Origin of the sequence: Tabrizicola sp. (assembly GCF_041913445.1) — a bacterium.
Classification (GTDB): Bacteria; Pseudomonadota; Alphaproteobacteria; order Rhodobacterales; family Rhodobacteraceae; genus Tabrizicola.
Genome location: NZ_JAYSFG010000001.1, coordinates 53,872 through 163,935, shown reverse-complemented (window position 1 = coordinate 163,935; position 110,064 = coordinate 53,872). Strand labels below are relative to the sequence as shown.

109 protein-coding genes and 3 tRNA genes (2 of these 112 cut by a window edge) are annotated in these 110,064 nt (G+C 66.9%); 66 read left to right on the top strand and 46 right to left on the bottom strand.

The features are described 5' to 3' along the window. The 6 genes from ACE3Q6_RS00845 to ACE3Q6_RS00820 all read left to right on the top strand — a co-directional run. A protein-coding gene (locus ACE3Q6_RS00845; RefSeq protein WP_374426691.1) for a glycogen/starch/alpha-glucan phosphorylase crosses the window boundary here: on the top strand, positions 1-847 show its 3' end. The gene continues 1,547 nt to the left of window position 1, outside the view; only the last 847 of its 2,394 coding nucleotides appear in the window; its start codon lies beyond the left edge, outside the window; its stop codon occupies positions 845-847. 21 nt (positions 848-868) lie between these two features. After that, entirely contained in the window at positions 869-3,040 is a 2,172-nt protein-coding gene (gene glgB / locus ACE3Q6_RS00840; protein WP_374426688.1) for a 1,4-alpha-glucan branching protein GlgB, read from the top strand. Positions 3,041-3,078: 38 nt separating this feature from the next. Further along, positions 3,079-4,350, top strand: coding sequence for a glucose-1-phosphate adenylyltransferase (glgC, locus tag ACE3Q6_RS00835; RefSeq protein ID WP_374426685.1), 1,272 nt, complete (start codon positions 3,079-3,081; stop codon positions 4,348-4,350). Between the two features lie 64 nt (positions 4,351-4,414). Next, positions 4,415-5,839 (top strand): glycogen synthase GlgA, encoded by a 1,425-nt coding sequence (gene glgA, locus ACE3Q6_RS00830; protein ID WP_374426682.1) that lies wholly within the window; start codon positions 4,415-4,417, stop codon positions 5,837-5,839. Next, a complete protein-coding gene (glgX, locus tag ACE3Q6_RS00825; RefSeq protein ID WP_374426679.1) occupies positions 5,836-7,962 on the top strand; it encodes a glycogen debranching protein GlgX in 2,127 nt (708 codons plus the stop codon). Before glgA ends, glgX begins: the two co-directional genes overlap by 4 nt. Then, the gene (locus ACE3Q6_RS00820) at positions 7,959-9,590 is read left to right on the top strand and encodes an alpha-D-glucose phosphate-specific phosphoglucomutase (RefSeq protein WP_374426676.1); all 1,632 of its coding nucleotides are present in this window, start codon (positions 7,959-7,961) and stop codon (positions 9,588-9,590) included. Before glgX ends, ACE3Q6_RS00820 begins: the two co-directional genes overlap by 4 nt. 76 nt (positions 9,591-9,666) lie before the next feature. Here the strand turns inward: ACE3Q6_RS00820 and ACE3Q6_RS00815 are convergent, their stop codons facing one another. Genes ACE3Q6_RS00815 through ACE3Q6_RS00805 form a run of 3 tightly spaced genes read right to left on the bottom strand, consistent with a single transcriptional unit; the run spans position 9,667 to position 11,863 of the window. Next, entirely contained in the window at positions 9,667-10,467 is an 801-nt protein-coding gene (locus ACE3Q6_RS00815; protein WP_374426673.1) for a metallophosphoesterase, read from the bottom strand. Next, positions 10,464-11,378 (bottom strand): diacylglycerol kinase family protein, encoded by a 915-nt coding sequence (locus tag ACE3Q6_RS00810; protein WP_374426670.1) that lies wholly within the window; start codon positions 11,376-11,378, stop codon positions 10,464-10,466. The genes ACE3Q6_RS00815 and ACE3Q6_RS00810 overlap by 4 nt, the downstream gene beginning before the upstream one ends. Before the next feature lie 23 nt (positions 11,379-11,401). Next, positions 11,402-11,863: a transglycosylase SLT domain-containing protein gene (locus ACE3Q6_RS00805; RefSeq protein ID WP_374426667.1), complete on the bottom strand. Its 462-nt coding sequence runs from the start codon at positions 11,861-11,863 to the stop codon at positions 11,402-11,404. Positions 11,864-12,153: 290 nt separating this feature from the next. On the opposite strand from ACE3Q6_RS00805, the gene ACE3Q6_RS00800 reads away from it, so the two are divergent. The 5 genes from ACE3Q6_RS00800 (at position 12,154) to pgi (ending at position 17,373) form a co-directional block, all read left to right on the top strand. After that, positions 12,154-12,738: an HNH endonuclease gene (locus tag ACE3Q6_RS00800; RefSeq protein ID WP_374426664.1), complete on the top strand. Its 585-nt coding sequence runs from the start codon at positions 12,154-12,156 to the stop codon at positions 12,736-12,738. 111 nt (positions 12,739-12,849) lie between these two features. Further along, entirely contained in the window at positions 12,850-13,545 is a 696-nt protein-coding gene (locus tag ACE3Q6_RS00795) for an MgtC/SapB family protein (RefSeq protein WP_374426661.1), read from the top strand. Between the two features lie 105 nt (positions 13,546-13,650). Beyond that, positions 13,651-15,105: a glucose-6-phosphate dehydrogenase gene (zwf, locus tag ACE3Q6_RS00790; protein WP_374426658.1), complete on the top strand. Its 1,455-nt coding sequence runs from the start codon at positions 13,651-13,653 to the stop codon at positions 15,103-15,105. Further along, positions 15,102-15,773: a 6-phosphogluconolactonase gene (gene pgl, locus ACE3Q6_RS00785; protein ID WP_374426656.1), complete on the top strand. Its 672-nt coding sequence runs from the start codon at positions 15,102-15,104 to the stop codon at positions 15,771-15,773. The genes zwf and pgl overlap by 4 nt, the downstream gene beginning before the upstream one ends. A gap of 1 nt (position 15,774) precedes the next feature. Then, the gene (pgi, locus tag ACE3Q6_RS00780; protein WP_374426653.1) at positions 15,775-17,373 is read left to right on the top strand and encodes a glucose-6-phosphate isomerase; all 1,599 of its coding nucleotides are present in this window, start codon (positions 15,775-15,777) and stop codon (positions 17,371-17,373) included. 76 nt (positions 17,374-17,449) lie between these two features. Here pgi and ACE3Q6_RS00775 read toward each other — a convergent pair whose 3' ends face one another. The 5 genes from ACE3Q6_RS00775 to ACE3Q6_RS00755 all read right to left on the bottom strand — a co-directional run bounded on the left by ACE3Q6_RS00775 (position 17,450) and on the right by ACE3Q6_RS00755 (position 19,438). Then, positions 17,450-17,803 (bottom strand): RidA family protein, encoded by a 354-nt coding sequence (locus tag ACE3Q6_RS00775; RefSeq protein WP_374426650.1) that lies wholly within the window; start codon positions 17,801-17,803, stop codon positions 17,450-17,452. Between the two features lie 58 nt (positions 17,804-17,861). Beyond that, a complete protein-coding gene (locus tag ACE3Q6_RS00770) occupies positions 17,862-18,170 on the bottom strand; it encodes a hypothetical protein (protein WP_374426647.1) in 309 nt (102 codons plus the stop codon). Positions 18,171-18,242: 72 nt separating this feature from the next. Next, positions 18,243-18,316, bottom strand: a tRNA-Gly gene (locus ACE3Q6_RS00765). A 110-nt stretch (positions 18,317-18,426) separates the two neighbouring features. Further along, positions 18,427-18,501: transfer RNA gene (locus tag ACE3Q6_RS00760), tRNA-Asn, on the bottom strand. Between the two features lie 70 nt (positions 18,502-18,571). After that, entirely contained in the window at positions 18,572-19,438 is an 867-nt protein-coding gene (locus ACE3Q6_RS00755) for an MBL fold metallo-hydrolase (protein WP_374426644.1), read from the bottom strand. 47 nt (positions 19,439-19,485) lie between these two features. Between ACE3Q6_RS00755 and ACE3Q6_RS00750 the strand changes: the two genes are divergently transcribed. Further along, positions 19,486-20,793 carry an ATP-binding protein gene (locus ACE3Q6_RS00750; RefSeq protein ID WP_374426641.1) on the top strand — a complete coding sequence of 436 codons (1,308 nt, stop codon included), beginning with the start codon at positions 19,486-19,488 and terminating at the stop codon, positions 20,791-20,793. Between the two features lies 1 nt (position 20,794). Here ACE3Q6_RS00750 and ACE3Q6_RS00745 read toward each other — a convergent pair whose 3' ends face one another. Further along, positions 20,795-21,283, bottom strand: a complete 489-nt coding sequence (locus ACE3Q6_RS00745) for a CAP domain-containing protein (RefSeq protein WP_374426638.1) — start codon at positions 21,281-21,283, stop codon at positions 20,795-20,797. Between the two features lie 211 nt (positions 21,284-21,494). Here ACE3Q6_RS00745 and ACE3Q6_RS00740 point away from each other — a divergent pair, with 211 nt between their 5' ends. Continuing rightward, entirely contained in the window at positions 21,495-22,103 is a 609-nt protein-coding gene (locus ACE3Q6_RS00740; protein WP_374426635.1) for a CDP-alcohol phosphatidyltransferase family protein, read from the top strand. A gap of 4 nt (positions 22,104-22,107) precedes the next feature. On the opposite strand, the gene ACE3Q6_RS00735 is transcribed toward ACE3Q6_RS00740, so the two are convergent. Next, on the bottom strand, positions 22,108-23,274 hold the full coding sequence (locus ACE3Q6_RS00735; RefSeq protein WP_374426633.1) for an FAD-binding domain-containing protein: 1,167 nt from the start codon (positions 23,272-23,274) through the stop codon (positions 22,108-22,110). A 155-nt stretch (positions 23,275-23,429) separates the two neighbouring features. On the opposite strand from ACE3Q6_RS00735, the gene ACE3Q6_RS00730 reads away from it, so the two are divergent. The 5 genes from ACE3Q6_RS00730 (at position 23,430) to ACE3Q6_RS00710 (ending at position 26,857) form a co-directional block, all read left to right on the top strand. Beyond that, a complete protein-coding gene (locus tag ACE3Q6_RS00730) occupies positions 23,430-24,062 on the top strand; it encodes an ATP-dependent Clp protease proteolytic subunit (protein WP_374426630.1) in 633 nt (210 codons plus the stop codon). Between the two features lie 119 nt (positions 24,063-24,181). After that, positions 24,182-25,444 carry an ATP-dependent Clp protease ATP-binding subunit ClpX gene (gene clpX / locus ACE3Q6_RS00725; RefSeq protein ID WP_374426627.1) on the top strand — a complete coding sequence of 421 codons (1,263 nt, stop codon included), beginning with the start codon at positions 24,182-24,184 and terminating at the stop codon, positions 25,442-25,444. A gap of 146 nt (positions 25,445-25,590) precedes the next feature. Beyond that, on the top strand, positions 25,591-25,965 hold the full coding sequence (locus ACE3Q6_RS00720; RefSeq protein ID WP_374426624.1) for an NADH:ubiquinone oxidoreductase subunit NDUFA12: 375 nt from the start codon (positions 25,591-25,593) through the stop codon (positions 25,963-25,965). Continuing rightward, on the top strand, positions 25,965-26,441 hold the full coding sequence (gene mlaD, locus ACE3Q6_RS00715) for an outer membrane lipid asymmetry maintenance protein MlaD (RefSeq protein WP_374426622.1): 477 nt from the start codon (positions 25,965-25,967) through the stop codon (positions 26,439-26,441). Before ACE3Q6_RS00720 ends, mlaD begins: the two co-directional genes overlap by 1 nt. After that, positions 26,438-26,857 (top strand): DUF2155 domain-containing protein, encoded by a 420-nt coding sequence (locus ACE3Q6_RS00710; protein WP_374426619.1) that lies wholly within the window; start codon positions 26,438-26,440, stop codon positions 26,855-26,857. Before mlaD ends, ACE3Q6_RS00710 begins: the two co-directional genes overlap by 4 nt. Here ACE3Q6_RS00710 and aat read toward each other — a convergent pair. The 3 genes from aat to accB form a co-directional block, all read right to left on the bottom strand. Beyond that, positions 26,779-27,402 carry a leucyl/phenylalanyl-tRNA--protein transferase gene (gene aat, locus ACE3Q6_RS00705; protein ID WP_374427606.1) on the bottom strand — a complete coding sequence of 208 codons (624 nt, stop codon included), beginning with the start codon at positions 27,400-27,402 and terminating at the stop codon, positions 26,779-26,781. The two genes, ACE3Q6_RS00710 and aat, sit on opposite strands and share 79 nt — an antisense overlap. 139 nt (positions 27,403-27,541) lie before the next feature. Continuing rightward, positions 27,542-28,888 (bottom strand): acetyl-CoA carboxylase biotin carboxylase subunit, encoded by a 1,347-nt coding sequence (accC, locus tag ACE3Q6_RS00700; protein ID WP_374426617.1) that lies wholly within the window; start codon positions 28,886-28,888, stop codon positions 27,542-27,544. Between the two features lie 11 nt (positions 28,889-28,899). Beyond that, complete coding sequence (gene accB / locus ACE3Q6_RS00695; RefSeq protein WP_374426614.1) at positions 28,900-29,406, bottom strand: acetyl-CoA carboxylase biotin carboxyl carrier protein; 507 nt, start codon at positions 29,404-29,406, stop codon at positions 28,900-28,902. Between the two features lie 251 nt (positions 29,407-29,657). Here accB and ACE3Q6_RS00690 point away from each other — a divergent pair, with 251 nt between their 5' ends. The 4 genes from ACE3Q6_RS00690 (at position 29,658) to ACE3Q6_RS00675 (ending at position 33,517) form a co-directional block, all read left to right on the top strand. After that, a complete protein-coding gene (locus tag ACE3Q6_RS00690) occupies positions 29,658-30,977 on the top strand; it encodes an NAD(P)-dependent oxidoreductase (protein WP_374426611.1) in 1,320 nt (439 codons plus the stop codon). 66 nt (positions 30,978-31,043) lie between these two features. Continuing rightward, positions 31,044-31,574 carry a DedA family protein gene (locus ACE3Q6_RS00685; protein WP_374426609.1) on the top strand — a complete coding sequence of 177 codons (531 nt, stop codon included), beginning with the start codon at positions 31,044-31,046 and terminating at the stop codon, positions 31,572-31,574. A gap of 69 nt (positions 31,575-31,643) precedes the next feature. Beyond that, a complete protein-coding gene (gene preA / locus ACE3Q6_RS00680; protein ID WP_374426607.1) occupies positions 31,644-32,942 on the top strand; it encodes an NAD-dependent dihydropyrimidine dehydrogenase subunit PreA in 1,299 nt (432 codons plus the stop codon). Further along, positions 32,939-33,517 carry a uridine kinase gene (locus ACE3Q6_RS00675; protein ID WP_374426604.1) on the top strand — a complete coding sequence of 193 codons (579 nt, stop codon included), beginning with the start codon at positions 32,939-32,941 and terminating at the stop codon, positions 33,515-33,517. Before preA ends, ACE3Q6_RS00675 begins: the two co-directional genes overlap by 4 nt. Here ACE3Q6_RS00675 and ACE3Q6_RS00670 read toward each other — a convergent pair. The 4 genes from ACE3Q6_RS00670 to ACE3Q6_RS00655 form a co-directional block, all read right to left on the bottom strand. Beyond that, on the bottom strand, positions 33,514-33,813 hold the full coding sequence (locus ACE3Q6_RS00670; protein WP_374426601.1) for a hypothetical protein: 300 nt from the start codon (positions 33,811-33,813) through the stop codon (positions 33,514-33,516). The genes ACE3Q6_RS00675 and ACE3Q6_RS00670 overlap by 4 nt on opposite strands. Before the next feature lie 169 nt (positions 33,814-33,982). Next, positions 33,983-34,597: a TetR family transcriptional regulator C-terminal domain-containing protein gene (locus ACE3Q6_RS00665; protein WP_374426598.1), complete on the bottom strand. Its 615-nt coding sequence runs from the start codon at positions 34,595-34,597 to the stop codon at positions 33,983-33,985. Positions 34,598-34,924: 327 nt separating this feature from the next. Next, positions 34,925-35,377, bottom strand: a complete 453-nt coding sequence (locus tag ACE3Q6_RS00660; RefSeq protein ID WP_374426595.1) for a heme-degrading domain-containing protein — start codon at positions 35,375-35,377, stop codon at positions 34,925-34,927. 9 nt (positions 35,378-35,386) lie between these two features. Beyond that, positions 35,387-36,034: a TetR/AcrR family transcriptional regulator gene (locus tag ACE3Q6_RS00655; RefSeq protein WP_374426592.1), complete on the bottom strand. Its 648-nt coding sequence runs from the start codon at positions 36,032-36,034 to the stop codon at positions 35,387-35,389. Positions 36,035-36,157: 123 nt separating this feature from the next. Between ACE3Q6_RS00655 and ACE3Q6_RS00650 the strand changes: the two genes are divergently transcribed. From ACE3Q6_RS00650 to hydA, 3 genes are read left to right on the top strand one after another with little or no spacing between them, the layout of a single operon-like run. Beyond that, positions 36,158-37,408, top strand: a complete 1,251-nt coding sequence (locus tag ACE3Q6_RS00650) for a Zn-dependent hydrolase (RefSeq protein ID WP_374426589.1) — start codon at positions 36,158-36,160, stop codon at positions 37,406-37,408. Then, positions 37,405-37,614, top strand: coding sequence for a hypothetical protein (locus ACE3Q6_RS00645; RefSeq protein WP_374426586.1), 210 nt, complete (start codon positions 37,405-37,407; stop codon positions 37,612-37,614). Before ACE3Q6_RS00650 ends, ACE3Q6_RS00645 begins: the two co-directional genes overlap by 4 nt. Positions 37,615-37,623: 9 nt before the next feature. Next, a complete protein-coding gene (gene hydA, locus ACE3Q6_RS00640; RefSeq protein ID WP_374426583.1) occupies positions 37,624-39,075 on the top strand; it encodes a dihydropyrimidinase in 1,452 nt (483 codons plus the stop codon). Here the strand turns inward: hydA and ACE3Q6_RS00635 are convergent. Both ACE3Q6_RS00635 and ACE3Q6_RS00630 read right to left on the bottom strand, forming a co-directional pair. After that, on the bottom strand, positions 39,072-39,467 hold the full coding sequence (locus ACE3Q6_RS00635; protein ID WP_374426580.1) for a cupin domain-containing protein: 396 nt from the start codon (positions 39,465-39,467) through the stop codon (positions 39,072-39,074). The genes hydA and ACE3Q6_RS00635 overlap by 4 nt on opposite strands. A 39-nt stretch (positions 39,468-39,506) precedes the next feature. Continuing rightward, positions 39,507-39,647: a hypothetical protein gene (locus tag ACE3Q6_RS00630; protein WP_374426577.1), complete on the bottom strand. Its 141-nt coding sequence runs from the start codon at positions 39,645-39,647 to the stop codon at positions 39,507-39,509. A 134-nt stretch (positions 39,648-39,781) separates the two neighbouring features. On the opposite strand from ACE3Q6_RS00630, the gene ACE3Q6_RS00625 reads away from it, so the two are divergent. The 11 genes from ACE3Q6_RS00625 to ACE3Q6_RS00575 all read left to right on the top strand — a co-directional run bounded on the left by ACE3Q6_RS00625 (position 39,782) and on the right by ACE3Q6_RS00575 (position 50,203). Further along, the gene (locus ACE3Q6_RS00625; protein WP_374427603.1) at positions 39,782-40,570 is read left to right on the top strand and encodes an ABC transporter ATP-binding protein; all 789 of its coding nucleotides are present in this window, start codon (positions 39,782-39,784) and stop codon (positions 40,568-40,570) included. A 45-nt stretch (positions 40,571-40,615) separates the two neighbouring features. Further along, positions 40,616-40,951: a hypothetical protein gene (locus ACE3Q6_RS00620; RefSeq protein WP_374426574.1), complete on the top strand. Its 336-nt coding sequence runs from the start codon at positions 40,616-40,618 to the stop codon at positions 40,949-40,951. Continuing rightward, positions 40,948-41,814 (top strand): ABC transporter permease, encoded by an 867-nt coding sequence (locus tag ACE3Q6_RS00615; protein WP_374426572.1) that lies wholly within the window; start codon positions 40,948-40,950, stop codon positions 41,812-41,814. The genes ACE3Q6_RS00620 and ACE3Q6_RS00615 overlap by 4 nt, the downstream gene beginning before the upstream one ends. Further along, entirely contained in the window at positions 41,811-42,656 is an 846-nt protein-coding gene (locus ACE3Q6_RS00610) for an ABC transporter permease (protein ID WP_374426570.1), read from the top strand. Before ACE3Q6_RS00615 ends, ACE3Q6_RS00610 begins: the two co-directional genes overlap by 4 nt. A gap of 38 nt (positions 42,657-42,694) precedes the next feature. Beyond that, positions 42,695-43,678 carry an ABC transporter substrate-binding protein gene (locus ACE3Q6_RS00605; protein WP_374426567.1) on the top strand — a complete coding sequence of 328 codons (984 nt, stop codon included), beginning with the start codon at positions 42,695-42,697 and terminating at the stop codon, positions 43,676-43,678. A 164-nt stretch (positions 43,679-43,842) separates the two neighbouring features. Next, positions 43,843-44,394: an outer membrane protein gene (locus ACE3Q6_RS00600; protein ID WP_374426563.1), complete on the top strand. Its 552-nt coding sequence runs from the start codon at positions 43,843-43,845 to the stop codon at positions 44,392-44,394. 99 nt (positions 44,395-44,493) lie between these two features. Beyond that, positions 44,494-45,771, top strand: a complete 1,278-nt coding sequence (locus tag ACE3Q6_RS00595; RefSeq protein WP_374426560.1) for a helix-turn-helix domain-containing protein — start codon at positions 44,494-44,496, stop codon at positions 45,769-45,771. 103 nt (positions 45,772-45,874) lie between these two features. Beyond that, the gene (locus ACE3Q6_RS00590; protein ID WP_374426557.1) at positions 45,875-46,246 is read left to right on the top strand and encodes a response regulator transcription factor; all 372 of its coding nucleotides are present in this window, start codon (positions 45,875-45,877) and stop codon (positions 46,244-46,246) included. Beyond that, on the top strand, positions 46,243-46,503 hold the full coding sequence (locus tag ACE3Q6_RS00585; protein WP_374426554.1) for a hypothetical protein: 261 nt from the start codon (positions 46,243-46,245) through the stop codon (positions 46,501-46,503). The genes ACE3Q6_RS00590 and ACE3Q6_RS00585 overlap by 4 nt, the downstream gene beginning before the upstream one ends. A gap of 1 nt (position 46,504) precedes the next feature. Then, positions 46,505-49,192 (top strand): ATP-binding protein, encoded by a 2,688-nt coding sequence (locus ACE3Q6_RS00580; RefSeq protein WP_374426551.1) that lies wholly within the window; start codon positions 46,505-46,507, stop codon positions 49,190-49,192. Positions 49,193-49,255: 63 nt separating this feature from the next. After that, positions 49,256-50,203 (top strand): FliM/FliN family flagellar motor switch protein, encoded by a 948-nt coding sequence (locus ACE3Q6_RS00575; protein ID WP_374426549.1) that lies wholly within the window; start codon positions 49,256-49,258, stop codon positions 50,201-50,203. Between the two features lies 1 nt (position 50,204). Here ACE3Q6_RS00575 and ACE3Q6_RS00570 read toward each other — a convergent pair whose 3' ends face one another. Then, a complete protein-coding gene (locus ACE3Q6_RS00570) occupies positions 50,205-50,630 on the bottom strand; it encodes a TIGR01244 family sulfur transferase (RefSeq protein ID WP_374426546.1) in 426 nt (141 codons plus the stop codon). Between the two features lie 142 nt (positions 50,631-50,772). Between ACE3Q6_RS00570 and ACE3Q6_RS00565 the strand changes: the two genes are divergently transcribed. Together ACE3Q6_RS00565 and ACE3Q6_RS00560 are read left to right on the top strand one after the other, a co-directional pair. After that, positions 50,773-51,105 carry a TraR/DksA family transcriptional regulator gene (locus ACE3Q6_RS00565; RefSeq protein WP_374426544.1) on the top strand — a complete coding sequence of 111 codons (333 nt, stop codon included), beginning with the start codon at positions 50,773-50,775 and terminating at the stop codon, positions 51,103-51,105. Beyond that, positions 51,102-51,296: a hypothetical protein gene (locus ACE3Q6_RS00560; RefSeq protein ID WP_374426541.1), complete on the top strand. Its 195-nt coding sequence runs from the start codon at positions 51,102-51,104 to the stop codon at positions 51,294-51,296. Before ACE3Q6_RS00565 ends, ACE3Q6_RS00560 begins: the two co-directional genes overlap by 4 nt. Positions 51,297-51,311: 15 nt before the next feature. Here the strand turns inward: ACE3Q6_RS00560 and ACE3Q6_RS00555 are convergent, their stop codons facing one another. Further along, positions 51,312-51,527, bottom strand: coding sequence for a hypothetical protein (locus ACE3Q6_RS00555; protein ID WP_374426538.1), 216 nt, complete (start codon positions 51,525-51,527; stop codon positions 51,312-51,314). A gap of 142 nt (positions 51,528-51,669) precedes the next feature. Here ACE3Q6_RS00555 and ACE3Q6_RS00550 point away from each other — a divergent pair, with 142 nt between their 5' ends. Next, a complete protein-coding gene (locus ACE3Q6_RS00550) occupies positions 51,670-51,924 on the top strand; it encodes a DUF2312 domain-containing protein (protein WP_374426536.1) in 255 nt (84 codons plus the stop codon). On the opposite strand, the gene ACE3Q6_RS00545 is transcribed toward ACE3Q6_RS00550, so the two are convergent. Next, positions 51,925-52,797 carry a hypothetical protein gene (locus tag ACE3Q6_RS00545; protein ID WP_374426533.1) on the bottom strand — a complete coding sequence of 291 codons (873 nt, stop codon included), beginning with the start codon at positions 52,795-52,797 and terminating at the stop codon, positions 51,925-51,927. A 97-nt stretch (positions 52,798-52,894) separates the two neighbouring features. On the opposite strand from ACE3Q6_RS00545, the gene ACE3Q6_RS00540 reads away from it, so the two are divergent. From ACE3Q6_RS00540 to ACE3Q6_RS00530, 3 genes are all read left to right on the top strand, one after another. Next, on the top strand, positions 52,895-54,547 hold the full coding sequence (locus ACE3Q6_RS00540; protein WP_374426530.1) for an ABC transporter permease: 1,653 nt from the start codon (positions 52,895-52,897) through the stop codon (positions 54,545-54,547). Between the two features lie 42 nt (positions 54,548-54,589). Then, a tRNA-Thr gene (locus tag ACE3Q6_RS00535) sits at positions 54,590-54,665 on the top strand. 518 nt (positions 54,666-55,183) lie between these two features. Further along, a complete protein-coding gene (locus ACE3Q6_RS00530) occupies positions 55,184-55,750 on the top strand; it encodes a Hint domain-containing protein (protein WP_374426527.1) in 567 nt (188 codons plus the stop codon). A gap of 48 nt (positions 55,751-55,798) precedes the next feature. On the opposite strand, the gene ACE3Q6_RS00525 is transcribed toward ACE3Q6_RS00530, so the two are convergent. Continuing rightward, positions 55,799-56,137: a TfoX/Sxy family protein gene (locus tag ACE3Q6_RS00525; protein ID WP_374426524.1), complete on the bottom strand. Its 339-nt coding sequence runs from the start codon at positions 56,135-56,137 to the stop codon at positions 55,799-55,801. Between the two features lie 82 nt (positions 56,138-56,219). After that, entirely contained in the window at positions 56,220-56,351 is a 132-nt protein-coding gene (locus ACE3Q6_RS00520; protein ID WP_374426521.1) for a hypothetical protein, read from the bottom strand. A gap of 207 nt (positions 56,352-56,558) precedes the next feature. On the opposite strand from ACE3Q6_RS00520, the gene ACE3Q6_RS00515 reads away from it, so the two are divergent. The 6 genes from ACE3Q6_RS00515 to ACE3Q6_RS00490 all read left to right on the top strand — a co-directional run bounded on the left by ACE3Q6_RS00515 (position 56,559) and on the right by ACE3Q6_RS00490 (position 66,121). Beyond that, positions 56,559-57,725 carry a M20 aminoacylase family protein gene (locus ACE3Q6_RS00515; RefSeq protein WP_374426518.1) on the top strand — a complete coding sequence of 389 codons (1,167 nt, stop codon included), beginning with the start codon at positions 56,559-56,561 and terminating at the stop codon, positions 57,723-57,725. Further along, positions 57,722-58,081, top strand: a complete 360-nt coding sequence (locus ACE3Q6_RS00510; protein ID WP_374426516.1) for a DUF1304 domain-containing protein — start codon at positions 57,722-57,724, stop codon at positions 58,079-58,081. The genes ACE3Q6_RS00515 and ACE3Q6_RS00510 overlap by 4 nt, the downstream gene beginning before the upstream one ends. An 89-nt stretch (positions 58,082-58,170) precedes the next feature. Next, a complete protein-coding gene (locus ACE3Q6_RS00505; protein ID WP_374426513.1) occupies positions 58,171-59,838 on the top strand; it encodes a DUF1800 domain-containing protein in 1,668 nt (555 codons plus the stop codon). 8 nt (positions 59,839-59,846) lie between these two features. Next, on the top strand, positions 59,847-61,001 hold the full coding sequence (locus ACE3Q6_RS00500; protein WP_374426510.1) for a DUF1501 domain-containing protein: 1,155 nt from the start codon (positions 59,847-59,849) through the stop codon (positions 60,999-61,001). Between the two features lie 145 nt (positions 61,002-61,146). Beyond that, a complete protein-coding gene (locus ACE3Q6_RS00495; RefSeq protein WP_374426507.1) occupies positions 61,147-65,085 on the top strand; it encodes a PAS domain-containing protein in 3,939 nt (1,312 codons plus the stop codon). A gap of 157 nt (positions 65,086-65,242) precedes the next feature. Then, positions 65,243-66,121 carry a phosphotransferase gene (locus ACE3Q6_RS00490; protein WP_374426504.1) on the top strand — a complete coding sequence of 293 codons (879 nt, stop codon included), beginning with the start codon at positions 65,243-65,245 and terminating at the stop codon, positions 66,119-66,121. Here ACE3Q6_RS00490 and rsmA read toward each other — a convergent pair. The 6 genes from rsmA to lptF are packed head-to-tail and all read right to left on the bottom strand — an operon-like array spanning position 66,118 to position 73,564. Beyond that, the gene (gene rsmA, locus ACE3Q6_RS00485) at positions 66,118-66,954 is read right to left on the bottom strand and encodes a 16S rRNA (adenine(1518)-N(6)/adenine(1519)-N(6))-dimethyltransferase RsmA (protein ID WP_374426501.1); all 837 of its coding nucleotides are present in this window, start codon (positions 66,952-66,954) and stop codon (positions 66,118-66,120) included. The genes ACE3Q6_RS00490 and rsmA overlap by 4 nt on opposite strands. 51 nt (positions 66,955-67,005) lie before the next feature. Beyond that, positions 67,006-67,959: a 4-hydroxythreonine-4-phosphate dehydrogenase PdxA gene (gene pdxA, locus ACE3Q6_RS00480; protein WP_374426498.1), complete on the bottom strand. Its 954-nt coding sequence runs from the start codon at positions 67,957-67,959 to the stop codon at positions 67,006-67,008. Beyond that, positions 67,956-69,170 (bottom strand): peptidylprolyl isomerase, encoded by a 1,215-nt coding sequence (locus tag ACE3Q6_RS00475; RefSeq protein WP_374426495.1) that lies wholly within the window; start codon positions 69,168-69,170, stop codon positions 67,956-67,958. The genes pdxA and ACE3Q6_RS00475 overlap by 4 nt, the downstream gene beginning before the upstream one ends. 47 nt (positions 69,171-69,217) lie before the next feature. Further along, positions 69,218-71,356, bottom strand: a complete 2,139-nt coding sequence (locus ACE3Q6_RS00470; protein WP_374426492.1) for an LPS-assembly protein LptD — start codon at positions 71,354-71,356, stop codon at positions 69,218-69,220. 1 nt (position 71,357) lies between these two features. After that, positions 71,358-72,455 (bottom strand): LPS export ABC transporter permease LptG, encoded by a 1,098-nt coding sequence (lptG, locus tag ACE3Q6_RS00465; protein WP_374426489.1) that lies wholly within the window; start codon positions 72,453-72,455, stop codon positions 71,358-71,360. Next, positions 72,452-73,564, bottom strand: a complete 1,113-nt coding sequence (gene lptF, locus ACE3Q6_RS00460; RefSeq protein ID WP_374426485.1) for an LPS export ABC transporter permease LptF — start codon at positions 73,562-73,564, stop codon at positions 72,452-72,454. The genes lptG and lptF overlap by 4 nt, the downstream gene beginning before the upstream one ends. 151 nt (positions 73,565-73,715) lie before the next feature. Here lptF and ACE3Q6_RS00455 point away from each other — a divergent pair, with 151 nt between their 5' ends. Beyond that, the gene (locus ACE3Q6_RS00455) at positions 73,716-75,185 is read left to right on the top strand and encodes a leucyl aminopeptidase (RefSeq protein WP_374426482.1); all 1,470 of its coding nucleotides are present in this window, start codon (positions 73,716-73,718) and stop codon (positions 75,183-75,185) included. Positions 75,186-75,279: 94 nt separating this feature from the next. Further along, the gene (locus ACE3Q6_RS00450) at positions 75,280-75,747 is read left to right on the top strand and encodes a DNA polymerase III subunit chi (RefSeq protein ID WP_374426480.1); all 468 of its coding nucleotides are present in this window, start codon (positions 75,280-75,282) and stop codon (positions 75,745-75,747) included. An 87-nt stretch (positions 75,748-75,834) separates the two neighbouring features. Here the strand turns inward: ACE3Q6_RS00450 and ACE3Q6_RS00445 are convergent, their stop codons facing one another. The 3 genes from ACE3Q6_RS00445 to ACE3Q6_RS00435 form a co-directional block, all read right to left on the bottom strand. Next, a complete protein-coding gene (locus ACE3Q6_RS00445) occupies positions 75,835-76,410 on the bottom strand; it encodes a TIGR02281 family clan AA aspartic protease (RefSeq protein ID WP_374426477.1) in 576 nt (191 codons plus the stop codon). Between the two features lie 51 nt (positions 76,411-76,461). Next, positions 76,462-77,082: a MarC family protein gene (locus ACE3Q6_RS00440; RefSeq protein WP_374426474.1), complete on the bottom strand. Its 621-nt coding sequence runs from the start codon at positions 77,080-77,082 to the stop codon at positions 76,462-76,464. 65 nt (positions 77,083-77,147) lie between these two features. Continuing rightward, a complete protein-coding gene (locus ACE3Q6_RS00435; RefSeq protein WP_374426471.1) occupies positions 77,148-78,998 on the bottom strand; it encodes an ABC-F family ATP-binding cassette domain-containing protein in 1,851 nt (616 codons plus the stop codon). Positions 78,999-79,123: 125 nt separating this feature from the next. On the opposite strand from ACE3Q6_RS00435, the gene ndk reads away from it, so the two are divergent. The 4 genes from ndk (at position 79,124) to ACE3Q6_RS00415 (ending at position 82,029) form a co-directional block, all read left to right on the top strand. Continuing rightward, complete coding sequence (ndk, locus tag ACE3Q6_RS00430; RefSeq protein ID WP_374426469.1) at positions 79,124-79,546, top strand: nucleoside-diphosphate kinase; 423 nt, start codon at positions 79,124-79,126, stop codon at positions 79,544-79,546. A 175-nt stretch (positions 79,547-79,721) separates the two neighbouring features. After that, a complete protein-coding gene (rpe, locus tag ACE3Q6_RS00425) occupies positions 79,722-80,411 on the top strand; it encodes a ribulose-phosphate 3-epimerase (protein WP_374426466.1) in 690 nt (229 codons plus the stop codon). Next, positions 80,404-81,072 carry a phosphoglycolate phosphatase gene (gene gph / locus ACE3Q6_RS00420; RefSeq protein ID WP_374426463.1) on the top strand — a complete coding sequence of 223 codons (669 nt, stop codon included), beginning with the start codon at positions 80,404-80,406 and terminating at the stop codon, positions 81,070-81,072. Before rpe ends, gph begins: the two co-directional genes overlap by 8 nt. Before the next feature lie 174 nt (positions 81,073-81,246). Continuing rightward, entirely contained in the window at positions 81,247-82,029 is a 783-nt protein-coding gene (locus ACE3Q6_RS00415; RefSeq protein ID WP_374426460.1) for a helix-turn-helix transcriptional regulator, read from the top strand. 297 nt (positions 82,030-82,326) lie between these two features. Here ACE3Q6_RS00415 and tsf read toward each other — a convergent pair whose 3' ends face one another. From tsf to ACE3Q6_RS00400, 3 genes are all read right to left on the bottom strand, one after another. Continuing rightward, a complete protein-coding gene (gene tsf, locus ACE3Q6_RS00410; RefSeq protein WP_374426457.1) occupies positions 82,327-83,235 on the bottom strand; it encodes a translation elongation factor Ts in 909 nt (302 codons plus the stop codon). A 71-nt stretch (positions 83,236-83,306) separates the two neighbouring features. After that, positions 83,307-84,071, bottom strand: a complete 765-nt coding sequence (gene rpsB, locus ACE3Q6_RS00405) for a 30S ribosomal protein S2 (RefSeq protein WP_374426454.1) — start codon at positions 84,069-84,071, stop codon at positions 83,307-83,309. A gap of 300 nt (positions 84,072-84,371) precedes the next feature. Next, a complete protein-coding gene (locus tag ACE3Q6_RS00400) occupies positions 84,372-85,307 on the bottom strand; it encodes a homocysteine S-methyltransferase family protein (protein ID WP_374426451.1) in 936 nt (311 codons plus the stop codon). A gap of 179 nt (positions 85,308-85,486) precedes the next feature. Here ACE3Q6_RS00400 and ACE3Q6_RS00395 point away from each other — a divergent pair, with 179 nt between their 5' ends. The 5 genes from ACE3Q6_RS00395 (at position 85,487) to ACE3Q6_RS00375 (ending at position 89,285) form a co-directional block, all read left to right on the top strand. After that, positions 85,487-86,113: a TetR/AcrR family transcriptional regulator gene (locus ACE3Q6_RS00395; protein ID WP_374426448.1), complete on the top strand. Its 627-nt coding sequence runs from the start codon at positions 85,487-85,489 to the stop codon at positions 86,111-86,113. A gap of 41 nt (positions 86,114-86,154) precedes the next feature. After that, entirely contained in the window at positions 86,155-87,045 is an 891-nt protein-coding gene (locus tag ACE3Q6_RS00390) for a PfkB family carbohydrate kinase (RefSeq protein ID WP_374426445.1), read from the top strand. Further along, entirely contained in the window at positions 87,042-87,611 is a 570-nt protein-coding gene (locus tag ACE3Q6_RS00385) for a DUF1349 domain-containing protein (RefSeq protein ID WP_374426442.1), read from the top strand. The genes ACE3Q6_RS00390 and ACE3Q6_RS00385 overlap by 4 nt, the downstream gene beginning before the upstream one ends. Next, positions 87,604-88,521 carry a pseudouridine-5'-phosphate glycosidase gene (locus ACE3Q6_RS00380; RefSeq protein ID WP_374426439.1) on the top strand — a complete coding sequence of 306 codons (918 nt, stop codon included), beginning with the start codon at positions 87,604-87,606 and terminating at the stop codon, positions 88,519-88,521. Before ACE3Q6_RS00385 ends, ACE3Q6_RS00380 begins: the two co-directional genes overlap by 8 nt. Positions 88,522-88,601: 80 nt before the next feature. Then, positions 88,602-89,285 carry a DUF502 domain-containing protein gene (locus ACE3Q6_RS00375; RefSeq protein WP_374426437.1) on the top strand — a complete coding sequence of 228 codons (684 nt, stop codon included), beginning with the start codon at positions 88,602-88,604 and terminating at the stop codon, positions 89,283-89,285. On the opposite strand, the gene ACE3Q6_RS00370 is transcribed toward ACE3Q6_RS00375, so the two are convergent. Both ACE3Q6_RS00370 and ACE3Q6_RS00365 read right to left on the bottom strand, forming a co-directional pair. Next, complete coding sequence (locus ACE3Q6_RS00370; RefSeq protein WP_374426434.1) at positions 89,282-90,307, bottom strand: patatin-like phospholipase family protein; 1,026 nt, start codon at positions 90,305-90,307, stop codon at positions 89,282-89,284. The two genes, ACE3Q6_RS00375 and ACE3Q6_RS00370, sit on opposite strands and share 4 nt — an antisense overlap. Continuing rightward, on the bottom strand, positions 90,292-91,065 hold the full coding sequence (locus tag ACE3Q6_RS00365; protein WP_374426431.1) for a 3-hydroxybutyrate dehydrogenase: 774 nt from the start codon (positions 91,063-91,065) through the stop codon (positions 90,292-90,294). The genes ACE3Q6_RS00370 and ACE3Q6_RS00365 overlap by 16 nt, the downstream gene beginning before the upstream one ends. A 259-nt stretch (positions 91,066-91,324) precedes the next feature. Between ACE3Q6_RS00365 and ACE3Q6_RS00360 the strand changes: the two genes are divergently transcribed. Together ACE3Q6_RS00360 and ACE3Q6_RS00355 are read left to right on the top strand one after the other, a co-directional pair. Next, on the top strand, positions 91,325-93,145 hold the full coding sequence (locus ACE3Q6_RS00360; RefSeq protein ID WP_374426428.1) for an extracellular solute-binding protein: 1,821 nt from the start codon (positions 91,325-91,327) through the stop codon (positions 93,143-93,145). A gap of 14 nt (positions 93,146-93,159) precedes the next feature. After that, on the top strand, positions 93,160-93,273 hold the full coding sequence (locus ACE3Q6_RS00355; RefSeq protein WP_374426425.1) for an entericidin EcnA/B family protein: 114 nt from the start codon (positions 93,160-93,162) through the stop codon (positions 93,271-93,273). Positions 93,274-93,288: 15 nt separating this feature from the next. On the opposite strand, the gene ACE3Q6_RS00350 is transcribed toward ACE3Q6_RS00355, so the two are convergent. From ACE3Q6_RS00350 to ACE3Q6_RS00340, 3 genes are all read right to left on the bottom strand, one after another. Then, complete coding sequence (locus ACE3Q6_RS00350; protein WP_374426422.1) at positions 93,289-94,737, bottom strand: serine/threonine protein kinase; 1,449 nt, start codon at positions 94,735-94,737, stop codon at positions 93,289-93,291. Beyond that, positions 94,734-95,474, bottom strand: a complete 741-nt coding sequence (locus tag ACE3Q6_RS00345; protein ID WP_374426419.1) for a metallophosphoesterase — start codon at positions 95,472-95,474, stop codon at positions 94,734-94,736. The genes ACE3Q6_RS00350 and ACE3Q6_RS00345 overlap by 4 nt, the downstream gene beginning before the upstream one ends. 65 nt (positions 95,475-95,539) lie before the next feature. Then, the gene (locus ACE3Q6_RS00340; RefSeq protein WP_374426416.1) at positions 95,540-96,163 is read right to left on the bottom strand and encodes a helix-turn-helix domain-containing protein; all 624 of its coding nucleotides are present in this window, start codon (positions 96,161-96,163) and stop codon (positions 95,540-95,542) included. 64 nt (positions 96,164-96,227) lie between these two features. Here ACE3Q6_RS00340 and ACE3Q6_RS00335 point away from each other — a divergent pair, with 64 nt between their 5' ends. The 3 genes from ACE3Q6_RS00335 to ACE3Q6_RS00325 are packed head-to-tail and all read left to right on the top strand — an operon-like array spanning position 96,228 to position 99,570. Further along, positions 96,228-97,724 (top strand): class I adenylate-forming enzyme family protein, encoded by a 1,497-nt coding sequence (locus ACE3Q6_RS00335; protein ID WP_374426413.1) that lies wholly within the window; start codon positions 96,228-96,230, stop codon positions 97,722-97,724. Beyond that, entirely contained in the window at positions 97,721-98,368 is a 648-nt protein-coding gene (locus tag ACE3Q6_RS00330; protein WP_374426410.1) for a DsbA family oxidoreductase, read from the top strand. Before ACE3Q6_RS00335 ends, ACE3Q6_RS00330 begins: the two co-directional genes overlap by 4 nt. Positions 98,369-98,412: 44 nt before the next feature. After that, positions 98,413-99,570 (top strand): multidrug effflux MFS transporter, encoded by a 1,158-nt coding sequence (locus ACE3Q6_RS00325; RefSeq protein ID WP_374427595.1) that lies wholly within the window; start codon positions 98,413-98,415, stop codon positions 99,568-99,570. Here ACE3Q6_RS00325 and mfd read toward each other — a convergent pair. Continuing rightward, entirely contained in the window at positions 99,567-103,013 is a 3,447-nt protein-coding gene (mfd, locus tag ACE3Q6_RS00320) for a transcription-repair coupling factor (protein ID WP_374426406.1), read from the bottom strand. The two genes, ACE3Q6_RS00325 and mfd, sit on opposite strands and share 4 nt — an antisense overlap. Positions 103,014-103,032: 19 nt before the next feature. Beyond that, positions 103,033-103,557 (bottom strand): component of SufBCD complex, encoded by a 525-nt coding sequence (locus ACE3Q6_RS00315; RefSeq protein ID WP_374426403.1) that lies wholly within the window; start codon positions 103,555-103,557, stop codon positions 103,033-103,035. A 119-nt stretch (positions 103,558-103,676) separates the two neighbouring features. On the opposite strand from ACE3Q6_RS00315, the gene hemB reads away from it, so the two are divergent. Continuing rightward, positions 103,677-104,675: a porphobilinogen synthase gene (gene hemB / locus ACE3Q6_RS00310; RefSeq protein ID WP_374426400.1), complete on the top strand. Its 999-nt coding sequence runs from the start codon at positions 103,677-103,679 to the stop codon at positions 104,673-104,675. A gap of 95 nt (positions 104,676-104,770) precedes the next feature. On the opposite strand, the gene ACE3Q6_RS00305 is transcribed toward hemB, so the two are convergent. The 3 genes from ACE3Q6_RS00305 to guaB all read right to left on the bottom strand — a co-directional run bounded on the left by ACE3Q6_RS00305 (position 104,771) and on the right by guaB (position 109,561). After that, positions 104,771-106,699: an ATP-binding protein gene (locus ACE3Q6_RS00305; RefSeq protein ID WP_374427586.1), complete on the bottom strand. Its 1,929-nt coding sequence runs from the start codon at positions 106,697-106,699 to the stop codon at positions 104,771-104,773. Between the two features lie 235 nt (positions 106,700-106,934). Continuing rightward, entirely contained in the window at positions 106,935-108,080 is a 1,146-nt protein-coding gene (locus ACE3Q6_RS00300) for an RsmB/NOP family class I SAM-dependent RNA methyltransferase (RefSeq protein ID WP_374426397.1), read from the bottom strand. 32 nt (positions 108,081-108,112) lie between these two features. Beyond that, positions 108,113-109,561, bottom strand: a complete 1,449-nt coding sequence (guaB, locus tag ACE3Q6_RS00295) for an IMP dehydrogenase (protein ID WP_374426394.1) — start codon at positions 109,559-109,561, stop codon at positions 108,113-108,115. 145 nt (positions 109,562-109,706) lie between these two features. Here guaB and ACE3Q6_RS00290 point away from each other — a divergent pair, with 145 nt between their 5' ends. Then, positions 109,707-110,064, top strand: the 5' portion of a protein-coding gene (locus ACE3Q6_RS00290) for a type 1 glutamine amidotransferase (protein WP_374426391.1). The gene runs 341 nt beyond the window's last position; 358 of the gene's 699 nt are visible here — the first part of the coding sequence; its start codon is at positions 109,707-109,709; its stop codon lies off the right edge, out of view.

Genomic DNA, 110,064 nt, shown 5'->3' with positions numbered 1-110,064 from the left:
GCGCGAAATGGGGATCGCGGTGTCGCCCGACGCCCTGTTCGACGTGCAGATCAAGCGCATCCACGAATACAAGCGCCAGCTTCTGAACATCCTCGAAACCATCGCGCATTGGCATCGGGTGCGGTCGAACCCCAAGGCGGGCTGGGTTCCCCGGGTCAAGATCTTCGGTGGCAAGGCCGCACCGGGCTATGCGGTGGCGAAGGAAATCATCCGGCTTATCAACGACGTGGCGCAGGTTGTTAATGCAGACCCGGTGACGGGCGACCTGCTGAAGATCGTCTATCCGCCGAACTACAACGTCACGATGGCCGAGCGGGTGATCCCGGCCGCGGACCTGTCCGAACAGATCTCGACCGCCGGGAAAGAGGCGTCGGGGACGGGCAACATGAAGTTCATGATGAACGGCGCGCCGACCATCGGCACTTTGGACGGCGCGAACGTCGAAATCCTGCAGGAAGTGGGGGTGGAGAACTTCTTCCTGTTCGGCCTGACCGCCGAGGAAGTCGCCAAGCGCCGCGAGGACCCGGACCATGCCAAGAAGGCCATCGAGGCGAGCCAGCCCCTTATGGATGTGCTGCAGATGATCGCCGAGGGGCGGTTCTCTCCGGACGAGCCGGGGCGGTATCACGGCCTCGTCCACCGGGTCTGGCATCACGACTACTTCCTCGTCGCCGCCGACTTCGCCGCCTACCACGCGGCGCAGGGCGAGGTGGACAAGGCCTATCTCGATACGGACCGCTGGTGGAAGATGGCGGCGATGAACACGGCGCGGAGCGGGTTCTTCTCATCCGACCGGACGATCCGCAGCTACATGGAAGAGATCTGGCAGGCGACATCCGCGCTCTGACAGGCTTTCGGGAGGGGAAGCATGGCTGAGACGACACTCGACAGGGGCGCGGCCGAGGCGATTGCCGGGGGCTGGCACGGCGATCCGTTCGGCGTCCTGGGGCCGCACAAGTCGGGGAAGGGCTGGGAAATCCGGGCCTTCGTGCCGGGGGCGGACCGGCTGTGGGTGGTCTCGGGCAAGACCGAGCTCGAGGCGGTGCCTTATCCGGGCCTGCCTGGGCTGTTCACCTGCCCGATGGCGCGCAAGGCTCAGTATACGTTCCGTGCGGAAGGGCATGGAACGACTTGGGAATTCGAGGACCCGTATCGCTTCGGCCCGGTGCTGGGAGAGCTTGACGAATACCTTCTGGGCGAGGGCAGCCACCGCCGCCTCTGGCAGGCACTTGGCGCGCATGTGATGACGCATGAAGGCGTGGATGGCGTGCATTTCGCCGTCTGGGCGCCGAATGCGGAACGGGTCTCCGTCGTGGGAGACTTCAACGTCTGGGACGGGCGACGGAACCCGATGCGGAGACGGGGTGCGACGGGGGTGTGGGAGATCTTCATCCCCGGCCTGGGCGAGGGCACGACTTACAAATACGAGATCAAGGGGCCGGGCGGCGCGGTGATGCCGCTCAAGGCCGATCCGGTGGGCTTCGGCTCTGAACATCCGCCCGCAAATGCCTCGGTTGTCAGGACAATTCAGGGTGACTGGCATGACGGCGACTGGATGGAAGCTCGGGCCGCGAAGCACACCATCGACGCGCCGATCAGCGTGTATGAGGTGCATCTCGGGTCGTGGCGGCGGGCGCCGGGCGACCGAATGCTGAGCTATCTGGAGCTCGCGGAGCAGCTGGTCGACTATGCCGCCGACATGGGCTTCACCCATATCGAATGTCTGCCGGTAAGCGAGTTTCCCTTTGACGGCTCCTGGGGTTATCAGCCGGTGGGGATGTTCGCGCCGACGATCCGGCATGGCACGCCGTCGGAATTCCGCGCCTTCGTCGATGCCGCGCACCGCAAGGGACTGGGGGTGATCCTGGACTGGGTGCCGGGGCATTTCCCGACCGACGCGCATGGGTTGGGCCGGTTCGACGGCACGGCGCTGTACGAACACCAGGACCCGCGCGAGGGGTTCCACCAGGACTGGAACACGCTGATCTACAACTACGGCCGGGTCGAGGTGAAGAACTACCTCGTCAGTAACGCCTTGTATTGGCTGGAGGAATACCACGTCGACGGGCTGCGGGTCGATGCCGTGGCCTCGATGCTGTACCGTGACTACTCCCGCAAGCACGGCGAGTGGATCCCGAACAAGGATGGGGGCCGCGAGAATTATGAGGCGATCGACGTCCTGCGGTCGATGAACATCACGACCTATGGCGAAGTGCCGGGGATCCTGACGGTGGCCGAGGAATCGACGGCCTTCCCGGGCGTTAGCCGTCCCGCGAACTGGGGCGGCCTGGGCTTCGGGTTCAAGTGGAACATGGGGTGGATGAACGACACCCTGTCCTACATGCACAAGGACCCGATCTACCGGAAGTACCACCACGGGCAGATGACCTTCGGCCTCGTCTACGCCTGGTCAGAGAACTACATCCTGCCGATCAGCCACGACGAAGTGGTCCACGGCAAGGGCAGCATGCTGTCGAAGATGCCCGGCACCGCGTGGGAGAAATTCGCCAACCTGCGCGCCTATTACGGGTTCATGTGGGCGCATCCGGGGAAGAAACTGCTCTTCATGGGGCAGGAGTTCGCGCAGGGGGCGGAATGGAACCACAACCAGAGCCTCGACTGGCATCAGCTTGATATCCCTGAACATAAGGGGATGCAGCGCCTGGTCCGCGACCTGAACCGGGTCTACCGCGAGACTCGCGCGCTGCATGTGAACGACACGCGGCCCGAGGGCTTCGCCTGGATCGAGTCCAACGATGCCGAGGCGGGGGTCTTCGCCTGGGTCCGCAAGGGTAACGAGGGCGACAAGCAGGTGGTGGCGGTGGTGAACATGACTCCGCTGGAACGCCAGTATCGCCTCGGTCTGCCGGCGGCGGGCAAGTGGCATGAAATCCTGAACACCGACGCCGAGATCTATGGCGGGGGCAACCGTGGGAACCTGGGAGGGGTGACCACGGAAAAGACGCCTTGGCACGGCCAGCATCAATCGGCGCTTGTCACGCTGCCGCCGCTGTCGGCAATCTATCTGCAACAGGATTAGAAGTCGGCGGGAGAACCGCCTTGGGGGAGGGAAGTGCGATGAAACCAAGACCGAACCAGCGCCTGTCGAGCCAGGCTATGGCCTTTGTCCTGGCGGGCGGACGCGGCAGTCGGCTGAAGGAGCTGACCGACCGGCGAGCGAAACCGGCGGTCTACTTCGGGGGTAAGACCCGGATCATCGACTTCGCGCTGTCCAATGCGCTCAACTCCGGCATCCGGAAGATGGCGATTGCCACGCAGTACAAGGCGCACTCCCTCATCCGCCACGTCCAGCGCGGATGGGGCTTCTTCCGGGCGGAGCGGAACGAATACCTGGACATCCTGCCCGCCAGCCAGCGGATGGACGAGGTCAACTGGTACCGCGGCACGGCGGATGCCATCGCGCAGAACATCGACATCATCGACAGCTACGGTGTGAAATACGTGATCGTGCTGGCGGGCGACCACATCTACAAGATGGATTACGAGATCATGCTGCGCCAGCATGTCGAGCAGGCCGCCGACGTGACCATCGGTTGCCTGACCGTCCCGCGGATGGAGGCGACGGCCTTCGGCGTCATGCATGTCGACGAGACGCTGCGGATCACCGATTTCCTGGAAAAGCCGAAGGACCCGCCGGGCATCCCAGGTGATCCGGACCATGCTCTGGCCAGCATGGGGATCTATGTCTTCGACTGGGCCTTCCTGCGCGACCTGCTGATCCGCGACATGCAGGACGACAACTCGACCCATGACTTCGGTTTCGACCTGATCCCGCAGATCGTGAAGAACGGCAAGGCCGTGGCGCACAAGTTTGCCGACAGCTGCGTCATGAGCGGGCTTGAGACCGAGCCCTACTGGCGCGACGTGGGGACGATCGACGCCTTCTGGCAGGCGAACATCGACCTTACGGACTTCATCCCCAAGCTTGACATCTACGACAGCGCCTGGCCGATCTGGACCTATGCCGAGATCGTGCCGCCCGCCAAGTTCATCCATGACGAGGATGGGCGGCGCGGGTCGGCGGTCAGTTCGCTGGTCAGCGGGGACTGCATCGTCTCGGGTTCGTCGGTGTCGAACTCGCTGCTGTTTACCGGGGTCCGGACGCACAGTTTCTCCAGCCTGGAATATGTCGTGGCCCTGCCGCAGGTCTGCGTGGCGCGGAAGGCCCAGTTGAAGAACTGCGTGATCGACCGGGGGGTGGTGATTCCCGAGGGGCTGGTGGTCGGACAGGACCCGGAGGCCGATGCCAAGTGGTTCCGGCGGACCGACAACGGCATCGTGCTGATCACTCAGGACATGCTGGACGCCCGGGCCAAGGCGCTTGGCTGAGGGGCTGGACCTTGCCCGGAGGTCGCGTTACCCCCGGGCAGGAAGCGTTTGAAAGGCAAGGCGAATGGGCGGTCGGGTTCTGTCGGTGGCCTCGGAATGCGTCCCGCTGGTGAAGACCGGCGGGCTTGCGGACGTGGTGGGGGCGCTGCCCTCCGCGCTGAAGCCGACAGGCTGGGACATGCGGGTGCTTTTGCCCGCATACCGCGCCTTGCGTGCCCGGGCCGCCAACTGGCCGGTGGTCTGGGAGGAGCCGGACCTTTGGGGCGGGTCGGGCCGGGTGCTGGCGGGAGAAGAAGCGGGGGTGCCGCTGCTCCTCCTCGACGCGCCGCATCTTTATGACCGGGAGGGCGGGCCCTATTCCGGGCCGCAGGGCGAGCATCCCGACAACGCGATCCGGTTTGCGGCGCTCTCCTGGGTTGGATCCCGCATCGCGCGCGAGGGGCTGGAGGGGTGGAAGCCCGACGTGCTGCATGCCCATGACTGGCAGGCGGGGCTGGCGCCGGCCTATCTGGCCTATCATGGCAATGGCGGGTGCAAGTCGGTCATCACAATCCACAACATCGCTTTCCAGGGCTGGGCACCCGGCCACATGCTGGGCACGCTGCGCCTGCCGGGACATGCCTTCCACGCCGATGCGTTAGAGTATTACGGCGGAATCTCCAGCCTGAAGGCGGCACTGGTGACGGCGGACTGGATCACGACCGTCTCGCCCAGTTATGCGGCCGAGATCATGCGGGAAGAGTTCGGCATGGGCCTGCAGGGGGTCATTGCCAACCGGGCCCAGGTCGTGTCGGGCATCCTGAACGGGGTGGACACGGAAAGCTGGTCGCCCCAGGTCGAGGACCCTCCGTTCGGGCCCAAGGCTTTGGCGGGGAAGGCAGCCTGCCGCGCCAAGCTTTGCGAGGAGTTCGGGCTGGAGGTGCCGGGGCCTCTGGCGATCGTCGTCAGCCGTTTGACCGACCAGAAGGGGATCGACCTTCTGCCGCAGGTCGTCCCGGATTTCGTGGTGGGTGGCGGCGGGCTGATCGTGCTCGGCTCGGGCGAGCCGCACCTGGAAGGCGCCATGCGCGATCTTGCCGCCCGCTTCCCGGGGCGCGTCGCGGTGCAGATCGGCTATGACGAGAAGCTGAGCCATCGGCTCTTCGCCGGGGCGGATGCCGTTCTGGTCCCCAGCCGGTTCGAGCCCTGCGGACTGACCCAGATGTATGGGCTGCGCTATGGGACGCTTCCGGTGGTGTCGATGGTCGGCGGGCTGGCGGACACGGTGATCGGGGCCAATCCGGCGACGCTGGCGGCGGGGGCCGCGACGGGGGTCACCTTCCACCCGGTGGACGCGCTGGCCTTCGGGCGCGCGCTGGACCAGCTGCTGGAAATCCATCGCCAGCCGAAGCTTTGGGCCAAGCTCCGCGCGAACGCGATGGCGCATCCCGTCGGGTGGGAGACCTCGGCCGCCGCCTATGCGAGCCTCTACGAAAGGCTGGTCGCGTGACAGCGCAGGCCGTTTCGCTGCCCGCGCGGCTGCAGGGCCATGCGGTCGGACCGGGCCGCCCCTGGCCGATGGGCGCGTCGCTCACCGGCGACGGCGTGAACTTCGCCGTCTTCTCGGCCCATGCCGAGCGGATCGAGCTGTGCCTCTTCACCCCCGACGGCCGCAAGGAGATGTGCCGCCTGCCGATCATCGAACGCGATGGAGACATCTGGCACATCCATGTCGGCGGGCTGACGGTGGGCACCGTCTACGGCTTCCGCGCGCATGGCCCTTACGCGCCGGAACAGGGACACCGGTTCAACCCGAACAAGCTTTTGCTCGACCCCTATGCCCGCGCGCTGGAAGGGCGGCTCAAGTGGTCGGACGCGTTGATGGGTTACAAGATCGGCTCGCCGCGGGGGGACCTGAGTTTCGACACCCGCGACAGCGCCTTCGCAGTGCCGAAGGCGGTGGTCACCGACAGCTCGTTTACCTGGGGCAACGACCAGTCGCCCCGGACGCCGCGGATCGACAGCGTGATCTACGAGGCGCATGTCAAGTCGATGACCCAGCTGCATCCGGGGGTCGAGAAGGGCCTGCGGGGGACCTACCTCGGCCTCGCCTCGGATGCGGTGATCGACCACCTCTTGAAGCTGGGCGTCACGGCGATCGAGCTTCTGCCGGTGCAGGCCTATATCGATGACCGGTTCCTGGTCGCCAAGGGTCTGCGCAACCACTGGGGCTACAACACGCTGGCCTTCTTCGCCCCCGAACCTCGCTACATGAGCCAGGGCGCCCTGTGGGAGTTCCAGACCATGGTCCGCCGCTTCCACGCGGCCGGGCTCGAGGTGATCCTGGACGTGGTCTACAACCACACCGCCGAGGGCGACGAATGGGGTCCGACGTTGTCCTTCCGCGGACTGGACAACGCGAGCTACTACCGGCTGTCCGGGGGCGGGCGGACCTATGCCAATGACGCGGGCACCGGCAACACGCTGAACCTGACGCATCCGATGGTCTTGCGGATGGTCATGGACTCGCTTCGCTACTGGGTCGAGATGACCCATGTCGACGGCTTCCGCTTCGACCTGGCCACGGTCCTTGGACGCGAGATGCATGGCTTCGACCCGAACGGCGGCTTCTTCGATGCGATCCGGCAGGATCCGGTGCTGTCCCGCGTCAAGCTGATCGCCGAACCCTGGGACATCGGTCCCGGCGGCTATCAGCTGGGGTCCTATCCGCATCCGTTCCACGAATGGAACGACAAGTTCCGCGACGGGGTCCGGCGCTTCTGGAAGGGCGACGCGGGGATGACCCGCGACCTTGCCGCCCGCTTCCTCGGCAGTGCCGAACGCTTCGACCATTCAGGCCGCGCGGCAACCTCTTCCGTCAACTTCGTCACCAGCCATGACGGTTTCACGCTGGAAGACCTCGTCAGCTACACGATCAAACGCAACTTCGCCAATGGCGAGGACAACCGCGACGGCCACCATGAGAACCATTCGGACAATCTTGGGGTGGAAGGGCCGACGAAGGACCCCAAGGTGCTTTCCGCGCGGGCCTTGCGGAAGCGGAACCTCTTGGCCACGCTGATGCTGTCCCAAGGCGTGCCGATGCTCTTGGCGGGGGATGAGATCGGGCACTCCCAGGGCGGCAACAACAACGCCTATGCCCAGGACAACGAGACCTCCTGGATCGACTGGACCAAGGGCGATGCCGGGCTAATGCGCTTTGTGCAGCGGCTGGCGGCGCTGCGGCGCGATCTTCCCGTCCTGCGGCAGCGGCGATTCCTGCACGCCCGCAAGCGTCAGTCGGACGGTCTGCCGGACGTGATCTGGCGGCGCGCCGACGGGACGGTCCCGCAGTCCGAGGAATGGCACGACCCCGCCTTCCGCTGCCTTTGCGTGGAGCTGCGGATGCAGGCCGAAGGCGGCGATCCGAACCCCGAGGCGGTCTTCGTGGTTTTCAATACCGGAGCGGCGTCGGGCCTGCACCTGCCCGACACTGCGCCGGGGTGGGAGCTTCTGCTCGACACCACGCGGCCGGAACTGGTGCCCGATGGCAAGCCGTCGGACTTGACCCAGGCGCCTGCGCAATCCGTACTGCTGTTCCGGTCCCTGACCGGCAAGGGAGGAAGACCATGACCCAGATCACCACTGTCGCGACGCAACCCATCGCTGGGCAAAAGCCGGGGACCTCGGGCCTGCGCAAGAAGACCCCGGTCTTCATGGGGCGGCACTATCTGGAGAACTTCGTCCAGTCGATCTTCGACGTGGTGGGCGCGGCGGGGAAGACCTTTGTCCTGGGCGGCGACGGGCGATATTTCAACGACCGCGCGGCCCAGGTGATCCTGCGGATGGCGGCGGCCAATGGTGCGGCGCGGGTGATCGTGGGGCAGGGGGCGATCCTCAGCACTCCGGCGGCGAGCCATCTGATCCGTCTGAACAAGACCGACGGCGGGATCATCATGTCGGCGAGCCACAACCCCGGCGGGCCGGATGAGGACTTCGGCGTCAAGTTCAACATGCCGAACGGCGGGCCTGCTCCCGAAGGGGTCACCGAGGCCATGTACAAGCGGACCACGGAGATCACCGATTACAAGGTGCTGGAGGCGCAGGATGTGGACCTGGGGACCGTCGGGCGGCACCAGCTGGGCGCGATGGTGGTGGATGTGGTGGACCCGGTCAGCGACTACGCCGCGCTGATGGAGAGCCTCTTCGACTTCCCCGCGATCCGCGCGATGTTCGCGGGTGGGTTCCGGATGCGGATGGATTCCATGTGCGCCGTGACCGGTCCTTACGCGGTGGAAATCCTGGAAAACCGGCTCGGCGCGCCGAAGGGGACATGCGTCAACGCGACCCCGCTGCCGGATTTTGGCGGGATGCACCCCGACCCCAATCCGACCTGGGCCAAGGCGCTGATGGACGAGATGTTCTCGGATGCGGCCCCGGACTTCGGGGCGGCGAGCGACGGGGACGGGGACCGGAACATGGTCGTGGGGCGGGGGATCTACGTCTCGCCGTCGGACAGCCTCGCGGTGCTGGCGGCGAATGCGCATCTGGCGCCGGGCTATGCAAAGGGGTTGGCGGGTGTCGCTCGGTCGATGCCGACCTCGGCGGCGGCGGACCGGGTGGCCGATGCCCTGGGGATCGGGAAGTACGAGACGCCGACGGGATGGAAGTTCTTCGGGAACCTCCTCGATGCAGGAAAGGCCACGATCTGTGGGGAAGAGTCCTTCGGCACCGGGTCGGACCATGTGAGAGAGAAGGACGGGCTCTGGGCGATCCTGCTGTGGCTGAACATCCTGGCGGTGCGGAAGCAGTCGGTGGCGGAGATCCTGCGCGAGCACTGGGCAAAATACGGGCGGAACTACTACAGCCGCCACGACTTCGAGGCGATCGAGGTGGCGAAGGCCGACGCGATGTTCGCAGCCCTGCGCGGGTCGCTGGCAGGGCTGGTCGGGCGGCAGGTCGAAGGGATGACGGTCCGCGCGGCGGATGATTTCGCCTATACCGACCCGGTGGACGGCTCGGTCAGCCAGAAGCAGGGGGTGCGGGTCCTGTTCGAGGATGGCTCGCGCATCGTCTACCGGCTGTCGGGGACCGGGACGGAAGGGGCGACGCTGCGGGTCTACCTGGAACGCTACGCACCTGGGCCGGGTGGCCTGGACCTCGATGCGCAGGAGGCGCTGGCGGGGGTCATCCGGGCGGCGCACCAGATCGCGGGGATCGCCGGGTATACCGGGCGGACGGCGCCCGACGTGGTGACCTGAAAGAGCGCCGACAAACCGGCTGTCCACGCAGGACAGATTCCCGGTCCCTTGAAAAACAAGGGGTTATGCGTGGGCATTAGGGTGGGGTTAACCGTTTCCACGCTGCATCGGGGCGGGCGTAGCGGGCAATGGGGCCGGGGGCAAACCCCGCAGAACCCGGGGTCGAGAGCCAGCTTTCGACGGTCACTTCTCCGTGCCCCAGCGTGACCAGCGCCAGGTCGTTGGCGCTGGTCTTCCGACGGGTGGAAATCGCGGTGCCTACCTGCAGGAACAGGACCCCGGCAGCGGTTTCGGCGAAGCCGCCATGCGGCATGTGGGTATGGCCCGAAAGCACGACGTCGGCCCCTGCCGCAGCCAGAGCCACAAGGGCCGCAGCGGGGGCGGCCATGTCGGCGGGCGTGCCGTCAGCGGCGGGCACCGGTGCGTGGTGCATCACGGCGATGCGTATCGTCCCCGGCGGTGCTGCAGCAAAGGAATGCGCCAGGCGTTGCGCCGAAGCGGGGCGCAGGCGGCCCGCCTTCCAGACCAGCGGATCGGCGGTGTTCACCCCCTGCAGCACGGCCCCGGGGAGCGTCACTGTCGGCTCAAGCTCCGGCCCCATCGCGGCCCGGTAGCGGGCGAAGGGCGCGGCCAGCCGAAGCGCGAGGTTGTGTAGCGGCATGTCGTGGTTTCCCGGCACGCAGAGCACCGGGCCGGGCAACTGGCCAAGGAAGGCGCGCGCGGCGGCGAACTGGCTGGCCCGCGCCCGCTGCGTCAGGTCCCCCGAGACGACGGTCGCGTCGGGCCGGAGATCATGGGCCAGCGCCAGCACGGGCTCGACCAGGCGCGCATCGACCGCCCCGAAATGGATGTCTGACAGATGCAGGATCCGGGTCATGCCTTCCGCGCCGCCGGATTGTCGGGGGGCAGGATCACCTGCAGGTCATGCTCGGCGATCTCGATCCGGAGCGGCAGGCGCACCTTCAGCTTTTCGCCGTCCAGCGCCACCGAGATCCGCCGCCGACCCGGCACCGACACCCCGATCTCCCGCGGGGTCGAGACGATGACGTCGCGCCCGTGGTCCACCTTGCGCCGGATCAGCTTCCAGGCCAGCCGCAGGAAGCCGAGCCGGGTCTGCTGCGGGGCCAGGAACATGACGAACCGGTCGTCCGAGATTGCCCGCGCCCCCTCCAGCCCGAACTGGTCCAGCTGGTAGGCCGAGCGCGCGACGAACAGCATTGGCGTGCGGATGCGGTGCTGCGTCTCGTCCTGTTGCAGCACCATCCGGTACGGCCGCTGGAAACGCAGGATCGTCCGCAGCGAGGCGATATGGGCGAGGATCCGGTAACGCCCGTAGCGGGCATAGGTGGCCTCTCGTTCTTCCAGGATCGCGGGATAGAGCCCGATGGCCACGTTGTTCAGGAAGACCCGCCCGTTCAGGGTGCCCACAGCGATGTCATGCGGCGCGCCGGACAAGATCGCGCGGGCGGCGGCCTCGGGGTCCTCCGGCATTCCAAGGCCGCGGGCGAAGTAGTTGAAGGTGCCAAGCGCCAGGACCGCCAGCGCCACGTCGGTCCCGGCCAGCGCATGGGCGACGCCCGCCACGGTGCCGTCCCCGCCGGCGGCCACGACGATGCGGAAGCCGTCTTGGACGGCGCGCCTGGCCTCGTCCGCCGGATCGCCCGAGAAGGACCGCAGCTCGGCCCGGGGGCCGAAGACGGCCATCGCCCGGTCGACCGCACCAGGGTTGCGCCGCGCCGTGCCGGACCGCGGATTGGAGAGGACGCAGATGTCAGGTCGGTCTGGCATGGTCCCCTCCGGCTGGGAAGGACTTAGGTGCGCAGGCCGGTTTCTTCCAGAAGGCCCAGGCGCTTTGCCTCATAATAATAGCCGCGGGCGTACCAGCCGACGGCCGCGTCCTCGGAGCCGCCTGACACCATCCAGGCCCCGCGCAGGTACTTGCCGGCATACATCAGGTTGGTTTCCGCATCGAGCAGCCCCTCGGGCGGGCCCTGGTAGCCCATCGTCCGGGCCGTCTGCGGCAGGATCTGCATGAGGCCATAGTAGGGGCCGTTCCGCGCGCCCGGATTGTAGCCGCTTTCGCGCTGGATGACCCGGTGGAGAAGGCTTTCCGGGATGTCATGGATGTCGGCATATTTTGCGACGAGCGCCATCATCTCGGGGCTCGCGCCGGGTGCGATGGGCGCGCGGGTCACGCGTTCGGACTTGCGGCCGCAGGCGGCAAGGGCGGCGGCGCTGGCGCAAGCGAGAAGGCTGCGACGGGTCAGGGTCATGCATCGGCTCCGGTTTCGGACAACCGAGGGTTAGCGACGCGGGGCAGCGGACGCAACCCGGGGGGTGGGGGACTGGGCGGCAACCGGCGCGGCGGCGCACGAGCCGGGGAACTTCGCCCGTCATCGCCCGGTTACAGTGCAGGTGCGGAAGTCGCCCAAGGCCCGGGCGCGCGATCACGCGCTTGGGGGTTGCCAAGGCAGGAACGCCAGATATAGTTTTCGGCAACGGGGCGGGACTCCCCGCCCTGTGGCCGGATGGTCTACGGGCGAAGCGCGGAGTCTTTGACGGAATGGACGGCGATTTCAGAACCCAGTTCGTGCGCGATCCCGCGGCGCTGAAGCATTACCCTGCGCTGGTGCTGAACGCCGACTATCGCCCGCTGTCCTATTACCCGCTCAGTCTCTGGCCCTGGCAGGAGGCGATCAAGGCCGCTTTCCTGGACCGCGTGCAGATCGTCGCCGAATACGACGCCGTGGTCCACAGTCAGCGGCAAGAGTTCAGGATACCCAGCGTGGTCGTCCTGAAGGAATTCGTAAAACCCCAGAAGCGCGTGGCCTTCACGCGCTTCAATCTTTTTCTGCGGGACGAATTCTGCTGCCAGTACTGCGGCGCCAAGGGCGACTTGACCTTCGATCACGTCCTGCCCCGGTCGAAGGGCGGCATCACCAGCTGGGAGAACGTCGTCGCGGCCTGCAGTCCCTGCAACCTTCGCAAGGGATCGCGGACGCTGAAGCAGGCGGGGATGTATCTGAACCGGCTGCCCCGCGCGCCCTCGGCCGAGGAGATGCAGGCCCACGGCCGCCGCTTCCCGCCGAACCACCTGCACGAAAGCTGGATGGACTACCTCTACTGGGACGCCGAACTGGAGGCATGAGCCCGGCTGCAGGCTTGTGAAGGTCGGGATTGGCGACCGAAGCGCCGTGCGAAGTGCTTAACAAACCGGAACCGGAGTGCTCTCCTGCGCTTTTGGACGGGGAGGTGTGCGATGTTCACGGGACTGGAAGCCGCGGCGGTGAACCTGGGCGTCGCCCTTGGCTGCGGTGCGCTGATCGGGTCGGAGCGTCAGGTCCGGCAGCGGATGGCGGGCCTGCGGACCAATGCCCTGGTGGCGCTGGGGGCTGCAAGCTTCGTGATCTTCTCGGGGCTTTACCCCGACGAGGTCAGCCCCACGCGGGTCGCGGCGCAGATCGTGTCGGGGATCGGCTTCCTGGGGGCGGGGATCATCTTTCGCGACGGGTTCAACGTGCATGGGTTGAACACGGCGGCGACGCTGTGGTGCTCGGCCGGCGTCGGGATGATGGCGGGGCATGGCGCCTGGGAACACGCGCTTTTGTTGACCGCGATGGTGGTCTTCGTGAACCTGGGCCTGCGCCCGCTGGTCAAGCTTCTGAAGCGCTACACCCGAGCCGGTGTGCCGGTCTTGAAGGCCTACCGGGTGCAGGTCTCGGTCGACCCGGCGCAGGAGGCCGGCGTGCGCAGCCTGATGCTGCGGACCCTCTCGCTGGGCGGGCTGCACCTCTCGGAGATCGGCGTGGCGGCTGGAGAGGCCGGGCAGCTGGACCTGTCGGCGACGGTGACGGCCGAGACGGTGGGCGAAGTGGCGCTGGAACAGGCGGTGCAGCGGCTCGCGGCCGAACCCGGCCTGATGCGCGTGCGTTGGGAGGCGCTGGAGGACGGCTGATGTTCCCCCTGGGGTCCGGCAATGCTAGACAGGGGGCGATGCAGGCTGTAGAAGCCGCTCAATCGGTTGGCGTTAGCGCTAACATCGCCCTCGCAGGAGACGATCATGGTTTCGCGTGTCATTCCGGTCGATGTCTTCGATCTGGTGATCTTCGGAGGCACGGGCGACCTGGCGCGCCGCAAGATCCTGCCGGGGCTCTACCGGCGCTTCATGGCCGGGCAAATGGTGGCGGACAGCCGGATCATCGGGGCGGCGCGGGCCGATCTGACGGACGAAAGCTTCCGCGAGCAGGTGCGTGAGGCGCTTCTGGAATTCGTGCCGAAGGCCCGGCAGGACGCCGCCGCCATCGAAGGGTTCCTGGGACGGATCCACTATGTCTCGATCGATGCGACGGGGACGGGGGGCTGGGCGCAGCTGAAGGAGCTGATGCGCGACAATGTCGTGCGGGCCTTCTATTTCTCGGTCGCCCCAAGCCTTTTCGGTGACATTGCGCAAAGGCTGTCCGAGAACGGCATCGCCGACGCCTGGAGCCGGATCGTGGTGGAAAAGCCCTTCGGGCGGGACCTCGCGTCGGCGAAGGCCTTGAACGCGGTGCTGGCCAAGCATTTCAACGAGACGCAGATCTACCGGATCGACCATTACCTGGGGAAAGAGACGGTCCAGAACCTGATGGCGGTGCGCTTCGCCAACATCCTGTTCGAGCCGCTGTGGAAGGCCGAATACATCGACCACGTCCAGATCACCGTGGCCGAGACCGTGGGCGTCGATGGGCGCGGGGCCTATTACGACAAGTCGGGCGCGATGCGGGACATGGTGCAGAACCACCTGATGCAGCTTCTCTGCCTGATCGCAATGGAGCCGCCCTATCACTTCGACCCCGACGCGGTGCGGGACGAGAAGCTGAAGGTCATCCGCGCGCTGAAGCCCGTCCCGCATGAGGATATCGTGCGCGGGCAGTATGGGGCGGGCAAGGGCGAGAAGAGCTACGTCGTCCATTCCGAGAACCCCGCCTCGAAGACGGAAAGCTACATCGCGCTGAAGGTGCAGATTTCCAACTGGCGCTGGCAGGGCGTGCCCTTCTACCTGCGCACCGGCAAGCGACTGCGCGCGCGGGCGTCCGAGATCGCGATCACCTTCAAGCAGCCGCCCCACGCCATCTTCGACGACGCGACCGGCTGGCACGAGAACGTGCTGGTCATCCGGCTGCAGCCGAACGAGGGGATGAACCTGATGGTCATGATCAAGGAACCCGGCCCCGGCGGCATGCGCCTGATGCAGGTGCCGCTCGACATGTCCTTCGCCGATGCCCTGGGCGAAGTGGCGGAGGATGTGCCGGACGCCTATGAACGCCTGATCATGGACGTGATCCGTGGCAACCAGACGCTCTTCATGCGCGGGGACGAGGTCGAGGCCGCCTGGGCCTGGACCGACCCGATCATCCAGGGCTGGGAAGCGCGCGGCGACAAGCCCCAGACCTATGACCCCGGATCCTCGGGCCCCGAGGACGCGTTGATGCTGATGCACCGGGACGGCCGGCGCTGGCGGGAGATACGTGAATGAAGCTGGAGACCTACCCGGACCGCGAATTCCTGATGCTGGGCCTTGCGAATACCATCGCGGGGCAATTGGCGGATTTCCTGCGGCGGGAGGGGAAGGCTACCTTGTCGGTGCCGGGCGGAACGACTCCGGGTCCGATCTTCGACACGCTGTCGGGGGTGGACCTCGACTGGGCGAATGTAGCCGTGGTGCTGAACGACGAACGCTGGGTGCCCGAGACGTCCGAGCGGTCGAACACGCGGCTGGTCCGTGAGCGGCTGTTGCGCGGCCGGGCCGCACCCGCGCGTCTGGTGCCTTTGTATGCTCCGGCGGAGCAGCCGGAGGAGATGCTGGAGGCCTTGGCCGACGGGCTGAAGCCGCACCTGCCGATTTCCGTCCTGCTCCTGGGCATGGGCGCGGACATGCACACGGCAAGCCTTTTCCCGGGCGCCGACCGGCTGGAAGAGGGCCTGTCAGCCAATGCGCCGCTTCTGTTGCCGATGCGGGCCGAGGCGGCGGGCGAGCCGCGGATCACCCTGACCGCCCCCGTCCTGCGGGGCGCGTTCAACATCCACATCCTGATCACCGGGCAGGAAAAGCGCGAGGCCTTGGAGCGCGCGATGACCCTGACCCCTTCCGAGGCCCCCGTGCGGGCGGTTCTCGACAACGCAACCGTGCACTGGGCGGAATAAGATGGCGAAATGGGCAGACCTGCAGCGGCTTCACGATGTGAACAAGGGCCGCCATATCCTTGATCTGTTTGATGAAAGCCGGGCAGGGGAGTTCTCGGTCACAACTGACGGGATGCTGTTCGACTATTCCAAGACCAATATCGATGCCGCGACACGGCGCGCGCTGGTGACGGTGGCCGAGGCGTCGGGCGTGGCTGAAAAGCGCGCGGCGATGTTTGGCGGAGAGAAGATCAACGACACCGAGGGCCGGGCAGTCCTGCATGTGGCGCTGCGTGCGGGTGACGCCGACGTCATCAAGGTCGACGGCAAGGACGTGCTGCCCGAGGTGCGCCGCATCCGTGCGGCCTGTGCGGCGTTTGCGCGGGATGTGCGGTCCGGGGCGTTCAAGGGCCAGGGCGGCAAGATCACCGATGTGGTGAACATTGGGATTGGCGGCTCGGACCTTGGCCCGGCGATGGCCTATCTCGCGCTCGCGCCCTATGCAGATGGCCCGCGCTGCCACTTCGTGTCGAATGTCGACGGCGCGCATATCCACGACGTCCTGCAACACCTTGATCCGGCAACAACTTTGGTGATCGTGGCGTCGAAGACCTTCACCACCATCGAGACGATGACCAACGCCGACACGGCCAAGCGCTGGATGGGGGCGAAGGTGGCGAATCCCGCCGCGCAGTTCGCCGCCGTCAGCACGGCGGGTGACAAGACCGCGGCCTACGGCATTGATCCCGCGCGGGTTTTCGGGTTCGAGGACTGGGTCGGCGGGCGCTATTCGATGTGGGGGCCGATCGGCCTGTCGCTGATGATCGCCATCGGGCCGGAGGCGTTCGACCAGTTCCTCGCCGGTGGCCGGGCGATGGACCAGCATTTCCTGACGGCTCCATTCGCGGCGAACATGCCGGTGATGCTGGCCTTGGTCGGCATCTGGCACAACCAGCTGTGCGGACACGCGACCCGGGCGGTTCTGCCTTACGATCAACGGCTTGCGCGGCTTCCTGCCTATCTGCAGCAGCTGGAGATGGAATCCAATGGCAAGCGCGTCGCTATCGACGGATCGGACCTGAAGACCAACTCCGGCCCTGTCGTCTGGGGCGAGCCGGGGACCAACGGGCAGCATGCCTTCTACCAGCTGATCCATCAGGGGACGCGCGTCGTTCCTTGCGAATTCCTCGTGGCAAAGCGGGGTCATGAGCCGGACCTCGCGCATCAGCATCTGCTGCTGGTGTCGAACTGTCTGGCGCAGGCCGAGGCGCTGCTGCGGGGTCGCAGCCTGGACGAAGCGCGGGCGATCATGGCGAAGAAGGGCCTGACCGGGGCCGAGTTGGAACGCCAGGCGCGGCACCGGGTGTTCCCGGGGAACAGGCCCTCGACGGTGCTGGCCTATGACCAGCTGACGCCCTTCACGCTGGGCCAGATCATCGCTCTTTACGAGCATCGGGTGTTCGTGGAAGGCGTGATCCTGGGGATCAACTCCTACGACCAGTGGGGGGTGGAGCTGGGCAAGGAGCTGGCACTGGCGCTGCAGCCGGTGCTGGAGGGGAAGGCGGGGACCGCGGGCAAGGATGGGTCCACCGCGGCGCTGGTGGACTTCCTTCGGGCCTGAAACGCCCGATTTCTTTGAAGAAATCGGACCGGAGCCTTTGAAGGCTCCGATCCGGAAATTTCGAAATTTCCGGCGCTTACTTCAGCGCGACGGTGACGATGACCTCGACCTTGTAGTCGGGGGTCGCGAGCTTCGCCTCACCCGTGGCGCGGGCCGGGGTGTGGCCCTGCGGGACCCAGGTGTCCCAGACCGAGTTCATCTCGGCGAAAGTGGACATGTCGGCCAGCCAGATCTGCGCTGAAAGGATGCGGGTCTTGTCGGTGCCGGCCTTGGCGAGGATCGCGTCGATGGCGGCAAGGGCCTGGCGGGTCTGGTCGGCGACCGAGCCGCCGGGCTCGCCCAGCTGGCCTGCGACCCAGAGGATGCCGTTGTAGGCCACGGCCTCGGACATGCGGGGGCCGGTGCCGTAGCGGGTGATGTCGGTGTTCATGTGTGTCTCCCTGTTGGCGTCGGGCGGCTGGTTAGCCGGTTCCGGGGGCAAACGGAAGTCAGTTCACGCGACGGCAGTTGAACTGGTCGCCCGAGGCGCCCGATACCCAGGTCATCCCCGTCTCGGTCACGGCGGCCAAGGCGATGGAATAGCCATCGGCAAAGCGCAGGATGTAGTCGCGACCGTTCCGGGTGACGCTTTGCATCGGGAAGGTGTCCGACCCGTTGTTGTAGGTGGAATTGGTGAAGGTGAAGGTCTCGACGCCGCAATCCCAAGTGCCCACGAAGGCATAAGGCTCGATCGGGCCGCTGTCCTGCACGCAACCGGCAAGGGCGAGAAGGGGAAGGAGAAGAAGGCGAGGGGACATGGGAGGGCTCCGGTTGCGGTCTGCGCGAAAGGCTTAAGCGCCGGGAGGCCACTGTCAATCGCCGAGAAGGGATGGAGCGGGTGAAGGGAATCGAACCCTCGTCGTAAGCTTGGGAAGCTTCTGCTCTACCATTGAGCTACACCCGCATGGCTGTCGATTTAGCCATTCCCGCCGGTGAAGGCAAGCCGGTTGCGGGGGAAATCGGGGGCTGAGAAACACGAAGGGCCCGGTGATTTCTCACGGGCCCTCGTGGTGTTGGCTCCGGCGGTAGGGATCGAACCTACGACCAATTGATTAACAGTCAACTGCTCTACCGCTGAGCTACGCCGGAACACGGGCGGGTCTATAGCAAGGGCAGTAAAGGGCGGCAAGGGGCAAAAGGCGTGAAAGTGCGTCCGGTCCTACTTGCGCGTGAATTCGGCCGCGGGATGCAGGTCCGGATCGGCCGCGACCAGGTTTCTTGACGCCAGATCAATGAGATGCGCAAGGACGTTGCGCTCGGCCGCGGGCAAAAGATGGGGCGGGGTGTCGTGGTAGACGCGCCGGGTCAGCACCGGGATGGTTGCCGGAGCCGCTTCCAGCCCCTGAAGGATCTGCCTCTCGCGCTGGCGGCGGTGCGCGACCAGTTCGGCCAGGCGCGCAGCCGGGTCGGCGATGGCATCGCCATGGCCCGGCAGGAGCTGGCTCCAACTCTGGTTCGACAGGCGGTGAAGGGATGCCATGTAGTCCGACATGTCCCCATCGGGCGGCGAGACGATCGTGGTCGACCAGCCCATCACATGGTCGCCCGAAAAGAGGATGTCGCCAAGCGCAAGACACAGATGGCCGCCAAGATGGCCGGGTGTATGCAGCGCGGAAAGGCTGTAGTCCGGACCGTCGAGGCGCTCGGTATCCGCAAGCACGTGATCGGGGGCAAAGCCGTGGTCCAGCCCCTCGCCATGGGTGGAGAGGCTGGCTGCAAGGCGCGACATCAGCGCGCTGCGCCCCGCGGTCGCCGCGCCGAAGGCATGGACCGGCGCCCCCGTCGCGGCGGACAGCCGTTGAGCCAGCGCGGAATGGTCCAGGTGCGCATGGGTGACGATGATCCGGCCGATCCTCTGCCCCGGCGCGACCGCCTGCAGGATCGCCGCGAGGTGGCGGTCATCGTCCGGCCCGGGATCGATCACCGCCAGCTCGCTTCCGCCCACCAGCCAGGTGTTCGTCCCCTTGCCTGTCAGGGGCGAGGGGTTCGGCGCGAGAAGCTGGCGGATCGGGGGCAGACTGGTCATGGGCGGCGGGTTTCCAAAGAGATGCGGGGCGGATAGGCTGTCAGGCGATGTCGGTCTTTCAACGTCTCCTTCCCAGAGGTCTCTACGGCCGCGCGGCACTGATCCTGATCGTGCCGATCGTGGCGCTGCAGCTGTTGTTCTCGACCGAATTCATCCAGCGCTTCTATGAAGACGTGACCGGTCAGATGACGCAAGGTGTCGCGATCGATCTGGCCTTCCTTCTGGACCAGATCGAGTCCAGCCGTGATATCGCCGAGGCCAGGGCGCGGGTCGTGCCCCTGGCCGACGCGCTGGAGATCACTCTGACGGTTCCGGCCGGCCCCGACGCCCCCGTCGAGGACCGGCTTCCCATGATCGACCTCTCCGGAAGCACGATCATCTCCACCCTGCGTGAGCGTCTGCCCGGTCTGGTGGCCGTCGATCTGACCGGAGAGAATCGGCAGGTCGCGCTGCGCTTCGACACGCCGCTTGGACCTGTTGGTGCCGAGGTCAGCAGACGCAGGATGTCGGCGACCAATCCGCACCAGCTGATCGTCGTGATGGTCTTCGCGTCGGTCCTGCTTACGATCATCGCCTATGTCTTCCTGCGCCGGCAGCTTCGCCCCATCACCAAGCTCGCCCAGGCGGCCGAGGAATTCGGCAAGGGCCGGATGGTCGAGTATCGTCCCCGCGGGGCGCAGGAGGTGCGGGCCGCGGGGCGAGCCTTCCTGGACATGCGCAACCGGATCGAACGCCAGATCGAGCAGCGCACGCTCATGCTGTCCGGCGTCAGCCACGACTTGCGCACGCCGCTGACCCGCATGCGGCTGGCGCTGTCGCTGATGCCCGAGGATCCCGAGGTGGCGGCGCTGCAGGCCGATGTGGTGCAGATGGAGCGCATGGTGGACGAATTCCTGGCCTTCGTCCGCGGCGACGCGATGGAAGGGTCGCAAGCCACCGACGCCGTGGCGCTGGTCCGCGAGATTGCCGACAAGGCCGATGTGACGCTGGCGGGGATCGAAGGCACGCCGCAACAGGTCGAGATGCGACCCCAGGCCGTGGTCCGGGCGGTGGAGAACCTGGTCTCGAACGCGCAGCGCTATGGCAAGCGGGTCGAGCTGCGCCTGACCTTCCTGGAACGCAGCCTGCGCATTTCGGTCGAGGATGACGGTCCGGGCATTCCGGCGGACCGTCGGGACGAGGCGATGCGCCCCTTCACTCGGCTGGATGCCTCACGCGATCCGAACCGCCGGGCAGGTGTCGGTCTGGGGCTGTCGATCGCCTCGGATATCGCGATCAGTCACGGCGGCACGTTGCGGCTTTCGCAAAGCGCTGCCCTCGGCGGGTTGAAGGCGGAGCTGGTGATCGCGCGCTAGCCTATTTCGAGGCGCCGACCACGATGATCCAGTGCAGCTTGTTGTCCGGGGCCGGGCTGACGGCGATGCCGACGCCGACCTCGCGCGCCTTGCGCAGAAGGATGTTGTCCTTGTGCTTGGGCGAGTTCATCCACCATTCCACCGCCCGCGCGCCCGAGGCGAAGCCGCGGCCCGTGTTCTCGGCGGCGGTGCGGAAAGCGTATCCGGCCTTGCGCAGCCGCGTCTTCAGCGTGCCACCGTCCGAGGAGGTGTGGCTGATCGACTTGCGTTTGGCGTTATCGCAGGCATGGCCCTGCGCCGCCTTGTCGAGCTTTGCGGAAAGGACCAATGCGGGCAGGCCGCGTGCCTTGCGTTCGGCGTTCAGGTGGCTCAGCAACTCCTGCTGCATGGCGCTGGCGTTGCCGGGAACCGAACAGCCGGCCTGGGCGGCGGCGGAAAGGCAAAGGAATGCGGTTGCGGCAGCGGCCGCAAGGGTCAAGCACTTCGGCATTTCTGGTCCCCCGGTAGTGGCACCATTTCAGTTTCCGGATCAGTTGGGCCGGAATCAGGCAGAATGTGGCGTAAAGAGTGAAATATACGGGAATGGCCGCCCAAGAAACTCAACCTCTGGATGTGTGCGCGAAGTGTTGCCACCGGCCTGCGCAAACGTGACAACTGTTGCAGCGGGTTCGTGGCATGGTGCGCACGAAACGGGAGACGCCATGCTGGATGGAATGATCCGCGACGTGATCGACGCACCCTTGGACCGGGGCGGCCGCTGGCTGGCCGCGCGGGGGGCCTCGGCCGATGCGGTGACGCTGGTGGGCCTGGTCCTAGGCCTTGCAAGTGCCATGCTGGTGGCACTCGGTTACAGCGGCGCCCTCGTCGCGGCTCTGGTCCTTGCCAGCCGGCTGGCCGATGGGCTGGATGGGGCCGTGGCGCGCGCACGCGGCAAGTCGGATTTCGGCGGCTACCTCGACATCGTCTGCGATTTCACCTTTTACGGCGCGATCCCCCTGGCCTTCGTCCTGGCCGATCCGGCCAATAACGGGGCTGCGGGCGCCTTCCTGCTGGCCGCCTTCTATGTGAACGGGGCCACCTTCCTGGGTTACGCGATCCTGGCTGAAAAGCGCGGGATGGAGACGCGGTCGCGGGGCGAGAAGTCGCTTTACTTCACGGCGGGTCTGCTGGAGGGGACCGAAACGATCCTCTTCTTCCTGTTGATCGTCCTGGTGCCAGGCCTCTTCGTCCCGGCGGCCTGGATCTTCGGCGCCCTGTGCCTGGTCACCGCAAGCGCGCGCATGGCGCTGGCGGTGCGGACTTTCCGCTAGGCCCTCAGCCCATCACCGCCTCGCGGAAGCGGAAGAACCCATGCGTGGCGTGGGGCCAGGCGGTGCGATCGTGGTCGCGCAGGATTCGGGTGACCGAGATCCCGCGCGCCGTGGCCAGACGGGTCAACTCGGCCAAGGTCGTGGCGACGGGACCGACCGGGGCGTAGGGGGTGACGATCTGCAGAACCCCTTCGCGGTCGGCAAGGTCAAGCAGGCCGGTCAGCTCGCCACGGTCGAACCGGGGTGCCGTCGGCGCGCCGATCCGGCGCAAGGCGTCCCCGATCGCGTCGGCGGTGAACTGATGGACGGGCGCGGCAACGGCCAGGGGCGAGCGTCCGGCGACATCGGTCAGCACCGCCACGGCGCGCGGGGAGAGACCAACGTCCAGCAGGAATTCCGGGCTCAGGTCCTCTTCGGTGACGAGGAGAAGGCTTGCGGCGGTCGGGTCAAGCGCATCGCCCTGCGGGCTTGGGCGCGGGGCAGGGTGGGGCGGCATCGGCAGGGCCGGGGCCTCGGGCGCAAGCCCCTCGGGCCGGAAGCGGCCGCGGGTGTTCGTCGCGATGTTCTCGGCCGTGGCGAGATAGGTCTTGCCGGCCGTGTGCAGCCCCGCCACCCAGCGCCAGGACAGGGTGTTGGAGGCAGGGTCGCCGTCGATCAGGTGGCGCAGGAAGAAATCCGCCCCCAGTTCCCACGGCAGCCGCAGGGTGAAGATCCAGATCGAGGCGAACCACATCCGGGCGTGGTTGTGCAGATAGCCCGTCGCCACCAGTTCCCGCGCCCAATGGTCGAAACCGTCGATCCCCGTCTCGCCCAGCATCGCCGCCTCGGCCCGGGCGGCAAGGCCCGGCTCGACCGCCAGCCGGTTCAGCGCGCCCTGCAGGCCCTGCCGGTAGGCCGCCCAGATCCCCGGCCGCAACTCCAGCCAGCCCTTCCAGTAGGTCCGCCACCAGACCTCGGCCAGGAATTTCTCGGCCCCGCGCGGATGGGCGCGCAGCACCGCGTCGATGACTTCCGCCTCGGTCAGCAGCCGGTGCCGCAGCCAGGGCGACAGGGCCGAGACATGGGGATGCCCGTCAAGATCGAGGTTGCGGAAGGCCGCATAGTCGCGGCTCGCGCGGGGAAGGAAATCGGTCAGCCGGTCAAGTCCGGCGGCTTTGGTCGGCGTGAACATGGCCGGGGTGTAGCCCGCGGATCCCCGCCTTCAAGGGTGCAACACCCCACAGTCAAATCGCAGGGGGGTGCCCTTGCAGCCCCCGTGTCACCCCACTAAGACTCTGGCAATACATTCGACGATAATCCTCGAACGACTGAAAGAGGCAGGCACCGATGCGCGATCCCGTTGACCACTACATGAACACGCTCGTCCCCATGGTCGTCGAACAGACGAGCCGCGGCGAACGCGCCTACGACATCTTCAGCCGCATGCTGAAGGAACGGATCATCTTCCTGGGCGGCCCGGTGCATGACGGCATGTCCAGCCTGATCTGCGCCCAGCTTCTGTTCCTTGAATCGGAAAACCCGACCAAGGAAATCAGCATGTACATCAACAGCCCCGGCGGGGTCGTGACCTCGGGCCTGTCGATCTACGACACCATGCAGTACATCCGGCCGAAGATCTCCACGCTGGTGATCGGGCAGGCGGCCTCGATGGGCTCGCTTCTCCTGACCGCGGGCGAAAAGGGGATGCGCTTCTCGCTGCCGAACAGCCGCGTCATGGTCCACCAGCCCTCGGGCGGCTATCAGGGCCAGGCGACGGACATCATGATCCACGCGCGGGAGACGGAAAAGCTGAAGCGGCGGCTGAACGAGATCTACGTCAAGCACACCGGCAACGACTACGACACGGTGGAAGCGGCGCTTGAGCGGGACAACTTCATGTCGGCCGAGGATGCGAAGGCCTGGGGCCTGATCGACCAGATCCTGGAAAGCCGCGGAAAGGCCGACGATACGTCGAAGTGACGCCCCAATCCCGCCGGATGGTCTGGCGGGATTTTCGCATTGTGGTGCCTTGGGGGTTGGCCTAAACTTCCACCAAGGCACCGGCCCCTTCACCGGTGGCAAGCTTCAGAGGACTGCGGATGGCAACGAACACCGGCGGCGACAGCAAGAACACTCTCTACTGCTCGTTCTGCGGCAAGAGCCAGCATGAGGTGCGCAAGCTGATCGCGGGCCCCACGGTCTTCATCTGCGACGAATGCGTCGAGCTTTGCATGGACATCATCCGCGAGGAGACGAAGACCACGGGTCTGAAATCCTCGGACGGCGTGCCGACCCCGCGCGAAATCTGCAAGGTCCTGGACGACTACGTGATCGGCCAGATCCACGCCAAGCGCGTGCTCTCGGTCGCGGTGCACAACCACTACAAGCGACTGAACCATTCCTCGAAGAACGACATCGAGCTGTCGAAGTCGAACATCCTCTTGATCGGACCCACCGGCTGCGGCAAGACGCTGCTTGCCCAGACGCTGGCCCGCATCCTGGACGTGCCGTTCACGATGGCCGACGCCACCACGCTGACCGAAGCGGGCTACGTGGGCGAGGATGTGGAAAACATCATCCTGAAGCTTCTGCAGGCGTCGGAATACAACGTCGAACGCGCGCAGCGCGGGATCGTCTATATCGACGAGGTCGACAAGATCACGCGGAAGTCCGACAACCCCTCGATCACCCGCGACGTGAGCGGGGAGGGCGTGCAGCAGGCGCTTCTGAAGATCATGGAAGGCACCGTCGCCTCGGTCCCCCCGCAGGGTGGCCGCAAGCATCCGCAGCAGGAATTCCTGCAGGTGGACACGACGAACATCCTTTTCATTTGCGGCGGCGCCTTTGCGGGTCTGGAAAAGATCATCGCGCAGCGCAACAAGGGTTCGGGCATCGGCTTCGGGGCCGAGGTCAAGGGTCCGGACGAGCGCACCGTGGGCGACCTCTTCAAGGAGCTGGAACCTGAGGATCTGCTCAAGTTCGGCCTGATCCCGGAATTCGTCGGCCGCCTGCCCGTGATCGCCACGCTGACCGATCTGGATGAGGCCGCTTTGGTCACCATCCTGACCGAGCCGAAGAACGCGCTGGTGAAGCAGTACCAGCGCCTTTTCGAGATCGAGGGCGTGAAGCTGACCTTCACCTCCGACGCGCTGATCGCCATCGCCAAACGTGCCATCAAGCGCAAGACCGGCGCCCGCGGCCTGCGCTCGATCATGGAGGACATCCTCCTCGACACCATGTTCGAACTTCCGGGCATGGACGGGGTCGAGGAAGTGGTCGTCAAGGACGAGGCGGTGAATTCGGGCGCGAAGCCGATGCTCGTCTATACCGAGACGAAGAAGAAGGAACCGGCGAAGGCCTGACGCGGCCGACATCGCGCGAAGGGCGGGCTTCGGGCCCGCCTTTTTTCTTGGGCGGTTCGGCACTGGATCGCCACTGTCCAGCGGCTCGCCCCTAGACCTTCTCCCGGCTTTCCGCCATATGAGGGGAAACGAACCGGAGGCCGCCCATGTACTTCCTCAAGCGCCTGCTGACCTGGTGGAACAGCCAGACCATCGGCACCCAGCTGTTCACCGCCCGGAAGGGTGTGAAGGTCGGTGAGGATGACGCGGGCAACATCTTCTACCAGACCGCCGACGGTAAGCGGCGCTGGGTGATCTACAACGGCGACATGGAAGCCTCGCGCGTGTCGCCCGACTGGCACGGCTGGCTGCACTACACCTGGGACGAGCCGCCGACCAAGGCTCCGCTGAAGAAGAAGGCCTGGGAAAAGCCGCACCAGGAGAACCTGACCGGGACCGAGGCCGCCTATGCGCCCCCGGGCTCGATCCGCCGCGTGGAACCCGTCGCCCGCCGCGACTACGAGGCCTGGCAGCCCGAGTGATGGCTTACGAACGCGCCGAAATCCTTGCCGGGGCCGCCGTCCTGGCCGTGGCCGCGGGCTTCGCGCTTTACGCGGTGCGCGGCTCGGGCGTGGTGAGCGAGCCGTCAAGCTATCCCCTGACCGCGAGCTTCCGCTCGGTCGAGGGTGTGAGCGTCGGCACCGACGTGCGCCTGGCCGGCGTCAAGGTCGGCACCGTCACCAGCCTCTCCCTGAACCCCGAGACCTTCTTCGCCGATGCCACCATCTCGATGCGCAACGACGTGGCGGTCCCGGTCGATTCGACCATCATGATCTCGTCCGAGGGCCTGCTGGGAGGCACCTTCGTCGAGGTCCAGCCTGGCGGCGCGCTGGAGACCCTGGAACCCGGTGGCGAGATCGAGGACACGCAGGGTGCAGTCAGCCTGATCACGCTGCTGATGAAGTTCGCTGGCGGCGGGTCCGAAGGCGAGGTCACTGCAGAGACCGCAACCCCATGAGGGCGCTTCTGCTGCTGTTGGCGCTGGCGCTTCCGGCTGCGGCGCAAGAGGACCAGGCCGAACCGGCAGGACCGGAGTTCACCGAGTCCACCGGGGCCGAGCTGCGTTTTCTCGACAAGCTGACCAGCGAGACGGGCGATGTCGCGCTGGACGTGGGCCAGGCCGCGAAGTTCGGGCGCCTCGTGGTGCAGCTGGACAGCTGCCGCTACCCGACCGGCAACCCGGCGTCGGACGCCGAGGCCCACCTGACGATCCTGGAAGAGACGACGAATACCCAGCTTTTCGCGGGCTGGATGCTGGCCTCCTCGCCCGCGCTTTCGGCGCTGGATCACCCGCGCTACGACGTCTGGGTGCTGAACTGCGTGCTGCCGGAACCCCCGGCGGAAGAGCCCGCCGAGGACACCGAGAACGAATAGCCCGGCGGGTCGAAGGTGGCCGTCCCCTCCAGCGCCTCGGCCAGCAGGCGGTGGTATTCGGCCCGCGGGATCTCTTTCCCGCCAAGACTGGCCAGATGCGGCGTCAGGAATTGCGTGTCGAACAGCCGGAACCCCCCGGCGCGCAGCCGGTCCACCGCATGGGCGAGCGCGACCTTCGATGCATCGGTCACGCGGCTGAACATGCTTTCGCCGAAGAAGGCCGCCCCTAGCACCACGCCGTAGACTCCGCCGACAAGCGCGTCACCCTCCCAGACCTCGAAGCTGTGGGCAAAGCCAAGGCTGTGCAACTGAACATAAAGCCGCTGGATCCGGTGGCTGATCCAGGTCTCGTCCCGCTCGGCGCAGGCTTCGACGACCGCCTCGAAGGCCGTATCGGTCGTGGCATGGAACCGGCCCGAGCGGAGGCGCTTGGCCAGGGACCGCGAGATGTGGAAGCCGTCCAGCGGCAGGACGCCCCGGCGGCGGGGGTCGATCCAGTGGATTTCGGGGTCGTCGCGGCCGTCGGACATCGGGAAGATGCCCATCGCATAGGCCCGCAACAGGATGTCCGGTGTAAGTTCGTCGGGTAAAGGCTTCTCGGGCACTTACAAAATCCTTCGAAGGATTTTGCAAAAGTCTTCGAAGACTTTTGCGGCAGGGCGCCCAGGTGGGCGCCCCCTCAGGTCAGGCGAACTTCTCGGCCAGCCACTTCTCCAGCCAATGGATGTTGTATTCGCCGTTCTGAATGTCTGGCTCGGCCAGAAGCATGTGGAACAGCGGGATCGACGTATCGATGCCGTCGATGATCAGCTCGGACAGCGCCCGCTTCAGCCGCGCCAGCGCCTCGGGCCGGTCACGGCCGTGGACGATCAGCTTGCCGATCAGGCTGTCGTAATAGGGCGGGATCCGGTAGCCGTCGTAGATCGCGGAATCCATCCGAACGCCAAGGCCGCCCGGAGCGTGGAACTGGGTGATCCGGCCGGGGCAGGGCGAAAAGTTGGGGATCTTCTCGGCGTTGATCCGCACCTCGATGCAGTGGCCGTTGATCTCCAGCTCCTCCTGCGTGAAGGACAGGTCCATGCCAGAGGCGACGCGGATCTGTTCGCGCACGAGGTCGACGCCGAAGATGCCCTCGGTCACCGGGTGTTCCACCTGCAGGCGGGTGTTCATCTCGATGAAGTAGAACTTTCCGTCCTCGTAAAGGAACTCGATCGTCCCGGCGCCGATGTATTTCAGCTTCTTCATCGCTTCGGCGCAGATGCTGCCGATCTCGCTGCGCAGCTTCGGCGTGATGGCCGGGCCGGGCGCTTCCTCGAAGACCTTCTGGTGGCGGCGTTGCAGCGAACAGTCGCGTTCCCCCAGATGCACCGCGCCGCCACGGCCGTCGCCGAAGACCTGGATCTCGATGTGGCGCGGACGCTGGAGATACTTCTCCATGTAGACTTCGTCGTTGCCGAAGGCGGCCTTCGCCTCGCTCCGCGCGGTGCGGAAGGCGATTTCCAGCTCGGTCGCGTCCTTGGCGACCTTCATGCCCCGACCGCCGCCGCCGGCGGTGGCCTTGATGATGACCGGATAGCCGATCTCCTCGGCCACGCGCCTGGCCGTCTCGAAGTCCGGAACGCCGCCGTCCGAGCCCGGCACCACGGGGATGCCCAGCTCTTTCGCGGTTTCCTTCGCGGTGATCTTGTCGCCCATGATGCGGATATGTTCCGCATTGGGGCCGATGAAGGTGATCCCGTGGTCCTCCAGCGCTTGGGCGAAGGCCGCGTTTTCGGACAGGAAGCCATAGCCCGGATGCACGGCTTGCGCCCCGGTGATCTCGCAGGCCGAGATGATCGCGGCCTTGGAGAGATAGCTTTCCGACGAGGGCGCGGGGCCGATGCAGACCGATTCATCGGCCATCCGGACATGCATCGCGTCGGCGTCAGCGGTGGAATGGACAGCCACCGACTTGATCCCCATTTCCTGGCAGGCGCGGATCACGCGCAGGGCGATCTCACCCCGGTTGGCGATCAGGATCTTGTCGAACATGGGTGCGCCCCTCATTCGATGATCATCAGCGGCGCGCCGTATTCGACCGGGTGGCCATCCTCGACCAGGATGCGCTTCACCGTGCCCGCCTTCGGGGCCGGGATGTGGTTCATCGTCTTCATCGCCTCGATGATCAGGACCGTCTGGCCCTCGCTCACCTGCGCGCCGATGGTCACGAAGGGCGAGGCGCCGGGCTCGGCCGCCAGATAGACCGTGCCGACCATGGGCGAAGTCACGGCACCGGGGTGCTGGGCCGGGTCCTCGTTGGCGGGGGCGGCAGCCGGGGCCGCTGCAGCAGGCGCAGAGGCGGCAGCCGGGGCAGGGGCAGGGGCATAGGACACAGGTGCGGGTGCCGCGGCCACGGTCACGACGTTGGCCTGCTTGACGACGCGAACCTCCAGGCTGTCGTCCTCGCCGTATTCCCGCTTCACCGACAGTTCGGTCAGGTCGTTCTTGTTCAGAAGCTCGGCAAGCGCCGAGATGAAGGCGACATCGGTGTCGGTGTTCTGCTTGCTCATCGGGTCCTCTGTTCTTCTCTGCCCTGGGCGCGCGCGGGTTGGGAAATGCCCCCCGCAGTCTGGTATTGGGCGCTTATACGCGACCCTGCCGGGGCTGAAAAGCCGCGAAAGCGTTGGCGCTACCAGCCGCGCTGCCCGGAAAACGGGCATTCCCTCGGGAATCTGTGTCCGACGAAAATTTACCGTTTGATAAAAAAATGGACCTGTGCCAGCCTTTCCCAAAACAAGCACAGGGGAGGACGAGACGTCCCATGACGAACAGCCCGCTGACGCCCGGCATTGTTCCGGGCCGCCTGCCAGCCGAAGCCTATTGCACGAACTTCGCCGACCACGAGCCCGCGCTTGACCGGCACGAAGCGCGGGTCGCCGCCGACCGCTGCTACTTCTGCCACGACGCGCCCTGCATCACGGCCTGCCCGACCTCGATCGACATCCCCCTCTTCATCCGCCAGATCGCCACCGGCACACCCGAGGCAGCGGCCAAGACGATCTGGAACCAGAACATCCTGGGCGGCATCTGCGCCCGCGTCTGCCCCACCGAAACGCTCTGCGAGGAAGCCTGCGTCCGCGAGGCCGCCGAGGGCAAGCCGGTCGAGATCGGCCGCCTCCAGCGCTATGCGACTGACGTGGCGATGGCCAAGGGCCTGCACCCCTTCACCCGCGCCCCATCCACCGGCAAGCGTATCGCCGTCGTCGGCGCCGGGCCTGCGGGCCTTGCCTGCGCCCATCGCCTCGCCATGCACGGCCACGACGTCGTAATCTTCGAACGCCGCCCCAAGGCGGGGGGCCTGAACGAATACGGTATCGCCAGCTACAAGGCCACCGGCGGCTTCGCGCAGAAAGAGGTCGACTGGCTTCTCCAGATCGGCGGGATCGAGATCCGCACCGGCATGGAGCTTGGCCGCGACATCCAGCTGGCCCAGCTGGAAGCCGAATATGACGCCGTCTTCCTTGGCATCGGCCTTGCCGGCGTCAATGCGCTTCGCGCGGCGGGCGAGGACCTGGCAGGCGTCCGCAACGCCGTCGACTTCATCGCCGAACTGCGCCAGGCCGCCGATGTCTCCACCCTGCCCATCGGCCGAGACGTCGTCGTCATCGGCGGCGGCATGACCGCCGTGGACGCGGCCGTCCAGTCGAAGCTCCTTGGCGCCGAGAACGTCACCATCGTCTACCGCCGGGGACAGGAGAAGATGTCCGCCTCGGGTTACGAACAGGAACATGCCGCCCAGGCGGGCGTCCGCATCATCCACAACGCCGCCCCCGTCCGCGTCCTTGGGAACGGCAAGGCCGAGGCGGTGGAGTTCGCCTACACCTCCGAAGGCCCGACCGGCCTGACGCTCTCGTCCGAGACCTTCACGCTCAAGGCCGACCAGGTGTTCAAGGCGATCGGCCAAACGCTGGTGGGCGCGCCCGACGGCCTGCCGGTTACCGGCGGCAAGATCGCGGGAACGACCGGCAAGGTCTGGGTCGGGGGCGACTGCGCGGCGGGGGGCGAGGACCTGACCGTCACCGCCGTCGCTGAAGGCCGCGACGCCGCCGAGGCGATCCACCTGACGCTCATGGCACTCTGATGCACACGCTCCTCCCTTGCGTTCGTCGGGGAGCCGGGCCAGAAGGGGCGCCGGAAAGGGATCCTCGTGGACGCATTCGCCGCCGATATCATCACCTTCATCGAACAGAACCAGGACTGGTTTCCGTTCATCATGGTGCTGTTCGCAGCTGCCGAGACCACGGCCTTCCTGTCGCTTCTCATCCCATCGACGCCGGTGCTTGCCGCCGTGGGGGCGCTTGCCGCCACCGGGGCGCTGTCCTTCACCGCGCTCTGGATCGGGGCCACGATCGGCGCGCTGATCGGGTCGACCTTCAGCTACTGGCTGGGGCGGCGCTACGGCACGCATATCCTGACCATGCGGCCCTTGCGCGACCATCCGGACTGGGTGGAAAAGGCTCAGGCCACCTTCGACAAGTATGGCCCGGTGACGATCTTCATCGGCCATTTCACCACGATCTTCCGGCCCGTGGTGTTCCTCATGGCCGGAATGAGCGGCATGACCCTGCCGCGCTTCATGTTCTGGAACAGCCTCGGCTGCGTCGCCTGGGCCTTCATCGTGCCGAAGCTCGGCCAGTTCGGCGGCGATCTCATCGGCTGGATCTGGTCGCTTTTCTAAGCCGCGGTGGGCGCTTCGCCCACCCTACTTCCCCCGCATCACTCCCAGCGTGCCGCAAGGAGGCGTCAAATGGCTGACCTCAGCTCGAATTTCATTGGCATCAAGTCCCCGAACCCGTTCTGGCTGGCCTCGGCGCCGCCCACGGACAAGAAATACAACGTCGAGCGCGCCTTCGAGGCGGGCTGGGGCGGCGTGGTCTGGAAGACCTTGGGCGCGGAAGGCCCGCCCATCGTCAACGTGAACGGCCCGCGCTACGGCGCGATCTGGGGGGCGGACCGCCGGCTTCTGGGCCTGAACAACATCGAACTCATCACCGACCGCCCGCTGGAGGTGAACCTGCGCGAGATCAAGGAAGTCAAGCGCAAGTGGAAGGACCGGGCGCTGGTCATCTCCCTCATGGTGCCTTGCGAGGAGGACCACTGGAAGGCGATCCTCAAGCAGATCGAGGATACCGAGGCCGACGGCGTCGAGCTGAACTTCGGCTGCCCGCATGGGATGGCCGAACGCGGCATGGGGTCCGCCGTGGGGCAGGTGCCGGAATACATCGAGATGGTGACCCGCTGGGTCAAGCAGTACAGCCGCATGCCCTGCATCGTGAAGCTGACACCGAACGTGACCTCGATCCTGCCGCCCGCGATGGCGGCGAACCGGGGCGGAGCGGATGCTGTCAGCCTGATCAACACGGTGAAGTCGATCACCAATGTCGACCTCGACCATTTCTCGCCCTTCCCGATGATCGACGGCAAGGGGTCGCACGGCGGCTATTGCGGCCCGGCGGTGAAGCCCATCGCGCTGAACATGGTGGCCGAGATCGCGCGCCATCAGGAAACCCGCGGCCTGCCGATCAGCGGCATCGGCGGCGTCACCACCTGGCGCGACGCGGCAGAGTTCATGGCCCTGGGTGCAGGCAACGTGCAGGTCTGCACCGCCGCGATGACCTACGGCTTCAAGATCGTGCAGGAGATGATCTCAGGGCTCTCGCAATACCTCGACGAAAAGCAGATGTCGCTTTCCGATCTCATCGGCCGCGCCGTGCCGAACTTCGTCGAATGGCAGCACCTGAACCTGAACTACGTCACCAAGGCGCAGATCGACCAGGACCTCTGCATCTCCTGCGGGCGCTGCTACGCGGCCTGCGAGGACACCAGCCACCAGGCCATCGCCATGTCGCCCGACCGGGTCTTCACGGTGAAGGACGAGGAGTGCGTGGCTTGCAACCTCTGCGTCGACGTCTGCCCGGTGGACAACTGCATCACCATGCGCGAACTGCCGAAAGGGGCCGTCGATCCCCGCACGGGCAAGGTGGTTGGCGACTTCGCCGACTGGACGACGCATCCGAACAACCCGATGGCCCAGGCGGCGGAGTGACGGAGCCCGTCCTTCAGGCCGAAGCCCTGATCCTGAAAGCGGCCCGAAAGACCTCCGGGCCGCTTGTCGTCGCCATCGACGGGCGCAGCGGGACGGGCAAGTCCACGCTGGCCGAGGCGCTGGCAGAAAGGCTGGGCGCCACGGTGATCGAAGGCGACGATTTCTATGCCGGGGGCACCGGGATCCTCGGCGACACGCCGCAATCCCGCGCCGCGCGCTGCATCGACTGGCAGGCGCAGCGCCGGGTCCTGACCGCTCTGCGCGCGGGTCACCCGGCCAGCTATCACGCCTTCGACTGGGACGCTTTCGACGGCTCGCTTGCGACCAAGGCAACCGAGGTCGCTCCGGCGCCGATCCTGATCCTGGAGGGCGCCTATTCGGCGCGGCCGGAACTGCGGGACCTGGTGGATCTGTCGATCCTCGCCACTGTGCCGCCCGCCTTGCGCGAGGCGCGTCTTCTGCAGCGCGAAGGCGACATCGGCCCCTGGGAACGCCAGTGGCACGAGGCCGAGGATTGGTACTTCGCCCATGCCGCGCCCGAGGCGGGTTTCGACCTGGTGCTTGACCTGAGCTAGGGCAGGGGCAGGGGACTGACGCCCGCCGCGATGCTGGCCTTGATATAGGCATCCCGTGCAGCCTGGGCGGCAGCCCGCGCCTCGGCCGCGGGATGTCGGTCGTCGTCGCGATCGGCCAGGCGGATCGACACCTGCGCGCCCGCGGATGCGGGCGGCTGCGGCGCCTGGCGGTGGATCGTTTCGGCGACCGGCTTGCTGCTTGCCGCGGCCGCCGCGCTGACCGCCCGGTCCGGTGCCTGCTGCGCCGCGGGAAGCTGGACCGGCTGTTGCGACCGGATGGCAGAAATCAGGTCCATGGCATGACCCCCAATGGTGACCCCCTCGGCGGAAATTACCTCACATTTCCCTAACGGACACGCGGCAAATACCTAAAATTCAAGGGATCGCATAGGTTTGCGAAACGTGAATGTCCACGGCGAAGTCCTTGATCTTCCTTTGGTACCCGGTCCTGTCCACGCGCGGTCGTCAGGGCCGCAAGAGGCGCGTGAACAGCGTCTCGAGGAAGCCTCCGGCCTCCTTGAACGGGTCGTGATCGGGACCCAGCACCGCCCGGACCTGCACGTCAAAGTCCGCGTAATGCTGGGTCAGCGCCCAGATCGAGAAGACAAGGTGCACCGGATCGACCCGCGCGATCCGCCCCTCGTCCATCCAGCGCGTCAGGACGGCGGCCTTTTCCTCCACCAGCCGACGCAGGTCCCCCTCGATCGCCTCCCGTATCCGGGGCGCGCCCTGCAGGATTTCGCCCGCAAAAAGCCGGCTCTCCCGCGGGAAGTCCCGCGCCAGGTCGAGCTTCCGGCGGACATAGGCGAGGATTTCCTGCAAGGGCTGCCCGGCGGGGTTCATCGCGCGCAAGGGGTCAAGCCAGGTGTCCAGAAGCCCGGTCAGAAGCGCGGTGTGGACCTCTTCCTTCGACGGGAAATAGTACAAGAGGTTCGGCTTGGACAGCCCCGCCACCTCGGCGATCTGGTCCAGCGTCGCGCCCCGGAAGCCGTGGGCCGAGAATACCTCCAACGCCGCGTCCAGGATAAGCTCGCGGTTGCGTTGCTGGATGCGGGATCTGGGGCGCTGGGTCGGTGCCATGGGTCCGGACTGCTGGTGCGGACCCCTTGGATAGCGCGGGGGTAAGTGGAAGGTCAAATGGTTCGCCGCCTGCCAGCGGCACTTGACCCCCCGCAGAGGAAGATGCCGCAGGCCCGCCATCCCGAGGGGGTGGACAGCGGCCCTGCGGCGCGGCCGCAGAGGCTACTGCACCGCCTGCATGATGCCCCAAGGCACCACCGTCAGCATCGCCGTGATGAGCAGGAGCGAACGCTTCAGGCCTGAAAACATTGATGTCTCCATGGTTTTCGTCCAGGAGAGCTAGGCAGGGCCGCGACAGGCGCAACCACCTGCGGTGAACCGCCGCAGCTAGCCGCCTGCCAGTGCCCGGATCCCGCGGACGACCAGCTTGTGGTCCTCGACCTGCGGCAGGCCCGAGACGGTCGCGACCGCCACCACGCCCACGCCCCGGACCCGGATTGGCACCGCACCGCCGCTGTCGGCATAGTCCGCGCCGGACAACCCATGCTTGTCCAGGGGCTCGCCCTTGGCCTTGTTCCGCGCGGCCACCAGAAGCGAGGGCAGCTGGAACATCAGCGCCGTGTTCGACTTCCGCCGCGCCCAGAGGTCGTTCAGCGGTGCCGAACCGGGCAGGCCCGCATGGAAAAGCGTCCGGTCCGGGGTGCGGATGTCGATCACCACCGGCAGGCGGTCCGCCAGTGCCAGATCCACCAGCACCTGGCCAAGCCGCAGCGCCGTGACCTCGTCGAACTGCGGCAGGTCCAGTGCGGCGTACTCCGCTTCCAGGTGGGCAATGTCCATCGTCATCTCCTAGATCGCCCCGATTCCGCGCAGGACCATGTCACGCACGCTCGCCTTCGCCTCGCGCCACTGCCGGTCCGTAAGCGGCGCGCCGCCGTTCAGCGTCTGGATCTGGTGGCCGAAATCCGCATAGTGCTGGGTCGTTGCCCAAAGCATGTAGAGAAGGTGCCGCGGGTTCACCGGCTGCATCTTGCCCTCATCGATCCAGCGCTGGATCACCGCGATCCGCCCCTCGGTCCAGTCGCGCAGCGTCGTCTCCAGATAGTCCTGGATCACCGGCGCGCCGTGCATCACCTCGGACGCCCAGACCTTGGACCCATGTGGATGCGTCCTGCTGATGTCCATCTTGGCGTCGATGTAGGCCCCGATCCCCTCGACCGGCCCCGGCGCGTCGTCGAAGCTCGATGCCGCATCCAGCCAGATCTCGAAGATCTGCTGCACTACGCGGCGGTAGAGGTCTTCCTTGGTGGCGAAGTAGTAGTGCAGGTTGGCCTTCGGAAGCCCCGCCATGTCGGCGATGAGCTGCATGGTCGCCCCCCCGAACCCGGCCTCGGCGAAGACCTTCTCGGCGGCCTCCAGGATCGCACGCTCATTCTCGCGCCGAATATCTGTGCGGCGACCCGGTTTAAGGCGCGAAATCTGGGCATCGCCGCTCATCGAGGTCCCATATTTTTGTTGACCGGTTGGTCAGGTTGTGTTGCGCTTCACCTTGACCATACGGTCAGGAAACGAGTCGCGGCAAGGGGCAGGATGGCCCCGCGCGAACAGGGAGCTAAGCTGATGCCAGCCACCGGGGACAACCTGCGGATCGATCCTGCGCGCCTGTGGGATTCGCTGGAAGAGATGGCCAAGATCGGCCCCGGCGTGGCGGGCGGCTGCAACCGGCAGACCCTGACCGACGCCGACAGCGAAGGCCGCCACCTCTTCAAGCGCTGGTGCGAGGCGGCGGGGATGTCGATGGGCGTCGACACGATGGGCAACATGTTCGCAACGCGTCCAGGGACGGACCCTTCGGCACTGCCGGTCTACATGGGAAGTCACCTCGACACGCAGCCGACGGGTGGGAAGTATGACGGCGTCCTTGGCGTCCTGGGCGCGTTGGAGGTGGTTCGAACGCTGAACGACATGGGCGTCAAGACGAAGCACCCGATCGTGGTGACGAACTGGACAAACGAAGAGGGCGCGCGGTTCGCGCCTGCCATGCTCGCCTCGGGGGTCTTCGCGGGCATCCATACCGAGGAATATGCCAAGTCCCGCAAGGACCTCGACGGCAAAGTCTTCGGCGAGGAACTGGCCCGCATCGGCTGGGTGGGCGATGAGAAGGTCGGCGCGCGGAAGATGCACGCGATGCTTGAACTCCACATCGAACAGGGTCCGATCCTGGAGGCCGAGGGCAAGGACATCGGCGTCGTGACCCACGGCCAGGGCCTGTGGTGGCTGGAGATCACGCTGACCGGCAAGGACGCCCATACTGGATCGACCCCCATGCACATGCGGGTCAATGCGGGCCTCGGCATGGCGCGGATCACCGAACGCGTCCACCAGATCGCGATGAGCCACCAGCCGAACGCCGTGGGCGCGGTGGGGCAGGTGAAGGTCTTCCCGAACTCGCGCAACGTGATCCCGGGGAAGGTGGTGTTCACCGTCGACATCCGGTCCCCCGAACAGGCAAAGCTCGACGCGATGAAGGCCGAAGTCATTCGTGCCGCCCATGCGGTGGCGAAGGAGCTGGGGTTGGGCTGCGAGATCGAGGACGTGGGCCACTTCGACCCCGTCACCTTTGACCCCGGCCTTGTGAAGATCGTCCGGCAATCCGCTGAAAAGCTGGGCTATTCCCACATGGACATCGTCTCCGGCGCCGGCCACGACGCCTGCTGGATCAACCGCGTCGCGCCGACGGTCATGGTGATGTGCCCCTGCGTGGATGGCCTTTCCCACAACGAGGCAGAGAAAATCAGCCCCGAATGGGCGGCGGCGGGGACGGATGTTCTCCTCCACGCCTGCCTTGAGGTGGCGGAGGTGGTGGGGTGAGCGCCGAGAGCAAGTGGAGCGTGGTGCGCCTCAGCGGGCTGGGGTTCATCTTCGGGTCGGTTCTGGCGCTGATCTGGGCGCTGGTGACCATGGCCGGGACCGACCTTGCGCCGGGCAGGCTCTTCGGCCTTGTCGTCCTTGGCGGGGTCGCGGGCGCGGCGCTTCTCGCGGTTGTTGCCAATCTTCGAAACGTTCTTGTCAAATAGGAGCCGCACATGACCACCATCATCAAGAACGGCACCGTCGTCACCGCCGACCTCACCTACAAGGCGGATGTGCGGGTGGAGAACGGGGTGATCACCGAGATCGGGCAGGGCCTCAAGGGCGGCTCCGAATTGGACGCAACCGGCTGCTATGTGATGCCCGGCGGGATCGATCCGCATACGCATCTGGAGATGCCCTTCATGGGCACCTACTCGGCGGATGATTTTGAGTCCGGCACCCGGGCGGCGCTGAGTGGCGGGACCACGATGGTCGTCGACTTCATCCTGCCGGGGCAGGGACAGGACCTGATGGATGCGGCCAAGGTCTGGTCGAACAAGTCCACTCGGGCCACTTGCGATTATTCCTACCACATGGCCGTCACGTGGTGGGGCGAGAAGGTCTGGACCGGGATCGAGGAGTCCGCCAAGGCGGGCATCACCAGCTTCAAGCACTTCATGGCCTACAAGGGCGCGCTGATGGTGAACGACGACGAGCTCTTCAACTCCTTCCGCCGGGTGGGGGATGTGGGCGGCCTCGCGATGGTCCATGCCGAGAACGGCGACGTGGTGGCGGAACTGACGGCGAAGCTTCTGAAGGAAGGCAACACTGGCCCCGAGGGCCACGCCTATTCCCGCCCGCCGCAGGTGGAGGGCGAGGCCACGAACCGCGCGATCATGATCGCCGACATGGCGGGGGTGCCGCTGTATGTCGTCCACGTCAGCTGCGAGGATGCGCATGAGGCGATCCGCCGGGCCCGCCAGCAGGGGAAACGGGTCTGGGGCGAGCCGCTGATCCAGCACCTGACGCTGGATGAGTCCGAATACTTCCACCCCGACTGGGACCACGCCGCACGCCGGGTGATGAGCCCGCCGTTCCGCAACAAGCAGCACCAGGACAGCCTCTGGGCGGGTCTCATGAGCGGTTCGCTCTCGGTGGTGGCGACCGACCATTGCAGCTTCACCACGGAACAGAAGCGCTACGGCCTTGGCGACTTTTCCAAGATCCCGAACGGGACGGGGGGGCTGGAGGACCGGATGCCGATGCTCTGGACCCACGGAGTCGGCACGGGCCGCCTGACGCCGAATGAATTCGTGGCCGTAACCTCAACCAATATCGCGAAAATCCTGAACTGCTACCCGAAGAAGGGCGCGGTGCTGGTGGGGGCGGATGCGGACCTCGTGGTCTGGGATCCCGAGAAGACCAAGACCATCGGCGCGGCGCGCCAGCAGTCGAAGATCGACTACAACGTCTTCGAGGGCCACACCGTGAAGGGCCTGCCACGGTTCACCCTAACCCGCGGCCATGTCGCGATCCACGACGGCGAGGTGCGCACGCAAGAGGGCCACGGCAAATTCGTTGCCCGCGAGGCCCGTCCGGCGGTCAACCGCGCGCTGACCCAGTGGAAGGACCTGACCGCCCCGCGTCCGGTGGAGCGGACGGGTATCCCGGCAACGGGCGTCTAAGGCACCAGATGCTCCAATTCCGGCAAGAGCACGACGCTTTCCTGCTCGTTCGGGTCGGTCCGGGCGATGACGGCTGTGCAGGGCTCGGGGCCGGGGTTGAAGGGCAGGTGGGGGACGTCGGCGGGGATGTAGATCAGGTCGCCGGCCTCGGTCTCCATCCGGTTTTCCAACCTCTCGCCCCAGTACATCACCGCCCGGCCCGTCAGCTGGTAGATCGCCGTCTCATGCGTCGCATGCTTGTGTGCCTTCGCGCGGCCCCCCGGCGGGACAGTCAGAAGATGCATGCAGATCGCCGTGGAACCCACTGTTTCCGCAGCGATTCCGGCGTCGTAGGTGAAACCCTGCTTGCCGGAATAGCGGTCGGCAGGGCGGATCTTGCGGCAATCGGGCATGGGCGGGCTCCTTCGCGGCTGCGCGGAGGATACCATGCCTCAGGGCTCGCCGGGTTCGGATTCCTCGTCGTCCCGGTCGGGCGGGGCGAAGGCGATTACGGGGGCGTCGAAGAAGACCTCTTCCAGGTCCTCGGGTGCGGGGGCGAAGGCGAGGGTCGTCTGCAAGACATTGATAAGCATGGCGGTCCTCCGGTTTCGGGCGAGGTGGGGACGCAAGGCAGCGGTCGCAAGTCTGCCGGGGATCGGCAACGGGAATGTGAAGCTGCGCGAGCCGCTGCGCGAGAAATGAACGAGGGGACGTGGGCGTGAAGGACATGGCAAGCCAGGGCCAGCCGGTGATCGAGGCCAAGGGGGTGAACCTGGTGTTCCAGACCGCCGACGGGCCGGTGCAAGCGCTGAAGGACGTGAACCTGACGATCAACCAGGGCGATTTCGTCAGCTTCATCGGGCCCTCGGGCTGCGGGAAGACCACGTTCCTGCGCGCCATCGCGGCGCTGGAGCATCCGACGGGCGGCACGCTGACCGTGAACGGGATGTCGCCGGACGAGGCCCGGCGGAAGCGGGCCTATGGCTATGTCTTCCAGGCAGCCGGGCTTTACCCGTGGCGGACCATCGCGGGGAACATCAAGCTTCCACTTGAGATCATGGGCTTTTCCAAGGCCGAGCAGGAGGAACGGACCGAGCGCGTGCTGGAGCTGGTGGAGCTGAAGGGCTTCGGCAAGAAGTTCCCCTGGCAGCTTTCCGGCGGGATGCAGCAGCGCGCCTCGATTGCCCGGGCGCTGGCCTTCGACGCGGACATCCTGCTCATGGACGAACCCTTCGGCGCGCTGGACGAGATCGTCCGCGACCGGCTGAACGAAGAGGTGCTGAAGCTTTGGGCGCGGACCGGCAAGACCATTGGCTTCGTCACCCACTCGATCCCCGAGGCGGTGTACCTGTCCACCAAGATCGTCGTCATGTCCCCCAGGCCGGGGCGGATCACCGACGTCATCGACTCGCCCCTTCCGAAGGAGCGGCCGCTCGACATCCGCGACAGCCGGGAGTTCATCGAGATCGCCCACCGCGTGCGCGAGGGGCTGAGGGCCGGTCACCATGAAGACTAGGGCCGACGCTTTTCTACAGGTCCCGTCCATCTTTGGGGGGCGGGCATGACCGGAGTGACTTTCCTCTGGCTGTCCGCCGCCACGGTGGTCTTCGTCGCGGCCAATGCGGTGCTCAAGGTCTATGCGACCAAGGGGCAGCTGCCGATCCTGGTCGGCGCGCTGGCGATGTTCTGCGTCGGCAACTGGATCATGGTGCAGGTGATGAAGGCCAACGGGTTGGGCCTTGCCATTGCCCTGTCGGCGATCTTCCAGCTGGTGGCGATCAGCGTCATGGCGATCTTCGTCTTCGGCGAGCGTCCGACGGGCCTGCAGATGGCCGGCATGGCGCTTGGCGTGGTCGCGGTCGCCATGATCGCCTGGCCGACGGGAGGCAAGGCATGAGCCGCGCGCTTCCCGTCCTGACCGTCCTCGCCGGGATCATCGCGATCTGGTATGCCGCCGCGGTCTGGATGAACGCGACCTGGGTCTTCGATCAGGCCGAACGCGCCGGGACCACTGTCACCTGGGCTGAAGCAATCCCGCAGACCATGAACCAGGACCGACCGCTCCTCCCGCCGCCACACCAGGTGGGGGCCGAGCTTTGGAAGGGGTTCTTCGGCCAGGCGGTGACCTCGAAGCGCAGCCTCGTCTACCATGCCTTCATCACCTTCAAGGGCACGATGATGGGCTTCGGCCTTGGGATCATCACCGGCGTCCTCTTGGCGATGGCCATCGTCCGCTTCCGGGTGATGGACATGTCGGTGATGCCCTGGGCGATCATCAGCCAGACCATCCCCATCGTTGCGCTGGCGCCGATGATCATCACGCTGTCCAGCCAGCTGGGCCTGACCGACCGCGATGTCCCGAAGGCGATCATCGCGGCCTACCTCTCGTTCTTCCCGGTCCTTGTCAGCATGGTGAAGGGCTTGCGCAGCCCCGACCAGATGCAGCTTGACCTTCTGAAGACTTACGGGGCCAGCGAGACGGCGACCTTCCTGAAGCTGCGCCTGCCCGCCTCGATGCCCTATTTCTTCGCCTCGCTGAAGGTGGCCGTGGCGGCAAGCCTGGTGGGCACGATCGTGGGCGAGCTTCCCACCGGCGCCATCGAGGGGCTTGGGGCGCGGATGCTGATCGGCTCGCAGTTCGGAGAACCCCTGATCATGTGGGCCGCCCTGTTTGCGGCGGCGATCCTGGCGGGGCTTCTGATCCTTGCGGTGGGTTTTGTCGAGCGGCTGGCCCGCAAGCGGATGGGGGTCCCGGCATGACCGCGCTCTGGCTTGCCATCGGCTTCTGGCTGGCGGCCTGGGCGGTCAACGTCTGGCTGGCTGGCAGCCGGGCGTCGAGGTCCGGTCCTGGCCGCGCGCTGGTGCCTCTGATCTTCGGGGCGACGGTGCTGGTCCTGTGGGAGGGGCTGGTGCGCGGCCTGGGGATCGAGGGCGTGATCCTTCCCGCCCCCAGCGTCATCGCGGCGAAGATCGCGGGAGAGGTGCCGACCCTTTGGCAGGACTTCGCGCAGACGATCCTGAAAGGCGCGGTCCCGGGCTTCCTGATCGGGGCAGGGGCGGCCTTCCTGACCGCCATCGCCATCGACCGCTCGCCGTTCCTGCAACGCGGTCTTCTGCCCATCGGCAACTTCGTCGCGGCCCTGCCCATCGTGGGCCTTGCCCCCATCCTGGTGATGTGGTTCGGCTTCGACTGGCAGTCCAAGGCCGCCGTCGTGGTGGTCATGGTCTTCTTCCCGATGCTGGTGAACATCGTCGCGGGCCTGCAGGCCAGCGAGCGGATGCAGCGCGACCTGATGGCGACCTGGGGCGCGTCCTACCTGCAAAGCCTGGTCAAGCTGCGGCTTCCCGCCGCGATGCCCTTCATCTTCAACGGGCTGAAAATAGCATCGACTCTGGCCCTGATCGGGGCCATCGTTGCCGAATTCTTCGGCAGTCCGGTCTATGGCATGGGCTTCCGCATCTCGACCGAGGTGGGGCGACTTGGCCTTGACATGGTTTGGGCCACGATTGCGGTCGCGGCTCTGGCGGGATCGGTCCTCTACGGGCTGATCACGCTGATCGAACGGTGGGTGACCTTCTGGCACCCGTCGCAACGGCATTAACAAAGGCCCCGAACGGGCCCAACACGGGAGAAACGAAGATGAAGAAACTGATCACGGCGGCCTTCCTGGCGGCGGCCTCGGCCACCGGCGCCATCGCCGAGGACGTCAAGCTGCAGCTGAAATGGGTCACCCAGGCCCAGTTCGCCGGCTACTATGTCGCGCAAGCCAAGGGCTTCTACGAGGAAGAGGGCCTGAACGTCACCATCCTGCCGGGCGGCCCGGACATCGCGCCGACCCAGGTCATCGCGGGCGGCGGGGCGGACGTGATCGTGGAATGGATGCCGGCCGCGCTGGCCGCGCGCGAAAAGGGCCTGCCGCTGGTGAACATCGCCCAGCCCTTCGCCTCGTCGGGGATGATGCTGACCTGCCTGAAGGAAACCGGGATCACCTCGCCGGCCGATTTCGCCGACAAGACCCTGGGGGTCTGGTTCTTCGGCAACGAATATCCGTTCCTGTCCTGGATGTCGCAGCTTGGCCTGAAGACCGACGGCTCGCCCGGTGGCGTTACGGTCCTGAAGCAGGGCTTCAACGTCGATCCCCTCCTGCAGAAGCAGGCGGCCTGCATCTCGACCATGACCTACAACGAATACTGGCAGGTCATCGACGCCGGGATCACCGAGGACCAGCTGGTCACCTTCAAGTATGAAGACCAGGGCGTCGCGACGCTGGAGGATGGTCTCTATGTCCTCGAAGACCGCCTCGCCGATCCGGCCTTCCAGGAGACGATGGTCAAGTTCGTCCGCGCCTCGATGAAGGGCTGGAAATATGCCGAGGAGAACTCGGACGAAGCCGCGATGATCGTGCTGGAGAACGACCAGACCGGCGCTCAGACCGAACAGCACCAGAAGCGCATGATGTCCGAGGTTGCCAAGCTGACTGCCGGCTCGAACGGCGCGCTGGACGTGGCGGCGGCGGAACGGACCGTTGCTTCGCTTCTGGCGGGCGGGTCGGACCCGGTGATCACCAAGGCGCCGGAAGGGGCCTGGACCAGCATGATCACCGACAAGGCGCTGGCGCAGTAATCTGCAAATTGTCCTAAGACAGGGGGTGCGGCCCGAAAGGCTGCACCCTTCTTGCATTTATGCAACGTGAGCGTGTGGGGTTCTCGGAGGGCAATCTTTAGAGATTCCGTTCGATTCGCATTGTGTTACCGATAATTGGAGGCAGGTTCATTAAGGAGTGAAAAGTGAAAACAGCTCTCGTTACCCTCGCAATGCTGTTCGCTGGTTCTGTGGCCTCGGCACAGGATTGGACCGGCGGCTATATCGGCGTCGCCGTTGGATCGGGTTCGGGCGAAGTCGGGGTGCCGCCTTCAGGTCTGGATACCCTCGACAGCGGCACGATCTACGGGCTCCATGCGGGCTATAACCTTCAGCGCAACAACCTGGTCTACGGCGCGGAGATCGCCTTCAATTCCGGCGACATCAACAGCGCGGCATTCCCCACGCAGGGGATCGAACTGCTCATGGACCTGAAGGGCCGCTTTGGTTATGCGGCGGGCCCTGGACTGGTCTACGGCGTCCTGGGCTACAGCACCAACGAGGCTTTCGTCAGCAGCGGGACCTCAGATGGAAGCGGGATCTCGATTGGCCTCGGCTATGATTACCAGATCAGCGATGCCTTCACGATCGGCGGCGAATACCTGAGCCGCAAGATGCAGAACGACGCAAGCGCCGCTGTGCGCGAGGTCGAGCCGGACGTGTCGACCTTCACCCTTCGCGCCGGCATGATATTCTGATTTCGGACCTGGCGAAATTCGGGGGCCGCGCCAAAGGGTGCGGCCCTTCGCGTTTGTAAATCTTTACAAGTTCCGTAAAACTGGCGGCAGGAGGGCCCGATGCCGCTTTCTGCCTTGACCGGGACCAAGCTGCGCGACCGCCGTCTGGCGGCCGGGCTTCGGCAGTCCGAGGTCGCGGCAGCGGCCGGCATCTCCGCTTCCTACCTGAACCTGATCGAGCACAACCGCCGCAAGGTCACCCCCGAGGTGATGGAACGGCTGGCAGACGCGCTGCAGATCGACCGCACTGCGCTGGACAAGGGGCAGGATGCCGCCCTGGTCGAGGACTTGCGCGCCGCCGCGGCCCGGGTCGGGGCGGGGCCGGAGGTGGAGCAGGTCGAGGATTTCGTCGACCGGTTTCCCGGATGGGCCCGGCTGATCTTGACCCTGGATGCTCAGGGCAGGGCCCTGGAACGCGCCGTCGAGGCGCTGAACGACCGGATGACGCACGACCCGCACCTTTCGCAGTCGCTGCACGAACTTCTCTCGTCCCTGTCGGCCGTCCGCGCGACCGCGGCGATCCTGGCGGAAATGCCCGATCTGGAACCGGAATGGGCGCACAGGTTCCACCAGAACCTGCACCAGGACAGCGAACGGCTGGCCGCCGGGGCCGAGGCGCTGGTGGGGTTCCTGGACGCGGGGCAGGGGATCAAGGAGCAGGGGATCGCAGCCCCGCAGGAAGAGGTGGAGGACTGGCTGCGCGGGCGGGGCTGGTCGATCCCCGACGCGCTCCTGGCAGCAGGGCTCGAGGACGAGATCAGCGGGCTTGTCTCAAGCGCCGCGCGCAGCCTTGCCCGCACGCACCTTGCCCGTGCCCGCGAGGACGCGGCCATCCTGCCCGAATCCCGGTTCCAGGCGGCCCTGGCAGAGCTCGGGCCCGATCCCCTGGTCCTGGCAGACCGCTGCGGAGTTTCGCCGCTGGTGGTGATGCGGCGGATTGCGGGAACGGCCGGGCTGGCGGCAGGGCTTGTCCTTTGCGACGCGTCCGGCACCCTGACCTTCCGCAAGCCCGCAACCGGCTTTCCGCTGCCGCGTTTCGGCTCGGCCTGCCCGCTCTGGCCGCTTTACCGTGCGCTTGGCCATCCCCATCAACCCTTCGAGGCCCGCCTGCAGATGGCGGGGCAAAGCGACCGCAGGCACCGCGCCGTCGCCTGGGCCGAAACCCGCCATCCGCAGGGCCTCCGCGGCCCGGAACTGCGCGAAGCCGCCATGCTGATCCTGCCCGACGACGGGGCCGGGCCTGCCCTTGTCGTCGGGTCCAGCTGCCGGGTCTGCGCTCTGGGCGATTGTCCGGCGCGGCGCGAACCGTCGATCCTTGCGGCCGAGGGCTCTGGTTGAGCCGGCCCTTTTGGTGCGGTGCCGGGCGCGGCTAGGCTTTGACAGGCGCGCCGCTTCTGCCGATATTGGGGCAGGGCGGCTGCAGACCGTCCGGGGGGAACCAGTGACGCAGCATGTCCTTCTGATCGAGGACGAACCGAACATCGCCGAGGCGATAGGGTTCCTCCTGACCCGCGACGGCTTGCGCGTCAGCCATGCCGCCGAGGGTGCGGCCGCGCTTGTGCTGGTGCGGCAGGACCCGCCGGACCTTGTCATCCTCGACCATATGCTGCCGGGCATGTCGGGCCTCGAAATCCTCACCGCGCTTCGCGCCGATCCGGAAAGCCGAGACCTTCCGGTGATGATGCTGACCGCGCGCGGGAGGGACCGGGAGATGGCCGAACAGGCCGGCGCCGACCGGTTCATGACCAAGCCCTTCTCGAACGCCGAGATCGTGGCAGAGGTCCGCGCCATGCTGGGCCGTGGCACCAGATGAAACGGCCCAGGGGTCCCCTGTTTCTTGCTCGGGCACCGTATCGCCGACGGCGGCTCCGCGATGCGGCACGGCTCTTGCCGGTGGTCGGGATCTTCCTTCTGCTGCTGCCGCTTCTCTGGGCGCCGGATGCCAGCATGACCCTGACCTCGGGCGACGTGATCTACTTCTTCGTCGTCTGGCTGGTGCTGATCGGCCTCGCGGCCGCCTTTGCGCCGGGGCTGCGCGGAGGGGCCGGGTCGAGCGACGAGGAGGACTGAGGTGCCTTTCAACCTCCTCGTCCTCTCGTGCCTCTTGTACGTGGCCTTCCTCTTCACCGTCGCCTTCCTGGTCGAAAGGCGTGCGTCGCGGGGGCGGCTGGGTTGGCTGCGCTCACCGCTGGTCTACACCCTGTCGCTGTCGATCTACTGCACGGCCTGGACCTTCTACGGTGCCGTGGGCTACGCCGCCCGTTCGGGGCTTGAGTTCCTGACGATCTACTTCGGGCCGACGCTGGTCTTCGTGGGCTGGTGGTGGCTTCTGCGCAAGCTGGTCCGGATCGGTCGGCAACACCATGTCACTTCGCTGGCCGACCTGATCTCGTCGCGCTACGGCAAGTCGAACACGCTGGGCGTCATCGTGACGCTGATCGCCGTCGTGGCGGCGACGCCCTATATCGCTCTGCAGCTGCAGTCGGTCGTCCTGTCCTTCGGCGTCTTCGCAAAGGCCGCGCCGGACGGATCGCGCCCCATGGCCCCCGACCAGATCGCGGTCTGGGTGGCGGTTGGGCTTGCCTTCTTCACCATCCTCTTCGGGACCCGCAACCTCGATGCCCGCGAACAGCACCACGGCGTCGTGACCGCCATCGCGGTCGAGGCGGTGGTCAAGCTGGTGGCGCTTCTCGCGGTGGGCAGCTTCGTCGTCTGGGGGATCGCGGGCGGCGTGGCGGATGTCATCGCCCGGATCGACGCCGCCGACCTTGCGGCCTGGCAGGTCCAGCCGGGGCGCTGGACCGGGTTGATCTTCCTGTCCTCGGCTGCGGTCATCACGCTGCCCCGCATGTTCCAGGTCATGGTGGTCGAGAACGAGGACGAGGGCCATCTCGCCCGCGCAAGCTGGGCCTTTCCGCTGTATCTTCTGGCGATGAGCCTCTTCATCGTGCCCATCGCCGTGGTGGGGCTGGAGCGGATGCCCGAGGGCGCGAACCCCGACATGTTCCTGCTGACGCTCCCCCTGGCCGAGGGCCAGGCCGGGCTTGCGATGCTGGCCTTCCTGGGCGGGTTCTCCTCGGCCACGTCGATGGTGATCGTGGAGTCGATCGCGCTTGCCACGATGATCTCGAACCACGTGGTCATTCCGCTCTGGCTGCGCCTGCGCCCCGGCGCCGCGGCCGAGGATGACTTGCGGTCGGTCGTCCTCAACGCCCGGCGGCTGGCCATCGCGACCGTGCTGGCGCTTGGATATGGCTACTATCACGTCTCGGGCGGGTCTGCCGCGCTTGCGGCCATCGGGCTGATCGCCTTCCTCGGGGTGGCGCAGGTCCTGCCCGCGCTGATCGGCGGCATCTTCTGGCGCGGCGCGACCCGGACCGGGGCGATGCTTGGTCTTACCACGGGCCTTGTCATCTGGGCCTACACCTCGTTCCTGCCCTCGTTCGGGCCGGGTGCCGCGCTGTCTCAGGCGATCTTCTCCGAGGGCCTTTTCGGCCAGTCCTGGCTGCGTCCCCATGCGCTCTTCGGGACCGAGGCGATGGATCCGATCATCCACGCGCTCTTCTGGTCGATGGCGCTGAACATGCTGGCCTTCTGCCTTGGCTCGCTTTTGACCTTCCCGGGCCCGGTCGAACGCCTGCAGGGCGCGGCCTTCGTGAACGTGTTCGAAGGCGCGGTCGGCCCGCAACGCTGGGCGCGCGGCCGGGCCGAGCCCGAGGCGCTTCTGGGCATGGCGCAGCGCATCCTGGGGGAGGAGACGGCGCTCTCGCTTTTCCAGTCTGCGGCCCGGTCGCAGGGGAAAGAGGGCTTCCTGCCCGATCCGACCCCTGCTTTCCTAGACCGGCTGGAAGCGCGGCTCTCTGGCTCGGTCGGGGCCGCGACGGCCCATGCGATGATCAGCCAGCTTGTCGGCCGCGCGACGGTGACGGTCGAGGACCTGATGGCCGTGGCCTCCGAATCCGCACAGATCCTGGAATATTCCGCGCAGCTCGAAGCGCGCGAGGCCGAGCTGACCCGGACCGCCGGCGCCCTGCGGGAGGCCAACGAGAAGCTGACGCAGCTCTCGCTGCAGAAGGACGCCTTCCTCAGCCAGATCAGCCACGAGTTGCGCACCCCGATGACCTCGATCCGCGCCTTCTCGGAAATCCTGACCGAGGGCGGCCTGCCGCCCGATGCGGTGACCCGCTACGGCCGGATCATCCATGACGAGGCGAAGCGGCTCACGCGGCTTCTGGATGACCTCTTGGACCTCTCGGTCCTGGAAAACGGCTCGGTCCAGCTGTCCCTGTCTCTGGCCAGCCTGCAGGGAATGATCGAGACCGCCCTGACCGCCGCGCGGCAGACACGTCCGGACCGCGAGTTCACCGTGGTCCGCGACCTGCCGTCCGAGGCGATCTATCTCAAGACCGACGCTGACCGTCTGACCCAGGTCTTCATCAACCTCATTTCGAACGCCCGCAAATACTGCGATGCGACCCGGCCGGAGCTTCGGATCGTCGTGCGCCAGCGCGCCGGTCGGGTGACGGTGGACTTCATCGACAACGGAAGGGGTATCCCGAAGGACAGCCAGGCGCTGATCTTCGAGAAGTTCGCCCGCCTGACCGACGCCAACCGCGCCGGGGGGGCAGGGCTTGGCCTGGCGATCTGCCGCGAGATCATGACCAACCTCGGGGGCTCGGTCGCCTATCTGCCGGGGCAGGGCGGTGCGGCCTTCCGCGTCACGCTGCCCTTGCGGCTGGAACGGTCGCAGGCGGCCTGAAGCTGGCGGACGTTAACCCTTTCTAAGGGAAGCGCGGGCTAGGGTGGCCTCCGAGGGACCGCCATGACCGACGTGATCCGCCGCAAGATCGACCGTGCCCGCCCCACCCAGGCGGAAGGGGCACCCGGCGCCGACCGGGGCTGGCGCCTGGCGCTTGCGCGTGCGGCGCGGGACGCGATGGGCCTCGACCTCGAATTCCGCAGCCTCGTCGTGGCGCGGCAAAGCCTGGCCGAGGTTCTGGAACAGGCCCCGGACCTCGCGCTGATCGCGCTCTTGGACGGGCCGGGCGGCGGACTTGGGGTCATCATGCTGGCGCCCGTCGTCACCGCCTCGTTCATCGAAAAGCAGACCCTGGGCCGGCTTGGGTCGCAGGTTCCGCCCCCGCGCAAGGCCAGCCGGATCGACGCCGCGATGGTCGCGGGCGTGATCGACCGCGCCCTGATGGGCCTTGACGAAACCCTGGCCGAGGAGGCCGACTTTTCCTGGGCCGGCGGTTTCCGCTACGCCAGCTACCTTGAGGATGCGCGCCCGCTTGGCCTTCTCTTGGAAGAAGACGCATACCGCGTGCTCTCGGCCGAAATCTCTCTTGGCGGCGAGGGGCGCTTGGGGCGGGTCCTTCTGGTCCTGCCCGCCAACGGCCGGGGTGAGGTGCCCGTGGTCCCCGAAACCGAGGCGAAGTCCGATGCCCCGCCCTTCACCGCGGCGCTGTCGGCCCAGGTGATGCAGGCCGATTCCCGTTTGGACGCAGTCGTCGGGCGTCTGACCCTGTCGCTCCGCCAGGTCATGTCGCTGGAAGTGGGTGAGACGCTTGTCCTGCAGACGGCGGCGCTCAACGACATCTCGCTTGAGACCATCGACGGCCAGCGCATTGCCGGGGCACGGCTGGGCCAGCACCGGGGCATGCGCGCCGTCAAGCTGAACGAGGCGGCTGCGGCCCGCACGGGATCATCCTCCGCAAGGCTCGCCCCCTCGGCCGAACCCGTGCCACCCGAACTGCGGGCAGCCGGCTAGGTCAGCCGCCGGCCAGCGCGTCGATCTGCGGGCGCAAGTGCTCCAGCTGGTAGCCAAAGCGCGCGGGCAGGCCGATCAATTCGTCGGTCGACCGCTTTCCCGCATTGGCAAGCGCCCAGACCACCGACGACCGGTTGCCGCTGGCGCAATAGGCGAAGACCGGACCGGACGAAGCCGCGATGGCCGCCGCTTGCGCCGTCACGTTGTCCATCGTCAGCGCCCCGCCGATCACCGGGTTCGCCACGAAGGTCAGCCCCAGCGCCTCGGCCGCCGCGCGCATTGCGGCGGTGTGCAGGTGCGGCGGGATCTCGCCGTCCGGGCGGTTGTCGATCACCGTCACATAGCCAGCCGCCTTGATCGCGGGCAGGTCCCCCGGCTCGATCTGCGGCGAGACGGCATAGTCGGGGGTGATCGCGCGGATTTCCATCTGTCTCTCCATCGGGCGCCGGGGCGCAAAACGAAACCGCTGCGACCATAGCCAGCTTGGTTGGAAAGCGCAAAGCCGTTGACCTGAGTCAAGGCGGGTCCCTGCGCGCAGGTCTAGTCTTCTGGCAATAGAGGAGGACCCGATGCAGGCCAATCTGACCACACCGCTCGCCACCCGCAAAGCCGCGCTGGAGAAGCGTCTGATTGAACTCGGCGCACGCCTCGAGGCGATCGAAGAGGAACTTGATTCGCACCAGAACCGCGATTGGGAGGAACTTGCGACCGAGCGGGAAGGCGACGAGGTGCTGGAAGCCACCGGCAATGCGGGCAAATCCGAGATCACCCAGATCCGTGCCGCGCTGGACCGGATCAGGGACGGCAACTACGGCACCTGCGTCCGCTGCGGTGACACTATCGCCGAGGCGCGGCTGGACCTTCTTCCCTGGACCCCCCTTTGCCGGAGCTGCGCCAAATGACCGCCCGCACACCCGCCGATCTGATCCGCGACGAAGCCGACCTCCTCGCAGCCGGCATGAACCTGCAGCAGCAGGGGCTTGATCTTCTTCTGGCAGAAATGCGCGCCCTTGCCGCGATGATCCCGGGAGAGGAGGGCGAGCCCAAGACCGATGCCGAAGTCGAGGAAGGCTTCGACAACATGCCGGTCTAAAGGTCCCGGTGTGGGTCAGCCCAGCAGGATCCCCGTCACCACCGCCGCCAGGCCCAGGGCCGAAAACCCCACCGCCGCCAGGTTGATGGCCACGACCTTCTGCAATTCTGCCCGCATGGCGGCGTCGTCCAGTCCGGACCGTTTTGCCTTCGTGGCGCGCAGGATGCAGTAGCCAAGCCCCGCAAGCCCGAGGACGGTCAGGGCCGCGCCTGCCCAGATCAATGCCTGCATCATGCCTCTCCCTGTCGCTGGCGCTCTGCTAGCCGGTAAGGCTTCTCCACGCAAGGAGTGGCCGCGCAGGGGCGATCCCGCTTGAACCCGAAGGCATCGGCAGGGTAGGAACCCCGGACCACCGCCAGCCCAGAGGACCGCCATGCCTGACGCGACCGACCCCTATGCCGTCACTGCCGACGAGCTTCGCCAGTTCATCGAACGCTACGAGCAGCTGGACTCGGAAAAGAAGGACGTGGCCGAGCAGCAGAAAGAGCTGATGGCCGAGGCGAAGGGCCGGGGCTACGACACCAAGGTCATGCGCAAGGTGATCGCGATGCGCAAGCGCAAGCCGGACGAGCTGGCCGAGGAAGAAGCCGTGCTCGAGGTCTACAAGGCCGCCCTCGGGATGAGCTGATCAGGGTTCGACCAGCCGGACCCCCGGGATCCGGGCGATCCGGTCCACGTCGCGCAGGTAGGACTGCGTCAGTCGCTCCGCCAGCGCCCCGGTCCAGCCGGGGACATCGGCTTCGACGGCCAGCTTCTCGGGCCGCCCGAACTTTTCCAGGAAGGCCGTGACGATGCGACGCCGCTGCGACACGCTTTGCGGTGGGTGATCGCGGCAGTAGGTCTGGTAGCGCTGGAGGCCCGCCTCTGTCATCAGATCGGCCAAGAGCTCATCGTCGTCCTCAAGCCGGGTATCGGCCGCATGGCCCGAAATCGCCTGCAGCACCTCGGGCCAGATCAGCGGCGCATCCTCGTCGCACCAGACGGTCAGCGGGACCCCGGGGTTGGCCTCCTTGATCGCGCGGATCGTGTCCGACCAGCGCAGTCCCATGGGATCCACCCCTGCCAGCACATCGCCTTGCCCCTTGACAATGACACGTGTCCGAAGGTCGGGCAGGAAGGTGGCGGGGTTGCGGATCGCAAGGTGAAACTCGGCCTCTGCCTCGGGGAAGATCTGGGTGAAGCCGTGCAGCCGCTCGCCGCCCTGGCCATAAAGCCCATTGCCGATCGCGAAGGCCGGGAAGCTGAGGAAGCTTGTCCAGGACAGGATCACCCGTTCTGCCGAAGGGTCATCGATGATCTGGTCCAAGACCATCGCCGCCGCGTCCTCGGTCGCCCGCGCCCCGCGCAGCTGCTTGGCAACGTCGCGCAGAAGCGTCCGGTACCGGGTGGGGGAGGGGACGGCGATGCCCTCTTCGGCAAGCGTCGCGCGGTTCTTCAACAGGCAGCGGATCAGCCGATCCTCGTCGGTACAATGAACCCCCAAATGGTACACAATGCGCATTACGCTCGGTCTCGGTTCCGGCCGACCCTGGCCCGGAGGCGCGACTATACGGGCTTTTCTGGACAGTTAAACCGCTTTCCTGTAACCCGTGACCAGCATGTCCGACCGTTTCACTCAACTTGCCGCCGCCCCCCGGATCCGGCCCGATCTCTGGACGATCGGCGCGGTCCTGATCGCGGTCATCGTGCTGGCCCCGATCGTGTCGATCGCCTGGATCGCGCTCAACCCGACCGAAAACATCTGGCCGCACCTGATGGCGACCGTGCTGCCGCGTTATCTGACGACCACGCTGCTTCTGATGGCCGGGGTGGCCATCCTGACTGCGGCGATGGGGACCGGCGCGGCCTGGCTGGTCAGCCAGTACCGCTTTCCCGGCCGCGACTGGCTGTCCCATGCGCTGCTCTTTCCGCTGGCGATCCCGGCCTATGTCGGGGCCTACGCGCTGGTGGACGTTCTGGACTACGCCGGCCCCCTCCAGTCGGGGCTGCGCGCCACCTTCGGCTGGGCATCGGCGCGGGACTACTGGTTCCCCGAGACCCGGTCGCTTCCCATGGCGATCCTGGTCCTGTCCTTCGCGCTTTACCCCTATGTCTACCTCCTCGCCCGCTCGGCCTATCGCGAACAGTCCGGCCGCGCCTACGAGGTGGCCCGTGCGCTTGGCTGCGGCCCCTGGGGGATGTTCCTCCGCATCGGCTGGCCGCTCGCCCGGCCCGCCATCGCCGCCGGTGTGGCCCTGGCGCTGATGGAGACGGTGGCCGACTACGGCACGGTCCTCCATTTCGGCGTGCAGACCCTGACCACGGGCGTCTTCTCCACCTGGCTCAACGGCGGCAATGCCGGCGGGGCGGCCCAGATCGCCGGGGTGATCCTTCTGCTGATCCTCCTCCTCGTCGGGCTCGAACGGGCCGGACGCGGCGGGGCGCGCTTCCACCGTCTTGGCCGCAGCGCCCAGCCGCACGAACCGGCCCGGATCACGGGCCGCAAGGGCTGGTATGCGACCGTCCTCTGCCTGATCCCCTTCGCTGGCGGCTTCCTCTTGCCCGTCGGCGTGATGCTGGTCCATTCCGCCGCCGCGCCCGAGGGCTGGCTCGCCCCCGGCCTTCTCGAGGCACTGGTCAACACGCTCGTCGTCGGTGGCGTCGCGGCCCTGGCCACGGTCGGGGCGGCCGTCTTCCTGGTCTACGCGCTGCGGATGAAGGGGTCGACCGGGGCGCAGTGGCTGTTGCCGCTGACGCTGATCGGCTACGCCGCACCGGGCGCGGTGCTGGCGCTGGGGCTTCTCCTGCCGCTCGCGGCGCTAGACCACCGATTGGCCGACGGCATCCTGGCGCTGACCGGCCGGGACCCGGGCCTGATGATCACGGGCACGGCCTTCGCGCTTGGCCTGGCCTACATGGTGCGCTTCTTCGGCATCGCGCAGGGGGCGGTGGATGCAGCCTTCGGCCGGGTCTCGCCCTCGCTCTCTATGGCCGCCCGGTCGCTGGGCCGCTCGGCCTCTGGCACGCTGCGGGCGGTCTACCTGCCGCTCATGCGCGGCTCGGTGCTGACGGCGCTTCTGGTCGTCTTCGTCGACTGCGTCAAGGAACTGCCGGCCACGCTCCTTTTGCGCCCGTTCAACTACAACACGCTCTCCACCCGCGTCTTCGAACTGGCCAGCCTGGAACGCCTGTCCGAGGCCGCTCCGGCCGCACTGCTGGTCATGGCGGTCGGCCTGGTCGCCGTCATGGTTGTGGCCCGCCGCCAAGACTGAACCCTTGCACCAGCCGGGCCACGGCGGTAATTGGAACGCGTGGCCCCTATAGCTCAGCTGGTAGAGCATCTGATTTGTAATCAGAGGGTCGGGGGTTCAAGTCCCTCTGGGGGCACCACAGCCAATCTGAACAGCGCCGGGGACCGCCTCTCACTCAAGGGGGTCCTCTGCCGCCCGGCTGACTCGGGGAAGTGCCGGGCGGCAGGGTGACCCTTGCGTCGGGGTCGATGCAAACAGCACACCAATCACTTGCGCGGCGGATGAGGGGACATCACCTCCGCGCATCGACAGATAAGCATGCGACTCGGGCAAGAGAAGGGCAACAGATCGACCGTTTTGCGTTGAATTGCGGCCAACCGGTTTGCCGCGCGACGGACGCAACAATTGCCGATCGGGAATCGATCCGAAAGAATCGTCGGGTGCAATTTCCTTCGGTCGCCCAACTTAAAGTTGCATTGCAGGAAGGCCGGCCGCCAATCGGCATCCCGCTTGGGGACTGTTCATCGATCCTTGACGCCAACCTGTCCAAATCGACAGGTTATGCGGCTGTTTGACATATGCTAATAATTGGAAGGGTTCAGCGCTGGGGTGCAGAACCCATTGTTTCTTTTCACGTGTCCTTTCCCGCCACTGTTTATGGCACATTCCCAATTTGAGGATCGCGCCACCATGTCGTCATCAGGTTCCGTTATCGAGCTGGACCGGTTCCGCAGGATCAAGGAAGCCCTGAGCGGACTTGTCAGACCAGAAGAGCAGAACCGGCCCGAGCCCAGGCTTGCATGGTATCTTCCTGGCCTCAATGGAAAATCCCGGATCAGCACGACCTTTGGCGAGCTGCCGGTCGAAGCCTTGCGCGTGCGGGATGACCTGCGCACCTATTCGGGCGCAAGCGCGACGGTGCAAGAGGTCGACCGCATCCACCTGGACCAGGATTTCCTGCGCAAGCAGCCCAGTGCGCTTCCGATCCGGATCCCCGCCAACGCCTTCGGACCGGGCCGTCCGTCGCAGGACATGCTTCTGTCACCGGGGCAGGAGATTTGCCCCGATGCCCATGTGGCCACGACATTTGTCAAGGCCAATGAGTTGCGCAGCCGTTTCAATCCCGATTTGGCGCAGGCGACCGGATTGACTTATTTCCGTATTCATTGCGGCACCCCCGCAATTGTCCGCGTCGACGGGATTTGGATCCGCATCAAACCCTGATTCCAGCACAAGCGCGATTGTTTCCCGAACGGCCGAAAATCTTTCGGATCAACGCGCTTGAATTACGCCCAGAAAACTGAGCGTCTGCTCAAGATCCGCCCGCAGCTTCGCGTCGGACCGGTTGAAGCCTGAACACAAGGCGTCGAAGCGCTTGCGCAGCGCCTTCTTCTCCTCGCCCTTGCAGTCGTTCCAGGGGCGGCCTTGCAGGCCCATCACCAGGACGTAGTAGCCGATGAAATGCGGACGCGATCCGCTTTCCAGAAGCCGCCGGTAGGCTTCGTCCGCACCCATCTCGCGGATTTCCTCGGCGCTGCCGATCCCGGCGCGGGCAAAGGCCGCTTCCGAAGCGGGTCCAAGGTTCGGGATCGAGGAGACGGGGCTGGGCATGGGGCAGGGGGAAGAACAAAACAGGGCCAGCCTCGCGGCTGGCCCGTGTTTTGTCAACGTGGTCTTGTCGACCAAGAGGCTCTCAGATCGAGGCCCAGTCCCGGAAGATCGGCTGCCCGGCCTGCTGGGTCGAACCACCCGCCTGCTGGCCCTGCTGTTGGGGCGATTGTTGCGTGCTGCCGCCTTGCTGGGGCTGGCTGGGTTTCGTGGCCATCTGACTGCTCCGTTTCCTGGCTCTTTTTCCCATATTGCGCGGGCTTCTGGCCGCAACAAGCCGGGTTCATGTCGATTTTGCGACGATATGGCGAAAACGTGCGACATCGGCAACAGGTCATTGATCACGTTCCGGTTTTCCTGACCCGTAACCTCCGGGCTTGCCGTTTTCCGGCAACAGGTCCACCCTGTCGGAAAGGAGACACCCATGCCGCCCAAGAACCGTTTCGCCGAGCTTCTGCCCGAGATCACCGCCTGGCGCCGCGATTTCCACCAGCACCCCGAACTGCTGTTCGATGTCCACCGCACCGCCGCCAAGGTGGCCGAGCTTTGCCGCGCCTTCGGCTGCGACGAGGTGGTGGAGGGCATCGGACGCACCGGCGTCGTTGCGGTGATCAAGGGCCGGACGGACAGCAAGGGCCGGGTCATCGGTCTTCGCGCCGACATGGACGCGCTGCCCATCAAGGAACAGACGGGGCTTCCCTACGCCTCGACCGTGCCCGGGAAGATGCACGCCTGCGGCCATGACGGGCATACCGCCATGCTCCTTGGTGCGGCCAAATACCTGGCCGAGACGCGCAACTTCGACGGCACCGTCGTCTGCATCTTCCAGCCTGCCGAGGAAGGTGGCGGCGGGGGCCGCGAGATGGTGAAGGACGGGATGCTTGCGCGCTGGAACGTGCAAGAGGTCTACGGGATGCACAACATGCCCGGCATCCCCGTCGGCCATTTCGCGATCCGTCCCGGCGCGATGATGGCCGCGGCCGACCAGTTCGAGATCGTGGTGACGGGGAAGGGCGGCCACGCCGCCAAGCCCCACGATTGCGTGGATACCACCGTCGTCTCGGCCCATATCATCGTGGCGCTGCAGACCATCGCCAGCCGCAACGTCGACCCGCTGAAACAGGTCGTGGTCTCGGTCTGCACGGTTGAAACCGACTCGACCGCCCACAACGTTATCCCGCAGGTCGTGAAGATGAAGGGGACCGTGCGCACGATGGACCCCAAGGTGCAGGACTTCGTCGAGACCCGCATCGGCCAGATCGTCGAGGGCACGGCGCTGGCGCTTGGCGCACGGGCCGAGGTCCATTACTCGCGCGGCTACCCGGTGACCATCAACACGCCCGAGAACACCCACTTCGCGGCAGAGGTCGCGCGCAAGGTCTCGGGCCACGTCGACACCGACACCGCACCGCTGATGGGGGCCGAGGATTTCAGCTTCATGCTGAACGAACGCCCCGGCGCCTACATCTTCCTTGGGAACGGCGACACCGCGATGGTCCACCATCCGGCCTACAACTTCGACGATGCCGCGATCCCCTTCGGATCAAGCTGGTATGCCGAGATGGCCGAAACCCGGATGCCTGCCGCATGATCGCATCGGTGCTCGTCGCGTTTGTTGCCTTGATCCATGTCGGGATCCTCGTGATGGAGATGTTCCTGTGGGAGAGCCCGCGCGTCCGGGCGATCTTCCGCACCACGCCCGAATTCGCCGCCGCGACCCGGGTGCTGGCTGCCAACCAGGGGCTCTACAACGGCTTCCTCGCCGCCGGACTGCTTCTTGCGCTTGTGCAGGGTCTCCCCGGCGCGGGTGAGGGGCTGGCGCATTTCGTGCTGGCCTGCGTGGTCGTGGCCGGGCTCTATGGGGCCGCGACGGCCGGACGGCGGATCGTCTATGTCCAGGCGGCCCCCGCCGCGCTGGCCCTGGTCGCGGTGCTGGCTGGGGTCTAGCTCTGGCGGGGTTCCGCTTGGGCCCACCGCAATCGTTTGCGCGACGGGTCTGCCGTGGCACTCTTCCCGCAATAAGGGAGGGACAGGGCATGATCACGCGGCGCATGTTCCACGCCCGCCTGCTTGCCGTCGCCGCCGCCGCGGGGCTGCCGCCGCTGGCGCCGGCCCGCGCGGCCGAGGGGGGCGAGGCGCGGCTCTGGCTCAACCGCCTGACCTTCGGCGCCACCGCACAGGATCTCCAGTCCTTCGCCGCGCTCGGCCCCGAAGCCTGGTTCGACCGCCAGCTCGCCTTGCCGATCACCGATCCCGCCCTGGACGACCGGCTGGCCCGGGCGCGGCTTCGCATCGCCTATCCAGCCGGACAAGATGAAGACGGCGCAAGCTGGCCCGCCACCGACGAACTTCGCCCCCTCTCCGCGCTGATGGCCGATCCCGCGACGCTTCTGCCGCTGATCGACTGGACCCCCGGTCGCGGCATGGACTACGGCGAGCGTGTCCGCCCCGCGACCGAGGTCATCGCCGCCTCCCTCATTCGCGCGGTCCATGCCGAGGCGCAGCTGCGCGAGGTCATGGCCCAGTTCTGGCACGACCACTTCAACGTCAACGCGCTGAAGGACGAATACACCGCCGCCTTCTTCGCCAGCCACGACGCCCTGATGCGGACCCATGCCTTCGGCAACTTCCGCACCCTTCTGGGCGAGGTCGCCCGCTCTCCCGCCATGCTTTACTACCTGAACAACGCCGACAGCATAGCCAGCCCGGCGAACGAGAACTACGCGCGAGAGCTGCTCGAGCTGCACACGCTTGGCGCGGAGAACTACCTCAACGACCGTTACAGCGACTGGCGGCAGGTGCCGGGGGCCGATGCGGGGCTGGCCGAGGGCTATCTGGACCTCGACGTCTACGAGGTGGCCCGCGCCTTCACCGGGTGGACCGTGGGGGACGGGCGTTGGATCTCGGACGGCGAAACGGCGCCGCTCACGGGCCGCTTCCACTATGTCGCGCGCTGGCATGACCCCTATCAGAAGCGCATCCTCGGCCGCGAGTTCGCGCCGAACCGCGGCCCGATGGAAGACGGGGAGGAGGTGCTGGACATTCTGGCCGCTCACCCCGGCACCGCGCGTTTCGTCTGCCGGAAGATCGCCCGGCGGCTTCTTTCCGACGACCCGGACCCCGCGCTGGTGGACCGGATGGCCGGCACCTTCCTTGCCGCGAAGGCTGCGCCCGACCAGATCGCCCAGGTGCTGCGAGTCCTGGTTCTTTCGTCTGAGTTCGCTGCGCCCGCCACCAAGCTGCGCCGACCCTTCGAATTTCTCGCTGCGCTCTACCGTGCAGCAGGAGCCGAGGTCGATTCTGTTGAAAACGGTTTTCCGTGGTCGCTCGCCCGCGCCGGCTGGCGGCAGCATGACTATGGTCCGCCCACCGGGCACCCTGACCGTCTTTCGGCCTGGACCGGGGCCAGCACGCTCAACCGCTACGTCGATCTGGCGCTGAACGGCCTGCAGGACTGGTTCGATGGCGCCACCGCCGATCTCTCCGCTCTGGCCTCGGATGCCGAAACGGCCGGGGATTTCGCCGCACGGCATGCCGCGGCGCTGGCTCCGGGGCAGGGCGGGGACATCGCCGCTGATCTGGCCGGGGCCTTCGGTTTCGATCCGGGCACGCCCGCCCGTGACTTTTCAGCCGGTGACCGCCAGGGGTTGGCGGAGACGGTCGTCGCCTTTGCGGCGCTGAGCCCGGAGTTCCTGTTGCGGTAGGTGGTTCCATGGCGCGTGACCCGATCCTGGTGGTGATCTTCCTGCGCGGCGGCGCTGACGGGCTGGCGCTGGTCTCGCCCGCCTCGGACCCGGATTTCATCGCCGCGCGGCCAGAGACTTTGCGGGTGCTCCGGGACGGGGACGGGGCCGGTCGGGCGATCCGCCAGGAGATCGCCGATGTGGATTTCCGCTTCCATCCCGCCGCCGCGCCCCTGGCAGACCTTTACGACGCGGGTGACCTGTTGCTGGTCCATGCCGCCGGTCTTCCGGACGCGACGCGCAGTCATTTCGACGCCGAGGCCCGGATCGAGCGCGGACTTTTCGGCGCAGACATCCCGCCCGGCGACCCATCGGGCTGGATCGGGCGCTGGCTGCAGGCCGACGCCCCTGGCGGCCCCATGCCCGCGCTGGCCGTGGGTGCCATGCGGCCCGCAAGCCTTCTGGGCGCCGAGGCCGCAGTGGCGGAGAGCCTCGCCGATCTGGTGGTCGCCCCCGATCACTGGCTGTCCGACCTTTTGCGCGCCCGGCTGCAGTCGGGCTTCGGGGCGCATGGACCGCTAGGCCGTCCTGTGCAGGATCTTCTCGGCCTTTCCGACCTCATCAAGGGCCGTTTCTGGTCGCCCGCCGACGCAGGGCTTCGCCGCTACGATCCGACGGTCGACTACCCCCAGGACAATCCGGTCAGCGCCCCTCTGATGACCGTCGCCCAGTCCATCAAGGAAGAGATCGGCCTGCGGGTCGCAACCGTCGACGTCCCGGGCTGGGATACCCATGTGAACCAGGCCGGGGCCTTTCACGGTCTGGTCGGGACGCTGTCACAGGCCCTCATGGCCTTCTGGCGCGACCTTGGCGCCTGGCAGCAGGATGTCTCGGTCGTGGTGATGAGCGAGTTCGGCCGCCGCCTTCGCTCGAACACCGCGGGCGGGACGGATCATGGGCGCGGCAACGTGATGATGGTGCTCGGCCCCCAGGCGCGGGGGGGGCGGATGGTTGGCCGCTGGCCGGGTCTCGGCAACGAGGCGCTGGAGGAAGGTGCGGACCTCGCCGTCGTGACCGACTACCGCGACGTGCTGTCCGAGCTTCTGTCGGGACACATGCGGCTTGCCGATGTCGGCACGGTCTTCCCCGGCTTGCGGCGCACAACTCTTGGGTTGTGGGCCTAGGGCCGGACCGAAGCGATCCCTGGACAGATGGGGTTGCGGGAGTGGGGCTTCTGGCAGATAATTCTTGCTGTTGAGGCGAGGGTGAATGGGACACGCGGGCCAGCCTGATACGAAGAAGGCACAACCTGCGCGGGTAGAGCTCCGCGTGGTCGAGCTCATGAATCGGCTCCTCGACGTCACGCCCGAGACCATGGACCAGCGCATCGACGAGGTCCTGGCCAGCCTCGGTGAAAGCTACGGCTTTGCCCGCACTTTCCTTTTCACCTACGCGGCGGGATCCGGCTACCGCAACACCCACGAATGGGTCGCCCCGGGCGTCCGGCCGCTGAAGCCGGTGATGCAGGTCGTCCGGCAGGTGGTGCGTCCGGCCTGGCACCAGGCCTTCATCGAAGGACGGATCGTCGCGGTGCTGGACCCTTCCGAGCTTGCCCCCGGCACTCCCGAACGGCAGTTCCTCGAGGACATCGGCGTGAAGTCCACGCTGATGGTCCCGCTCAGCGAAGGTGGGCGGCTGTTCGGGATCATCGGGTTCGACTGCAACCGGCCGGACCGGACCTGGCAGGACGAGGCGGTATTCTTCTTGACCTCGATCGGACGCGCGCTGTCGTCCGTCGTCCTTCGGGTCGAAGCGGCCCGGGCCGAAGCCGCCTCGCGCGCGCATCTTGCCGCCACGCTGAACGCCCTGCCGGACCTCGTGATCGAGCTTGCACCCACCGGCGAGGTCATCGCCTGCCACAGCGACAAGCTTCCGTGGCTCTCCGGCCTAGTCCGGGGTGGTATCGGTCGCCATGTCGCCCAGATCCTGCCGCTGCCGCTGGCGCAGCTGATGACCGAGATCCTCGCCGCACCGCCCAATGACAGCACGGCCCTGACGCGCCGGGTCGGGGTCTCCACGCTGGTGACGCCGCACCGCTACGAGGTCTCGGTCGCCCGGATGGGACTGACGCCGCAGACGCAGGCCGCGAACCTGATCGTGGTGATCCGCGACATCGCCGCTTCGGATCGGTCCAGCGAGATGACCTCGTTCCGCGAGGGCCAGTTCACCGCCTTCTTCGAGATGTGCCCGCATCCGATCCTGGTGAACGATTACGACACCGGCGAGATCATCGACGTGAACCGGGCCTTCAAGGATGTCTTCGGGCTTGATCCGCAGGCCGGCATCAACCTCCAGGTGCAGCAGATCCTGCCCCAGGATGGCGAATGGCTCATCCAGGGCGCCCGCGCCGCGCTGCGAACCGCCCAGACCTACGGCCCGGTCGAAGCCACGTTCCGCTGCAAGGACGGCCACGCCTTCCCCGCCGTGGTCCGCTGCTTCGTCAGCGTCGACCCGAACGGCCGCCGCCTTGTCTGGTCGCTGATCGAGAACATGATGGAGATCCGCGCCAAGGAGGCCGCGCTGCAGGCCGGTCGCGATGCACTTGAAGCCACGCGATCCCGCTTCATGGCCGCCATCGAAGCCTTGGACGACGGCTTCGCCATCTTCGACGCCGAGGACCGCCTGGTCCTCTGGAACACGCCTTACGTCCGCGTCTTCTCCCGCATTGCCGACCAGATCCGCGAGGGCGCGCTCTACGACGACCTGCTCCGCGCGGCCATCGCCAATGGCGTCTTCGGTGCCGAGGGCGAACGCGACGACGCGAACCTCCAGCGCCGCCTTGACCGCCCGCTCACCGAGGTCTGGGACAACGAGGACGAACTGGCCGACGGACGCCTGATCTGGGTCCGCGAACGCGCCACCCCCGAACGCGAGACGGTGGGGCTTTACGAGGACGTCACCGCCCGCCGCCTGGCCGACCGTCGGCTTCAGCAGGTGGTCGAGGGCGGCGGGATCGCGGTCTGGGACTGGGCGTCCGACCACGGCTTCACCACGATCAACGACAACTGGGCCACGATGCTGGGCCTCGGCTCCGCGCCCACGGTGGCCGACCTGATCGATCTCGTCCATCCCGAGGACCGGATGGCGGTCGTCGAAACCCAGCGCGATCTGTTCCTCTCGGGCCGCGACAGCTTTTCCCTGCGCTGCCGCGTCCGCCATTCCAGCGGCAAGTGGGTCTGGCTTCTCACCCGTGGCCATGTCGCCGCGCACTGGGCTGACGGCAGCCCCCGCCGCATCTCCGGCATCACGCTGGACGTCTCGGTCCAGGCCGAGGCCGAACAGCGCCTCGCCCATGTCATCGACGGCACCAAGGTCGGCACCTGGGAACATGACATGCGCAGCGGTGTCACGCTGGTCAGCGACCGCTGGGCCGAGATTCTTGGCTACCACGCGGTCGAACTGAACCCAATGTCCCTGCAGCGCTGGCTCGACATGCTGCACCCGGCCGACATGGAAAGCCTGATCGCGCACGAGCGTGAGGCGTTCGAGTCCGGGCAGTGGCAGGTCGAACACGAAGTCCGGCTCCGTCACCGCGAAGGCCACTGGGTCTGGGTCCTCACCCGCGCCCAGGTCGCGGAATGGGACGAGACCGGCCGCCCGGTCAAGACCAGCGGCATCAACCTCGACATCTCGGCCGCAAAGGCGCTGGAATTCGCCCTGGCCCGCGAACGCGACACGCTGGCCCGCGTGATGGAGGCCTCGGTGTCCGGGATCGTCGTCGTCGACGAACGCGGCGCGGTCGTCTTCTCGAACGCCGCGGCAGACCGGGTCCTGGGCCGGCATGTCACTCCGGGAAGCCAGCTTCTGTCTCTTCTCGGCACTGCCGATCTGTTCGACCTCGGCGGCAACCGGATCGCCCCCGACGAGCTTCCGGTCGCGCGCGCGCTGGCGGGCGAGCCGGGGATGCACGAGCTCCGCCATGACCTGCACTGGCTCTCCGGCGAACGCCGCGTGGTGGCAGCCACCTCGGCGCGCCTCTCGGCCGCGGCGACCGAGGCTGCCGTCGTCTGCACCTTCACCGACATCACCGACGAGGTGCAGAACCAGGACCGGCTCCGTGCCGCGATGACTGCGGCCGAGACCGCAAACCGCGCCAAGTCCGATTTCCTGGCCGCCATGAGCCACGAAATCCGCACGCCCCTGAACGGCGTCCTCGGCATGGCGACGGTGCTGGCCGGGCGGCTCTCCGATCCGACGGAACAGGCGATGGTCCGGGTCATCCGCGATTCCGGCGAGCATCTCCTTGGCGTCATCAACGACATCCTCGACCTCGCCAAGATCGAGGCTGGCCGCCTGGTCCTCGATCCGCGCCCGATCAGCCTGCCGGACATCCTCTTCCGCGTCGCCGCGCTGCACCAGATCTCGGCCATCGACAAGGGGGTCAAGCTGGTCATCCGCTGCACCGGCGACCCGGATGGCGAGTTGCGCCTGGGCGACGAGATGCGGCTCATCCAGATCCTGCACAACCTCATGGGCAATGCGCTCAAGTTCACCGACCAGGGCCAGGTCAGGGTCGTCATCGACTGCTCCTTGCCCGACAGCATCGCCATCGAGGTGCGCGATACCGGCATCGGCATGTCCCCCGACGAGATCGCCCGCGCCTTCGAGGAATTCACCCAAGGCATGGGGGGCTCCCGCCGGAGCCATGTGGGCACGGGCCTTGGCCTGCCGATCGTCCGCCGCCTGGCTCGGCTGATGGGCGGCGACGTGTCGCTCTCCTCGGTGGAAGGGCAGGGCGTCACCGCGCGGGTCTGGCTGAAGATCCCCGTCCTCGCCGAAGGCTCGCGGCGCGACGCCGATGGCAGCGCGCTCCGCCTGCCCGCGATGAAGGTGCTGGCGGCCGAGGACAACGCAACGAACCGGATCATCCTGCAAAGCATGTTGCAGGCCCTCGGTGTCGAGACGGTGATCGTTGCCGATGGGTCCGAGGCGCTGGAAAGCTTCCGGACCGGCAACTACGACGCGGTGCTGCTCGACATCGCCATGCCGGGGATGGACGGTCTCGACACGCTCGAGGCGCTGACCGCCCTTGCCCGGGATCTGGGCCGCCCGGCCCCCCGCGCCGTCGCGGTGACGGCGAACGTCATGACCCACCAGGTCGATGAATACCTTGGCCACGGCTTCGCCGCCGTCGTCGCCAAACCGATCCGGATCGAGATGCTGGGTCAGGCGCTTTGGCAGTGCGTCGACCCGCAGCATGCGACCTGACACGTCGCGATTGGCTTTGACAGGCAGGACCTCTGTCCGCATTCTTCCCGTAACGGGCGCAGGCACGCGCCCCTGGTAACTGGTGACGGTGGCGGCGGTGCGGTCCCTTGCCAGGCCCGCTGCAGGTCCATCGCACCCCTTGCGGCGCGGAGGTGACATGCACGATCGTCTGGACCCCCTGACGCGGGCCCTCTCGCTGCCGATCTGGCACGGCGAGGCGACGGCGACCCCGCTTGGGGGCGGGATCACCAATCTCAACGTCCTGGTGACCGATCAGGTCCGGCGCGCCGTGGTGCGGATCGGCGACGATATCCCGGTCCACCAGATCATGCGCTTCAACGAACTGGCCGCCAGCCGCGCCGCCCATGCCGCCGGCGTGTCGCCCGGCGTGATCCACCATGAACCGGGCGCACTGGTCATCGACTTCGTCGAGGGCCGAACCATGACGGCCCAGGACCTTCGCGACCAGGAAATGCTGGAACAGGCGCTCGCGCTCGTCATGCACGCCCACCGCGACATTCCCCGCCATTTGCGCGGACCGGCGTTGACCTTCTGGGTTTTCCAGGTGGTGCGCGACTATGCCAAAACGCTTGAGGAGGGGAACTCGCGCCACCGCCCGGCGCTGGCGGGTCTCCTGGCCGAAGCCGAGGACCTGGAACGCGCCGTGGGCCGGATCGAGATGGTCTTCGGCCACAACGACCTTCTGCCAGGCAACTTCCTGCACGACGGCAAGCGGATGTGGCTGATCGACTGGGACTATGCCGGCTGGGGCTCGCCGCTGTTCGACCTGGGCGGACTGGCCGCGAACAACGGCCTCGACACCGCGCAGGAGGACTGGCTCCTCGGCGCCTATTTCGGCGCGCCCCCCGATGCGGATCTCTGGCGCCGCTACCGGGCGATGAAGGCCGCCGCGGCCCTGCGTGAGGCGATGTGGTCCATGGTCCAGGAAATCCACTCGCAGCTCGACTTCGACTACCGGGCCTATACCGCGGAATACCTCGACACCTATCGCAAGGCGCTGGCCGCGACGCGCTAGGCCGCCGCGCGGGCGAGCGCGCAGAAAGCTTCGAGACCTATCTCCTCGGCCCGCGCCGTGGGCGGGATACCGACGCCTTCCAGCACTGCCTCGATATCCGGCCGCAGGCCCTTCAGGCTCGCCCGAAGCATCTTGCGGCGCTGGTTGAAGGCCATCGCCGTTATGCGCTGCAGGGCCTTGAAGTCGCAGGGAAATCTTGGCTGAGGCAGGGCAGTCAGCTGCACCACCGCCGAATGGACCTTTGGCGCCGGGGTAAAGGCTTCGGGCGGCAGCGTCATCACGATGCGGGCGTCACAGCGATACTGGGCCAGAAGGGCGAGGCGGCCGTAGTGCTCTGTTCGCGGCTTCGCAACAATCCGCTCTGCCACTTCCTTCTGGAACATCAGCGTCAACGACGACCAGAGCGGCGGCCATTGCTCCGGCGTCAGCCAGCGGATCAGCAGCTCGGTGCCCACGTTGTAGGGCAGGTTGGCCACGATCTTGAAGGGTGGGCTCAGATGCGCGGCCAGGTCCAGCTCCAGCGCGTCGCCGTGCAGGACCTCCAGCCGGCCCGGATAATGCGCCGCGATCTCGGCCAGCGCGGGCAGGGCGCGCGCATCCTTCTCGACCGCCACCACCCGCCGCGCGCCTTCCGCCAGAAGCCCCCGCGTCAGGCCACCGGGGCCGGGACCCACCTCAAGCACGTCGAAGCCCGCCAGGTCCCCCGCCGCCCGCGCGATCTTCGCGGTCAGGTTCAGGTCCAGCAGGAAGTTCTGCCCCAGCTGCTTCTTCGCCACCAGCTCATGCGCCCGGATCACCTCGCGCAGGGGCGGCAAGCCGTCGATCGTGCCCAAGCTCAGCCTTTCATCTTTGCCCAAATATCCCCGCCGGAGGCATCCGCCGCATCAAACCCCGCGCGCCGCCGCCATCTCGCGCGCCATCCGCAACGCCGCAATCAGGCTCGTGGGGTCCGCGACGCCGCGTCCCGCGATGTCATAGGCCGTCCCGTGATCCGGCGAGGTCCGCACGAACGGCAGCCCCAGCGTCACATTGACCCCGCCCGCGAAGTCGATCGTCTTGATCGGGATCAGCGCCTGGTCGTGATAAGCACAGACCGCCGCGTCATAGCCCTTCCGCGCGCCCGCATGGAACATCGTGTCCGCAGGCCAGGGGCCGGAGACCTCCAGCCCCTCCGTCCTTAGCCGGGACAGCAGAGGCCGCATCATCCGCTCCTCCTCCCAACCCATCGCCCCGCCTTCGCCCGCGTGCGGGTTCAGCCCCGCCACCGCGATGCGCGGTCGGGCGATCCCGAAATCCCGGATCAGCCCCGCACACGTGATCCGGATCGTCTCTTCCAAGAGCGCCTCGGTCAGCGCCCCCGGCACCTCGGACAGGGGAATGTGGATCGTCGCCGGAACCACCCGCAAGCCCGGGCAGGCCAGCATCATGACCACCCGCCCGACCCCCGCCAGGTGCGCCAGGAACTCGGTATGCCCCGGAAAGGCGAAGCCCGCCCCATCCTTCAGCGCCTTCTTGTTGATCGGCGCGGTGCAGACCGCCGAGCCCTTGCCCGCCTCCACCAGCCGGACCGCCCGCTCGATCACGGCCACTACGCCCGCCGCATTGGCTGGATCGGGCTTCCCCGGCGCCGCCGCGCCCGCGAAGTCCTGCCGCAGCACCGCCATCGGCCCATCGCCGGGGATTTCACCCTCAGCGACCTCGCGCCATTCCGTCCCCTTGGGCAGATGCGAAGGATCACCGATCCAGACGAAACGCTCGCCCGCCGCCCAGGCCTTGGCCGCGATTTCCGGCCCGATCCCGGACGGGTCGCCGCAGGTCAGAAGAACCGGAGCGCTCACGGCTCGCGGATGATCGCGGCCGCGCGCAGCTCTTCCAGGTAGCCCTCGGCCAGACCTTCCAGCTTCTGGTTGATGACCTGCTCGCGCACCTGGTCGCGGGTGGGCGCCGGGTCCAGTACCGCCTCGCGGCCGCAAAGCATCAGCATCCGCCGCAGGCCGCCCCGGGTCAGCGCCACGGAAATCTCGTTCGGGTCCAGCTTCGCCAGTTCCAGCGCCACATCGCCCGGCACCTCGCCCATCCCGGCCTTGGCCAGCGTCACCCGATCGGTCTGGCCGCCTGACTGGGCCTGCAGCATGTCGCAGTCGTCCGCCGCCGCCCGGATCCGCGCGATCTCGGCCGCGTCGTCGGGGACCAGGAGTTCCACCCATTCGACCGAGACCGAGATCGGTTCCGCCGAAGTATCCTCGGCCACGTCGCGCAGCAGGAACAGGACCACGGCCCCCGGTACCGCGACCGGATCCGACACCTCGCCCGCATCAAGCGCCAGGATCTTCTGCCCGATGGCCGGCGGCAGGTTCGACAGGGGCAGCCAGTCCAGCCGGCCGCCGGCCCCCGCCGTGGGCGCCGCCGAATAGCGCCGTGCCGCCTCGGCAAAGGCACCTTCGCCCGAGAGGCTGTCCGAAAGCTCCTGCGCCTGGGCCATCGCGGCCTCTTCTTTGCCCTGCGGCGCCGGGATCACCAGTTCGCTTGCCAGCACCTGCAGCGCCTTGGGACGCGCCGAGGCCTCAAGCGCCTTGTCCACGTCGGCTTCGCTGATCGGCACCTGACCCAGGAACTTCGCCCGCACCACCTGGCGCCACAAAAGCCCGGCCGAGACGAAATCGCGGAACGTTTCGGGCGCGATCCCGGCCTTGGCCAGCTCGCCCACGAACTGTTCGGTGGACAGGTTCGCCCGGCCCGCGAATTCAGCCAGGCCGTCGGTCAGCTCTTTCTCGGTCAGCTTGATGTCCAGCCGCTCCGCCTCGGTCTGGCGCAGCCGATCCTCGATCAGCGCCTTCAGAGCCTCTTCCTCGGGGTTGCCCGGCGCGCGCAGCACCCGCAGGAACAGGGCGCGCTGCTGCACTTCATACTCGGTGACGGCGCGGTCGTTCACATAGACCCGCGGGGCGAACAGGTCCTGCGCGAAGGCCGGGGCAACCACCGCCGGACCCGCCAGCACAACGCCCATCGCCACTGCGGCAGCCTGCCGTTTCAGAACCGAAAATCGCATCGCTTGCGTCGCTCTTCCTCATGCCGCGGGTCTTTGGCCCGCCCTTGCTATTGCCTGCAGGTCCGTGCGGGACCCCCGGTGACACCGCTGCCAAAGCCCACCAGGTCCAGCGACAGGCCGAAATCCGTCGTCGGCGACACACTAGTGGATGACGTGAAACGACGCGAGAGGGAAACGTCAAACCGCACGCATTCGTTCAGGAACTCCAGACCCAGCCCGGCCAGAGTGCCCTGATCGCCCTCGAAATCGTAGCGGCCCGAAACCTTCGCGGTCCAGTTGGGGTTGATCTTGCGGCGCGCGTCGAAGGTGATCTCCTGGATCGGGTCCGGGCGGTTTTCCAGCGGGTCCGCCACGGCCCAGATCATCGACGAGCTGAAGGCGGTCTTCGGCGAGCTCAGCGTGAAGCGGGCTTCCGCCTTGGTGACGCTCAGGTCGTCATCCAGCACCACGCGGCCGCTCAGCGCCAGGCTGTCCGACAGGGTGAACGTCGCCCCCGCCAGCCAGTCCGACCTGTCCCCCGCAAGGCCCGAGCCGGGGCCAAACTGGCCAAGATCGCTTTCCCGAAAGACCCTGCCTAGCGTAAGCCCCATAGACCAGCCATTCGGGTCGTGGCGGGTCCAGCTGATCCCCACATTGGCCCGCGGCCCGCGCTCGACGGCATCGGACCCGGGAAAGCGGTCCAGCGCGAAGAGGTTGCCCTCATCGAACTCGACCAGCACGGAATCCTCGTTCGGCAGGCGCTCGGCGTTCGAAGATGCATAGACAAGCTGCACGACGGGTTCGATCACCTGGACCGCGCCGCCGGCTTCGGTCTTGCTCCAGGGCCAGCGCAGCTCGACCCCGGCCGAGCCATGCGTGCGGCTGGTGCTGCCGCCGAAGGTCGCGTCCTCTGCGATGGTATAGGCGTCCGCCGTCACTTCGCCAAGGATCGTGCCCTCGATCCCCATCGGCAAAAGGAAGCTGCGCCGCCAGTCGATCCGGGCCGAGATCCGCCCCAGATCCCGGCCATCGGCGATCCCGTCGCCGTTGCGGTCCACGGGGTCCGTGGAGCTGCGGGAATGGTTGTGGGTCTGCAGCCGCAGCCCGCCTTCGCCCCCCAGGGGTCCCAGGGAAAAGCGGCGGTGGAAGGTCAGGTCCGCGATCACGGTCGGAATCGTGGTGTTGGTCTCGGTGTCGCGCAGCGTCTGGAAGCTGATGATGCGCCCCGAAATATGTTCGTTGCGCCGCGTGCGCTTGATCTCGACCCGGCTGTCCAGCCGGTCGGAATTGTCGATGCCATAGTCCAGCAGATAGGACCGGTCGGTCACGGTCTGGCCATCGAAGCTCAGCTGGAACCGTTCGGGCAGCTGGAAATACCCCTTCGCCCGCAGATAGCCACGGGTCTCGCCCTCGATCAGCTGGTCACGGGTCACCGCCCCCTCCAGTTCGATCCACCCGGTCGCGAAGGCCCGGCGGTAGCGCAGGCCCAGCGTTTCGCTTTGCCGGGCGGTCAAATAGGGGGTCAGCGTCAGGTCGGCCGACTGGCCCAGGACGATGAAATAGGGCACCCGGATCCCGGTCCCGAGGTCCGAAGTGGTGCGGATCGACGGCATCAGGAAGCCCGTGGCCCGTTTCAGCGTCGGATCGGGCATCCGCAGGCGGGGGATGTAAAGCACCGGGACGCCGGCAATCCGGAACTGGGCGCGGTTGAAGTAGATCTGCCGCTCGACCTCGTCATGCACGACGCGGCGGGCGCGGATTTCCCACAAGGGGGTCGGGCTGCCGGGACAGACCTTGCAGGACGAGGCCGCGACGTTCTGCAACGCGGTGTACCGGCCCGAGACGCGCATCATCCGGTTCGCGGCCAGTTGCAACTGCTGGTTCAGGACCAGCCGGGCACTAGTGAGGATGCCCTCGGACAGGTCCGCGGCCAGTTCGGCCTGGCTCGCCAGGATCAGGGTTTCGCCCGACTCCTCGGTCAGCACGATGGGGCCGGTGATCTCCAGCCGGTCGGTTTCCTGGTCAAAGACGATGCGGCTGGCCTTGAGGCGGCGACCCTTGAAGAAGACCTCCACGTTCCCGTCCGCGATCAGGCGCGTATCCCCGGTGATCTCCAGGTTGTCCGAGACCAGCGTCGCGCTGTCCTGCGCCGCGGCGGGCAGGGCGAGGGACAGAAGAAGCGCCAGAAACGCCAGAAGCCGCACCATGTCAGCCTTCCTCCAGGTGCAGCAGCAGGCCGAGCGACAGCATGACGGCGGCGACCGGCGGGCTCCAGGCGGCCAGCAGGATCGGGATCTGCCCGCTGTCCCCCAGGGCCTGCGCGAAGTTCCGCAGGAAGTAGAAGCCGAAGCCCGCCAGCAGCGCGAAAAGGACCATCCGCCCCGTGCCGCCGAAACGGACATGGCGCATCGTAAACCCCGCCGCGACCAGCACCATCGCCGCCATCAGCAAGGGCAGCGCCAGCTCCATCTGGTACCAAAGCTTGTAGGCCTGGGCCGAGAAGCCCGCGCGCTCCAGGTCCGCGATATATCCCGGCAGGTCCCAGAACCCGATGGCCGAGGGCGTGCCGAAACTGTCCCGGATCCTCTCGGGCGTCAGGTCCGAGGGCAGGGCGACCGGCCCCTCGGCCCGCGTCGCGGTCAGCTCCGGGTTGGCCGCCGCCAAGTCCCAGGTCTTGGTCCCGGTCAGCTCCCAGGCGCCTTCCACCAGCTTCGCTGTCTCCGCCTCGACCCGCCGCGTCGGACGACCCTCCATGTCGAAGCCCAGGAAGGTGACCCCGAAGAGCTCGGTCCCGTCCAGGTTCGAGCGCGCCGCCTGGATCACCGTCTGCCCCTCGGCCGAGCCCTGCCGCAGCCAAAGCCCCGTATCCGCCACCGACAGCACCGACCGCCCGCCCTGGCTCAGTTCCGACCGCATGTCGTCATAGGCCTTCGACGTCGCGGCGACGATCGGGTTGAAGAAGGCCACCGCCAGCAGCCCCAGCGCGATCGACACCAGAAGCGGCGTCATGAGGAACCGCAGCCCCGACCGCCCCGCCGCCCGCACCACGACCAGTTCGGACGACCGCGCGAGGCCCAGGAAATTCGCGATCGCCCCCATGATCAGGATCAGGGGCAGGATCCGGTACAGCGTCTCGGGCACGCTGAAAAGCGACAGCCGCGCCGCCCCCGCAAGCCCGATCCCCGCATCCGAGAACCGCCGGAGCTGCTCGATCATGTCGATCAGCATCAGGATCACGAAGAAGGCCAGGAACACCCGTCCCACCGACCCCAGGAAGCGCCGCGCGATGTAAAGGCTCAGCGTCATGCGAAGACCCGCCTCTGCCGTGGCCGCTGCGCCCACCAAAGCATCGCGCCCGCCACCAGGATCCCGGCCACCGGCGCCAGGTAGACCGCGGGCCAGGCACCGTCGCGCTCCAGCGCCGTTGCCCCGCCCCAGGTCCAGACCAGTTGCATCGCGATCAGAAGCCCCACCGCTACCGCCATCTGCCGCCACAGCCCGAAGCGCGAGAAGGACCCCTGCATCAGCGCCGCGAACCCGATCAGCGCCGCAGCCACCGCCAGAAGCGGGCCCGCCAGCCGCGAATGCCCTTCCTCCTGCATCTGCGCCACGCTCGCCCCCGTCACCGCCGCCGCCTCGGGCGATGCCGTGATCAGCACGGGCGTCGGCAACGCGTTCAGCGCCAAGGGGCCCGTCCCGCCGACCGAGATCAGCCCCGCCAGGTCCAGCGTGAAGTCGGAAAACCGCGTCACCGTCATACGCCCGCTGGCCCGGTTCAGCCGCTGGGTCGAGCCATCCACCATCACCAGCTTAGGCGCCACCTCTCCACGCACCAGGAAGGCCTTGCGCGCCGTATGCACCGCGCGCTCGGTCTCCGACCGCTCATCGGCCAGGAACAGGTCCAGGATCTCTCCGGTCGGGCTGATTTCGCGGATGTAAAGCGTGATGCCCTTTGAGGGATGCATGAACTGCCCGGCATTCAGGAACCGCGCCGTGATGTTCTCGGAGATCTCGGCCGACCGCTCGCTCAGGATGCGCTGGCTGGCGGGCACCAGTACGTTGGTCAGCACCAGTTGCATGACCATGACCGTCAGCCCGAAGTAGAGCACCGGCCGCGCCAACCTGAAGGCGGAAAACCCCGTGGCTTGCATCACCACCAGCTCGGATTCCTGCATCAGCCGGTTCACGACATAGACCGTGGCCGCGAAGGCTGCGACCGGCAGGACGAGGCGGATCGCGTTCGGCAGCGTCAGGATCGAGAACTCCAGGAAGACCAGCGCCGACTGCCCGTCGCCGATCAGCTGGTCAAACAGGCCCACCGCCCGGTTGACCCAGTAGACCGCGACCAGCACCAGCGCAAAAAAGCCAAACAGCGACAGCAGTTGCGACAAGAGATATCTGTCGAATCTAGACACGCCCTGCTTCGTCCCTACAACATCTAGGCGCGACCCTAGCGGAATTAGCCAGCGGCGAAAACTGGTATCTGGCCAATCGGCGGACCCGGCTGTAGCCTCCCGGCGATGTGCCGCCAAGGCGCAAAGATCCCGACGGACAAAAAGGTTCATCATGCCGAAACCCCTGCCGATCCAGTTCCAGGCCACCGACCTCGAGGCCCTGGCCGCCGCCACCGGGAGCATCGTGGTCCTGGCCGACGCAAGCCAGCCGGCAAGCCCGGGCTTCCGGCGGCTGGATCGGCTGACCAAGGGCGCATTGGCCCGCGCGGCGGGGTCGGAGGCCTTCGGCAAGCTCAAGCCCGGCGAAGCGATGGAGCTCGCCTTTCCACCCGGCATTGCTGCCGATGCCGTCCAGCTGGTCCGCCTGCCGAAAAAGGCCGACCAGACCCAGGCCCGCAAGGCCGGGGCGACCATCGGCAAGGCCCACGGGGCAGGGCACACGCTGATCCTCGCCGAAGCCCATGCCCGCGCCGCCGACATCGCCTTTGGCCTCGCCATGCGCGCCTATGACTTCGACAGCCACAAGACGGGCGAGAAGACCGCCCCCGGTGCCGTCACCCTCATGGCCACGAACCCCGAGGCCGTCGCCCGCGCCGCAGCCCCGATGGCCGCCGTGGCCGAGGGCGTGTTCTTCACCCGCGATCTTGTCAACGAACCGGCCAACGTCCTGACCACGCACGATTTCGCCGCCCGCCTGGCCGCGATGCAGGAGCTTGGCCTCGACGTCGAGATCCTCGAGGAAGAAGAGCTGATGAAGCTCGGCATGGGCGCGCTCCTGGGCGTGGGGCAGGGGTCGGAAAGCCCGTCCAAGGTCGTGGTCATGCAATGGCACGGCGGGAAGAAGGGCGAGGCGCCCTTCGCGCTGATCGGCAAGGGCGTCGTCTTCGACACCGGCGGCATCTCGATCAAGCCCGCCGCGGGCATGGAAGAGATGACGATGGACATGGGCGGCGCGGGCGTCGTCGCCGGTGTCATGCGGACCTTGGCGCTCCGCAAGGCCAGGGCCAATGTGGTCGGTCTCGTGGGGCTCGTGGAAAACATGCCCGACGGTCGCGCGCAGCGTCCGGGCGACGTCGTGAAATCGATGAAGGGCGACACGATCGAGGTGATCAACACCGACGCCGAGGGCCGCTTGGTCCTCGCCGACGTGATGTGGTACGCGCAGGAACGCTTCAAACCCACCGGGATGATCGACCTCGCGACGCTGACCGGCGCGATCATCATCGCCCTGGGTCATGAAAACACCGGCGTCTTTTCCAACAACGACGAGCTCTGCAACGCCTTCCTCGCCGCCGCCAAGGCGGAAGGAGAGGGCGCCTGGCGGATGCCGATGGGCGATGCCTATGACGCCAAGCTGAAATCGCGCATTGCCGACATGATGAACGTGGGCGGCCGCGACGGCGGCGCGATCACCGCCGCGCAGTTCCTCCAGCGCTTCGTCAAGCCGGAAACGCCCTGGTGCCACCTCGACATCGCGGGCACGGCACTCACCAAGGGCGAAACCGCACTGGCCCCGAAGGGCGCGACCGGCTGGGGCGTCATGGCGCTCGACCGCCTGATCCGCGACCGGTTCGAGAAGTAAGGCTCCTCGCTCGCGTGCCGCATCGCTCCTCGCGGGACGGCGCGCCAGCGAGGAGAAGTCGCAGACGCACGACGAGCGGACCCGAAGGACCAGCATGGGCACGGTGATGTTTTTCCACCTGATGCAGTCGGCCCCCGCCGATACGCTGGCCGTCAACGCGCCCCGGGCCTTGCAGCAGGGCTGGCGCGTCATGGTGCGCGGGACCGACCCGGCGGCGCTGGAGCGGCTGGACGGTCAACTCTGGCTAAGGGGCGGCGACGAAAGTTTCCTGCCGCACGGGCTCGAGGGCGGGCCGCATGACGCCGACCAGCCGGTTCTCCTCGGTCTCGGTCAGCCTGCGAATGGCGCGAAGGTCCTTGCGCTTGTGGACGGGGCAGGGGCCACCGATGCCGAGATCGCCGCGATGGAGCGGGTCTGGGTCCTCTTCGACGGCAACGACCCCGACCGGCTGCAGGCCGCCCGTGGCCAGTGGAAGGCGATGACTGCCGCCGGGCACGCCGCGCAATACTGGTCCGAAGAGTCGGGCCGCTGGGAAAAGAAGGCCGAAAGCGCCGCGCGCTAAGGGCCAGGGCAGAGGTTAACGCCACCCTAACGCGAAACGGCAAGTATTTGAAAGATATGGCGGACTAGGAAATGTCCACCGTGGACACTATTGCCGCAGGACCAGCTTCGCCCCGTCGAACTCCATCCGGAACTGGCCCAGGTAATCCATCCCCAGCAGCGACTGATCCAGCTGTCCCTCGGTCACGAAGGCCCCGAAATTCTCGTTCCGGAACGGCCCCAGCTCGACCGTGTCCAGCGACACCCGCGCCGTCCGGACCACCCCGTTGGCCGTGTTTGCCTGCCCCCGGAAGGCGAGGCTCTCCGGATCGATCCCCAGCCGCTCGGCATCGCGCGAGCCCAGCACCATCCCCGAGGCCCCGGTGTCGACCATGAAGGGCACCGAGGTCCCGTTGATCACCAGGGTGAGATAATAGTGCCCGTCCGCCGACCGCGGCACCTCGACCGCGCCGCTGGCGGCGACCTCCTGGATCGGCATCACGTCCCGCCGGATGTCCGACCACAGACCGTAGCCCGCGATGATGCCGACGAAGATCAGGCCCCAGGCCAGCCCCATCCGCAGCGCCTGGCCCATCCGCTGGCGGAACTCCACCATCACCCAGCCGCCAAGGGCGACCAGGATGATCGCCAGATAGCCCACCCGGGCCAGGGTTTCTCCGTCCATCCGAACCTCCGGTTCAGGCAGATATGGGGGCAGGGGGCGGGCTTGGAAAGGTCACCCGATCAGCCCGGTGCCGCGCACGCCGTCGATCACGAACTGCACCGATAGCGCGGCCAGCAGCATCCCCAGAAGCCGGGTGATGACGATGACCCCGGTCCGGCCCAGCATCCGCTCCAGCGGCGGCGAGGCCAGAAGGAAGGCGTAGGTCACCGCCATCATCAAGACCATCAGCCCCAGCACCGCCAGCGTCCCGCCCCAGGCTGGCCCCGCTTCGCCCACCAGCAGGATCACCGAAGCGATCGCCCCCGGACCCGCGATGAGGGGCGTAGCCAGCGGGAAGACGGAAGGGTCATGGTCCGGCTCCGCCGTCTGCCCCTCACGCCGCTGGGTGCGGCGTTCGAAGAGCATGTCCAGCGCAGTCAGGAACAGCAGGATCCCGCCCGCGATGCGGAAGGCAGGCATCGAGATCCCGATGAAGCTCAGGATCGCCTCGCCCGCGACCCCGAATAACAGCAGAAGACAGGCCGCGATGATACACGCCCGCCGCGCCATCGCGCGCCGCTTTTCAGGGCCCATGCCGCGGGTCAGCGCGATGAAGAGCGGGACGAGTCCAGGCGGGTCGATCACCACGAAAAGCGTGGCGAAGGCTGTGATCAGGAAGGCTGTCTCGGGCATCTCGGCTCCAGCTTTCCGGCAGGGTAGGCGGAGCCACCGCGTTTGGGAAGCGGAACCTCCAGCGCTCAGGCGCTGACCAGTTCCAGCTTCTCCTGCGCCGTCAGCCAAAGCGCCTCGGCCTTGTCGAGCGCTTCCATCACCTCGGCGTACTTCCGGTTCCAGGTCTCCAGTTCGCCCTTGCGGCCGTCCTCGTAAAGCTCCGGGTCCGCCAGCTTCTTCGCCAGCTTGTCGCGCATGTCGTTCAGCTTCTCCAGCCGGTCTTCGCACTTGCGGACCTCGGCCTTCAGCGCCAGCATCTCGTCACGGCTGGGTTTCGGCTTCTTTTCAACGGGTTTTGGCGCGACCTTCACCTCTTCGTCGCCGGCAAGAAGCTGGCGACGATAGGCCTCCAGGTCCTCGGTATAGGGGGTCACCGCGCCGCCTTTGACCAGCCAGAGTCGGTCGGCCACCAGGCCCAGAAGGTGCATGTCGTGGGAAACCAGTATCACCGCGCCGGGATATTCGGTCAGCGCCTCGACCAGCGCCTCGCGGCTTTCGATATCGAGGTGGTTCGTGGGTTCGTCCAGGATCAGAAGATGTGGCGCGTCGATGGTGGCCAGGAGAAGCGAGAGCCGCGCCTTCTGCCCGCCCGAGAGCCGCCCGACGACCGTGTCGGCCTGGTCCGCCATCAACCCGAAGCCCGCCAGCCGCGCCCGCAGCTTCGGCTGACCTTCGGCGGGTCGCAGGCGCATGATGTGCTGGAGGGGCGTCTCGTCCAGGTGCAGTTCATCCACCTGGTGCTGGGCGAAATACCCGATCCGCAGTTTCGACGACCGGGCGATTTTGCCCTCGGACGCTTGAAGTTTCCCCGCCAAAAGCTTGGAAAGCGTGGACTTTCCCTCACCGTTCTTGCCAAGAAGCGCGATCCGGTCATCCTGGTCGATCCGCAGGTTCAGCCGTTTCAGCACCGGCGGGCCGCCATAGCCCACGGCGGCTCCGTCCAGGTTGATGATCGGGGGCGCGAGTTCCTCGGGGGCAGGGAAGCTGAACACCACCTTCTTCGCCTCTTCCGGTGCGGTGATGGGGGTCAGCTTCTCCAGCATCTTCACGCGGGACTGCGCCTGCACGGCCTTCGACGCCTTGGCCTTGAAGCGGTCGACGAAGGACTGCAGATGCGCGCGGCGGGCTTCGACCTTCTTCGCCTCGGCCTGCAACACGGCCCGGCGTTCGGCCATCTGGCGCGCGAACTGGTCGTAGCCGCCTTGCCAATAGGTGAGCTTGCGGTTGTCGAGATGCAGGATGCCCTGGACAGCCCGGTTCAGTAGCCCACGGTCGTGGGAGATGATGAGGACGGTGTGCGGGTATTTCTGGAGGTAGGACTCCAGCCACAGCGCGCCTTCGAGGTCGAGGTAGTTGGTCGGTTCGTCAAGGAGCAGATAGTCGGGCTGCGCGAAGAGCACGCCCGCCAGCGCGACCCGCATCCGCCAGCCGCCCGAGAAGGCCGAGCAGGGCATCAGCTGTTCTTCAGCATCGAAGCCCAAGCCCTTGAGAATGCTGGAGGCCCGGCCCTCGGCCGACCAGGCGTCGATGTCCGCCAGCCGCGCCTGGATCTCGGCGATGCGGTGGGGATCGTGGGCGGTTTCAGCCTCGGCCATCAGCGCCGCGCGTTCGGTGTCGGCGGCCAGCACCGTATCCAGAAGCGAGGTGTTCGAGGACGGCACTTCCTGCGCCACGCCGCCGATCCGGGCGCGCTGGGGCAGGGTGATCGTCCCGCCCTCCAGCGCCAGCTCGCCGCGGATCAGGCGGAACAGCGTCGTCTTTCCCGCGCCATTGCGGCCCACGAGGCCGACCTTGTGGCCCGTGGGAATGGTCGCGGATGCGCCCTCGAACAGGGGGCGGCCTTCGACGTTGTAGGTGATGTCCTCGATCTTCAGCATGGGCAGCGAAGTGCCTGAACCGGCCCGAAACGTCAATGCCGCCGCACCTTTTCAAAGGTCGCCGCGCGTGATAGCAGCCCGCCATCCGGAAAGGGCCACGAAGGCCCCCAAGAATGGAGAGCCACATGGCCGTTGAACGTACCCTGTCGATCATCAAGCCCGATGCGACCAAGCGCAACCTGACCGGCAAGATCATTGCCAAGTTCGAGGACGCCGGCCTGCGCGTCGTCGCCTCGAAGCGCATTCACCTGACGCCCGCCCAGGCCGGCGCCTTCTACGCCGAGCACAAGGAGCGCGGCTTCTACGGCGAGCTCTGCGCCTTCATGGCCTCCGAGCCGGTCGTCGTGCAGGTCCTGGAAGGCGAAGGCGCGATCGCGAAGAACCGCGAAGTGATGGGCGCGACCGATCCGGCCGCCGCTGCCGCTGGCACGATCCGCAAGGAATTCGCGCTGTCGAAGGGCGAGAACTCGGTCCACGGCTCGGACAGCGAAGCGTCCGCCGCCCGCGAGATCGCGTTCTTCTTCTCCGGCCTCGAACTGGTCGGCTGATCTTCCCACGAAGTTTTAGGCGGCCCGGTCACGCGACCGGGCCGTTTTTCATTGCGGGGCGGGGTCGGCGCCGCTGCACACAAATATCGGATAATCAGTATTATGTAATGTAATGGATGCTGGAAAGGCCGCATATGCCGGGATATGCAGCGCCAACCCATCTGGAGCCTGCCCCATGTTCGACCGTTCCATCAAGATCGCCCCCTCCATCCTGGCTGCGGATTTCGCGAACTTCGGGGCCGAATGCCGCGCGATCGAGGCGCAAGGCGCGGACTGGGTGCATGTCGATGTGATGGACGGCCATTTCGTCCCGAACCTGACCTTCGGCCCGGCGATGTGCGCGGCGATCCGGCCGCACATCAAGGGCGTCATGGATGTCCACCTGATGATCTCTCCGGTCGACGTCTATCTGGAAGCCTACGCCAAGGCCGGAGCCGACGTCATCACCGCTCATGTCGAGGCTGGCCCCCACATTCACCGCACGCTGCAAGCCATTCGCGCGCTTGGGAAAAAGGCAGGCGTTGCGATCAATCCCGGCACGCCGGTCGAGGCCGTGGCTGAGCTCATGGACATGGTCGACCTCTTCTGCGTGATGACGGTGAACCCGGGCTTCGGCGGTCAGAGTTTCATTGAAAGCCAGATCGCGAAGATCGCCCGCCTGCGGCAGATGATCGGCGACCGCCCTGTCCATATCGAGATCGATGGCGGGATCACCGCGACCACGGCCCCCTTGGTGTCCAGGGTCGGTGCCGACGTGCTGGTCGCGGGCTCTGCGGTGTTCAAGGGCGGCTCGGTCGACAACCCCGCACCTTATGGCGTGAACATCCGGGCGATCCGGGCAGCGGCCGAGGCTGCGATTGCCTGACCCCATCAACCTGGTCTTCGACCTGGACGGCACCCTGATCGACAGCGCGCCGCAGATACACGCGGCGGCAAATTTCGTATTTGGTGCCAAAGGCTTGCCTGCTTTTCTTCAGGAAACGGTCCGGGGCTTCATCGGCAACGGCGTGGGCGTGCTGGTCAGTCGCCTGATGGCGCACCAGGGTCTTGCGGAGGACCCGGAACTGCACGCTGAACTGGTCGAAAGCTTCATTAGCATCTACGAAGAAGCCTTTGATCTCACGACACTTTATGCGGGCGTCAAGACCATGCTCCTGGACCTCGCGGCAGCCGGTCATGGTCTGGGCATCTGCACGAACAAACCGGCCGGCCCGACCCGCGCCGTCCTGCAGCACTTCGGCCTGACAGAGCTTTTCCCCGTCGTCATCGGCGGGGACAGCCTGCCCCAACGCAAGCCCGACCCCGCACCCTTGCTCGCCGCCCTTTCGGCGCTCCAGCCTGGCCGGGCGCTTTTCGTGGGCGACAGCGAGGTCGATGCCGAAACCGCCGCCCGTGCGGGCGTGCCATTCGCGCTTTTCACCGGGGGCTATCGCAAGGCTCCGGCCGACTCGCTCGGCGCCCGGCTGATCTTCGACCACCACGCCGCCCTGCCCCGCCTCGTCGCCCATTCCGCGGCTCGACTTTAGCGAGAGTTGCCCCAAAAGGGTGACAACTTCCGTCATCTGCACGCTTTGCACGCCTTTTGGGTGTGCTAAACGTAGACAAGCCAAGGAAACCGGCCTTATCTCACGTCCAAGTCTGGAATGCCGTCGGGGCAAGCGACCCGCAGACGGCGTTCAAGGGCAACAGGGAAGATGAAGATGAGTGATACCATTCTTGCATTGCTGAACCGCATCGCCGCCGCCTCCTCGATCGACGAGGCCTGGGAGCGTGCCACCGGATATTTCGCCAGCCTGGGCTTCAGCCGCGCCAATTATGGCTTCACGCGGTTCAAGCACCTCAAGACCATCGGCGATCCCGAGGATGCGCTGTTCCTGACCACCTGCGACGCCGATTACGTCAAGCGCTACTTCCAGGGCGGGTTCTATTCCAAGACGCCGGTCTTCCGCTGGGCCGAGCACAATTCGGGCGCCTGCACCTGGTCCTGGGTGAAAGAGGCCTTCGAGGCCGGGCGTCTTTCCCCCGAAGAGGCCGAGGCCGTGCGCCAGAACGCGGCCCTGGGGATCGTCGCCGGCATGTCCGTCAGCTTCCCCGAAGTCTCCTCGCGCTCCAAGGGCGCGCTGGGGCTGATTGCCGATCCGGGGATCACGCCGGCGCGGGTGGACGAGATCTTTGCCACCCGCAAGGACGAGATCATGGCCGTGGCGAACATGATGCACCTGACCATCGTGCACCTGCCACAGCTCTCGCGCCACCGGGCTCTGTCGCCGCGCCAGCGCGAGGCGCTGGAATGGGTGGCCGATGGCAAGACGACGCAGGATGTGGCGCTTCTGATGGGCGTCTCGCCGGCCATGGTCGAAAAGCACCTGCGCCTTGCGCGTGAGGCGCTGGCGGTCGAAACCACCGCCCAGGCGGTCGCCAAGGGCGCGCTCCTGAACATGATCTTCCAGCGCCTGCCCGAAGTCGCCCAAGCCGCGAGGTAGGGTATTCCGCACTCGTTCACGAACGCGTCACATGTCACAAGGTCAAGGTGACCTTAGGGAAACCAAAGGCCACGCGGACCAGCGGACCTTGGCTGGCACTGCTTCTTATTTCCGGTCTGGCCGCTATTCAGTTGGCCGTATTAATGTCTTGCTCTCCCATACCCTCATCCCCAAGGGTCGGGGCAGGACGTGCGGCGCGGTTCTCCCCGGAACCGCGCCGTTTCCATTTCCGCGCTTTCCGCGCAGCAAAAAGGGCCGGCGCTTGCGCACCGGCCCCCTGCCCTGCCTTCCGGCAGATCAGCCCTGCAGAGCCTTCGCCACTTCGGCGGCAAAGTCTTCCTGCTTCTTCTCGATGCCTTCGCCAACGGCGACGCGGGCATAGCCGGTGATCTCGACGCCCGCTTCCTTGGCCGCGGCTTCCACGGTCAGATCGGGGTTGATCACGAAGGCCTGGCCCAGAAGCGTGTTCTCGGCAAGGAACTTCTTCATCCGGCCCGGGATGATGTTGTTGTGGATCACCTGCTCGGGCTTGGGCTTCGCGGAGGCTGCGTTCTCTTCCAGCGCCTTGGCAGTCTGGACGGCCAGCTCACGCTCCACCACCGCCGGGTCAAGGGTGGCTTCCGACAGCGACAGCGGGTTCGTCGCGGCGATGTGCATCGCGAACTGCTTGCCGATTTCCTCGGCCTTGGCCTTGTCGCCCTTCAGCGCGACGAGCACGCCGATCTTGCCCATGCCCGCGGTGGCCGCGTTGTGGACGTAGGAGACGACGGTGTCGCCTTCCAGCACGTGCAGGCGACGGAAGGTCATGTTCTCGCCGATGCGGGCGATGGCTTCCTGGATGACGGTCTCGACGGTCTTGCCGTTCAGATGCGCGGCCTTCACCACCTCGACCGAGTCGCCGGTGGTCAGCGCGACGTTCGCCACGTCACGGACCAGCGCCTGGAAATCCTCGTTCTTGGCCACGAAGTCGGTTTCCGAGTTGATCTCGACCGCGACGCCCTTGCCGTTCGTGACGGCCACGCCGATCAGGCCCTCGGCCGCGACGCGGTCGGCCTTCTTGGCGGCCTTGGCCAGGCCCTTGGTGCGCAGCCAGTCAACCGCGGCTTCCATGTCGCCGCCAACCTCGGTCAGCGCCTTCTTCGCATCCATCATCCCCGCGCCGGTCGATTCGCGCAGTTCCTTCACCATCTGGGCGGTGACAGTCATGTCTCTCTCCTTGAAACAGGTGACCCGGCGGGATCAGGCCCGCCGGGTGAAAGTCTTGGAAACGCGAAGCCTCAGGCCTCGGCTTCAGCGACCGCTTCTTCTTCCGGAGCCGCTTCCAGCGCGCCCAGGTCGACGCCCGCCGCACCCATCTGGGCCGACATGCCGTCCAGAGCCGCACGGCTCACGAGGTCGCAGTACAGCTGGATCGCGCGGGCCGCGTCGTCGTTGCCAGGGATCACATGGGTCACGCCCTTGGGCGAGCAGTTGGTGTCGACCACGGCCACGACCGGGATGCCCAGCTTCTGCGCTTCCAGGATGGCGAGGTCTTCCTTGCCAACGTCGATGATGAAGATCAGGTCCGGGGTGCCGCCCATTTCGCGGATACCGCCAAGGCTGGCCTGCAGCTTCGCCTGGTCACGTTCCATGCCCAGACGCTCTTTCTTGGTCAGGCCTTCGCCGCCCGCGCCCAGGATCTCGTCCAGCTGCTTCAGGCGCTGGATCGACTGGGAAACGGTCTTCCAGTTGGTCAGCGTGCCGCCCAGCCAGCGGTGGTTCATGTAGTACTGCGCGCACTTCTCGGCGGCTTCAGCGATCGGCTTCTGGGCCTGACGCTTGGTGCCGACGAAGAGGATGCGACCGCCCTTGGCGACGGTGTCGCGCACGACCTTGAGAGCCTGGTCCAGCAGCGGAACAGTCTGGGTCAGGTCGATGATGTGGATGCCGTTGCGGTCACCGTAGATGTACTCGCCCATGCGGGGATTCCAGCGGGCGGTCTGGTGGCCGTAGTGAACGCCAGCCTCAAGCAGCTGACGCATGGAGAACTCGGGAAGAGCCATGCTATATCCTTTTCCGGTTTGAACCTCGGCGCCGCCGTCTTCACCCCTTTTGGGGGCAACCGGTGGACCGCACGGGATTTCTCCCCGCATCAGCCCCGACGACACCTGTGAAGTGGCGCGTCCTTATGCCAGGACGCGCCGTTCTGCAAGCGCAAAGCGCGGCATCACCGCCGGTTACCAAGCCCCAGGGCGGAAATCAGAGCCGCATGGGCCGAAACGACTGGGAGCAGGCCCATGTCCGCGCGCATTCGCGGGTCGCGGGGCGCCCCGTCCCGGCGCCGTCGGATGAAGGGCCACATCTCAGGCCGCCCGGTGCAGATGGCCGCAGGCTGCGCCGACATGGCGATGGTCGGTGCCGCAGCAGCCGCCGATGATCCGCAACTTCGGCAGAACGCGCGGAAACTCGGCGTAGAGCGTGCCGAACTCCGCCGGGTCGCCATCGTCCAGTTCCGTCGCCTCGTCCAGTTCGGCGTGGCTCAGGCGCGAGGCGTTGGCGCGGATGCCCCCGATCCGGTCGCGCATCGGGCCGGGAAGCGCCGTTCCGAAATGCGTCGGATGCGCGCAGTTGACCATGTAGAAGAGCGGGCTTCCGTCGGTCGCCGCCTCGACCGCCGCAATGGCCTCGTGCAGCGACATCCCCGAGACGACCCGACCGTCGGTCTCGACCGTGAAGCTGATCACATGCGGCAGACCATGCCGCTTTGCCGCGCGGGCGATGCCGATCGCCTCATCGGGATAGGTCATCGTCACTGAGGTCACCATGTCCACCCCGGCCGCGGCCAGCGCGTCGATCTGGGTGGCGTGGACCGCCTCGGCCTCTGCAGCGCTGCGGGCCGCGTCGATCCGGTAGCCGTCGCCCGAGGGCCCGACCACCCCGTTCACCAGGACCGGAAGCTCCGCCGTCTCGTGCCGGTCACGGAAGGCCCTGGCCCAGCGCACCGCTTCGGCGTTGATCCGGGCGATCCCGGCTTCGTCCAGCCCAAGCGCACCGGCCCAGCCCATGTTGGCCCGCCAGGTGGCCGTATCCAGAACGAACCCCGTGCCCCCTGCCCGCGCCATGTCGACGAAGGTGGTGAACCAGCGGTCCAGGATCCCGCGGCCGTCGGCATCCTCCAGCAGCACGAACGAGGCGAACTGCGGCAGGTCACGCCCCTCGTTGAAGATGGCAAAGGTCTCCAGCCCTGCGTCGGCGGGCCAGGGGCGGCTGGTCGTCATCAATCTGTCGATCCGTGTCATTCGGTCATCCAATCTTCGGTTCATGATGACCGCTTATGCGCCCCGACGGGTTTTCCCGACAGCCGACCTGTGGTACACTTCGGGTTCTGGGGAAATCCGTTTCAGATCAGATGGTTGTGCCAGTTCCCTGCAAAGCGGCCCGTCAGAAGCCGCCGTCAACTCTACTGCGAGTCAACCAGATGGCAGACGACATCATCGACCGCCCCACCCGCGGCAAGCGCGAGCGCATTCTCGAAGTCGCGCATGACGCCGTGGTCGCCAAGGGCTTCGACGCCACCTCGATCGACGAGATCGCCGCCGCGGTCGAGATCAGCCGGGCGGGCTTCTTCTACCACTTCCCCGACAAGAACGCCCTCGCGCGGGCCCTGATCGAACGGCACATCCTGCAGGAAGCCGGGATGATCGATGGCATCATCACCCGCGCCGCGGAACTGTCCGACGACCCGCTGCAGCAGATGCTGATCACCCTGCGCCTGATGGCCGAGGCGTTCCAGGAGATTCCCGGCGGCTATCCCGGCTGCATCCTCGCCTCGGCCACCTATCAGGACCGGCTCTTCAATGCCGAGGTCAAGGCCGCGAACCGCCGTGCGCTTCTGGCCTTCCGCGACCGTTTCGAAGCGCTGTTCCGGCGCATCGCCGAGACCTATCCCCCGCGCGAGCCGGTCGATCCCGCGGAACTCGCCGACCATGTCAACGCGGTCATGGAAGGCGGGATCATCCTGGCCCGCGGGATGGGCGATCCGCAGGTGCTGATCCGCCAGGTCCTGCTGGCACGGCAGATGATCAAGGCGCTTTACCAGGGCTAGGCCCCTCTTGCAGCGCGGCAAAGCCCGCGCCACAAGGGGGCATGACGCCAGACATCCTCTGCATCGGTTCCGTCCTGTGGGACATCATCGGCCGCTCGCCCACCTCGATGCGGCTGGGCTCGGACGTGCCCGGCCGGATCACCCGGCTGCCGGGCGGGGTGGCGATGAACATCGCGATGACGCTCCGTCGCTTTGGGATGACCCCTGCCCTGCTGACCGCCATTGGCCGGGATGCCGAGGGGGACGAGCTGATCGCCGCCTGCGACCGACTGGGCCTCCTGACCGCGCATGTTTACCGGTCCGAGGACCTGCCCACCGACCGATATATGGGGATCGAAGGCGCAAACGGGTTGATCGCCGCCGTGGCCGACGCCCATTCGCTGGAGGCCGCGGGCGACAAGATCCTCCGCCCCCTAGCCGACGGCCGGCTCGGCACCGCCGGCGCCCCCTGGTCCGGCCCCATCGCGCTGGACGGCAACCTGACGGAATCCCTTCTGGCGGACATCGCCGCCTCGCCCCTCTTCGCGGCAGCCGACCTGCGCGTGGCACCGGCCTCGCCGGGCAAGGCAGGCCGTCTGCTTCCGCTCCTAGACCATCCCTCGGCCACTCTCTACGTCAACCTCGAAGAGGCCAACATCCTCGCCCGTTCCGAAGCCGCCACCGCGCCCGAAGCCGCCCAGGCGCTTCTGTCCCGGGGCGCGGGCCGGGTCCTCGTGACCAATGGCGGTGACCTCGCCGCCGAAGGGCGCCGGGACGAAGGCGTGGTCATGGGCCAGCCGCCCAAGGTCCTGGTGACGCGGGTCACCGGGGCGGGCGACACGTTCATGGCGGCGCATCTGGTGGCCGAACGGCGCGGGGCGACCCGGCAGGAAGCGCTGGACGAGGCGCTGCGCGCGGCGGCCACATATGTCTCGGGGGACATCGGATCATGAGCTTCGACGGGATGACCTGGCTGAACCCGCCGCCTGAGGCGACGGTAAAGGGCGGGACGCTGACCCTGACGACGGGCAACCGCACCGATTTCTGGCGCAAGACGCATTACGGCTTCATCCGCGACAGCGGGCACTTCTTCCACCACCCCGTCACCGGCGACTTTACGGCCGAGGTCACCATCGCCGCGCGCTACGAGGCGCTGTACGATCAGGCCGGGCTGATGCTGCGGCTGGACGACACGCTCTGGGTCAAGGCCGGGGTCGAATACACCGACGGCCAGGCGTTCTTCTCTACCGTCATAACCAACGACCGCTCGGACTGGTCCATCGTCGCCCTGCCCTTCGCCGCCGACCGCCTGCGCCTGCGCCTGACCCGCCATGCCGACGCGATCCGCGTCCAGGTGCAACGGCCCGACGGCAGCTGGCTCATGACCCGGCTCGGCTATCTCGACGCCGGTCCCGCCCAGGTCGGCATCATGGCCTGCTCGCCCGAGCGTGCGGGCTTCACCGCCACATTCCAGGACTACGCCTGCGGTCCTGCCATAGATCGGACGCTCCATGATTGACCTGCCCCTGACCCTTTCGCCCGAGGTGGCCGAGGCCCATGCCAAGGGCGGCCCGATTGTCGCCTTGGAAAGCACGATTATCACGCACGGCATGCCATTCCCGCAGAATGTGGAAACGGCCCGCAAGGTCGAGGCCGAAGTCCGCGCACATGGCGCGACACCTGCAACCATCGCGATCCTCGACCGGCAGATCCATGTCGGCCTGACCGACGCGCAGCTTGACGCGCTTGGCCAGGCGAAGGGCGTGGCGAAGCTCTCCCGCGCCGACCTCGCCGCCTGCCTTGCCACAGGCGGCACCGGCGCCACCACTGTCGCCGCCACGATGATCTGCGCCCATCTCGCGGGGATCAAGGTCTTCGCCACCGGCGGAATCGGCGGCGTCCATCGCGGGGCAGAGACGAGCTTCGACATCTCCGCCGACCTGCGCGAACTGGCCGAGACGCCCGTCACCGTGGTGGCCGCGGGCGCCAAGGCCATCCTCGACCTGCCGAAGACGCTGGAATACCTTGAAACCCTGGGCGTCCCGGTCATCGCCTATGGCCAGGACGACTTCCCGGCCTTCTGGTCGCGCTCCTCGGGCCTGAAGGCACCCTTGCGCATGGACAGCGCCCGCGACATCGCCGCCGCCATGACCATGCGCGCCCGCCTCGGCCTGCCCGGCGGCCAGCTTGTCGCGAACCCGATCCCGCCCACCGCCGAAATCCCCCGGGCCGAGATCATGCCGCATATCGAAGCCGCGCTGGCCGAGGCCGAGGCGCAGGGCATCGCCGCCAAGGCCGTCACGCCGTTCCTCCTGCAACGCATCTTCGAGCTGACCGAAGGCCGATCCCTGACAGCGAACATCGAGCTGGTCCTGAACAATGCCCGTCTTGGCGCGGCGATCGCCCGGGAACTGGTCGCCCCGGGCTGAATTTCCCGCGATTTGCCGCGCGCGTCCTTGCGAAGCGCGTGGCCGACCCCCTAGATAGGGGCCGAAGGGGACAACCACTCGTGACCGATCCGCACAATCCTCACCGTCGCGGCTTCCTCGGCAGCCTGCGCGCCAGCTTCCTGACGGGCCTTGTCGTCGTCCTGCCCGTGGGCCTGACGATCTACATCGTCTGGGCCTTCATCGGCTGGCTTGACGGCTGGATCCTGCCGCTGATCCCCGCCTACTGGCAGCCCGACGCCGTGATTGGCCGCTGGTTCGGACCCGAATACGAATTTCCCGTCCGCGGTGTCGGTGTCCTTGTCTTCCTGATCGTCACCATCATCATCGGCTGGCTGGCCAAGGGCATCATCGGCCGCTCGGTCATCCGTTCGGGCGAGAACCTGGTCGAACGGATGCCAGTCGTCCGCTCGGTCTATTCCGGCATCAAGCAGGTGGCCGAGACCTTCTTCAACAAGAAGGACAAAAGCTTCGACAAGGTCGTCCTGGTGGAGTTTCCCCGTGCCGGTTCCTGGGCGCTTGGCTTCATGTCCACCCGGCCCAAGGGCGAACTGGCCGAGCGCCTCGCCGCCATCGGCCCGGACATGTCGGCGGTCTTCGTGGGCCTCACGCCCTTCACGTCGGGCATGCTGCTCTTCGTCCCGACCAAGGACCTGATCGTCATGGACATGGGTGTCGATGACGCGGCCAAGCTGATCGTCTCCGGCGGGCTCGTCTACCCGATGCCGAAAGAGCCGCTCGTCTAGGCCAGAAGGTTCCGCAGGTCAGTGCTTGGCTCCTGCCCGATCCGCTGGCCGCCCTCCGCCAGGAACCGCTCTGCGGCCACCCGCCCCGCGGCCTTCAGCCGACCCAGCAGAAGCGGTGTCGGCGACAGCTTCGAATCCGCCGACAGGTCGTTCATCAGCCCGTCGTCCGAGATCATGTGGACGTTCACCGCCTTCATCGTGCCCCGCTCCAGCCGGCCCTCGGCGATCAGGCGGCGGACGAAGTTGATGGCGCGCAACTCTCCCAAAAGGCTCGCGTTGAAGCTGATCTCGTTGATCCGGTTCTGGATTTCCAAGGGCGTGTCCGGGATGTCCTCGGTCCGCATCGGATTGATCGACACGACCAGGATGTCGTCCGGCAGGTGCGGCTCGTACAGCGGGAACAGCGCCGGGTTGCCAGAATAGCCGCCGTCCCAATAGGCCTCGCCGTTGATCTCGACGGTCTGGAACACCGAGGGCAGGCAGGCCGAAGCCAGGATCGCCTCGGGCGTGATCTCCAGGCCGTGGAAGACCTTGATCTTGCCCGTCCGCACGTTGGTCGCGCTGACGAACAGGTTAGGGCCGTCCCCGGCGCAGACATGGCTGAAGTTCAGGTCCCGCACCACCGGCTCCAGCGGATTCCGCCAGCGGCTACCGAAAAGGTAGGGCGAATACAGCTGCGCCGCGACGCCCTGGGGCGAAAAGGGCAGCAGGGCCGCGCTGGCCGTCTGCCAGAAGCGCAGCGCGGGCAGGAAGGCCGCCATCCAGGGCAGCATCCGGAAATCGCCGACCTCGCCCACCTGCTCCCAGAGCCGGTCCAGCCGCTTCCGCGCCGAACCCCGGCCACCGGCGATGAGCCCCGCCTTCAGCGCCGCCCCGTTCAGCGCCCCGGCCGAGGTGCCCGAGATCCCCTCGATCTCCAGGTCCTCTTCCTCAAGCAACCGGTCCAGGGCACCCCAGGTGAAGGCCCCATGCGCGCCTCCGCCCTGCAGGGCCAGGCTGACCCGCCTCACAGCGCGGTCCATCCGCCATCTACGCTGATTGTCGTGCCAGTGATCTGGTCAGCCGCCGGGCTGCAAAGGAAAACCACCGTGCCCCCCACCTGGTCGGTCGTGGCGAACTGGCGGCTCGGCTGGCGCTGCAGCATCACCTCGCGGATCACCGTCTCGCGGTCCATCCCGTGCACCTTCATCTGCTCGGGGATCTGCGCCTCGACCAGAGGGGTCAGCACATAGCCCGGGCAGACCGCGTTGCAGGTGATCCCCTGCCCCGCCGTCTCCAGCGCGATGGTCTTGGTCAAACCCACCACCGCGTGCTTGGACGCCACATAGGCACTCTTGTACGGGCTGGCGGTCAGGCCATGCGCGCTGGCGATGTCGACGATCCGGCCCCAGCCCTTCTTGCGCATCCCGGGCAGGGCGGCGGCGATGGTGTGGAAGGCGGAACTGAGGTTGATCGCCAGGATCGCATCCCATTTCTCGACCGGAAACTCCTCGACCGGGCTCACGAACTGGATGCCCGCGTTGTTCACCAGGATGTCGCAGCCGCCCGCCTTCTCGATCAGCCCGCGGCACTCCGCCCCCTTGGACATGTCGGCCGCGATATACCGCGCCGCCACCCCGTGCCGCACGCCAAGTTCGGCCGCCAGCTCGTGATCCTCCGGCCGATCGGTGAAGCTGTTCAGAATCACCTCGGCCCCGGCCGCTGCCAGCGCCTCGGCCACCCCCAGCCCGATCCCCGAGTTCGACCCCGTGATGACCGCCCGCTTGCCCGAAAGTGTCATCCCACCCTCCAAATGCTGCACTTGCGAAAGCATTGCATGCCTCGCGGATGAACGTAAGTCACGGAAGGAAGATGAAAAAAACGCCGGCACAAGGCCGGCGTTCAGTCTTTGAGGCAGGTTTCATACAGGCAAGAAACCTATCGAGCAGTAAGGTCTTTATAGTCCCCTCTCCGCCGATGGCCAAGCTAAAAGTTTGAATTGATTCAATCTCCGTCCTAGTCTCGCCGCACACAACCGCTGGATATGGGAGCATCGGGGGATGAGACGGGAAACGACCGCCGCGTGGCGCAGGTTCGGGCTGACGGCGGCACTGGCACTTTTTGCCGCAGCCGCGCAGGCGGAACCCATGCACGGCATAGCTATGTATGGCGACCCGGCCCTCCCCCCGGATTTTGTGTCGCTCCCCCAGGTGAACCCCGACGCGCCCAAGGGCGGCACCTACCGCTGGGGCGAGGCAGGCAGCTACGACAGCTTCAACCCCTTCGTCACCAAGGGCCGCGCCGCCATCGGCATCTCCACCCTCACGGTCGAGACGCTGATGGGCCGGAATTATGACGAACCCTTCTCGCTTTACGGGCTTCTGGCCGAATCGATAGACACCGACGACGCCCGCACCTACGTCGAATTCACCCTCCGCCCCGAGGCCCGATTCTCCGACGGCTCGCCCGTCACCGTCGAAGACGTGATGTGGTCGATGGAGGTCCTGGGCACCCAGGGCAACCCGCGCTACGCCGCGGCCTGGAAGAAGATCGCCACGATGGAGAAGACGGGCGAGCGGTCGGTGAAGTTCACCTTCAACGTCGAAGACCGCGAGCTGCCGCTGATCCTGGGCCTGCGCCCGATCCTGAAGAAGGCGCAGTGGGAGGGCAAGGACTTCGCCGAGGCGACGATGGAGGTTCCCATCGGCTCGGGTCCCTATGTGCTCGACAGCTCGGAACTCGGCGTGCAGGTCACCTACAAGCGCAACCCCGACTGGTGGGGCAAGGACCTGCCCTTCAACCATGGCCAGTGGAACTTTGACGAAATCCGCTACGACTACTACGCCAACCCACAGGCGATCTTCGAAGCGTTCAAGGCCGGCCAGGTCGATGCCTACCGCGAGGCGAACGTGGCCAAGTGGCAATCCTCCTACGACTTCCCCGCCGTGGCCGCAGGCGACGTGATCAAGGCCGAAATCCCGCATGGCCGCCCCTCGGGGATCGAGGGCTTCGTGATGAACACGAGGAAGCCCCTCTTCGCCGACTGGCGCGTGCGCGAGGCGCTGATCCTCGCCTTCAACTTCGAATTCATCAACCAGACGCTCAACGCGGGCGTCCTGCCCCGCATCCCGTCCTACTTCGGCAACTCCTTCCTGGCGATGGACCCGGGTAAGCCTGCCGAAGGCCGCGAGCTGGAACTCCTTCAACCCTTCGCCGCCGAACTGCCCCCCGGCGCGATCGAGGGCTACGCGCTTCCGGTTTCCGAAGGCGACCAGACCAACCGGAAGAACATCCGCGCCGCCGCGAAGCTTCTGGAAGAAGCGGGCTGGACCGTGGGCGATGACGGCGTCCTGAAGAATGCCAAGGGCGAACCCTTCGCCTTCGAAATCCTCCTCGTCACCGGCCAGGACGAAATGGCCTCTGCCGCCGAAGTCTATATCGAGGCGCTGAAGGCGCTTGGCATCCAGGCGCGGCTCACCAAGGTCGACGACGCCCAGTACAAGGACCGGACGACCAACTACGACTTCGAGATGACCCATTACATCCGGTCACTCTCGCTCTCGCCCGGCAACGAACAGCTGCTCTACTGGGGCGCGGCGGGGGTGACCGAACCCGGCACGCGGAACTGGATGGGCGTGAACTCCCCGGCGGTCGAGGCGATGATCGCGGCTATGCTGAAGGCGCCGAACGCGGAAGACTTCACCGCCGCGACCAAGGCGCTGGACCGCGTGCTGACCTCGGGACGCTATGTGATCCCGATCTGGTACTCCGACCTTTCCCGCTTGGCATATTCCTCGAACCTGAAGTATCCCGAGAAGATACCGCTTTACGGTGACTGGTCGGGCTTCCTGCCGGACACCTGGTGGTACGAGGCGAAGTGACAGGGCAGAAGACAATGAAGAAACTGGCACTCCTGGCCATTCTGGCCGCACTTGCGGGCTGCAACACCATCGCGGGCATCGGCGAGGACGTCTCGGCCGGCGCGCGGACGGTGCAGGACGCGTTCTGACCGGCACGGCCCCCCTTACACGGGGGCCGCATCCGTGTCGTTGCGGGGCTGGACCTCGGCCGCCCTCCCCTCCGGCAAGCGGATCACCGTGACCGAGCAATGCGCCTCGGCCACCACCTGCGCGCTGACCGAGCCAAGGTAGCGCCGCGTCGTCGAATGCCCCCGCGCGCCCATCATGATGTGGTCGACCTGGTTCGCCGTGGCATAGTCGATGATCGCCTGGCCGGGGTCCGGGCCTTCCAGTACCGTATAGGTCAGCCGGTGGTCCGGCAGCGCGATCCCCTCGGCCCAGGCCTTCAACTGCACCAGCCGCAGGACGTGCAGGTTGTTGCCCTGGTCGTCCGTGCCCTGGTCGATCCCGATCCGCGCCGTCTTGATCACGTTGACGCAGGCGATCCGAGCATCCGGCTCCAGGATCAGCATCCGCTTCACCGCGCGCAGCAGCACCTCGGCCAGCCGTTCGCCTTCGGGCGACAGGTCCACCGCGACGACGATGATCGGGACCGAGGCCAGCTGCGCCGCGACGGACGTGGGCACCGTGAACCGCCTGATCTTCCGCATCACCCGCCAGCGGTCGAAGACCTGCAGCCAGCCATCCCGCTTCAGCTTGTGCGCCCGCGCGGTCAGCGTCACCTGCTGGGGATGGGACAGGTCGAAGGCCATCTGCGCCGCCGTCTGGTAGCGCCGCATCGGGTCCACCGACAGCGCCCGCAGGATGATCTCCTGCAGCCATTCCGGCACCTCCGGCCTTATCGCGCGCGGAGGCTCCGGGTCGCGCCAGAGCCGCTTTCGGACCCCCCGCAAGGTCTCTGGCGTCCCCCAGGGGTTCCGCCCCGTCGCCAGCGCGTAAAGCATGGCCCCGAGCGCAAAGAGGTCGGACCGCGGGTCATCCCGGCAGCGCAGGTACTGTTCCGGCGCGATATAGGGATAGGTCCCCATCGGGATGGTGAATTCCTCGGCCAGCAGGTCCGGGAGTTGGTCGTGACGCGACAGGCCGTAGTCCACCAGCACCATCTCTCCGGTCTTCCGCTGCAGGAAGTTCTCCGGTTTCAGGTCCAGGTGGATCACGTGCTGCCGGTGCAGATCCGCCACCGCCGCCACCATCCGCGCGGCGATCTCGATCACGTCGGAGAGCGGCAAGGGGGCCTTCTGGAACACCGGCAGGAAGGACCCGCCGTCGATGCACTCGGTCACGATATAGGGCATCACGTCGAAGCCCCCTGTCGCGATCACCTTCGGCACATGCGGGCCGGAAAGGCGCGGCATGATCATCTGCTCGACCTCGAAGCCCACGATGGTCGGCCCGTCATAGCCGTCGAGGATCGTCGGCACCTTCATCACCATGGGCAGGTCATGGTCCGGATGCGTCACCGCCCAGATCGTGGCGAACCCACCGGTGTGCAGCTTCTCGCCCAGCGTGAAGCCGTCGATCTGCAACCCTTCCTTCGGCCTGACCTGCATCATCGTCCCACCAACAGCCGCACCGCCAACTCCTCCGGCAACCCCGCCGCGCGCACCTTCCCCGCCGCCCCCGCCGCGTCATAGGGCGTGCGGCGGAACGTCAGCTCCTGCCGTCCCGTATCCACCAGCGCCCAGGCCGCCTGCGCCACCCCATCCCGAGGCTGACCGACCGAGCCCACCACCCCCAGCCAGCGCCGCGAGGGCAAGAGGGGGATCGGCAACCCCGGCTTGAAGGCCTGCTCCCGCACCACCCCGCCGATGTCGCAGCTGGCCAGCATAGGCACATGGACATGACCGCAAAGGATCAACTTCGCCGTGCAGGCCCTGAAGGACGGCGCCGCGCGGGTGTCGCTCGTGACATAGCTCCAGGCCTCCGGCTGGCTGGCCGAGGCATGGACGAAAAGCACCCCCTCCGCCTCCTCCACCATCGGCAGGCCCGCCAGGAACGCCTTCTGGCCCGCGCTCAACCGCCCGGCCGTCCAGTCCAGCGCGCGCTTCGCCAGGGGAGACATCGCCTCCACCGCGCCCGCGGCCGCGTTGTCATGGTTCCCCCGGACACACAGCGCCCTCTCGGCCACCAGCGCCTCGGCCTTGTCGCAGCACCATCCCGGGTCCGCCCCATAGCCCACGATATCGCCCAGCAGAGCGATCCGGTCGACGCCATGCCCCGCCACATCGGCCAGCACCGCCTCGAACGCCTCGCGATTGGCATGGATGTCCGTCAGGACCGCAAACCTCATCCAGCCCCTCCCGGCCCTGTTTCGGGAAGCCTATCCCGCCGCCGCGCGCGCCGCCATGAGCCAGATCAAACCAGGGACGTGACCCAGAGGAGCGTCGCGTCCTCCTCGGACAGGCTGATCACATTGTGCCCCATCGCCGCGTCGTAATAGGCGCTGTCGCCCCGGCGCAGCTCCACCGGCTCGTAAAACTCGGTGTAAAGCCGGATCACGCCGGTCAGCACGTACAGGAACTCCTCCCCGTCATGCCGCACCCAGCCGTCGAACTCATCCAGATCCCGCGCCCGGATCACCGCGCGGTAGGGGAGCATCTGCTTCTTCGTCAACCCGCTGGCCAGCAATTCATGCTCATAGGTGACCGTGGCCTGGCTTTGCCCCTCGCCCGCCTTCGTCACCGCCATCCGCCCCATGACCTGCTGCTTCGACGGCGGCGTGAAAAGCTGCGGCACCGTGATCGCCAGCCCGCCAGCCAGCTTCTTCAGCGCCTCATAGGTCGGGCTCATCTGCCCGTTCTCGATCTTCGACAGCGTCGACCGCGCGAGGCCCGCCCGGTTCGCCGCCTCTTCCAGCGTCCAGCCCAGCGACCGGCGCAGCTCCCGCACCCGTTCGCCCAGGTTCAACGGCTCGACGTGAGCCTCGCCCCCGGCCTCACGCGCCACGCGGATCATGCTTTTCGGATCGGTCAGAGCCATAAGCCCCGGATAGTCCAGCCGCCCAAAGCTTGCAACTGCCGCAACGGCCCCCTACCCCTTCCCCATGCTGTCCGAAATCGACACCCGCCCCTTTCCCAAGGTCCCTCAGGCCTTCAACCTCGCCGGCCACGTCCTCGCCAGCGCCGCGAGCCTTCATAAACCCGCCCTGACGATCCTTCACCCCGACCGCGACGAAACCCTCACCTACGCCCAACTTCTCCACCTGACGCAAAGCACCGCCACCGCCCTGCTCTCCCAGGGCCTCACGCCCGGAGACCGCATCCTCCTCCGCCTCGGCAACACCCTCGCCTTCCCGATCCTCTACCTCGGCGCGATCTGGGCCGGCCTCGTCCCAATCCCCACCTCTTCGGCCCTGACCGGGCCAGAGATCACCAAACTCGCCGCCCTCGTTGCCCCGAAACTCATCGCCGCCGAAACGGGCATCTCCCTCCCCGACCACCCCGCCCCGATCCTAACCCCCGACCTCGCCGCCTGGTCCCAGCTTCCGCCCGCCGCCCTCCACCAAGGCGACCCAGGGCGCGAGGCCTACATCATCTTCACCTCCGGCACCTCCGGTACCCCGATGGCCGTCAGCCACGCCCACCGCGCCATCCTTGCGCGCAGCCAGATGCACCAGCATTGGGAGGGCCTGACCGACACCGACCGCCTCCTCCACGCCGGAGCCTTGAACTGGACCTATACTCTAGGCACCGGCCTCCTCGACCCCTGGACCCTCGGCGCCACCGCCCTGATCCCCGCCGCCGGGACGCCCGCTACTGCCCTCCCCGCCCTCATGGCACGAAGCGCAGCCACGATCCTCGCCGCCGCCCCCGGCGTCTACCGCCAGCTCCTCCGCTCCGAGCTTCCATCGCTCCCCCACCTCCGCCACGGCCTCTCCGCCGGGGAAGGTCTCCCCCACGCCCTCCGCCAACTCTGGCGCGACCGCACGGGAACCGACCTCCACGAGGCGCTCGGCATGTCCGAGGTCTCCACCTACCTCTCCGGCTCCCCCACCCGCCCCGCCCCCGAGGGCACCAGCGGCTACCCCCAACCCGGCCGCCACATCGCGATCCTCGACGACCACGGCCAGCCCACCCCACGCGGCGAACCCGGAGAACTCTCCGTTTCAACGCAAGACCCCGGCCTCATGCGCCACTACCTCGGCCACCCGCCCCCGCAAGGCCCATGGTTCCGCACCGGCGACGCCGCCGTCATGGCCGAGGACGGATCCATCACCCACCTCGGCCGCAAGGATGACCTCCTCAACGCCGGCGGCTTCCGCGTCTCCCCGGCCGAGATCGAAGCCGCCTTCCACGACCTCCCGACCCTCACCGCCTGCGCCGCTACGCAAGTCGAACCCACCCCCGGCACCACGATCCTCGCCCTCTTCTACGAAGCATCGTGCGCCATCGACGAAGACCTTCTGCGCCAATGCGCCGAAAAGACCCTTGCCCGCTGGAAGCAGCCAAGGCACTACCAGCGCCTCGACGCCCTGCCCCGCACCGGCACCGGCAAGATCATCCGCAAGGCCCTGAAAGCCCGGTACAGGAGACCCGAATGACCACCGCCCCCATTCGCCTCGACATCTTCTCCGACCCGGTCTGCCCCTGGTGCTATGTCGGCAAGGCCAACCTCGACCGCGCTCTGGCCGACCATCCCGACCACCCGTTCGTGATCCAGTGGCACCCGTTCCAGCTGAACCCCGAAATGCCGCCCGAGGGCGTCAGCAAACGCGCCTACCTGGATCAGAAGTTCGGCGGCAAGGCCCGCGTCGACGCCATCCACGAACGCCTCCGCGAGGTCGCCAAGGCCGCAGGTGTCGACATGGACCCCGACAAGCCCCAGCGGATGCCCAACACGCTGAACGCTCACCGCCTGATCCACTGGGCCGGGATCGAGGGCGTCCAGCAAGCCGTCGTCAACGCCCTGATGCGCGCCTACTGGACCGAGGGCCGCGACATCGGCGACCTCGCCACCCTCGCCGACATCGCCGGTGAAAACGGCATGGACCGCGAGGCGACCATGCGCCTCCTCCAATCCGACGCCGATGCCGACGACATCCAGGCCCGCGACCAGGACGCCCGCCACAAAGGCGTCAACGCCGTCCCGACCTTCCTGATCGCCCAGCAGTACGTGGTCAGCGGCGCGCAACCGCCCGAGACCTGGGGCAAGGTCATCGAGGAACTGATGGGCCGCACCGAGTGACCCAAACCCGCCCCTCCCAGACCGAATTCGTGGCGCTTGTGGCCATGCTGTTCGCCACCATCGCGATCTCCATCGACGCGATGCTGCCCGCGTTGCCGGAAATCGCCGCGACCCTCTCGCCCGAGGCGCCCAACGCCGCGCAACTCGTCGTGACCAGCTTCGTCCTTGGCATGGGCATAGGCACCCTCTTCACCGGCCCCCTCTCCGACGCCTTCGGCCGCAAGCGCGTGATCCTGGTGGGCTCCGGCCTTTACGCCCTTGCCGCGCTCGCCTGCTACTTCGCGCCGTCCCTCGAAGTCCTCCTCGCCGCCCGCCTCCTGCAGGGCCTCGCCGCCGCCGCCCCGCGCACTGTGGCCATCGCGATGGTCCGCGACCTCTTCTCGGGCCGCGAGATGGCCAAGATCATGTCCTTCGTGATGATGATCTTCACCATCGTCCCCGCCCTCGCCCCCCTGATGGGCCAGGGCATCATCGCGCTTGGCGGCTGGCATGCCATCTTCCTCGCCTACATCCTCTTCGCCGGCCTCTCCATGCTCTGGCTCGGCCTCCGCCAGCCCGAGACCCTGCCCCCGGAAAACCGTCGCCCGCTTCACCTCGCCACGCTCTGGACCGGCACCAAAGAGCTTTTCACCCACCGCATCGTCCTGGTCTCCACCCTCCTCCAGACCCTGACGCTCGGCTGCCTCTTCGCCACCCTCTCCAGCCTGCAAGGAATCTTCGAGCTTCAGTTCGACCGGGCCGAGACCTTCCCCCTCTGGTTCGCCGTCATCGCCGTGGCCTCGATGGGCGGCAGTCTCCTCAACTCGCGCATCGTGATGACCCTCGGCATGCGCCGCGTCGTCCAGCGCACCTATGCGGGCGTGCTGATCCTGTCGCTCCTGGCGCTCGCCACCCTCGGCACCGGCCTTCTGCACGGCAACCTCAGCTTCGCCATGCAAATGCTTTGGTGCATTGGGCTTTTCTCGATGATGGGCCTGACGATGGGCAACCTCAACGCCCTCGCAATGGAGCCTGTGGGCCACATCGCCGGCCTCGCCGCCAGCGTCATCTCCTCGCTCGCCACCGTCGGCTCGGTGATCCTCGCGATCCCCATCGGCCTCGCCTTCAACGGCACCTCGACGCCGCTCATCCTCGGCGTCACCGTCCTGATCAGCCTCAATCTGATCCTGTCGCTGAAGACCCTGGGCGAGCCGCGCGGCTAGCCCTTCTTCCCGGCCTTCACCACCTCGGCCAGGTCGCGGGCGATGTTGAACGCGCCCTTTATCCGGTCGGCCTCGGTCTTCATCTCGCCCGTCAGCACGATCTTGTTGCCATTGACCCGCGCCGCAGGCCCCTGAGCTTTCAGGAAATCCACCAGGCCGGCCGGGTTGGCGAACTTGTCGTTGTGGAACTGGATCGTCGCCCCCTTCGGCCCCGCGTCGAGCTTCGAAATCCCCGCCCGCTTGCACATCGCCTTGATGCGAACGATCAGCATCAGCGTGTTCACTTCCTTGGGCAGCGGCCCGAAGCGGTCGATCAGCTCCGCCGCAAAGCCCTCCAGCTCCACCTTGGTCGTCAGGCTCGACAGCCGTCGGTACAGCCCCAGCCGGATGTCGAGGTCGGGGATGTAAGTCTCGGGAATCATGACCGGAACGCCCAGGTTCAGCTGCGGCGACCAGTCGTCGTCGATGTTCGCCAGCCCCTGCAACTCGCCCGATTTGATCTTGGCGATCGTCTCTTCCAGCATGTGCTGGTAAAGCTCGTAGCCCACCTCGCGGATGTGCCCCGACTGTTCCTCACCCAAAAGGTTCCCCGCGCCCCTCAGGTCGAGGTCGTGGCTCGCCAGGTTGAACCCCGCGCCAAGTGAATCGAGGCTCCCCAACAACCGCAACCGCTTCGTCGCCTGCGGCGTCAGCGGCGCGCGCGGCTTCGTCGTCAGGTAGCAATAGGCCCGCGTCTTCGACCGCCCGACCCGTCCCCGGATCTGATAGAGCTGCGACAGGCCGAACATATCCGCCCGGTGAACAATCATCGTGTTCGCCGTGGGAATATCCAGCCCACTTTCAACAATCGTCGTCGCCAGCAGCACGTCGTACTTGCCGTCGTAGAACTGGTTCATCCGGTCGTCGAGCTCTCCGGCCGCCAGCTGCCCATGCGCGATGACATAGGAAGCCTCGGGCACATGGGTCTTCAGGAAGTCCTCGATCTCCGGCAGGTCGGCGATGCGCGGCACGACATAGAAGGTCTGCCCCCCGCGATAGCGTTCCCGCAGGATCGCTTCGCGGATGGTGATCGTGTCGAATTCGGAAACATAAGTGCGGATCGCCAGGCGGTCCACCGGCGGCGTCGCGATGATCGACAGGTCCCGCACGCCGGTCAGCGACAGCTGCAAGGTCCGCGGGATCGGCGTCGCGGTCAGGGTCAGGACGTGGACCTCCGAGCGCATCTCCTTCAGCCGTTCCTTGTGCGCCACGCCGAAATGCTGCTCTTCGTCGATGATCAGAAGCCCCAGCTTCTTGAACGTCACGCCCTTTGCCAGCAAAGCATGGGTCCCCACCACGATGTCCACCGACCCATCCGCCATCGCTGCCCGCGTCGCATTGGCATCCTTCGTGGAAACAAACCGCGACAGGGGCCGGACCGAGATCGGGAAGCCCCGGAACCGTTCCGCGAAGCTGCGGTAGTGCTGCCGGGCGAGCAGCGTCGTCGGGCAGATCACCGCCACCTGCATTCCCGAAAGCGCCGCCACGAAAGCCGCGCGCATCGCGACCTCGGTCTTGCCGAAGCCCACGTCGCCCACGACCAGCCGGTCCATGGGCGAGCCCTTCTCCAGGTCCGCCACCACATCGGCAATCGCCGCCAGCTGGTCGTCGGTCTCCTGATACGGAAACCGCGCCGCGAAGGCCTCCCAGATGGAATGCGGCGCCTCCAGAATCGGCGCGTGGCGCAAGGCCCGTTCCGCCGCGACCCGCATCAGCCGGTCGGCGATCTCCTTGATCCGCTCCTTGAGCTTGGCCTTCTTCGCCTGCCAGGCCCCGCCGCCGAGGCGGTCCAGCAGACCCTCCTCATGCCCGTAGCGGGAGAGGAGTTCGATATTCTCCACCGGCAGGTAAAGCTTTGCGTTGTCGGCATATTCCAGCATGACGCAGGCATGGGGCGCGCCCAGGGCGGTGATCGTCTCGATCCCCAGATAGCGCCCGACCCCATGCTCGACATGCACCACCAGGTCGCCGGGTGACAGCGTATCGACCTCGCGCAGGAAGTTGTCGGCCTTCCGCTTCCGGCGCGGTTTGCCGACGAGCCGTTCGCCCAGCACGTCCTGCTCGGAGATCACCGCAAGGCCGGGAGCCACGAACCCCGCCTCCAGCGGCCAGACGACGAGGAAGAGGCCGCCCTTCCCCTCCGGCACCTCGCGGAAATCCGCGATCTCCTTGGCCCCCGTGACGCCGTTGTCGGCCAGAAGCCCCTTCAACCGCTCCCGCGCGCCCTCGGACCAGCTGGCGATGACCACCTGCCCGGTCTTTGCCAGCGCTTGAACATGGTCCGCCAAGGCCCCGAAAAGGTTGACCTTCTCCTGCTGCCGCTCCGGCGCGAAGTTCCGTCCCGTCCGCGCGCCCGCGTCCAGAACGCCCGGTCCCGGAGACTGCGGCAAAGGCGATAGCTGGACCACCCGCGCGGCCGCCAGGGCCGCCTCCCAGGCGTCATCGGTCAGGTACAGCTCCTCGGCCGGGACCGGCTTGTAGACCGTGTCGATCCGCCCCTTCGCGCCCATCGCCTCGTGCCGCGAGTCGTAGCTGTCCGCGATCCCCTCCCACCGCGAACGGCGCGCAGCCGTCACCTGGTCGTCCAGCAGTACCGAAGCGCCGGGCAGGTAGTCGAAGATCGTCTCCAGCCGCTCATGGAAGAACGGGAGCCAGTGTTCCATCCCCTGGTGCTTCCGCCCCGCGCTCACTGCCTCGTAAAGCGGATCATCCGTCCCCGCCGCGCCAAAGGAGATCCGGTAGTTCTGCCGGAACCGCGCGATGGCCGCGTCGTCGAGGATCACCTCGGAAACGGCTGAAAACTCGACCTTCTTCAGCTTCTCGGTCGTCCGCTGCGTCTCGGGATCGAACCGCCGAGCGCCATCCAGCACGTCGCCGAAGAAGTCGAGCCGGATCGGCCCCCCGCGCCCCGGCGGGAAGATGTCCACGATCCCGCCCCGCAGCGCATAGTCCCCGGGCTCGGCCACCGTGGAGACCGGCGTGAACCCCATCCGCGCGAGGAACCCCTTCAGCCGCGCCTCGTCGACCCGGTCGCCCACGGTGGCGCGGAACGAGGCCGCCCGCACGACCTCTCGCGTCGGCACCTTCTGCGTGGCCGCGTTCAACGTCGTCAGCAGCACGAACGGCCCCGGCAACCCGTCCGCCAGGACCGCCAGCGTCGCCATCCGCCGGGCCGAGATCTCGGGGTTCGGGCTCACCCGGTCGAAGGGCAGGCAGTCCCAGGCCGGGAAGTCCAGCACCGCCGCCTCGGGCGCCATCACGGCCAGCGCAGCCCGCATCGCCTCGGCCCGCTTGTCGTCGCGCGCGACATGCACCACCGGCTGGCCGCGCGACAATTCGCGGACCACGATCCGGGCGTCAAAGCCCTCGGGCGCGCCGCCCATCAGGATACGTTCGGCTGTCATGAAGCTCTGGACCGTCCGGTCAGTTCAGGATCGAGACGTTGATGTTCTGCCACATGCCGTAAAGCGCCGTCACGGTAATGGCCAGCATACCGATGACCTGCACCACCCGACGGTGAATGGTCAACCTGCGGAAAAGTGCCTCGCCCGTCGCGGCCTCGGCCACGATCCGCCGGCTTGCCCGGACCGAGGCCCAGACGACCAGCAGCATCGGCGCGAAAAGCAGCACCACGGCCTGGGCGAACTCGATGTCGTACCAGAAGGCCAGGACCAGAAGCGCCGTCAGCCAGAAGGCCGTCAGCGCCACCATCAGCAGGGCCCCGCTGTCCACGATGTGCAAAAGCCGGTTGATGTTGATCCGGACCAGGTCCTCGACATCCGCCTGCGCTTGGCCGCCCTCGCGGCGCGCACGCTGGATCATGTCATGCGGCACGCCCAGCACCCAGTGGCTGACGGACGACCAGAGCGTCGCCAGCGCTATCCAGTACCAGAGATTGGAAAACGACCTGAGGTCGATGACTTCCAGCGCAGTATCCAGGACATCCAACTTGTCCGGTCCCCCTCAGGTATCGCAATGCCCCCTATACATATCTTGAGGCGGCACTCTTTCCATGGCAGGCAGAACGGCAAGCCGCAAGTCCCTTGACCGGGAGGAAGGAGCCAGCCATGCAGCCCACCCAAGCGCCCTATCCGACAACCCGGTTCCGCCGACTGCGCCGGACGCCCGCCCTGCGCGCGCTCGTGCAGGAGAACACGCTGACAACGGGCGACCTGATCTGGCCGGTCTTCCTTTGCGACGGCGAGAACCAGCGCCAGCCCGTCGCCTCGATGCCGGGGGTGGAGCGGCGCTCGCTCGACCTCGTGGTCGAGGCCGCGGCCGAAGCGGCCGATCTCGGCATCCCGGCGATCTGCCTCTTTCCCTATACCGATCCGGCGCTGAAAACGGCGCTTTGCGAAGAGGCCTGGAACCCCGAGAACCTGACCAACCGCGCGATCCGCGCGATCAAGGCGCAGGTGCCCGACATTGCGGTCATGACGGACGTGGCGCTGGATCCCTACAACGCCTACGGCCATGACGGGCTGGTGGTGGACGGTGTGATCCTGAACGATGAAACCGTCGAGGCGCTGGTCAGGATGGCGCTCGCGCAGGCCGAGGCCGGGGCCGACATCCTGGGGCCTTCGGACATGATGGATGGCCGGATTGGCGCGATGCGGGCAGCCCTCGAAGCCGCGGGCCACAAGGACGTCTCGATCCTGTCCTATGCCGCCAAATACGCCTCGGCCTTCTATGGCCCGTTCCGCGACGCCGTGGGCGCCTCGGGGGCGCTCAAGGGCGACAAGAAGACCTACCAGATGAACCCCGGCAACAGCGACGAGGCGATCCGTCTGGTCGCCCGCGACCTGGCCGAGGGCGCGGACATGGTGATGGTGAAGCCCGGGATGCCCTATCTCGACATCTGCCGCCGCGTGAAAGACGCCTTCGGCGCGCCGACCTTCGCCTACCAGGTCTCGGGCGAATACGCGATGATCCAGGCTGCGGCGCAGAACGGCTGGATCGACGGCGAGAAGGCGATGGTCGAAAGCCTGCTCGGGTTCAAGCGTGCTGGCTGCGACGGGATCCTGACCTATTTCGCACCCGCCGTGGCGAAACTGCTGCGGGGCTAGGCGGACGGGTTCCGCCAAGGCTCAAATTCCTTAAGCAAGGAATTTGTCAAATTTCTTCCTAAAGAAATTTGGCCCGGTCCCGCCCGTCGCCTTCGTCAGCTCAAGAGCCCCTGCACCGTGTTGGTCAGGTCGTTCAGCGAGAACGGTTTCGGCAGGAAGACCGAATTCGGCACCCGCGCCTGGTCCTCGGCCAGGCCGTCCTCGGCATAACCGGACATGAAGACGACCTTGACGTTCGGCCGGTCCAGATGCGCACGGCGCACCCAGGCCGGGCCATCCATCCCCGGCATCACCACGTCGGTGACGAAAAGGTCGACGTGCAGCGTCTTGTCGTCCAGCTTCGCCAGCGCCTCCTCGGCATTCGCCGCCTCCAGCACCGTGTAGCCGCGCAACGAGAGCGCCCGGCTGGCGAAGGCGCGGACCGAGGCCTCGTCCTCCACCAGAAGGATCACCCCCTCGCCCTGCTTCATCGCGATGCGGCGCACCTCGGCGGCTGCCGCCCGCTCCTCGCCCTCGAAGACCGGGAACCAGAGCGAGAAGGTCGTGCCCTGCCCCACCACCGAATCGACGAAGATGTAGCCGCCGGACTGCTTGACGATGCCATAGGCCATCGACAGGCCAAGGCCGGTGCCCTCGCCCACGCGCTTGGTCGTGAAGAAGGGCTCGAAGATCTGGCGCAACTGGTGGTCCGGGATGCCGATGCCGTGGTCCACGACGCGGATGACCGTGTAGTCCCCCGCCGGCACCGTCGCCCGGTCGCGCTTCATGTCCTCGGCCAGGGTCACCGGCTCGGTCTCGATCCGGATGTCGCCGCCGTCCGGCATCGCATCGCGGGCATTGACCACCAGATTGATCAGCACCTGCTCGATCTGCCGCTTGTCGGCGCGGATCTTGCCCAGCGTCTTGCCGGACTCTCGCCCCAGATGCCCCAGCGACAGCTCCACCTTGTCCACCATCAGCCGGTTGAGCAGATGGGTCAGGTCCGCCAGCACATCCTCGAGGTCGATCACCTCGGGGTTCAGCGTCTGCTTGCGCGAAAAGGCCAGAAGCTGCCCGACCAGCGAGGCCGCCCGGTTCGCGTTCTGCCGGATCTGTTCCAGGTCCGCGAAATCGCTGTCCTCGCGGCCGTGGCGCAACAGAAGCAGGTCGCAGTGGCCCGAGATCGCGGTCAGGAGGTTGTTGAAATCATGCGCGATTCCGCCTGCCAGCTGGCCGATCGCCTGCATCTTCTGGCTTTGGGCGAACTGCGCCTCCATCGTCTTCAGCCGCGTCGCGTCGTTCAGGATCGCCAGGCCCCCGGGCCGCCCGCCATCGACATAGCGGCGCAGCGTGATCTGCAGGAAGCGCTCCTCCTCGCCCCGCACCCGCAGCACCTCGGACCCGCCCGGATGCCGCCCTGCCACCACATCGGCCAGCCATTCCGAAACGGGACGGCCCAGCCCCTCGAACAGGTCGTGGAACATCGCCGCGCGGATTTCGCCCTTCCACATCAGCTCGCGCGCGGCCAGGTTCGCGATCCGCATCACGCCATCCGGGCCGAAAGTCATGATGGCGACTGGCACGTCCTCAAGGTCATTGCCGACGGCCACCGCCGGGGCGCGGTCCGCCCGCTGCTCGGCGCCCATGTCCTCGCGCGACAGCGCGATCTCGTCCAGCCGCCAGAAGAAGCGGTCCCCGCTTGCCCGGTGGACCGTGAGCCGAAGAAGGCCGTCGGGGCCAGGAAGGTCCTCGCGGGCCGATCCCTCGGCATCGGCCGCCCGTTGCAGGCGCAAGAGAAGCTCGCCCGGGTTCAGGACCTGTCGTTCAAGGAGCTGGTGCAGCTGGCGGGCGTCTCCCTTGAAGCGCACTTCGGCCGCCTCGTTCCGCAGGATCAGCTGGCCGGCCGGGTCCGTCAGGAAACAGGGCGCCGGATCTGCGGCCATCATCTGGAAGAGCGCAAGCTCCGTCTCTCCCCGCGGGCCACGGCCCAGCATCAGCCAGACGGCGATCCCAACCCCGACCGCCACCAGCACGAGCCCCGCCATCAGGCGCGACAGGCCATCCTCGCCGCCGCCGACGGCCCAGGCCAGCACAAGAGCCAGGCCAAGGACACCCACACCCACGAGACCCCAAAGCCCGATGCGCTCACCCTGCTCCCGCCCTGACAAATCGGTCCTCCAAACGTACTGGCACCCGCGCCAGGTTGGTAGGACCATCGCTGGACAAGGTTAATCGACTGTTAACTCGACCCGGAAGCACGCCCAGGTTGCAGTTTGGATGTCAGCTTCTCTGTACGAGTGCAAGAAAGAAGCCGTCGCCGCCCTGCAAGGGGCTGAAGGCGTGGTCGACGTGCAACCGAAACTCCGGATGCCGCGCAAGGAAGGTCCGCACCTGGCCTCGGTTCTCCCGCTCCAGCATCGAACAGGTGGCATAGGCCAGCCAGCCGCCCGCTCGCACCATCGGGGCCACCCGGTCCAGGATCGCTGACTGGGTCTGCAGCACCCGGTCCAGCGCTTCCCGGGTCAGACGCCACTTCCCCTCCGGGTCGCGCCGCCAGCTGCCCGATCCAGAGCAAGGCGCATCGACCAGCACCAGGTCATAAGGCGCGCCGCCTTCGGGCCGTTCGGTCAGCGTCACGGACACCCCCGCCCGCCGCGCACGCTCGGGCAGGTCAGCCATCCGCCGCGGGTTCGCGTCATGCGCCAGAAGCTTCAGCCGCGCCCGCGCCGCCATCGCGAGCGTCTTGCCGCCCCCGCCTGCGCAATGGTCCAGGACCTTCATCCCGTCCGCCAGCGGCAGCGCCTCCACCACCGCCTGAGAGGACGCATCCTGCAACTCCACCCACCCGTCCCGGTAAGCCCGGGAGTTCTGGATTTTCCGAGCATTCTCCGTGACTTCCAGCGCATTCCTCGCAAGGGGATGCGGCTGTGCAACGATCCCCTCCTCGGCCAAGGCGGCCACAGCCCCCGCCACATCCGTCTTCACCCGGTTCGCCCGCAGGAAGACCGGCGCCCGCGACCGCAGCGCCTCGGACACCGCCGCGAAATCCGCGCCCAGGCTCTCCCGCAGCTCCGGCACCAGCCAGTCCGGCAAGTCCAGCCGCTCCTCAGCGTCAGGCTCCCGCTCCGCCTCCTCCGGCCCCGGCGGCGCCGGAGCATGGCCCTCACCCGAGAACAGCCCTTCCTGCCCGGCAGCCCGCATCAGCCCCAGCACCAGCCCGCGCCCGGTCAGCCCGCCCCCCAAGGCCGCCGAGGAGGCCCGCCGCCGCAGCGCATCGTAGACGATGTCCCGCACAGCTGCCCGGTCGCCCGACCCCGCAAAACGCGAGGCCCGGCCCCAGTTCGTCAGGGCGCGCTCGGCCGGCTCTCCGGCGAGCACACGGTCCAGAACCTCGATCGCAGCCGCTGCGCGCGCGCCCGGGGTCATGCCGCCGACCTGAAACGGAGGACCCGCGTCACTCAGCCGATCCGGTAGTTCGGGCTTTCCCGCGTGATCTGGACGTCATGGACATGGCTCTCCTTCAGCCCCGCCCCGGTGATCCGCACGAACTGGCACCGCGTCCGCATCTCGGCCACGGTCCGGTTCCCCGTATACCCCATCGCCGCCCGCAGACCGCCGACCATCTGGTGGATCACCGCCGCCGCCGAGCCCTTGTAGGGCACCTGCCCCTCGATCCCTTCCGGCACCAGCTTGTCCGAGGCCGCATCCTTCTGGAAATACCGGTCCGCCGAGCCGCGCGCCATCGCGCCCAATGACCCCATGCCCCGGTAGGCCTTGAACGACCGCCCCTGCCACAGGATCACCTCACCGGGAGACTCATCCGTCCCCGCAATCGCCGAGCCCACCATCGCGCAAGAGGCCCCCGCCGCGATCGCCTTGGCGAAGTCGCCCGAATACTTGATCCCGCCGTCCGCGATCACCGGCACATCCCCGGCGGCCCGGGCCGAATCCATGATCGCCGTCAGTTGCGGCACGCCCACGCCCGCGACGATCCGCGTGGTGCAGATCGACCCCGGACCGATCCCCACCTTCACCGCATCCGCGCCTGCGCCGATCAAGGCCCGCGTCGCCTCGGCCGTGGCCACGTTCCCCGCCACCACCTGCACCCGGTTCGACAGCTTCTTGATCCGCTCCACGGCCTTGGCCACGCCCTCGGAATGCCCATGCGCCGTGTCGATCACCACCAGGTCCACGCCCGCATCGATCAGCGCCTGGCTGCGGTCGAACCCTGCATCCCCCACCGTGGAAGCCGCTGCCACCCGCAGCCGCCCCAGCTCATCCTTGCAGGCCTGCGGGTTCAGCACGCTCTTCTCGGTGTCCTTCAGCGTCAGAAGCCCGGTCAGCTTCCCCGCGCCATCGGTTACCAGAAGTTTCTCGATCCGCCGCGCCTTCATCAGCGAGATCGCCTCGGCCCGGTCGACGGGTTCCTTCAGCACCGCCAGGTTCTCGCTGGTCATCATCACCCTGACCGGCGTCTTGTCGTCGCTGGCAAAGCGCATGTCCCGGTTCGTGACGATCCCGAGGACCCGGCCCTTCTCATCCACCACCGGGAACCCGGTGATCGAATAGCGCTCCATCAGCGCCTTGGCATCGGCCAGCGTCTGGTCCGGCGTCAGCGTGATCGGCTGGTAGACGACCCCGCTTTCGAACCGCTTCACCCGCCGCACTTCCCGGGCCTGCGCCTCGGGGTCGAGGTTCCGGTGGATCACCCCGATCCCCCCGGCCTGCGCCATGGCAATCGCCATCCGGCCTTCGGTCACCGTGTCCATCGCCGAGGACAAAAGCGGAATGTTCATCCGGATCGCCTGCGTCACCCAGGTCGAGGTATCCGCATCGGACGGCAAGACGCTCGATGCCGCGGGCACCAGCAGGACGTCATCAAAGGTGAGAGCCTCACGAATCTCCATGGGTTTTCCCTCCGGGAGCAAGCATCGTTTGGCGGTTCCCCATTTCACGACCCGCGCACGGGCGCAAGAGCCAATCCGCCCGCCAGACACCCCTTGCCCCCGCGCCTGCCCCTTGCAGATTACGCGTCAGACAAAAGGACCCGATATGCGCGTCGCCATCGTCGAGAATACCCGCATCACCCACCACGGCCAGGTCGGCGTCGCCCTGCACGAACAGGCAGCGCTCATCGACCTCTGGAAGCCCTGGGCCGACAACCGGCTTCCCACCACCGATGGGGCCGATGCCCTGGTCGTCTTCGGCGGCGAACAATCCGCCCGCGACGACCATACCCACCCCTATCTGCCCGCACTCGCCGACCTGATGGCCGCCTTCACTGCCGCCGGGAAACCCGTCCTCGGCATCTGCCTCGGCTCGCAACTCCTCGCCCGCGCCTTCGGCGCCGAAAACCACCTCGGCACCGCGCCGGAATTCGGCTGGGTCGACGTGAGCCTGACCGAGGACG

Excerpts from the sequence above, each read along its gene's own strand:
- glgC (WP_374426685.1), top strand. The coding sequence starts at position 3,079 with ATGAAACCAAGACCGAACCAGCGCCTGTCGAGCCAGGCTATGGCCTTT.
- ACE3Q6_RS00300 (WP_374426397.1), bottom strand. The coding sequence starts at position 108,080 with ATGACCCCGGGCGCGCGCGCAGCGGCTGCGATCGAGGTTCTGGACCGT.
- ACE3Q6_RS00500 (WP_374426510.1), top strand. The coding sequence starts at position 59,847 with ATGGCGCGTGACCCGATCCTGGTGGTGATCTTCCTGCGCGGCGGCGCT.
- ACE3Q6_RS00305 (WP_374427586.1), bottom strand. The coding sequence starts at position 106,699 with ATGGCGGGGCTCGTGCTGGTGGCGGTCGGGGTTGGGATCGCCGTCTGG.
- ACE3Q6_RS00795 (WP_374426661.1), top strand. The coding sequence starts at position 12,850 with ATGTTCACGGGACTGGAAGCCGCGGCGGTGAACCTGGGCGTCGCCCTT.
- ACE3Q6_RS00690 (WP_374426611.1), top strand. The coding sequence starts at position 29,658 with ATGACGAACAGCCCGCTGACGCCCGGCATTGTTCCGGGCCGCCTGCCA.
- ACE3Q6_RS00540 (WP_374426530.1), top strand. The coding sequence starts at position 52,895 with ATGTCCGACCGTTTCACTCAACTTGCCGCCGCCCCCCGGATCCGGCCC.
- ACE3Q6_RS00335 (WP_374426413.1), top strand. The coding sequence starts at position 96,228 with ATGCTGTCCGAAATCGACACCCGCCCCTTTCCCAAGGTCCCTCAGGCC.
- ACE3Q6_RS00390 (WP_374426445.1), top strand. The coding sequence starts at position 86,155 with ATGACGCCAGACATCCTCTGCATCGGTTCCGTCCTGTGGGACATCATC.
- ACE3Q6_RS00570 (WP_374426546.1), bottom strand. The coding sequence starts at position 50,630 with ATGGAAATCCGCGCGATCACCCCCGACTATGCCGTCTCGCCGCAGATC.
- ACE3Q6_RS00385 (WP_374426442.1), top strand. The coding sequence starts at position 87,042 with ATGAGCTTCGACGGGATGACCTGGCTGAACCCGCCGCCTGAGGCGACG.
- ACE3Q6_RS00585 (WP_374426554.1), top strand. The coding sequence starts at position 46,243 with ATGAAACGGCCCAGGGGTCCCCTGTTTCTTGCTCGGGCACCGTATCGC.
- ACE3Q6_RS00565 (WP_374426544.1), top strand. The coding sequence starts at position 50,773 with ATGCAGGCCAATCTGACCACACCGCTCGCCACCCGCAAAGCCGCGCTG.
- ACE3Q6_RS00630 (WP_374426577.1), bottom strand. The coding sequence starts at position 39,647 with ATGCTTATCAATGTCTTGCAGACGACCCTCGCCTTCGCCCCCGCACCC.
- ACE3Q6_RS00650 (WP_374426589.1), top strand. The coding sequence starts at position 36,158 with ATGCCAGCCACCGGGGACAACCTGCGGATCGATCCTGCGCGCCTGTGG.
- ACE3Q6_RS00635 (WP_374426580.1), bottom strand. The coding sequence starts at position 39,467 with ATGCCCGATTGCCGCAAGATCCGCCCTGCCGACCGCTATTCCGGCAAG.
- ACE3Q6_RS00745 (WP_374426638.1), bottom strand. The coding sequence starts at position 21,283 with ATGCCGAAGTGCTTGACCCTTGCGGCCGCTGCCGCAACCGCATTCCTT.
- preA (WP_374426607.1), top strand. The coding sequence starts at position 31,644 with ATGGCTGACCTCAGCTCGAATTTCATTGGCATCAAGTCCCCGAACCCG.
- ACE3Q6_RS00735 (WP_374426633.1), bottom strand. The coding sequence starts at position 23,274 with ATGTTCACGCCGACCAAAGCCGCCGGACTTGACCGGCTGACCGATTTC.
- ACE3Q6_RS00800 (WP_374426664.1), top strand. The coding sequence starts at position 12,154 with ATGGACGGCGATTTCAGAACCCAGTTCGTGCGCGATCCCGCGGCGCTG.
- ACE3Q6_RS00755 (WP_374426644.1), bottom strand. The coding sequence starts at position 19,438 with ATGACCAGTCTGCCCCCGATCCGCCAGCTTCTCGCGCCGAACCCCTCG.
- ACE3Q6_RS00470 (WP_374426492.1), bottom strand. The coding sequence starts at position 71,356 with ATGGTGCGGCTTCTGGCGTTTCTGGCGCTTCTTCTGTCCCTCGCCCTG.
- ACE3Q6_RS00810 (WP_374426670.1), bottom strand. The coding sequence starts at position 11,378 with ATGCCAGACCGACCTGACATCTGCGTCCTCTCCAATCCGCGGTCCGGC.
- ndk (WP_374426469.1), top strand. The coding sequence starts at position 79,124 with ATGGCCGTTGAACGTACCCTGTCGATCATCAAGCCCGATGCGACCAAG.
- ACE3Q6_RS00510 (WP_374426516.1), top strand. The coding sequence starts at position 57,722 with ATGATCGCATCGGTGCTCGTCGCGTTTGTTGCCTTGATCCATGTCGGG.
- pgi (WP_374426653.1), top strand. The coding sequence starts at position 15,775 with ATGGCGAAATGGGCAGACCTGCAGCGGCTTCACGATGTGAACAAGGGC.
- ACE3Q6_RS00740 (WP_374426635.1), top strand. The coding sequence starts at position 21,495 with ATGCTGGATGGAATGATCCGCGACGTGATCGACGCACCCTTGGACCGG.
- ACE3Q6_RS00490 (WP_374426504.1), top strand. The coding sequence starts at position 65,243 with ATGCACGATCGTCTGGACCCCCTGACGCGGGCCCTCTCGCTGCCGATC.
- ACE3Q6_RS00415 (WP_374426460.1), top strand. The coding sequence starts at position 81,247 with ATGAGTGATACCATTCTTGCATTGCTGAACCGCATCGCCGCCGCCTCC.
- ACE3Q6_RS00610 (WP_374426570.1), top strand. The coding sequence starts at position 41,811 with ATGACCGCGCTCTGGCTTGCCATCGGCTTCTGGCTGGCGGCCTGGGCG.
- accB (WP_374426614.1), bottom strand. The coding sequence starts at position 29,406 with ATGAGCAAGCAGAACACCGACACCGATGTCGCCTTCATCTCGGCGCTT.
- ACE3Q6_RS00445 (WP_374426477.1), bottom strand. The coding sequence starts at position 76,410 with ATGGACGGAGAAACCCTGGCCCGGGTGGGCTATCTGGCGATCATCCTG.
- pgl (WP_374426656.1), top strand. The coding sequence starts at position 15,102 with ATGAAGCTGGAGACCTACCCGGACCGCGAATTCCTGATGCTGGGCCTT.
- aat (WP_374427606.1), bottom strand. The coding sequence starts at position 27,402 with ATGGGCATCTTCCCGATGTCCGACGGCCGCGACGACCCCGAAATCCAC.
- ACE3Q6_RS00475 (WP_374426495.1), bottom strand. The coding sequence starts at position 69,170 with ATGCGATTTTCGGTTCTGAAACGGCAGGCTGCCGCAGTGGCGATGGGC.
- ACE3Q6_RS00620 (WP_374426574.1), top strand. The coding sequence starts at position 40,616 with ATGACCGGAGTGACTTTCCTCTGGCTGTCCGCCGCCACGGTGGTCTTC.
- ACE3Q6_RS00770 (WP_374426647.1), bottom strand. The coding sequence starts at position 18,170 with ATGTCCCCTCGCCTTCTTCTCCTTCCCCTTCTCGCCCTTGCCGGTTGC.
- glgB (WP_374426688.1), top strand. The coding sequence starts at position 869 with ATGGCTGAGACGACACTCGACAGGGGCGCGGCCGAGGCGATTGCCGGG.
- accC (WP_374426617.1), bottom strand. The coding sequence starts at position 28,888 with ATGTTCGACAAGATCCTGATCGCCAACCGGGGTGAGATCGCCCTGCGC.
- ACE3Q6_RS00750 (WP_374426641.1), top strand. The coding sequence starts at position 19,486 with ATGTCGGTCTTTCAACGTCTCCTTCCCAGAGGTCTCTACGGCCGCGCG.
- hemB (WP_374426400.1), top strand. The coding sequence starts at position 103,677 with ATGCAGCCCACCCAAGCGCCCTATCCGACAACCCGGTTCCGCCGACTG.
- ACE3Q6_RS00435 (WP_374426471.1), bottom strand. The coding sequence starts at position 78,998 with ATGCTGAAGATCGAGGACATCACCTACAACGTCGAAGGCCGCCCCCTG.
- ACE3Q6_RS00530 (WP_374426527.1), top strand. The coding sequence starts at position 55,184 with ATGGCACATTCCCAATTTGAGGATCGCGCCACCATGTCGTCATCAGGT.
- ACE3Q6_RS00400 (WP_374426451.1), bottom strand. The coding sequence starts at position 85,307 with ATGACACGGATCGACAGATTGATGACGACCAGCCGCCCCTGGCCCGCC.
- ACE3Q6_RS00575 (WP_374426549.1), top strand. The coding sequence starts at position 49,256 with ATGACCGACGTGATCCGCCGCAAGATCGACCGTGCCCGCCCCACCCAG.
- ACE3Q6_RS00555 (WP_374426538.1), bottom strand. The coding sequence starts at position 51,527 with ATGCAGGCATTGATCTGGGCAGGCGCGGCCCTGACCGTCCTCGGGCTT.
- tsf (WP_374426457.1), bottom strand. The coding sequence starts at position 83,235 with ATGACTGTCACCGCCCAGATGGTGAAGGAACTGCGCGAATCGACCGGC.
- ACE3Q6_RS00815 (WP_374426673.1), bottom strand. The coding sequence starts at position 10,467 with ATGACCCGGATCCTGCATCTGTCAGACATCCATTTCGGGGCGGTCGAT.
- ACE3Q6_RS00355 (WP_374426425.1), top strand. The coding sequence starts at position 93,160 with ATGAAGAAACTGGCACTCCTGGCCATTCTGGCCGCACTTGCGGGCTGC.
- ACE3Q6_RS00515 (WP_374426518.1), top strand. The coding sequence starts at position 56,559 with ATGCCGCCCAAGAACCGTTTCGCCGAGCTTCTGCCCGAGATCACCGCC.
- ACE3Q6_RS00350 (WP_374426422.1), bottom strand. The coding sequence starts at position 94,737 with ATGATGCAGGTCAGGCCGAAGGAAGGGTTGCAGATCGACGGCTTCACG.
- ACE3Q6_RS00665 (WP_374426598.1), bottom strand. The coding sequence starts at position 34,597 with ATGGCACCGACCCAGCGCCCCAGATCCCGCATCCAGCAACGCAACCGC.
- ACE3Q6_RS00345 (WP_374426419.1), bottom strand. The coding sequence starts at position 95,474 with ATGAGGTTTGCGGTCCTGACGGACATCCATGCCAATCGCGAGGCGTTC.
- ACE3Q6_RS00455 (WP_374426482.1), top strand. The coding sequence starts at position 73,716 with ATGCCGAAACCCCTGCCGATCCAGTTCCAGGCCACCGACCTCGAGGCC.
- ACE3Q6_RS00330 (WP_374426410.1), top strand. The coding sequence starts at position 97,721 with ATGACCACCGCCCCCATTCGCCTCGACATCTTCTCCGACCCGGTCTGC.
- zwf (WP_374426658.1), top strand. The coding sequence starts at position 13,651 with ATGGTTTCGCGTGTCATTCCGGTCGATGTCTTCGATCTGGTGATCTTC.
- glgA (WP_374426682.1), top strand. The coding sequence starts at position 4,415 with ATGGGCGGTCGGGTTCTGTCGGTGGCCTCGGAATGCGTCCCGCTGGTG.
- ACE3Q6_RS00545 (WP_374426533.1), bottom strand. The coding sequence starts at position 52,797 with ATGCGCATTGTGTACCATTTGGGGGTTCATTGTACCGACGAGGATCGG.
- ACE3Q6_RS00595 (WP_374426560.1), top strand. The coding sequence starts at position 44,494 with ATGCCGCTTTCTGCCTTGACCGGGACCAAGCTGCGCGACCGCCGTCTG.
- ACE3Q6_RS00805 (WP_374426667.1), bottom strand. The coding sequence starts at position 11,863 with ATGACCCTGACCCGTCGCAGCCTTCTCGCTTGCGCCAGCGCCGCCGCC.
- rpe (WP_374426466.1), top strand. The coding sequence starts at position 79,722 with ATGTTCGACCGTTCCATCAAGATCGCCCCCTCCATCCTGGCTGCGGAT.
- hydA (WP_374426583.1), top strand. The coding sequence starts at position 37,624 with ATGACCACCATCATCAAGAACGGCACCGTCGTCACCGCCGACCTCACC.
- ACE3Q6_RS00450 (WP_374426480.1), top strand. The coding sequence starts at position 75,280 with ATGGGCACGGTGATGTTTTTCCACCTGATGCAGTCGGCCCCCGCCGAT.
- ACE3Q6_RS00625 (WP_374427603.1), top strand. The coding sequence starts at position 39,782 with ATGGCAAGCCAGGGCCAGCCGGTGATCGAGGCCAAGGGGGTGAACCTG.
- ACE3Q6_RS00720 (WP_374426624.1), top strand. The coding sequence starts at position 25,591 with ATGTACTTCCTCAAGCGCCTGCTGACCTGGTGGAACAGCCAGACCATC.
- rpsB (WP_374426454.1), bottom strand. The coding sequence starts at position 84,071 with ATGGCTCTTCCCGAGTTCTCCATGCGTCAGCTGCTTGAGGCTGGCGTT.
- lptG (WP_374426489.1), bottom strand. The coding sequence starts at position 72,455 with ATGACGCTGAGCCTTTACATCGCGCGGCGCTTCCTGGGGTCGGTGGGA.
- ACE3Q6_RS00730 (WP_374426630.1), top strand. The coding sequence starts at position 23,430 with ATGCGCGATCCCGTTGACCACTACATGAACACGCTCGTCCCCATGGTC.
- mlaD (WP_374426622.1), top strand. The coding sequence starts at position 25,965 with ATGGCTTACGAACGCGCCGAAATCCTTGCCGGGGCCGCCGTCCTGGCC.
- ACE3Q6_RS00655 (WP_374426592.1), bottom strand. The coding sequence starts at position 36,034 with ATGAGCGGCGATGCCCAGATTTCGCGCCTTAAACCGGGTCGCCGCACA.
- ACE3Q6_RS00775 (WP_374426650.1), bottom strand. The coding sequence starts at position 17,803 with ATGAACACCGACATCACCCGCTACGGCACCGGCCCCCGCATGTCCGAG.
- guaB (WP_374426394.1), bottom strand. The coding sequence starts at position 109,561 with ATGGAGATTCGTGAGGCTCTCACCTTTGATGACGTCCTGCTGGTGCCC.
- ACE3Q6_RS00525 (WP_374426524.1), bottom strand. The coding sequence starts at position 56,137 with ATGCCCAGCCCCGTCTCCTCGATCCCGAACCTTGGACCCGCTTCGGAA.
- ACE3Q6_RS00605 (WP_374426567.1), top strand. The coding sequence starts at position 42,695 with ATGAAGAAACTGATCACGGCGGCCTTCCTGGCGGCGGCCTCGGCCACC.
- ACE3Q6_RS00440 (WP_374426474.1), bottom strand. The coding sequence starts at position 77,082 with ATGCCCGAGACAGCCTTCCTGATCACAGCCTTCGCCACGCTTTTCGTG.
- clpX (WP_374426627.1), top strand. The coding sequence starts at position 24,182 with ATGGCAACGAACACCGGCGGCGACAGCAAGAACACTCTCTACTGCTCG.
- ACE3Q6_RS00660 (WP_374426595.1), bottom strand. The coding sequence starts at position 35,377 with ATGGACATTGCCCACCTGGAAGCGGAGTACGCCGCACTGGACCTGCCG.
- ACE3Q6_RS00615 (WP_374426572.1), top strand. The coding sequence starts at position 40,948 with ATGAGCCGCGCGCTTCCCGTCCTGACCGTCCTCGCCGGGATCATCGCG.
- ACE3Q6_RS00340 (WP_374426416.1), bottom strand. The coding sequence starts at position 96,163 with ATGGCTCTGACCGATCCGAAAAGCATGATCCGCGTGGCGCGTGAGGCC.
- ACE3Q6_RS00560 (WP_374426541.1), top strand. The coding sequence starts at position 51,102 with ATGACCGCCCGCACACCCGCCGATCTGATCCGCGACGAAGCCGACCTC.
- ACE3Q6_RS00325 (WP_374427595.1), top strand. The coding sequence starts at position 98,413 with ATGCTGTTCGCCACCATCGCGATCTCCATCGACGCGATGCTGCCCGCG.
- ACE3Q6_RS00710 (WP_374426619.1), top strand. The coding sequence starts at position 26,438 with ATGAGGGCGCTTCTGCTGCTGTTGGCGCTGGCGCTTCCGGCTGCGGCG.
- ACE3Q6_RS00505 (WP_374426513.1), top strand. The coding sequence starts at position 58,171 with ATGATCACGCGGCGCATGTTCCACGCCCGCCTGCTTGCCGTCGCCGCC.
- ACE3Q6_RS00365 (WP_374426431.1), bottom strand. The coding sequence starts at position 91,065 with ATGACACTTTCGGGCAAGCGGGCGGTCATCACGGGGTCGAACTCGGGG.
- ACE3Q6_RS00360 (WP_374426428.1), top strand. The coding sequence starts at position 91,325 with ATGAGACGGGAAACGACCGCCGCGTGGCGCAGGTTCGGGCTGACGGCG.
- ACE3Q6_RS00670 (WP_374426601.1), bottom strand. The coding sequence starts at position 33,813 with ATGGACCTGATTTCTGCCATCCGGTCGCAACAGCCGGTCCAGCTTCCC.
- ACE3Q6_RS00820 (WP_374426676.1), top strand. The coding sequence starts at position 7,959 with ATGACCCAGATCACCACTGTCGCGACGCAACCCATCGCTGGGCAAAAG.
- ACE3Q6_RS00520 (WP_374426521.1), bottom strand. The coding sequence starts at position 56,351 with ATGGCCACGAAACCCAGCCAGCCCCAGCAAGGCGGCAGCACGCAACAA.
- ACE3Q6_RS00550 (WP_374426536.1), top strand. The coding sequence starts at position 51,670 with ATGCCTGACGCGACCGACCCCTATGCCGTCACTGCCGACGAGCTTCGC.
- ACE3Q6_RS00380 (WP_374426439.1), top strand. The coding sequence starts at position 87,604 with ATGATTGACCTGCCCCTGACCCTTTCGCCCGAGGTGGCCGAGGCCCAT.
- ACE3Q6_RS00395 (WP_374426448.1), top strand. The coding sequence starts at position 85,487 with ATGGCAGACGACATCATCGACCGCCCCACCCGCGGCAAGCGCGAGCGC.
- mfd (WP_374426406.1), bottom strand. The coding sequence starts at position 103,013 with ATGACAGCCGAACGTATCCTGATGGGCGGCGCGCCCGAGGGCTTTGAC.
- ACE3Q6_RS00370 (WP_374426434.1), bottom strand. The coding sequence starts at position 90,307 with ATGGACCGCGCTGTGAGGCGGGTCAGCCTGGCCCTGCAGGGCGGAGGC.